Annotated in this window: 89 protein-coding genes, 1 pseudogene and 1 riboswitch (2 of these 91 cut by a window edge); of the genes and pseudogenes, 64 read left to right on the plus strand and 26 right to left on the minus strand. The window is 27.8% G+C overall.

All coding sequences use genetic code 11. The features are described from left to right. The 8 genes in view from AACH12_RS00275 to AACH12_RS00310 are tightly spaced (at most 53 nt apart) and all read left to right on the plus strand, a layout consistent with a single transcriptional unit that may run on beyond the window. Window positions 1-851 carry the 3' portion of a pilus assembly protein TadG-related protein gene (locus tag AACH12_RS00275; RefSeq protein WP_338536090.1) on the plus strand. The gene continues 34 nt to the left of window position 1, outside the view, so only the last 851 of its 885 coding nucleotides appear in the window; its start codon lies beyond the left edge, outside the window; its stop codon occupies window positions 849-851. 8 nt (window positions 852-859) lie between these two features. Then, window positions 860-1837 carry a Flp pilus assembly protein CpaB gene (gene cpaB, locus AACH12_RS00280; protein WP_338536091.1) on the plus strand — a complete coding sequence of 326 codons (978 nt, stop codon included), beginning with the start codon at window positions 860-862 and terminating at the stop codon, window positions 1835-1837. 11 nt (window positions 1838-1848) lie between these two features. Then, on the plus strand, window positions 1849-2997 hold the full coding sequence (locus tag AACH12_RS00285; RefSeq protein WP_338536092.1) for a response regulator: 1149 nt from the start codon (window positions 1849-1851) through the stop codon (window positions 2995-2997). 11 nt (window positions 2998-3008) lie between these two features. Beyond that, window positions 3009-4337, plus strand: a complete 1329-nt coding sequence (locus AACH12_RS00290; protein ID WP_338536093.1) for a CpaF family protein — start codon at window positions 3009-3011, stop codon at window positions 4335-4337. Window positions 4338-4366: 29 nt separating this feature from the next. After that, entirely contained in the window at window positions 4367-5326 is a 960-nt protein-coding gene (locus tag AACH12_RS00295; RefSeq protein WP_338536094.1) for a type II secretion system F family protein, read from the plus strand. 8 nt (window positions 5327-5334) lie between these two features. Next, window positions 5335-6234, plus strand: a complete 900-nt coding sequence (locus AACH12_RS00300) for a type II secretion system F family protein (protein ID WP_338536095.1) — start codon at window positions 5335-5337, stop codon at window positions 6232-6234. Between the two features lie 5 nt (window positions 6235-6239). After that, entirely contained in the window at window positions 6240-6557 is a 318-nt protein-coding gene (locus AACH12_RS00305) for a DUF192 domain-containing protein (protein WP_338536096.1), read from the plus strand. A 53-nt stretch (window positions 6558-6610) separates the two neighbouring features. After that, the gene (locus AACH12_RS00310) at window positions 6611-7714 is read left to right on the plus strand and encodes a M20/M25/M40 family metallo-hydrolase (protein WP_338536097.1); all 1104 of its coding nucleotides are present in this window, start codon (window positions 6611-6613) and stop codon (window positions 7712-7714) included. Between the two features lie 85 nt (window positions 7715-7799). Here AACH12_RS00310 and AACH12_RS00315 read toward each other — a convergent pair whose 3' ends face one another. After that, the gene (locus AACH12_RS00315; protein ID WP_338536098.1) at window positions 7800-8342 is read right to left on the minus strand and encodes a ribonuclease H family protein; all 543 of its coding nucleotides are present in this window, start codon (window positions 8340-8342) and stop codon (window positions 7800-7802) included. 149 nt (window positions 8343-8491) lie between these two features. Here AACH12_RS00315 and AACH12_RS00320 point away from each other — a divergent pair, with 149 nt between their 5' ends. The 4 genes from AACH12_RS00320 (at window position 8492) to mgsA (ending at window position 10254) form a co-directional block, all read left to right on the plus strand. Continuing rightward, on the plus strand, window positions 8492-8932 hold the full coding sequence (locus AACH12_RS00320) for an Lrp/AsnC family transcriptional regulator (protein WP_338536099.1): 441 nt from the start codon (window positions 8492-8494) through the stop codon (window positions 8930-8932). Between the two features lie 89 nt (window positions 8933-9021). Then, the gene (locus AACH12_RS00325) at window positions 9022-9459 is read left to right on the plus strand and encodes a Fur family transcriptional regulator (RefSeq protein ID WP_338536100.1); all 438 of its coding nucleotides are present in this window, start codon (window positions 9022-9024) and stop codon (window positions 9457-9459) included. Window position 9460: 1 nt separating this feature from the next. Then, complete coding sequence (locus tag AACH12_RS00330) at window positions 9461-9841, plus strand: DUF134 domain-containing protein (protein ID WP_338536101.1); 381 nt, start codon at window positions 9461-9463, stop codon at window positions 9839-9841. Between the two features lie 14 nt (window positions 9842-9855). Further along, window positions 9856-10254, plus strand: coding sequence for a methylglyoxal synthase (gene mgsA, locus AACH12_RS00335; protein WP_338536102.1), 399 nt, complete (start codon window positions 9856-9858; stop codon window positions 10252-10254). A gap of 54 nt (window positions 10255-10308) precedes the next feature. On the opposite strand, the gene AACH12_RS00340 is transcribed toward mgsA, so the two are convergent. Together AACH12_RS00340 and AACH12_RS00345 are read right to left on the minus strand one after the other, a co-directional pair. Continuing rightward, entirely contained in the window at window positions 10309-10503 is a 195-nt protein-coding gene (locus AACH12_RS00340; protein ID WP_338536103.1) for a thioredoxin family protein, read from the minus strand. An 87-nt stretch (window positions 10504-10590) separates the two neighbouring features. Beyond that, window positions 10591-10902 carry an ArsR/SmtB family transcription factor gene (locus AACH12_RS00345; RefSeq protein WP_338536104.1) on the minus strand — a complete coding sequence of 104 codons (312 nt, stop codon included), beginning with the start codon at window positions 10900-10902 and terminating at the stop codon, window positions 10591-10593. A 410-nt stretch (window positions 10903-11312) separates the two neighbouring features. Next, window positions 11313-11444: riboswitch (cobalamin riboswitch) on the plus strand. Between the two features lie 58 nt (window positions 11445-11502). Here AACH12_RS00345 and AACH12_RS00350 point away from each other — a divergent pair. Genes AACH12_RS00350 through AACH12_RS00360 form a run of 3 tightly spaced genes read left to right on the plus strand, consistent with a single transcriptional unit; the run spans window position 11503 to window position 14319 of the window. Further along, window positions 11503-12462 carry an ABC transporter substrate-binding protein gene (locus AACH12_RS00350; protein WP_338536105.1) on the plus strand — a complete coding sequence of 320 codons (960 nt, stop codon included), beginning with the start codon at window positions 11503-11505 and terminating at the stop codon, window positions 12460-12462. Window positions 12463-12501: 39 nt separating this feature from the next. Further along, window positions 12502-13545 carry a FecCD family ABC transporter permease gene (locus AACH12_RS00355; RefSeq protein WP_338536106.1) on the plus strand — a complete coding sequence of 348 codons (1044 nt, stop codon included), beginning with the start codon at window positions 12502-12504 and terminating at the stop codon, window positions 13543-13545. Further along, window positions 13546-14319 carry an ABC transporter ATP-binding protein gene (locus AACH12_RS00360; protein ID WP_338536107.1) on the plus strand — a complete coding sequence of 258 codons (774 nt, stop codon included), beginning with the start codon at window positions 13546-13548 and terminating at the stop codon, window positions 14317-14319. It abuts the gene before it with no gap. Between the two features lie 22 nt (window positions 14320-14341). On the opposite strand, the gene AACH12_RS00365 is transcribed toward AACH12_RS00360, so the two are convergent. Then, window positions 14342-15610, minus strand: coding sequence for a sensor domain-containing diguanylate cyclase (locus AACH12_RS00365; RefSeq protein WP_338536108.1), 1269 nt, complete (start codon window positions 15608-15610; stop codon window positions 14342-14344). Between the two features lie 200 nt (window positions 15611-15810). On the opposite strand from AACH12_RS00365, the gene AACH12_RS00370 reads away from it, so the two are divergent. Together AACH12_RS00370 and AACH12_RS00375 are read left to right on the plus strand one after the other, a co-directional pair. Next, entirely contained in the window at window positions 15811-16251 is a 441-nt protein-coding gene (locus AACH12_RS00370) for an NfeD family protein (RefSeq protein ID WP_338536109.1), read from the plus strand. A gap of 16 nt (window positions 16252-16267) precedes the next feature. Further along, a complete protein-coding gene (locus AACH12_RS00375; protein WP_338536110.1) occupies window positions 16268-17191 on the plus strand; it encodes an SPFH domain-containing protein in 924 nt (307 codons plus the stop codon). A gap of 120 nt (window positions 17192-17311) precedes the next feature. On the opposite strand, the gene AACH12_RS00380 is transcribed toward AACH12_RS00375, so the two are convergent. After that, window positions 17312-18079, minus strand: coding sequence for a hypothetical protein (locus AACH12_RS00380; RefSeq protein WP_338536111.1), 768 nt, complete (start codon window positions 18077-18079; stop codon window positions 17312-17314). Window positions 18080-18450: 371 nt separating this feature from the next. On the opposite strand from AACH12_RS00380, the gene AACH12_RS00385 reads away from it, so the two are divergent. The 7 genes from AACH12_RS00385 to AACH12_RS00415 all read left to right on the plus strand — a co-directional run bounded on the left by AACH12_RS00385 (window position 18451) and on the right by AACH12_RS00415 (window position 23068). Further along, the gene (locus tag AACH12_RS00385; RefSeq protein ID WP_338536112.1) at window positions 18451-18702 is read left to right on the plus strand and encodes a hypothetical protein; all 252 of its coding nucleotides are present in this window, start codon (window positions 18451-18453) and stop codon (window positions 18700-18702) included. Between the two features lie 8 nt (window positions 18703-18710). Beyond that, the gene (locus AACH12_RS00390; RefSeq protein WP_338536113.1) at window positions 18711-19592 is read left to right on the plus strand and encodes a TIM barrel protein; all 882 of its coding nucleotides are present in this window, start codon (window positions 18711-18713) and stop codon (window positions 19590-19592) included. Beyond that, window positions 19585-20322: a YkgJ family cysteine cluster protein gene (locus AACH12_RS00395; protein ID WP_338536114.1), complete on the plus strand. Its 738-nt coding sequence runs from the start codon at window positions 19585-19587 to the stop codon at window positions 20320-20322. Before AACH12_RS00390 ends, AACH12_RS00395 begins: the two co-directional genes overlap by 8 nt. A gap of 121 nt (window positions 20323-20443) precedes the next feature. Continuing rightward, complete coding sequence (locus AACH12_RS00400) at window positions 20444-20704, plus strand: Veg family protein (protein ID WP_338536115.1); 261 nt, start codon at window positions 20444-20446, stop codon at window positions 20702-20704. 248 nt (window positions 20705-20952) lie between these two features. Beyond that, window positions 20953-21819, plus strand: a complete 867-nt coding sequence (gene ispE, locus AACH12_RS00405) for a 4-(cytidine 5'-diphospho)-2-C-methyl-D-erythritol kinase (protein WP_338536116.1) — start codon at window positions 20953-20955, stop codon at window positions 21817-21819. Window positions 21820-21941: 122 nt separating this feature from the next. Next, window positions 21942-22631: a GntR family transcriptional regulator gene (locus tag AACH12_RS00410; RefSeq protein ID WP_338536117.1), complete on the plus strand. Its 690-nt coding sequence runs from the start codon at window positions 21942-21944 to the stop codon at window positions 22629-22631. Then, window positions 22631-23068, plus strand: a complete 438-nt coding sequence (locus AACH12_RS00415; protein ID WP_338536118.1) for a YwiB family protein — start codon at window positions 22631-22633, stop codon at window positions 23066-23068. Before AACH12_RS00410 ends, AACH12_RS00415 begins: the two co-directional genes overlap by 1 nt. Before the next feature lie 28 nt (window positions 23069-23096). On the opposite strand, the gene AACH12_RS00420 is transcribed toward AACH12_RS00415, so the two are convergent. From AACH12_RS00420 to AACH12_RS00430, 3 genes are all read right to left on the minus strand, one after another. Further along, complete coding sequence (locus AACH12_RS00420; RefSeq protein ID WP_338536119.1) at window positions 23097-23357, minus strand: hypothetical protein; 261 nt, start codon at window positions 23355-23357, stop codon at window positions 23097-23099. A 112-nt stretch (window positions 23358-23469) separates the two neighbouring features. Beyond that, window positions 23470-24411: an ArsA family ATPase gene (locus AACH12_RS00425; RefSeq protein WP_338536120.1), complete on the minus strand. Its 942-nt coding sequence runs from the start codon at window positions 24409-24411 to the stop codon at window positions 23470-23472. Window positions 24412-24458: 47 nt separating this feature from the next. Next, window positions 24459-24749 (minus strand): hypothetical protein, encoded by a 291-nt coding sequence (locus tag AACH12_RS00430; protein WP_338536121.1) that lies wholly within the window; start codon window positions 24747-24749, stop codon window positions 24459-24461. 226 nt (window positions 24750-24975) lie between these two features. On the opposite strand from AACH12_RS00430, the gene AACH12_RS00435 reads away from it, so the two are divergent. The 25 genes from AACH12_RS00435 (at window position 24976) to AACH12_RS00555 (ending at window position 77316) form a co-directional block, all read left to right on the plus strand. Next, entirely contained in the window at window positions 24976-26376 is a 1401-nt protein-coding gene (locus tag AACH12_RS00435; protein WP_338536122.1) for a sigma-54 interaction domain-containing protein, read from the plus strand. Between the two features lie 237 nt (window positions 26377-26613). Beyond that, entirely contained in the window at window positions 26614-27651 is a 1038-nt protein-coding gene (gene kdd, locus AACH12_RS00440; RefSeq protein ID WP_338536123.1) for an L-erythro-3,5-diaminohexanoate dehydrogenase, read from the plus strand. A gap of 158 nt (window positions 27652-27809) precedes the next feature. Then, on the plus strand, window positions 27810-29066 hold the full coding sequence (gene kamA, locus AACH12_RS00445; RefSeq protein ID WP_338536124.1) for a lysine 2,3-aminomutase: 1257 nt from the start codon (window positions 27810-27812) through the stop codon (window positions 29064-29066). 30 nt (window positions 29067-29096) lie between these two features. Beyond that, window positions 29097-30131 (plus strand): lysine 5,6-aminomutase reactivase subunit KamB, encoded by a 1035-nt coding sequence (kamB, locus tag AACH12_RS00450; RefSeq protein ID WP_338536125.1) that lies wholly within the window; start codon window positions 29097-29099, stop codon window positions 30129-30131. After that, window positions 30121-31728 (plus strand): lysine 5,6-aminomutase reactivase ATPase KamC, encoded by a 1608-nt coding sequence (gene kamC, locus AACH12_RS00455; protein ID WP_338536126.1) that lies wholly within the window; start codon window positions 30121-30123, stop codon window positions 31726-31728. Before kamB ends, kamC begins: the two co-directional genes overlap by 11 nt. Then, on the plus strand, window positions 31729-33285 hold the full coding sequence (gene kamD, locus AACH12_RS00460; protein ID WP_338536127.1) for a lysine 5,6-aminomutase subunit alpha: 1557 nt from the start codon (window positions 31729-31731) through the stop codon (window positions 33283-33285). Next, a complete protein-coding gene (gene kamE / locus AACH12_RS00465) occupies window positions 33285-34031 on the plus strand; it encodes a lysine 5,6-aminomutase subunit beta (RefSeq protein WP_338536128.1) in 747 nt (248 codons plus the stop codon). Before kamD ends, kamE begins: the two co-directional genes overlap by 1 nt. A gap of 373 nt (window positions 34032-34404) precedes the next feature. Continuing rightward, window positions 34405-41226, plus strand: coding sequence for an IPT/TIG domain-containing protein (locus tag AACH12_RS00470; RefSeq protein WP_338536129.1), 6822 nt, complete (start codon window positions 34405-34407; stop codon window positions 41224-41226). Between the two features lie 11 nt (window positions 41227-41237). Beyond that, window positions 41238-44234, plus strand: coding sequence for an S-layer homology domain-containing protein (locus AACH12_RS00475; RefSeq protein WP_338536130.1), 2997 nt, complete (start codon window positions 41238-41240; stop codon window positions 44232-44234). Further along, a complete protein-coding gene (locus AACH12_RS00480; protein ID WP_338536131.1) occupies window positions 44227-45858 on the plus strand; it encodes an S-layer homology domain-containing protein in 1632 nt (543 codons plus the stop codon). The genes AACH12_RS00475 and AACH12_RS00480 overlap by 8 nt, the downstream gene beginning before the upstream one ends. A gap of 226 nt (window positions 45859-46084) precedes the next feature. Continuing rightward, window positions 46085-46282, plus strand: coding sequence for a cold shock domain-containing protein (locus AACH12_RS00485; RefSeq protein ID WP_338536132.1), 198 nt, complete (start codon window positions 46085-46087; stop codon window positions 46280-46282). 537 nt (window positions 46283-46819) lie between these two features. After that, entirely contained in the window at window positions 46820-55090 is an 8271-nt protein-coding gene (locus tag AACH12_RS00490) for a collagen binding domain-containing protein (protein ID WP_338536133.1), read from the plus strand. Window positions 55091-55200: 110 nt separating this feature from the next. Next, window positions 55201-60840 carry an S-layer homology domain-containing protein gene (locus AACH12_RS00495; protein WP_338536134.1) on the plus strand — a complete coding sequence of 1880 codons (5640 nt, stop codon included), beginning with the start codon at window positions 55201-55203 and terminating at the stop codon, window positions 60838-60840. A gap of 177 nt (window positions 60841-61017) precedes the next feature. Then, the gene (locus AACH12_RS00500; protein ID WP_338536135.1) at window positions 61018-63120 is read left to right on the plus strand and encodes an ATP-binding protein; all 2103 of its coding nucleotides are present in this window, start codon (window positions 61018-61020) and stop codon (window positions 63118-63120) included. Then, complete coding sequence (locus AACH12_RS00505) at window positions 63113-64447, plus strand: sigma-54-dependent transcriptional regulator (protein ID WP_338536136.1); 1335 nt, start codon at window positions 63113-63115, stop codon at window positions 64445-64447. Before AACH12_RS00500 ends, AACH12_RS00505 begins: the two co-directional genes overlap by 8 nt. Before the next feature lie 245 nt (window positions 64448-64692). After that, window positions 64693-65904, plus strand: coding sequence for an ammonium transporter (locus AACH12_RS00510; protein WP_338536137.1), 1212 nt, complete (start codon window positions 64693-64695; stop codon window positions 65902-65904). A 136-nt stretch (window positions 65905-66040) separates the two neighbouring features. Further along, complete coding sequence (locus AACH12_RS00515; protein ID WP_338536138.1) at window positions 66041-67204, plus strand: aminotransferase class V-fold PLP-dependent enzyme; 1164 nt, start codon at window positions 66041-66043, stop codon at window positions 67202-67204. A gap of 55 nt (window positions 67205-67259) precedes the next feature. Continuing rightward, window positions 67260-67964 carry a LolA-like protein gene (locus AACH12_RS00520; RefSeq protein WP_338536139.1) on the plus strand — a complete coding sequence of 235 codons (705 nt, stop codon included), beginning with the start codon at window positions 67260-67262 and terminating at the stop codon, window positions 67962-67964. A gap of 432 nt (window positions 67965-68396) precedes the next feature. Further along, window positions 68397-69578: an ABC transporter substrate-binding protein gene (locus AACH12_RS00525; protein ID WP_338536140.1), complete on the plus strand. Its 1182-nt coding sequence runs from the start codon at window positions 68397-68399 to the stop codon at window positions 69576-69578. A 134-nt stretch (window positions 69579-69712) separates the two neighbouring features. Continuing rightward, complete coding sequence (locus AACH12_RS00530) at window positions 69713-70606, plus strand: branched-chain amino acid ABC transporter permease (protein ID WP_338537319.1); 894 nt, start codon at window positions 69713-69715, stop codon at window positions 70604-70606. A gap of 2 nt (window positions 70607-70608) precedes the next feature. Beyond that, window positions 70609-71655, plus strand: a complete 1047-nt coding sequence (locus AACH12_RS00535) for a branched-chain amino acid ABC transporter permease (protein WP_338536141.1) — start codon at window positions 70609-70611, stop codon at window positions 71653-71655. 12 nt (window positions 71656-71667) lie between these two features. Next, complete coding sequence (locus AACH12_RS00540) at window positions 71668-72429, plus strand: ABC transporter ATP-binding protein (protein ID WP_338536142.1); 762 nt, start codon at window positions 71668-71670, stop codon at window positions 72427-72429. Continuing rightward, entirely contained in the window at window positions 72429-73133 is a 705-nt protein-coding gene (locus tag AACH12_RS00545) for an ABC transporter ATP-binding protein (protein WP_338536143.1), read from the plus strand. Before AACH12_RS00540 ends, AACH12_RS00545 begins: the two co-directional genes overlap by 1 nt. 234 nt (window positions 73134-73367) lie before the next feature. Continuing rightward, window positions 73368-75101, plus strand: coding sequence for a transglutaminase-like domain-containing protein (locus AACH12_RS00550; RefSeq protein WP_338536144.1), 1734 nt, complete (start codon window positions 73368-73370; stop codon window positions 75099-75101). Window positions 75102-75210: 109 nt separating this feature from the next. Beyond that, window positions 75211-77316, plus strand: a complete 2106-nt coding sequence (locus AACH12_RS00555; protein WP_338536145.1) for a transporter substrate-binding domain-containing protein — start codon at window positions 75211-75213, stop codon at window positions 77314-77316. A gap of 205 nt (window positions 77317-77521) precedes the next feature. Here AACH12_RS00555 and AACH12_RS00560 read toward each other — a convergent pair whose 3' ends face one another. The 5 genes from AACH12_RS00560 to AACH12_RS00580 form a co-directional block, all read right to left on the minus strand. Then, window positions 77522-78160 carry a GntR family transcriptional regulator gene (locus AACH12_RS00560; protein ID WP_338536146.1) on the minus strand — a complete coding sequence of 213 codons (639 nt, stop codon included), beginning with the start codon at window positions 78158-78160 and terminating at the stop codon, window positions 77522-77524. Between the two features lie 95 nt (window positions 78161-78255). Then, window positions 78256-79152 carry a thiamine pyrophosphate-dependent enzyme gene (locus AACH12_RS00565; RefSeq protein WP_338536147.1) on the minus strand — a complete coding sequence of 299 codons (897 nt, stop codon included), beginning with the start codon at window positions 79150-79152 and terminating at the stop codon, window positions 78256-78258. After that, complete coding sequence (gene porA, locus AACH12_RS00570) at window positions 79145-80329, minus strand: pyruvate ferredoxin oxidoreductase (RefSeq protein WP_338536148.1); 1185 nt, start codon at window positions 80327-80329, stop codon at window positions 79145-79147. Before porA ends, AACH12_RS00565 begins: the two co-directional genes overlap by 8 nt. Further along, complete coding sequence (locus tag AACH12_RS00575) at window positions 80329-80628, minus strand: 4Fe-4S binding protein (protein ID WP_338536149.1); 300 nt, start codon at window positions 80626-80628, stop codon at window positions 80329-80331. Before AACH12_RS00575 ends, porA begins: the two co-directional genes overlap by 1 nt. Then, entirely contained in the window at window positions 80621-81169 is a 549-nt protein-coding gene (locus tag AACH12_RS00580; protein WP_338536150.1) for a 2-oxoacid:acceptor oxidoreductase family protein, read from the minus strand. Before AACH12_RS00580 ends, AACH12_RS00575 begins: the two co-directional genes overlap by 8 nt. A gap of 183 nt (window positions 81170-81352) precedes the next feature. On the opposite strand from AACH12_RS00580, the gene AACH12_RS00585 reads away from it, so the two are divergent. Continuing rightward, window positions 81353-81985, plus strand: a complete 633-nt coding sequence (locus AACH12_RS00585) for a nitroreductase family protein (protein ID WP_338536151.1) — start codon at window positions 81353-81355, stop codon at window positions 81983-81985. Between the two features lie 116 nt (window positions 81986-82101). Here the strand turns inward: AACH12_RS00585 and AACH12_RS00590 are convergent, their stop codons facing one another. The 11 genes from AACH12_RS00590 to AACH12_RS00640 form a co-directional block, all read right to left on the minus strand. Next, window positions 82102-84552: a cellulose biosynthesis cyclic di-GMP-binding regulatory protein BcsB gene (locus AACH12_RS00590; protein WP_338536152.1), complete on the minus strand. Its 2451-nt coding sequence runs from the start codon at window positions 84550-84552 to the stop codon at window positions 82102-82104. A 9-nt stretch (window positions 84553-84561) separates the two neighbouring features. Continuing rightward, window positions 84562-85818 carry a glycosyltransferase family 2 protein gene (locus AACH12_RS00595; protein ID WP_338536153.1) on the minus strand — a complete coding sequence of 419 codons (1257 nt, stop codon included), beginning with the start codon at window positions 85816-85818 and terminating at the stop codon, window positions 84562-84564. After that, on the minus strand, window positions 85805-87463 hold the full coding sequence (locus AACH12_RS00600) for a DUF2334 domain-containing protein (RefSeq protein WP_338536154.1): 1659 nt from the start codon (window positions 87461-87463) through the stop codon (window positions 85805-85807). The genes AACH12_RS00595 and AACH12_RS00600 overlap by 14 nt, the downstream gene beginning before the upstream one ends. Further along, complete coding sequence (locus tag AACH12_RS00605; protein ID WP_338536155.1) at window positions 87453-88292, minus strand: GGDEF domain-containing protein; 840 nt, start codon at window positions 88290-88292, stop codon at window positions 87453-87455. Before AACH12_RS00605 ends, AACH12_RS00600 begins: the two co-directional genes overlap by 11 nt. Then, on the minus strand, window positions 88273-89484 hold the full coding sequence (locus AACH12_RS00610) for a glycosyl hydrolase family 8 (RefSeq protein ID WP_338536156.1): 1212 nt from the start codon (window positions 89482-89484) through the stop codon (window positions 88273-88275). The genes AACH12_RS00605 and AACH12_RS00610 overlap by 20 nt, the downstream gene beginning before the upstream one ends. Window positions 89485-89653: 169 nt before the next feature. Further along, window positions 89654-90412, minus strand: a complete 759-nt coding sequence (locus AACH12_RS00615) for a glycosyltransferase family 2 protein (protein ID WP_338536157.1) — start codon at window positions 90410-90412, stop codon at window positions 89654-89656. After that, window positions 90405-91778 (minus strand): TIGR03111 family XrtG-associated glycosyltransferase, encoded by a 1374-nt coding sequence (locus AACH12_RS00620; protein WP_338536158.1) that lies wholly within the window; start codon window positions 91776-91778, stop codon window positions 90405-90407. The genes AACH12_RS00615 and AACH12_RS00620 overlap by 8 nt, the downstream gene beginning before the upstream one ends. Continuing rightward, entirely contained in the window at window positions 91765-92349 is a 585-nt protein-coding gene (gene xrtG / locus AACH12_RS00625; protein ID WP_338536159.1) for an exosortase family protein XrtG, read from the minus strand. Before xrtG ends, AACH12_RS00620 begins: the two co-directional genes overlap by 14 nt. Next, entirely contained in the window at window positions 92346-93026 is a 681-nt protein-coding gene (locus AACH12_RS00630) for a hypothetical protein (protein WP_338536160.1), read from the minus strand. Before AACH12_RS00630 ends, xrtG begins: the two co-directional genes overlap by 4 nt. Beyond that, entirely contained in the window at window positions 93016-96453 is a 3438-nt protein-coding gene (locus AACH12_RS00635) for a 6-pyruvoyl-tetrahydropterin synthase-related protein (protein ID WP_338536161.1), read from the minus strand. The genes AACH12_RS00630 and AACH12_RS00635 overlap by 11 nt, the downstream gene beginning before the upstream one ends. A 51-nt stretch (window positions 96454-96504) precedes the next feature. Beyond that, the gene (locus AACH12_RS00640; RefSeq protein WP_338536162.1) at window positions 96505-96984 is read right to left on the minus strand and encodes a GtrA family protein; all 480 of its coding nucleotides are present in this window, start codon (window positions 96982-96984) and stop codon (window positions 96505-96507) included. A gap of 301 nt (window positions 96985-97285) precedes the next feature. Between AACH12_RS00640 and AACH12_RS00645 the strand changes: the two genes are divergently transcribed. Both AACH12_RS00645 and AACH12_RS00650 read left to right on the plus strand, forming a co-directional pair. Further along, window positions 97286-100153, plus strand: coding sequence for an EAL domain-containing protein (locus tag AACH12_RS00645; RefSeq protein WP_338536163.1), 2868 nt, complete (start codon window positions 97286-97288; stop codon window positions 100151-100153). 169 nt (window positions 100154-100322) lie between these two features. Continuing rightward, window positions 100323-101942 carry an ABC-F family ATP-binding cassette domain-containing protein gene (locus AACH12_RS00650; RefSeq protein ID WP_338537320.1) on the plus strand — a complete coding sequence of 540 codons (1620 nt, stop codon included), beginning with the start codon at window positions 100323-100325 and terminating at the stop codon, window positions 101940-101942. 162 nt (window positions 101943-102104) lie between these two features. Here the strand turns inward: AACH12_RS00650 and trhA are convergent, their stop codons facing one another. Then, window positions 102105-102749, minus strand: a complete 645-nt coding sequence (gene trhA / locus AACH12_RS00655; protein ID WP_338536164.1) for a PAQR family membrane homeostasis protein TrhA — start codon at window positions 102747-102749, stop codon at window positions 102105-102107. A gap of 227 nt (window positions 102750-102976) precedes the next feature. Here trhA and AACH12_RS00660 point away from each other — a divergent pair, with 227 nt between their 5' ends. The 3 genes from AACH12_RS00660 (at window position 102977) to AACH12_RS00670 (ending at window position 106258) form a co-directional block, all read left to right on the plus strand. Beyond that, on the plus strand, window positions 102977-103489 hold the full coding sequence (locus AACH12_RS00660; protein WP_338536165.1) for a DUF1836 domain-containing protein: 513 nt from the start codon (window positions 102977-102979) through the stop codon (window positions 103487-103489). Window positions 103490-103782: 293 nt separating this feature from the next. Beyond that, complete coding sequence (locus AACH12_RS00665; RefSeq protein ID WP_338536166.1) at window positions 103783-104556, plus strand: ABC transporter ATP-binding protein; 774 nt, start codon at window positions 103783-103785, stop codon at window positions 104554-104556. Window positions 104557-104560: 4 nt separating this feature from the next. Then, a complete protein-coding gene (locus AACH12_RS00670; RefSeq protein WP_338536167.1) occupies window positions 104561-106258 on the plus strand; it encodes a hypothetical protein in 1698 nt (565 codons plus the stop codon). Window positions 106259-106339: 81 nt separating this feature from the next. On the opposite strand, the gene AACH12_RS00675 is transcribed toward AACH12_RS00670, so the two are convergent. Further along, window positions 106340-107896 carry an ABC-F family ATP-binding cassette domain-containing protein gene (locus tag AACH12_RS00675; RefSeq protein WP_338536168.1) on the minus strand — a complete coding sequence of 519 codons (1557 nt, stop codon included), beginning with the start codon at window positions 107894-107896 and terminating at the stop codon, window positions 106340-106342. A gap of 180 nt (window positions 107897-108076) precedes the next feature. Here AACH12_RS00675 and AACH12_RS00680 point away from each other — a divergent pair, with 180 nt between their 5' ends. The 9 genes and pseudogenes from AACH12_RS00680 to AACH12_RS00720 all read left to right on the plus strand — a co-directional run. After that, window positions 108077-109237 (plus strand): PucR family transcriptional regulator, encoded by a 1161-nt coding sequence (locus AACH12_RS00680; protein ID WP_338536169.1) that lies wholly within the window; start codon window positions 108077-108079, stop codon window positions 109235-109237. A 214-nt stretch (window positions 109238-109451) separates the two neighbouring features. After that, on the plus strand, window positions 109452-110339 hold the full coding sequence (locus AACH12_RS00685) for a DMT family transporter (protein WP_338536170.1): 888 nt from the start codon (window positions 109452-109454) through the stop codon (window positions 110337-110339). Window positions 110340-110752: 413 nt separating this feature from the next. Next, on the plus strand, window positions 110753-111136 hold the full coding sequence (locus tag AACH12_RS00690; RefSeq protein ID WP_338536171.1) for a hypothetical protein: 384 nt from the start codon (window positions 110753-110755) through the stop codon (window positions 111134-111136). Between the two features lie 219 nt (window positions 111137-111355). Beyond that, the gene (locus tag AACH12_RS00695) at window positions 111356-112600 is read left to right on the plus strand and encodes an MFS transporter (protein WP_338536172.1); all 1245 of its coding nucleotides are present in this window, start codon (window positions 111356-111358) and stop codon (window positions 112598-112600) included. A 269-nt stretch (window positions 112601-112869) separates the two neighbouring features. Then, on the plus strand, window positions 112870-113274 hold the full coding sequence (mntA, locus tag AACH12_RS00700) for a type VII toxin-antitoxin system MntA family adenylyltransferase antitoxin (RefSeq protein WP_338536173.1): 405 nt from the start codon (window positions 112870-112872) through the stop codon (window positions 113272-113274). Next, window positions 113264-113674 carry a type VII toxin-antitoxin system HepT family RNase toxin gene (hepT, locus tag AACH12_RS00705; protein ID WP_338536174.1) on the plus strand — a complete coding sequence of 137 codons (411 nt, stop codon included), beginning with the start codon at window positions 113264-113266 and terminating at the stop codon, window positions 113672-113674. Before mntA ends, hepT begins: the two co-directional genes overlap by 11 nt. Window positions 113675-113692: 18 nt before the next feature. Further along, window positions 113693-114553: pseudogene (locus AACH12_RS00710) on the plus strand (tRNA 2-thiocytidine biosynthesis TtcA family protein); the annotation flags it as partial. A 21-nt stretch (window positions 114554-114574) separates the two neighbouring features. After that, window positions 114575-114961 (plus strand): VOC family protein, encoded by a 387-nt coding sequence (locus AACH12_RS00715; protein ID WP_338537321.1) that lies wholly within the window; start codon window positions 114575-114577, stop codon window positions 114959-114961. Between the two features lie 228 nt (window positions 114962-115189). Then, a protein-coding gene (locus AACH12_RS00720; protein ID WP_338536175.1) for an ABC transporter ATP-binding protein crosses the window boundary here: on the plus strand, window positions 115190-115343 show its 5' portion. The gene runs 1622 nt beyond the window's last position; only the first 154 of its 1776 coding nucleotides appear in the window; its start codon is at window positions 115190-115192; its stop codon lies off the right edge, out of view.

Here is a 115343-nt window from a genome sequence, read left to right on the forward strand (position 1 = left end):
TTTTACTTATGGCGGTATTATTAACTTCACTTTCATATGTTATTGATATTGGACTTTCATATGCCCAGAGGATCAAATTATCTAATGCGGTTGATTCAGCAGTCTTAGCTTCTTCAAGGGAACTTAAAAAAAGTAAAACAAAAGTAAATGAAATAGCAAAAAAATATTTAGATATAAATTACAAAGAGGAATATAACTATGAAATAACTATTCCAGATGATTTAAAAAGTGTGGAAATAAATGCAAACACTAAAGTAAATCATTATTTTTCTCAAGTTTTTGGCAATTCTAATAGTATAGTTCATGTGTCGGCAAAGGCAATTATCGCACCAATTAAAAGTATTAAAAATGGTGTAAAACCTTTAGCTGTTAAAAATTTCAATTTCACTTATGGTGATGAAATAATACTAAAAGAAGGTGCTGGTGATGGAGAAAATGGCAATTACGGAGCACTTGCACTTGGTGGGAATGGAGCTAGCATATTTTCAAATAATTTAGAAAACGGATATGATTCTACTATATCAATTGGTGATGAATTATTAACAGAGCCAGGTAATATTGTAAGTGCATTAAATATAATAAAAAATAATATAAATGGTGATTCTAGTACTTTTGAAGATTATAGTGAGAATTCTATAAGGCTTTGGACGGTACCTTTAATAGATTCATTTGATATATATGGAAGAGATTATGTGGTCGTAGTTGGATTTGCTGAGTTTTTTGTAGAAAATATTGATATCCATGCAGGTAAAGGTGAAATAGGTGGAAGATTCATTAAATATGTTATTAATGGAGATATTGATACAAGTTTAAATGATAAGGGTCTTTATGGTATCAAGTTAGTGAAGTAGGTGAGAAGATGATAAATGTTGGAAAAAAAATATTTTTAGTTTCTATAATTTTAGCCTTAATAACAAGTGGTATAGGCTTTTATTATATTAATTCATTAAGTAATGTAAAACCAGTTGTTAAGGAAAAAATTACAATTGTTGTTGCAACAAATAAAATTGATGCAATGACTAAAATTACTGAAGATATGGTAAAAAATATTGAAGTTACAAAGGAAAATTTTTATGGAGAATATATTTCTAAAAAAGCGGATGTTATTGGAAAATACACGAATGTTGAAATATTCAAAAATGAAAAATTAATAAATGAAAAATTGACTTCTGATATAAATAATACATTAAGCTATAAAGTTAAAGGATCAAATAGAGCAATATCATTATTTATGAATGGTAATAGTGGAGTATCAGATTTATTAAAACCGGGCGACAGAGTCGACTTAGTTTTATTTTTACCAGAACTTAGAGAATCTGAAAGAATAGTACGACCTAATATGTCAAAGTTATTAATGCAAAATATAGAAATATTATCAATTGATAAAAATTTTTTAAATAGTGACAGTTCAAGAGAAGAAATACCTAAAAATTTTTTAGTTACTTTATCAATTCCTTCATTTGATTTAGAAAAATTGGTTCTTGCAAAGAATATTGGTGTGATAAATCTTGCACTAAGACCACTTAAAGGTGATTTTATTTATGATACAGATGGAGCAGTATGGCAAGAATTGATACTTGATGATTTGTATAAAATGAAAGATTTATTTCCACAATATAAAATTAAATCAATTAAAGGTAATGAAATTGAAGGTGAAAATAAATACGATAAATACATTTATTATACAATTAAATATGGAGATACCCTTAGGAGCATAGCAAAAGATTTTTATGGTGATGAAAGTAAATATATTTTAATAAAGCAAGTTAATAGAATAGACGATGAAGATAAAATAAATTCAGGAACTGGAATTAAAATACCTGTTATTAGTAATTAGAAGGTGAGAGTATGAAAAAAATAAAAGTTTTAATTGCAGATGATATATTAGAAACTAGAAAATTAATTAGAAAAATGTTTTCAATTGAAGAAAATAAAATTGAGATTGTGGCAGAAGCTTCCAATGGGAAAGAAGTAATTGAGTCAATTAGAAAATTTAATCCAGATATAATTTTAATGGATATTAATATGCCAGTTTTGAATGGCCTTGAAACTACAGAAATAATAAACGAAAAATATCCTAATATAATTGTAATAATAATGTCTGTACAAAGAGAAAACGAATATTTAAAAAAAGCAATGTTTGCAGGTGCAAAAGAATATATTATTAAACCATTAAATTATGAAGAGCTATATACCACAATTATTTCGACATACAATAGATATAAGAAAAAAGAAGAAATTATTTCAAAGCTTAATGCTATTAAAAGAGAAAGTAAAATAATTTCATTTTATGGTTCAAAAGGTGGGGTCGGAAAATCAATTGTAGCTTTAAATACAGCTATTGCATATAGTAAAAAATATGGGAAAAAAGTATTACTTATAGATTTAGATTTGTATTTTGGAGATATAGGAATGATGTTAAATGAATATAAGAGTAAAACCCTAATTGATTTAATAGATGAAAATCAAACTATTTCCTATGAAAATATTAAAGAATATTTGTTTTCTTATAACACTAATCTTGATGTTCTCCTAGCTCCAAGAAACCCTGAATCTGCTGAATATATAAAGAAAGATATTGTTAAAAAAATAATAGATAAAGTTAAAAATTATTATGATGTTATAATTTTTGACAATGGTGTTAATTTTGGAGAATGTACTTTAGTTTCCTTAGATTTATCAAATGTTATTGCTTTTGTATCAAATATGGAATTATCGTCTTTAAAAAACATGAAAATTGGTTTAAAAATATTAAATACTTTAAATTATTCGAGCAAAATAAAAGTTATAGTTAATAGTGAAAATACAAAATTTGGGATTAAACATAAAGATATTTTAAATGCATTTTCAAATGAAGATTTAAGTTTTATTCCAGAAAACAATAAAACTGTTAAGTTTTCAATAAATACCGGAATTCCTTTTTATGAAAATAGTAAGTACAAAGATAATAATATGATTAAATCAATAAATAAATTATGTGAAAAACTTATTAGCTAGGTGGTGATAATATGTCATTAAAACAAAGGCTTGAACAGATAAATGAAAAAGTTGAGGAATCTACGAAAAAAATTAATGATCCCTATTATGAATTTAAAAATAAAATTTTAATAAATGTTATTGAGGAATTAGAAATAGATTTTAAAGAAATAAGCGATAAGAATCAAAAAATGATAAATGAAATTTCGTATTTAATTGATAATAATATTGAAAAAGAAGATTTGAATTTAACAAGTAATCAAAAATCAAGAATTAGAGAAGAACTCATTAATGAAATAATAGGTTTTGGTCCAATAAGCGATTTATTAAAAGATAATGAAATTACTGAAATTATGGTAAATGGTCCAAATAGTATTTATATTGAAAAACATGGTAAACTTCAACTTACGGATGTAAAATTCAAAAATAATGATCATGTTATTCATGTAATAAAAAAGATTGTTTCACCATTAGGAAGAAGAATTGATGAGAAATCTCCAATGGTTGATGCAAGACTTCCAAATGGATCGAGGGTAAATGCAATTATACCACCTCTTGCAATAGATGGTCCTAGTATTACTATAAGAAAATTTTCTGAAGATCCATATAATATTGAAGATTTAATTAATTTTGGAACTTTAAATTCTAAAATGGCAGAATTTTTAAAAATGTGTGTTAAAGGAAAACTAAATATAATAGTATCTGGAGGAACAGGAAGTGGTAAAACAACATCTTTGAATGTAATTTCTTCATTTATTTCTGAAGATGAAAGAATAGTTACAATAGAAGATTCAGCAGAATTACAACTTACTCAAAAGCATGTTGTTAGGTTAGAAACTAGAAGTAAAAATATAGAAGGAAGTGGAGAGATATCAATTAGAGATTTAGTAAAAAATAGTCTTAGAATGAGACCTGACAGAATAATTATTGGAGAAGTAAGATCAGCTGAAGCTCTAGATATGCTCCAAGCAATGAATACAGGACATGATGGGTCCTTAACTACAGGTCACGCCAATACACCAAGAGATATATTATCAAGACTTGAAACTATGGTATTAATGGCAGGATTAAATTTGCCTATAATTGCAATTAGAAATCAAATTTCATCGGCTATAAATCTTATAGTTCAGCAATCTAGAATGATGGATGGAACTAGAAGAATTACGCATATAACGGAAGTTCAAGGCATGGAAGGTGAAATAATAACCTTGCAAGATATATTTTTATTTAAACAAAATGGGGTGGATTCAAATGGTAAGGTTTTAGGAGAATTTATTAGCACAGGCATAAAACCTAAATTCTTTAAATTGCTTAACCAAAGAGGAATAAATAGTTCTAGTGAACTTTTTAGTAGTTTTTAAGTTATTGGTGTATAAAATGGAGTGATAGTATGAAGTATTTATTAATTGTTTTTATATTTATATCAGCCTTATTAGTTAATATTTCAATTTTTAGATCTATATTTACTTATAGTAAACCAATTGAAAAATTAAAGTATTTTGATGATTTTAATGATATTTCTACAAAAGGAGTTACTGTAAAAGATAGAAAGAAAAAAAATATTAAGAGATTTAATAATAAAAAAAATAGTAGCTTTATAGATCGCTACTATAATAAAGAATATTTAAAACTTATAAAAGCAGATTTAAGATTTAATCCACAAGAAGTAGTCGTTGCAAAATTTATCCTATCTATTATAGCGGGAATTATTTCTTTTTTAATTACAAAGGACAAAATAATTGTTGGATTAATTTGTATAGTATTTTTTAATATACCTAAATATTATATTTTTATGAGAGCAAAAAAAAGATTCAAAGAATTTGATGATGAAATTTATGATGCACTAATAATTATTTCAAATTCATTAAAGGCAGGTTATTCTTTTTTACAGTCATTATCGGTTGTTGTAAAAGAAACAAATAATGTGCTTTCAAAAGAATTTTCAATACTTTTGAAAGAATTAAGTTTGGGAAAATCAAATATAGATGCCTTTAATTCAATGAAAATGCGTATAGAATCAGAAAATTTAAGCTTAATGATTAATGCAATTTTAATACAAAATGATATTGGAGGAAATTTATCAGAGATACTTGAAAATATTTCTAAAACTATTATGGAAAGAGAGTATATAAAAAATGAATTAAAAACCTTAACAGCTCAAGGCAAACTCTCTGGAATGATTATTTCATTACTACCAGTTTTTATGAGTATAATATTATATCTATTTAATCATGAATATATAAGGACTTTATTTTCAACAAAAATTGGTATATTTATGGTAATTTTGGGTTTAATTGGTCAAGTGTTTGGATTTTTAATTATCAAAAAAATTGTAAATATAGAAATGTAGGTGATAATATGTTATATTTATTTACTTTAATTTTTTTTCTAACAATTGTATTTTTTATAAATGGAATAGCATATATTTTCTTTAGTAATTCATTTATGATAGAAAAAAGAGTTAAAAAATTGAGCGAAAACACTAGTATAAGTAACGAATCATTTAATGAAAGAATTATGTCACCTTTTATAAAGAATATTTCTACAATGTTTACAAAATTAATTTCGAAAAATAGGTATAATAAAATAAAGTTAAGAATAGAAAGTTTAGGAATATCTAAAAAAGAAGAGGTTAAATTTTGGATTTATAAAAAAAATATGACATCAATTCTTGGATTTATAATAGCTTTTGTATTTGCTTATATTTTGAATAAAAATATCATAAATTCCCTTATTTTATCTATTTTTATATTTATTCTAGTAAACGTAATTTTTAATTTTTATTTATCAAGGAAAATATCTATAAGAAAGAAAAAAATAATTCGCGATTTGCCCTTTGTTTTAGATTTAATTTTAGTAAGCGTGGAAGCTGGATTATCATTTGATGGAGCAATTAATAGAGTTGTTGATTCTGTAAAATCTGAACTTTCAATTGAATTTGAAAAAACATTAAAAGAAATTAAAATGGGAATCCCAAGAAAAAAATCTCTTAAAAATTTATCCTTAAGATGTGACTCAAAAGAAATTTATTCATTTGTTACTTCAATTATTCAAGCAGATGAACTTGGAGTAAGTATTGGTAAAGTTCTTAGAATAGAAGCTAGTCAATTAAGAGAAAGAAGGAAGCAAATTGCAAGAGAAAAAGCTATGAAGGCTCCTGTAAAAATGCTTATTCCATTAATCATTTTTGTGTTCCCTTCAATTTTTATTATTATATTAGGCCCTGCTTTAATAAATATTTCAAGGATTTTTAGGTGATTAAAATGAAAACAATAGTTCTTAAAAATTATTATATTGCAAGTAGTTTTAAAGATAAATTGCTTGGATATATGTTTAGAAAAAAACCTCATAAAGAAATAATTGTTTTTAAAGGCACATCAAGTGTTCATACGTATTTTATGAAGTTTAATATTGATATTGTGTTTTTAGATGAAAATTATAAAATTCTTGCAATTAATAAAAATATTCCACATGGAAAAATGATTTTTTCTAAAAAGAAAACAACATATGCTTTAGAAGCTATAGCTAACGGTATTTTTAAGGATGCTAGTATAGGAGACAAAATAGTTTTTCATAATTAATTATTTTTTATAGTATACTAATAATAAATAAAATAATTAAGAGGAGAAATAGTTTGATAAATAAAAAAAGAATTATAGAAAATTTTATTAATTATGTAAAAATAAATAGTGAGTCGGCAGCTGAAAAAAATATGGCAGATACACTAGTGAAGGAATTAAAAAAACTTGGTTTATCAGTTACTGTAGATGACGCATTTGAGAAAGGAATATCTAATACAGGAAATATTGTAGCAAAGTTATTTAGTTCAAAAGATAAGGAGACTTTTTTATTTAGTTCTCATATGGATACCGTAAAACCTGGAAAAAATATTAATCCTATTATAGATAAGAATATAATAAGAAGCGATGGAACTACTATTCTTGGAGCAGATGATAAAGCTGGCATTGCTGCTATTATGGAAGCTCTTTATGTGATAAAAGAAAATAACCTTGAACATAAAAACATTGAAATTATATTTAGTGTACATGAAGAAGGCGGATTATTTGGTGCTAAAAACATTGATTTAACTAGAATAAAATCAACTAAAGCCTTTATATTAGATAGTGGAGGACATCCAGGTGAAGTGATTCATATAGCACCAGCTCAAGATAAAATAGAAGTTAACATTAAAGGAAAACCATCTCATGCAGGAATTGAGCCAGAAAATGGCATAAGTTCAATAATGGTTGCAGCTAGAGCAATAGAAAAAATGGATTTACTTAGAATAGATAAAGAAACGACTGCAAATATTGGTATTATAAGAGGAGGAGAATCTACTAATATAGTGTGCTCATCAATTTACTTAAAAGGCGAAGCAAGAAGTTTAAGTGATGAAAAACTTGATAAACAAACTGAACATATGACAAATTGTTTTAGAGATGCTGCTAAAGATTTTGGAGCTAAAATAGAAATAAAGACAAAAAGAGTATATTATTCTTACAATATAGATAGATACGATGAAATTATTAAAATAGCTGAAAAAGCAATCAATAAGGTGGGTTTAAATTTTAAACTTAAAAGTTCAGGTGGTGGAAGTGATACTAATGTATATAATAGAAAAGGTTTAAAATCAATAAACCTTGCAATAGGACTTCAAAAATCACATACATTAGATGAGTTTATTGAAATTGAAGATTTGTTTAATTCTGCTAAAATAGTTTTAGAACTTATGAAATAAATGGATTTTAAAGCATAAAATTATTACACCAAACAGAGAATTGCCTTATAGGCAATTCTCTGTTTGGTGTAAATAGTTAAATTAATTATCTGTTTTCATCGATTCCTTTATTTGCGAGTTCATCAGCTAAATTATTCATTTTAGTAACTTTAATAAAAAGATCATAATTAAAATCATTACCATTAATTTTTTTTAGTTTTGCGTGCCATTTTTCTAATTCACTATTTTTTGATAAATTTAAATGCCCTTTAGCTCTATAGAAATTAATATTGTTAAAATTTTGAATTTCGCTAATTAACGGTTCCCATAAATCCTTATTTTCGACTTTCTTTTTTTGTGAATTAATCCATCCGTTTTTTTGCCATTTAATGTACCATTTTTCTTTCAGGCAATTTATTACATATGAACTATCAGAATATATATTTATGATTAAATCAGTTGTTTTTAATTCTTTTAGAGCCATTAGAACTGCGAATATTTCCATTCGGTTATTTGTAGTATTTTTTTCGCCCCCGTAAATTTCCTTGGTTTTTCCATTATATTCAAGTACACTTCCCCAACCACCAGTATTAATATCTGATTGGTTGTTGGAGCATCCTCCGTCAGTGTATATATTTACTATTTTCATATTTTTTCCTCCAACTAAATCTTTTTTACTTAGTAATAGTATATCAGAAAAGTTAAATTTATGTTAACTTCTAAAATTGTTGATATAATTTGATATAATGCTAATAGTAGTATATAATATGGGTTAATTTAATTAAAAGAGGTGATAAATTGGATCAATATGATTTTAGAATATTAGAGGAACTTCAAAATGACGGTAAAAAATCTATAGCAGAACTTGGAAGAATAATTGGACTTTCAACAACGGCTACTAAAGAAAGAGTTAAAAAGCTTGAAAATGATGATGTTATTAGTGGCTATTCTGCAATAATTAATGCAGACAAAGTTGGAGTAGACATAACTGTATTTATAACTGTTCCAGTAGGAGATATAACTATTGAAGAAATGGGAGAACTTTTAACTAATAAACCTGAAATTCAAGAGGTACATAAAGTTACTGGGGATACTTGCTATTTTGTTAAAGCAAAAACAAGAGATGCTAAATCTTTAGAAATATTAATTGATAGCATAAATAAGCATGCTAAAAGTACTTATACTTATCTTGCATTATCAACCTTAAAAGAGACTTCGAAAGTTGTTATTCCCAAATAGTTAAAATTATTATTTAAATTGTTAGCGATTTGACACTATTAGAAAACAAATATATAATTAGCATATGCCATATTATTAAGGGAGCGTTTATGTTAACTAATTTAGATAAAATAGAAAATTATCTTATTTCAAAAGATGTTAGGGTTACAAGATCGAGAAGAGAGCTAATAAAACTTTTTTTAGTAAGTGAAAAGCATCTTAATGCTGATGACTGTTATATGGCATTAAGAGAAAAAAAAGTGAGTCTTCCTACAATCTACAGAAATTTAGATATTTTAAAAAGAAAAAATGTTATTAAAGAAATTAATATTGATGGTGAGAGATGTTTCGAAATGAAAATGTTTCATGAAAATAATGTTCATATTCATTTTAAATGTACTAACTGTGGAAAAATTGAAGAATATAATGATGAAGAAATTTCTAAAGAAATTTCAAGAGAGATAGAGTATATAAAAACAAAATATAATAAAAATGTGGAAGACGTCACAATAATTATGGAAGGTTATTGTGAGGAATGCGAGGAATAATATGCCTAGACCAATGAAAAGAAGAAGAATTTCATTTGAACCTGAAGTTGCTATATTTAAACCAGCAGGAATTTCAAAATTTGAATTAGAAGAAATTATTTTAAAATTTGAAGAACTTGAAGCTTTAAAGCTTAAAGATATTGAGGGATTAAGTCAAATTGAATGCGCGAAAAAAATGGATATATCAAGGCAGACATTTCAGATTGTAATTGAGAGTGCAAGAAAAAAAGTAGCTACAGCATTATATAATGGAATGGCTATTAAAATAGATGGTGGTCATTATTCAGTAGATACTGATAATAGTATAGAGAAATTAGAAGATTCTACTATAATTAGAAAAAGAAGAAATAGAGGCATGGGAAGAGGTAGAAATCAAAAATAAAAAAGAGGTGTAGTATGAATATAGCATTAGTTGCACATGATAAGAAAAAAGATAATATAGTTAAGTTTTCTGTTAAATACAAATCGATTTTAAAAAACCATAATCTTTTTGCTACAGGAACAACAGGAACAAGAATACATGATGTTACAGGACTTGAAATAACAAGATATTTATCTGGTCCACTCGGTGGAGATCAGCAAATTGGTTCTTTAATTGCGTATGAAAAGTTGGATTTAGTAATTTTTTTAAGAGATCCATTAACTTCTCAGCCACATGAACCAGATGTTCAGGCACTTCTTCGCTTATGTGATGTACACAAATTACCAGTAGCTACAAATATAACTACGGCAGAGATACTTTTACTCTCAATGAATAAGAATCCTGACTGGAAAGCAATAAAAGCTGAATATTAAAATAAAAAAATGTTATCTTAAATTAGATAACATTTTTTTATTAATATACTTATGTTAAATATAAGTTTTAAACATATCAATCATTGTCTTTACACCAGGATATTTTCCTTCGTATACTATTTCTCCGTTTATTTCAAGAGCGGGAGTATACTTTAATCCTATTTTTTTCATAAGATTTTCATCATAAATTACTTCTATATTGTTCGGTAGATTAAGTCTTTTAAGAGCCGCGTCAACTACGGGCATCATACTTGAAAAACCTCAGCAATTTAAGTCATAGATTATAATTTTCATAAATACTCCTTTAAAAATTAATAATTACTAGTAAAAATTAAATTAATTAAACTGATCATTGATTTTTTGCGCTTCAATTTTAATAATGTCTTTAGCTAAATCAATTATTTTGAAAATTTCTGGATATTCAACAGTGTATAGTACTTGAAGCCCATTTTTTTTAGAGCGCAATATACCTGTATTTTTAAGTATTTTTAAGTGCTGAGAGATATTGGATTGTTCTAAATTTAATTTCTCATAGATAGTACATACACAAAGTGTATTTTCTTCTCTAAGCAATTCTAAAATAGAAATTCTTGTTGGGTGGGCAATCGATTTTAGCAAAGTTGATGTTATATCATTTAATGTGGACATTTTACCTCCAAAGTAATATTAGAATATTATAATATTAACTCAAAATGTGTGTATTGTCAACAAAATGTGGATTATTTATATTATTAATAATAAGCTAGTTGTTTTTATATAGGAACATAAAAATAATTTAAAGGATATTGTGGTTTAATTATTATGAATAACGATATATTGTGTTTATTATGTGATTTTTTAAGTAAAAAAAAGATGCTAAAAATTATTTTATATATAAAACTGTGGATAAGTCTGTGGGTAATGTTAACAAATCGAATTTTTGTTCGATTATTTTTAAATAATAATAAGCATTTACTATAAAATTTTAAGGAAAGTTATTAACAAAATTTGTTGATAACAAGTGGATAACTATCTATAATAAAAAAGTATATTTATTTTTTATTTGTGTTATAATGTTGTTGAACTTAATAGTTGAAGGTAATAAATTTATTTATTATATGGAAGATGGTAAGAATCCATCACGGTCCCGCCACTGTATTAAGATAGTTCATATCTTTAAGTCAGACACATGCCTTTAACTTGGAAATCTCACGAGGATGAGTAATGTTTATTTTCTCGTAGAGTATTATATTTTAGGAGGATTTTTTTATGTTTAAAAAGAAGTACACTTTTATATTAGCTATGCTAATAAGTCTAGTATTGGTTTTTTCTGGTTGTTCAAATTCAGCTGTAGACAATTCAAAAGAAGATAATTCAAATGCTACAGATACTCAGAAAGAAGTAAAATCATTATATCCATTAACAATTACCGATGGATTTAATAGACAAGTTGAAGTAGAAAAAGAGCCTATGAAAGTTATTTCATTAGCTCCAAGTATAACAGAAACTATTTATGCAATAGGCGCGGGTGATAAATTAGTTGGTAGAACAGATTATGATAATTATCCAGAAAAAGTTAGTGGAGTAAGTTCTGTTGGAAGTTTATCAGATCCTAGTATTGAAGAAATTACAAAATTAGATCCAGATTTAATTATCGCATCAACTCATTTCAAAGAAGATGTACTAAAAAAATTAGAAGAATTAGGCTTTAAAGTAGTTGTACTTGTTCCTCAGGAAAGTTTTGATGGAGTTTATGATGTAATAAATACTACAGGTAAATTGCTTAATAATGAAAAAAATGCAAAAGAAGTAATTGACGGAATGAAGACAAAAGTTACAAAAGTTGAAGAATTAGCAAAAGGATTAGATCCGGTTGATGTTTACTATGTAGTTGGTTTTGGTGAGTATGGAGATTATACTGCAACTGGAGATACTTTTATAAATGATTTAATTGAAATGGCTGGAGGAAATAATATAGCAAAAGATGGAGAACATTGGAGTTATTCATTAGAAAAAATTGTTGAAAAAGATCCTTCAATTTTAATTTGCTCTAAATATTTTGATGCCAAAAAGGGTATTGAAGCTGCGAATGGGTATAAAGATTTAACAGCAGTTAAAAATGGTAAATTATTTGAAATTGATAATAATCAAATTGATAGACAAGGGCCAAGACTTGCAGATGGCTTAGTTGAAATGTTTAAAATTCTTCACCCAGGAATTTATAAATAAATTTCTAAGTTATCGGACGAATAGAAATTGGAGTAAAAAATGAGAAAAAGTTTTGTTATAAACTTAATTATTAGTATATTATTATTAATTGTTTTTATGGTATTTGTTAGTACTATTGGTGCGGTTAAAATTCCATTTAGTGATTCTATAAAAATACTTGTAAGCAAAATACCACTTATTAATAAATTTGTAGATGTGAGTAATATAAAACACTCACATCTACAGATTATTCTTAATATTAGATTTCCAAGAATAGTATTATCTGCGCTTATTGGTGGCTCTCTTGCTGCAAGTGGTTCTGTTTTTCAGGGAGTTTTTAAAAATCCTATGGCGGATCCTTATGTTCTTGGAGTTTCATCAGGGGCAGCACTTGGAGCATCTATTGTAATTATTTTTTTTAATACAGTTTCTTATTTAGGAATAAGCACTGTTGTAGTTGGTGCATTTATTGGGGCTGTATTATCTATACTTATTGTATATAATTTGTCAAGAATTGGTGGTAAAACGCCAACTGTAACATTGCTACTTGCAGGAATTGCAATTAACTTTTTTTTATCTTCAATAATTTCACTATTAATGGCATTAAATAGAGATCAAGTTGAAAGAATTATTTTTTGGACTATGGGTAGTGTTTCTGCGGCTAGTTGGAGCAAAATATATATAATATTAATTCCATTTATTATTGTAAATATACTTTTTATCTTTTTTGCAAAGGATTTGAATTTATTATTACTTGGTGAAGATTCTGCTCAGAGTTTAGGCGTTGACGTTGAAAAAACGAAAATTGTGTTATTAGTACTTAGTTCTCTTTCAACAGCAGCAGCAGTTTCGGTGAGTGGTATAATTGGATTTGTAGGTTTAATAGTACCACATGCGGTTAGAATTATTTCTGGACCAGATCATAGAAGACTTATTCCATTTGCAATTGTGGGTGGAAGTATTTTCATGGTAATTTCAGATACTATTTCAAGAACTATAGTAGCACCAACTGAAATACCAATTGGTGTAGTAACTGCTATGTTTGGAGCACCATATTTTTTGTATTTATTAGTAAAAAATAAAAATATGGGAGGTATAAATTAAATGAATAATGTCGAAATAAAGAATTTAAATTATAGTTATGTAAATAAAGAAATAATTAAAGATATAAGTTTATCAATTTCTCATGGATCGTTTAATTGTATATTAGGACCAAATGGCTCTGGGAAAACTACTTTAGTTAAAAATATAGTTAAACTACTATATCCGAGTAAAGATACAATATATATTTCTAACAAGGAAATAAATGAATATAAAAGAAAAGAGTTAAGTAGAAAAATTGCACTTGTTCCTCAAAGCACCATTATTGAGTATGATTTTACAGTTGAGGAAATTGTTATGATGGGAAGAATGCCCTATCAAAAAAGATTTAAAACAGAAACAGAAGAGGATTATTTAATTGTAAAAGAATCTATGATTAAAACAGATACTTATGTACTTAAAGATAGATTTATAAATAATTTGAGTGGTGGTGAAAAACAAAGAGCTATTATTGCAAGAGCAATAGCGCAAGAGCCACAAGTCTTAGTTTTGGACGAACCTGTTAGCTATTTGGATATTCATCATCAAGTTGAGATAATGAAATTAATTAAAAAACTTTCGCTAGAAAAAGGAATAACTGTAATTACAATATTGCATGATGTTAATTTAGCGATTGAATATGCAGATAATATTGTATTATTAAAAGATGGTAAGGTATATTCTAGTGGTAGTAGTGAAAATATAGTTAATGAAAAAAGTATTAAAGAGGTTTATGATGTTAATGTTGCAGTAATAAAGAACCCAATAACGGGTTCTAAATATGTTATACCTTACTAAACCTATATATATTATATAGGTTTTATTTTATTAAAGAAGCAAAGTTAGGGTCTGTTTTATTAGTTTCTTTTAACTCTCTTTTATGTGTGTACATTCTCTGATCAGCAATTTTTACAAGTATATCTAACATAATTGATTCATCAGGCGCTGAAGAAATTCCATAACTAAATTGGATTGGTACTTTGCCTCCTGCTACTTTCAATTTGAAATTATCAAAATTATCAAAAATAGATTTCATTTTTGCTTCAGAATCACTTTTATTTGAATTGGAGAAAAGAATAATGAATTCATCTCCACCATATCTTGCGAAAATATCATCTTTACTAACTTCTGAATTAATAGCGTTTACAACGCTTATAATCGCTTCATCACCTGCAATATGACCAAAGTTATCATTTATTTTTTTTAGATAATTAAGATCGCAAAGCACTATTGAAAAAGGGTGATTTTCTTTAAATGCTTTTTCTTGAAAGTTTAGAAATTCTTTTTCAAAAAAACGCCTATTGTAAATTTCTGTTAGTTTGTCATGACTAGATAAAAAATTGGCTTCTTCAAGAAGAGCACGGTTTTTTAAAGTTATGCCAATTAATGAAGTAAATATATTAATTATTTTTTTATCTTCTTCTGTAAATGCATTCTCATTAAAACTATCAATATTTAAAACTTCAATCACTTTATCATCGATAAAAATAGGCGATGTTAAAGTAGACTTGAAAGTATTTGCACTAGCTTCTTTTAAAGTTTTTATATTTTCATCACCTAGGTAAGTGTTATTAAATTCAGTAGTGTTATTAACTATAATTGGTTCAAGTGGTTTATTTTTGGAATATACCCATAAAAAAGTTTTTTCTTTTTTAAATTTTACCCCTTTAAGTTTTTCATTATTATAACCTTTTGATGTAATAAATTCTACATAATCATCACTGCTAACACAGGCGATTGAACCAGCTTGAGCATCTTCTATTAATTCAATCGCATATTCAAGAACTTTTTTGTGAACCTCGCTCATGCTAGAATTTAATGAATTCATAATAAGATCACTAATATCAAATAGAGCATTTTTAATTTTTGCATTTGATATATCTCTCAAATTATTATTTTCAGAATCTAATATTGGAGAAATATGAAAATTCTTAATAAAGAAGTAACTAGTAAAACATGATAATAAAATAAGAGAAATTTGAATAATAAAAATGTATTTAGTGAAAATCATATATGGAACAATAATGCTAGAAAGGATTATTATAACGAATATAATAAAAAAGTCTTTAAAGCGTACAGTTTTTTTCATGTTAGCACCTTCTTAAATTTATAATTTTTCTTCTTTTCTTATTATACCCTAATAATGATTTAATTATCATATAATATTTATTATAATCAAAAAGCAAAAATTGTTAAAAAAGTATTAAAATATATAATTTTGCTTTACAAATACAATTCGGGTAGGTATTATGTATATAAGGTAATAAATATATTGGGTGAGGAGGTATTATGTCAGTATTATTTCAGCTATCTGTCATGTGGGTAATATTAATAATTGCATTTATAGTTATTGAAGCATTAACGTTTGGACTTGCATCCATATGGTTTGCCCTTGGAAGTCTGGCTGCACTAATTTTATCTTTATTAGGATTTGGTTTTGTAATTCAATTAATTGCTTTTTTGGTGGTTTCTATTATTTTATTGTTTTTTACGAGACCAATAGCAAAAAAATATTTAAAAATTGGAACAGAAAAAACTAATATAGATAGTTTAATAGGAAAAGTCGGAGTGGTTGTGAAAAGAATAGAAAGGCATAAAGTAGGACAAGTTAAAGTTGAAGGACAAATATGGAGTGCAAAAAATATTGATAATGATACTATTTATGTAGATAGTCAAGTTGAAGTTTTAAGAATAGAAGGCGTTAAAGTTATAGTTAAAATTGTAGATTAAAAAATTGGAGGAACTTATGGGAGTTATTATTGGATTTATTTTAATTGGGATAATTATTTTGCTTGTTGTAACAAATATTAGAATTGTACCTCAGGCTAATGGATATGTACTAGAAAGACTTGGTGCCTATAAAGAAACTTGGGGAGTGGGTTTACATTTCAAAATACCGCTATTTGATAGAATTTCAAATAAAGTGAGTTTAAAAGAAAAAGTAATTGATTTTGCACCTCAACCAGTAATAACAAAAGATAATGTAACAATGAAAATTGACACAGTAGTATATTATCAAATTACAGATCCTAAATTATTTACCTATGGTGTTGTAAGACCCATAATTGCAATAGAAAATCTTACTGCAACAACTCTTAGAAATATTATTGGACAACTTGAACTTGATGAAACATTAGTTTCAAGAGATTTAATAAATACCCAAATGCGTGCAATTCTTGACGATGCAACAGACCCGTGGGGAATAAAAGTTAATAGAGTGGAAGTAAAAAATATTGTTCCGCCGGAAGATATTCAAGTTGCAATGGAAAAACAAATGAGAGCAGAAAGGGAAAGAAGAGAAGTAATGATAAGAGCAGAAGGTGAGAAAAGATCAAAAATATTAGTGGCGGAAGGTAATAAAGAATCGGCAGTACTTGACGCAGAAGGTGCTAAGATTGCAAGAATTCTTGAAGCAGAAGCAGAAAAAGAAGCTAAAATTAGAAAAGCGGAAGCAGAAGCGATTAGTATTTTAAAAGTTAATGAAGCTACTGCAAACGGAATAAAATTACTAAAAGAAGCTAATCCTACTAGCGCTATTCTTACTTTGAAAAGTTTTGAAGCTCTTGCAAAAGTTGCTGATGGAAAAGCTACAAAATTAATCATTCCATCTGAAATTCAAAATGTTGCAGGTTTAGTTGCTTCAGTTGGTGAAGTTCTAAAAAAAGATTAAAACAAACAAACAAACAAACAAACAAACAAACAAACAAATAAACAAATAAACAAACAAACACGAAAGAGTCCATTTTAGAAAGACTTAAGTATTTGTTTGTTTTTTTTTATGTTTAGCTGATTATAGATATAGGTTAACAGGTGTATCAATTGGGGCATAATTATTTAAAATGATTTTGTCTTTTTTGAAAGTATATGATTTTTTATCATTGTATAATTTTGGTGAATAAATATTTTTTTTAGAAATAAATTCATTATTAATAGTTTTTTTGATTTCATTAATGGCATTATCTTGTTTGCTAAGTTCATTCATACTCGTCTGAGTGCTAGAATTTATTTTAGTTTTATTATTAAATCCAAAATAATTTAGTTTTCCATCTTCATTAATAGTTATATTTAATTTATTCAAAGAGGATTTATTTTCTTCTATTGTAGCGTTTAATTTATTTAGAATAGGTTTAAATGATTTGTTACTTTGAGATTTAATTTTATCAATTAAGCTGTTATAATTTTTAGTAAAAGAGTCTAGAGAATTGCTAAGATTTTTATTAGAAGTGTTTTTAGGAGTAGAAGTATTAATTTTCTTAGAATTATTAGTATTATTTGATGGTATTTTATTAGTGGTATTAGTAATAGAAGCAGCTACATTTTTATTGGAGTAAATTTTATTTATTGAATTGTCTATTGATTTTAGTGAACTATTAAAGAAATTATTAAAATTATCTCTTGCTTGATTTAAAGAATCATTCATAGCTTTAGCCATTGAGGTTCTATACGTTGAGCCAAATATAAGAGAGGCAGCGTTAAATGCTGGCTTCTTATCAGTCTTATGCGTATCTGAATTTGATATATTAAATATTTTGTTGTTTGAATATATACCGGCTAGCATATTAATCACCTCTTGAATACTAAAACATACCTATATATATAATACCCTATTATTACAGTATTAAACATTATTTTATGATTTGCAATTAAAAAGTTCTAATAGTTATGTATTTTTGTCTTTGCAGATATATGTAAATATAATTTATGTTATTTTATGAGTTTATTATTAGTCGTGTATAAATAAACTATATTGATAAATATTGATATGATATAATAAACACAAATAAATGAATTTCTAAGATTCAGAGGGAGTTTTTACTCCCACTGAATCTTAGAAAACATAATCCAGGGCCTTTTTAGAGTTCTTTATCCCTCACAAGAAGTGGGGGTATTAGAACTCTAAGGCATCGGATAAATTAGAATGGTGATAATATGAAAAAAATAATAAATTTATTAAAATTTTTAATTCCACTTTCAGGCTTAATATATCTAATACTTGTTTTTTTAGATAGTAGGTTTTTAATTAGTATAAATAAAGTTATGAGTACTATATTAGCACTTTATTCAGTAGTATTTGCCGTGGATGGAATTATTATTAAAAAATCTAAAGACTTTGTGTATATCTTCTATTTCTTTTTTGGAATTATGATTTTGCTGTTTAATTTTAGATTTTTATTTGTCTAAGGAGCGTTATGAATAAATTAAGATTACTAGGAGTGAATACAGTTCATTATAATATTGATGAGGTATTAAACCATGGATTGTGTAGATTTGAAGTTTGTTTTGGAAGGCAGCAAAATTATAAAAATAGAATAAAAGAGATTAATAATGAAATTGAATTTGGATTTAACAAAGGCTTAATTGTTTCTGTTCATCATCCAATTTTATTATTTGATTGGTATAAAGAGGATTATTTATCTGCATTTTACTTAGATTTAAATAATGAAATAAGCGAAAAGTCGTTTAGACTTCTTGAAGAGAATATAAAAGAATATTCAAAACAAAAGATTGCATATTTTGTTGTTCATTTTCCCGGAGTTGTATTAAAAGGTGAAAAACCGAGAGGTTTTGATAGTCTGTTGAATGAAAGAATAGAAAGAGTAAATAATATTGCTAGTAAATATGATGTGTTAATCTTACTTGAATATTTTGGTTCAAACAAATGGTTTTACGACGTAGATAAGTGGATCGAAGTAACCAAGAAGTGTAGTAATATTGGAATACTTACGGACACGGGACATTTACATTTTGCATCAATTATGCATAATTTTAATTTTATGGAAGCTTTAAAAAAGCTTAGTAAACATAGCGAAGCTTTTCATCTTTGGACAACAAAAGGAAATGAGGTTTATTCAGATTCAAAGTATTATAAAAGTTATCATCATATATCAGCTAATATAAATCAAAGAGTTAATGATGGTTGGGCATTTAATACAAAGGAAGTGCTTGATGTGATATTAAAATATGATAAACCTATTATTATTGAGTCAGAACCATTATATGGTGGTGTAAAATATCTTGATGAGAGTCTGAAATCAATAATTACTTATATAAAGGAAAAATATGATGAATAATGATATAAGGTTGTACGAAGAAGAAGTTGAAGAATCTATCGAATATATGAAAAATAATAAATTGGAACAAATATTAAATGATATTTATGATTTGCCCAGAGATGGCAAATGCGGTGGTTGTGCTTCTTGTTGCGTCGAAGCTGTTCCAGCTTCTTATATTGAATTTATAAATATTTATAGATATCTATTAATACATAAGGATATTTATAATAGTGTAATTAAAGATATTTTTACCTATTATTTTACAGAGCCTGTTGTTAGACGAGAGTGTCCTTTTTTATCAAAAGATAAACTATGTAAAATTTATGATAAAAGACCGCTTACTTGTAGAATCTTTGGACATTTATCAAAAGCAGATCATGAAAAAAATTACAAAGAAATTAATGAAAAAAACAATGAAGTAAAGGAATTTTTTAAAGGAAGATATAATCTTAATATTCCCCAAAAAGTTGTAGACTATAAATTAGAATATTGTGAAAATTTCAAAACTGAAAGTAATATAACTCTTAAGGAGAGAGAAATATTATTTAATAGCTTAATTGATTTAGATTCAAAGTTTTTAGCAATGGATTTACTCGATGAAGAATTTTTTAATATTTCACTAGTGTCATGGTTTATATATTTATATTATGATATGGAAACTGCGGGTGAATTAAAAGTGGATATTTCAAAGCAAATATTGAAAAATGGAGAGAGTGAGCTATTAGAAAAAATTTTAAAAAGTATTTAAGAATATTCAGAAAATATTTATTTTTTTAAGTTCGTTGACAAAACTATTACAAATGTGATAAACTGTTTGATTTTATATTGATTATGTGTTACAATGAAAAGAGTCAAGGGTGGTGGTTCGAATGTCGGAGCAAGTAACTTTAATTAAAATTAAACAAGATATCGAAGATTGTTTAGGTAGAAAAGTGTTGTTAAAAACAAATAAAGGTAAAAGAAAAGTTAAAGTGAATGAGGGTGTTATACAATTTGCTTATCCTAGTGTTTTTACAGTCAAAATTATTAATGGATTGGATCTTGAAAGAACAGTGTCGTATAGTTATTCAGATATACTTACAGAAACTGTTGAACTCACTGTATGTGGTAACCCGAATTATATATTATAGATATAACTGTCTTAGGACAGTTTTTTTATTTTTTGAATATGTTAATAAAATATAATAATTTCGAATAATAAATAAATATAAGTTTAAAACTAATGAACCACTTGGTTTTAAACTTATAATTTTTGGATAGTAAGTAAAAAAATAAGTCAATAATTAAAATATTATAATAAATTTATAGAATATTATTGTATTATATTCTATAATATATATGCAATGTATTTTGTATAATGTATTTATAGAGGTGTACAATGAATGAATTAAAAGTTATGGGATATGCAAAAATCAATTTACTGCTTGATGTTATATCAAAATTAGATAATGGATACCATAGTGTAGAAATGATAATGCATCAAATAGATTTGTATGATAATATAATAATTAAAAAAATTGATAAAAATGATATTATTATCAGTAGCAACGTAAGTTATATTCCAACTGGTGAAAAAAATATCGCATATAAAGCTGCAAAGCTTATGATAGATAAATATAGTTTAAATTGTGGTTTTGAAATTGCAATAGAAAAAAATATTCCTGTTGCTGCAGGTTTAGCTGGCGGAAGTACTAATGCTGCTGTTGTAATTAAAGCGATTAATAAAATATGTGATTTAAAATTAACTATAAATGAAATGATGAATTTGGGAGTTCAAATTGGTGCAGATGTGCCATTTTGTATACTTGGTGGTTGTGCAGTTGCAAAAGGCATTGGTGAAGAATTAGTGTCACTTGAATCAGTTGACAATATATGGTTAGTTTTAACTAAACCCAATTTAAGTGTATCTACTCAAAAGATATACAATAAGTTAGATTTGAATTTGATTGAAAGTCATCCCAATATTGATAAAATGTTAAATGCGCTTAGTGAAAGAAATATTTATAAAATTTCAAATTCTATGAGCAACGTTCTTGAAAATGTAACAATTGAATTATACCCAGTTATTTCAAAAATAAAATCTAAAATGATTGAATATGGCGCAATTGGTTCAATGATGACAGGTAGTGGACCAACTGTTTTTGGAATATTTAAAAGCAAAGAAAAAGCTGAAAAAGCATATACTCATTTAATTAGAAAATATAGACAAACCTATCTTACAAGAACATTTAGTGATAATAAATAAGTTTAGCTAGACCTAAACATCGGCTAATCAGATGGATGCTTTACTTCATTTGATTTGAAAGTTAACTTGTAGAAATGGGAGTCTTGACTTTAAAAAAGGAAGAATAAAAGGGGGAAAATAAAATGATAAAAAAGAAAGGTAAGTTTCATATAAAAAATTATAAACCTCTTGGAGAAGTAGTTTTTGATTATTTAAGAGAAGCAATATTAAGTGGAGAATTAAAGCCAGGTGAAAGACTTATGGAGATAACTTTAGCTGAACAACTTGGCGTAAGTAGAACTCCAGTTCGCGAAGCTATTAGAAAGCTTCAAAAAGAAAAATTTGTTGAAATGATACCAAGAAAAGGCGCATATGTAGCAAATTTAACAGCGAAGGATATTATAGATGTACTCGAGATACGAATTGTTTTAGAAGGGTTTGCCTCTGAATTAGCTAGCGTACGAATAACTGATGAAGAAATAGATGAACTTGGTGAAATTTTATCAGGCTTCAATAATTCTCTTGATACAAAAGATACCGTAGGAATGATTGAGAGAGATAATGAATTTCATGATAAAATTTTTGAAGCAACTAGAAACAACAAGTTAATAGATATGGTTAGAGATTTACATGATCAGTTTCAAAGATTTAGACTTATATATTTTAATGAATTTGATAATTATGTTGAGCTTCAAACTTGGCATGAAAAAATATATAAAGCTATTAAAAATAGAGACTCAGAAGGTGCAAGAATAAATGCAGAAAATCATGTGAAATTAATAATGCAAATAGTGCTTAAATGGAAAGAAGCACAGGAAAAAAAGGTGGACTAATGGAATGTTTTATTAGAGTTAATTCTACAATTATTCCTGCTAAAGGAGAAAAACAAGTAATAGAATTTGATAGTGAAGCAAAAATCTACAGTAAAAATGGAAGCATATATATACTTTATAGTGAAAGTGAAATTTCAGGAATGGAAGGAACCAAGACTTTAATAAAAGCTAAAAAAGATAAAGTTGTATTAAAGAGAAATGGAAGTAATATAAGTGAACTTATATTCGAAAAGGGTATTAACCATTCACAATCATATATAACTCCTTATGGAAATTTTTTAATGGAAACGTTAACCGAAAGAATTGATCTTAATATTAATGAAAACTTACAGGGGACTTTAGCTCTTGAATACGAGTTAGATATAAAAAGTCTTGGAAAATCAAAATATATGCTAGGCATTGAAATAATAAAAAGAAAAACAGTTAATCGAGCGTGATATGATTAGCTGTTTTTCTTTAGTAGAATTATACATAAGTTTTAATATCATAAAGATGATATTCTTCGCCTAGATTATCAATAATATATTTTGCTATAGGTGTATTTTTAAAATTAACATTAGAACTTAATTCTTTGTTTTTTATATTAAGTTCTAGTGAGTCCTTGTCGTCAAAAGAATTTAGTAAAATTTTAGATCCTTTTAAGACAAGTTTTCCTAAAATATTTTTATTGATTTTTTTGCTAAGTGCGATTTTTGTTCCATTTTCAAATAATAAATATGGTTTCATGATAAACCTCCTCTGTATATTTATGCTAAATTCTGAATAATTATTACTCGTTTAAAGCAGTATATCACAAAATAACAATAATGCAAGTAAAAACAGACAAAAACTTAGTAAATTATACTAAGTTTTTGTCTGTTTTAAAAAAATTTGATAATTCATTTATATTTTTAAAGTCCATATCTCTTTCAAGTAGGGGAAGTTCAATTATATTAAAATCTTTGAAATACTCATATATAGTCTTTAAATGTTTGATTTCATGTTCTTTTTTTCTAATAAAGAATTCATCTTTAATATTTTTAGGAAGAATTCTATTTACTATTAATGTTCCTACTGGAATACTATATTTATTTAATATTTCAATAGCTTTTTTTGTTTCATCTATAGGAAGTTTTTCTGCATTAAGTACAAAAATAAAGGATAATTTATTTTGATCGATCATTATTTTTCTTGCTTTTTCTAAATTTTCTTTCCTTCTATTAAGTATTTCTATTATAGGATCATGTTCAAGGTTTTTTCTTTTATTTTTGTCAGTAAGGCTCATTTTTTTATAATTCACAACTTTTTTTCTTTTTTTAACTAATGAATCAATCCATGAACCTAATAATTCCGGAAGGGTAAAGAGTCTTAATGTATGTCCCGTAGGAGCGGTATCAAAAATTATATAGTCATAATTTTCAATTTCTGTATTAATTATAGAAAGCATTTTATCAAAAAGAGAGGCTTCGTGTGTTCCTGGTGACACGCTTGCAGCATCAAGTTGAGTATTAATTTCAGAAAGGATTGCAGGGCTAATAATTTTATGAAGGTTATTTCTAATGGAATTAATATATTTTTTGCTTTCTTCTTCAGGATTTATTTCAATTGCATCTAAATTATCTAATATTGTTGTAATTGTGTTGTTAATTTTCATTTCGAAAATATCAGAAGTTGAGTGCGCAGGATCAGTACTTACAAGAAGAACCTTTTTATTTTGATTTATCTTGCTAATTGCGAAAGAACTAGCACAGCTAGTTTTTCCAACGCCACCTTTACCACTAAAAAAAATTATTTTATTCATAATGCCTCCTATTAATAATAGAGTATATAAATTAGGAAATTTATTAATCAAGGATCCATGTTTAATTCTCCGGCTTTTTCAATCCAAATGGATTTCTTAGTACTCATCCTTATATCCCATCCTTTAAGCTCATCTTCAAGAAAAGGAAGTAATTCGAGAGAATAGTAACTAAGTGGAATTGGAAGTCCTAAAACATCTCCAAAAGAAAGAAGAAGAAAATTATCGATTTCTTCATTTTTTGAATTCTTTAATAGTTCATGCGATTTTGAACTTACATCGGTTACGCCTTTTAAAAATTGTATGGTTACTTCTTTTGCTTTAGAAAATTTAAAATTCATGCTAGCACCTCCCATTTAATATAACTTTATCATAAAATATAATAATGAATGATATTTTGGTATAAAATAACTATAAAAAACTTGAAATGCGTAAACTAGGTAGTGAAATTCACTAGTAAAAAAATTGTTGTAATTATAAAAAAAATAAATTAAAATAGAAAGAGAAAAAGCTTAAAATTCGGCGGAGTGTGACAGGAATTCGGCATGTGCATTTAGAGGAGATTTTATGAAAAATATTTATAATATAAATAATCTTTATAATTTACTTGATTATGTTTCTGATGGGATACAAATTTTTGATCAAAATGCTAAATTAATCTATTGTAATAAAAAAGCATCACAAGTTGATGATATTAATATTGAATTATCTTTAGGAAAAAGTATTCTAGAAATATATCCGTCGTTATCAGAAGAAACAAGTACGTTGCTAGAAGTAATTAAAACTGGAAAACCTATAATTGATAAGGAACAAACATTTACTACATATAGGGGAAGTGTTATCACAACAATAAACACAACTTTACCAATATATGATAAAGAAAACATATTTGGTGCGGTTGAAATATCGAGAAATATCACTGATATTAAAGAATTATCTGAGAAATATGTAGATTTAAAAACTAAGGTATATAGCAATAAAAAAATCAAAATAAGTGATATAGATACTTCAAAGTATATATTTGATGATATAGTTACAAAAAATATAGATTTTGAAAAATTGAAAAAACATGCTCTAAAGGCTGCTAATTTAGAGATACCTATTTTAATTTCAGGAGAAACAGGTACTGGAAAAGAGCTTTTAGTTCATTCAATTCATAGCGAAAGTAAAAGAAAAAATAATTCTTTTATTGCGCAAAACTGTGCAGCACTTCCCTTAGGTTTACTCGAAGGGATATTATTTGGAAGTGTCAAAGGTGGATTTACTGGTGCTGCAAATAGGAAAGGACTTTTTGAAATTGCAGATGGAGGAACTTTATTTTTGGACGAACTAAATTCAATGCCGCTGGAATTACAAGGTAAACTGCTTAGAGTTATTCAAGATGGTGTAGTAAGGAGGGTAGGAGATATCAAAACCAGGAAAGTTGATGTTAGGATAATTGCAGCTTTAAACATTGATCCATTTACTGCTATGAATAGTAATTTACTTAGGAAAGATTTGTATTTTAGACTAAGCACATTGAGTTTAAACATTCCTCCGCTTCGAGAAAGAAAAGAAGATATTCCTATACTAATTAAACATTTTATAAACAAATTCAATAAAAAATTCAATAAAAATATACTTGGAGTTGTAAAAGAAACAGAAAAGCTATTTATAGAATATAATTGGCCAGGGAATGTTAGAGAACTTGAGCATGTAATAGAAAGTGCAGTTTCGATGACGGAAAATAGATATGTTAATAATGAATTTTTGCCTAAAAATTTAGAAAAATTCGCAAAAGAGTTGCTAGTGGATGAAAAATATAAACATGAGTATTCTCTAAAAAAGGTTATAGAAAAAACAGAAAAAAATATGATAGAAAAAATTTTTAAAGAAAGTATGGGGAATGTAACTACAAGTTCAAAAGTGCTTGGAATTCCACGTCAAACTTTGCAGTATAAAATTAAAAAGTATAAAATAAAACTTTAACGCCGAATTTTCGGCATAAAATAGGAATTCAAAATATAAAGTAAAAATAAGGATGCTTTTTAATGATTACGATTATCAATTAGGAGCGTTTTTATTTTAAATTATAATAAAAACAGAAAAATAAGTGTAAAAAAATATAGTTTGTTAAAATAATATTAGGATAATTATAAATAATTCAACTTTGGCATATATTTTGCTTTAAATAATAGCGTTGAAAAAAATAATGGAGGTATTAATATGAAAACAGGATGCAAATTTGGTACACACAGAGTTATTGAACCAAAAGGAACTCTTCCACAACCAGCTCAAAAAATTGATAACACTATGGAAATTTATGATAATGAAATATTAATTGATGTTCAAACTCTTAATATTGACTCGGCAAGTTTTACTCAAATCAAGACTCAAGCTGGAAAAGATATTGAAAAAATTAAAGAAATAATGAAAGAAATTGTTGCTACAAGAGGTAAGCATCATAATCCAGTAACTGGTTCGGGTGGAATGCTTATTGGAAAAGTTAAAGAAATTGGTCCTAAACTTGAAGGAAAAACTGATCTTAAAGTTGGAGATAGAATTGCAACTTTAGTGTCATTGTCTTTAACTCCATTAGTTATTAATGAAATTAAAGAAGTAAGAATAGATATTGATCAAGTAGATATTGATGGACAAGCTATTTTATTTGAAAGTGGTATTTACGCTAAAATTCCTGCTGATATGCCAGAAAACTTAGCTTTATCTGTACTTGATGTTGCTGGAGCTCCTGCTCAAACAAGAAAATTAGTTAAAGAAGGAGACACAGTTGTTGTAGTTGGTGGAGCAGGAAAATCTGGAATGCTTTGCCTTTATGAAGCAAAGAAAAAAGTTGGTAAAAATGGTAAAGTAATTTGCCTTGGACATAGTGAAAAATCGTTAAATAGAGTTAAAAAAGCTAATTTAGCTGATGTATACGTGGCTTGTGATGCTACTAAGCCGGTTGAAGTAATGGAAGCTGTTAAGGAAGCAACTAATGGTCAAATGGCTGATGTAACTATTAACTGTGTAAACATTCAAAAAACTGAAATGGGATGTATTTTATCTACAAAAGATACTGGTTTAATCTATTTCTTTAGTATGGCTACAAGTTTTACAACTGCTGCTTTAGGAGCAGAAGGTGTTGGAATGGATACAACTATGATAATCGGTAATGGATATGCAAAAGGTCATGCAGATATAGCTTTAAATATTATGAGAGAAAGTAAAGAATTAAGAGAGCTTTATACTGACTTATACGCTTAATTTTAAATAAGCAACAAATGAATTTATAAATAAAGAGAATACTAGATATGAATTATGACCATTGGTCAAAAATATAAAACCCAACCTTACCTTATATTATTCTAGTATTCTCTTATTTAATATGCAAATTGATTTAATATTTGATTGGAGGATTTACTGTGGGAAACTATTACAACAATATAGAGCTCTGGAAAAATGTTACTGAGGATCAATGGAATGATTGGACTTGGCAAACAAAAAACAGAATTACTGATTTGGATACACTTAAAAAGGTTGTAAATATTACAGAGGAAGAAGAAAATGGAATTAAAAAATCGCTTGAAATATTAAGAATGGGAATTACTCCATACTATGCAGCTCATATGGATAAAAATGATAGTCATTGTCCTATTAGAATGCAAGCTGTTCCTACAATATATGAAACATATAGATCGGCAGCTGATATGGATGATCCACTTCATGAAGATTCTGATTCACCAGTTCCAGGATTAACTCATCGTTATCCAGATAGAGTATTACTTTTAATTACAGATATGTGTTCTATGTATTGTAGACATTGTACTAGAAGAAGATTTGCTGGTAGCAAAGATACAGGTATGCCAATGGATAGAATTGATGCTGCTATAGAGTACATAAGAAATACTCCTGTAGTTCGTGATGTTCTTCTTTCTGGAGGAGATGCTTTACTTGTTTCAGATGAAAGACTTGAATATATTATCTCAAAATTAAGAGCTATTCCTCATGTTGAGATTATTAGAATTGGTTCTAGAGTTCCAGTTGTAATGCCTCAAAGAATTACTGATGATTTAGTAAATATGCTTAAAAAATACCATCCGATTTGGTTAAACACACATTTTAACCATTCTAAGGAAGTTACTCCAGAATCAATTGAAGCTTGTAGAAAACTTGCTGATGCGGGAGTTCCACTTGGTAATCAATCGGTATTATTAAAAGGAATTAATGATTGTGTTCATATAATGCGTGATTTAGTTCATAATTTAGTGAAGATGAGAGTTAGACCTTACTATATCTATCAATGTGATTTATCTACAGGAATCGAGCATTTTAGAACTCCAGTTTCAAAAGGTATTGAAATAATTGAAGGTTTAAGAGGTCATACTTCAGGATACGCAGTTCCAACATTTGTTGTAGATGCTCCTGGTGGAGGTGGTAAAATTCCTGTTATGCCACAATATTTAATATCACAATCACCTAATAAAGTAGTTTTAAGAAACTTTGAAGGGGTAATTACTACTTATACTGAACCAGATACGTATGTTAGCGATTGTCAGTGTGAGATTTGTAAAAATGAAAGAGAACATAAAATCACTGGAGTGGGTGGTTTACTTCAAGGAAATCAAATTAATATTGAGTTAAAGCATTTAGATAGAGAAGAGAGATCACATCACGAATAAATCAAATAAGTTTAATTACGGTGAATATATATGATGATTAAAATATTAAAAGATAAGCATAAGACAGTGTCAATTGTTGGAATGGCAAAGAATGTAGGAAAGACGGTTACCCTTAATGAGTTAATTAATCAGGGATTATATCATAGTGTAGCGCTTGGAATTACTTCTATTGGTAGAGACGGAGAAGAAAAGGACCTAGTAAGTAATACTGAAAAACCTAGAATATTTGTCCACTGCGGAACAATTATCACAACTGCAGAAAAACTTCTTAAAAAATCATCAATTAAGTATGAAATATTATATGTTATGAAAAACACAACAGTTCTGGGGAGAATATTAATTATAAGAGTTCTTAGAAATGGATATGTTGATATTTCAGGACCTGCTAATAACAAAGAAATAAGTTTAGCATCTGAAATTATGCATAGCTATGGTGCAGATTTAGTTATTATTGATGGAGCAATTGATAGAACTTCATCTGCATCTCCAGCTATTGCTGAAGCAGCAGTTCTTTCAACGGGAGCGGCAGTAAGTAGAAATTTAAGTAGCTTAATAAATGAAACGGTTTATAAAACAAAACTTTTGTCTTTAGAACAAATTGAGGATGGAAATTTAAGAAAAAAAGTTTATAATATATTGTTTGATAATAAAATTGCTGTTATAAATGAACAAGGATTAATAGAAATTATTAATGTAAAAGCCGCGATTGGTTCAGCTAAAAAAATAGCAACCTATATTAAGGAAAATTCTATTTTAGTTATTCCAGGTGCACTTACTGAGATGTTTTTAAAAAACTTTAGTTCGTATATTGGAAGAAAGAAAATAAAGATTGTAGTAAGAGATGGAACGAGGATATTTGTAAAAAGTGATAGATGGCTTTTCTATGAATCTATTGGAATTGATATAAAAGTATTTGATTCTATTGATATTATTGCAATAACTGTAAATCCATATTCACCAAAGGGATATTTTTTTGAGTCAAAATTAATAATTGATGGTCTTAAAAAATATATAGTAGATATTCCTATAATAGACGTGCTTAAGGAGGAAGGTTATGGATATTAAAAAAGATTGTGGACTTGACTTCATATTTGATAGACTAATACCATCTGGTTATTACGGAAAAAATTATTTAAAAAATTTAAATTTATTTACACTCGAAGAAGAAGATCAACTAAAAGAAGAATATTTTTATTTAAATAATATTTCAAAGTATGCGAGTTTAAGTACGATTTCTACTAAAGTTATAAGAGAGGTCATTTCGGATATAAAAAATATTAAAGGGTCTGTTTTAAGACTTAAAAATGGTGAATATCTTTGTGATATAGAACTTTACGAAATTAAAAATTTTAATTTAAGTTTAAAAAAATTAGATAATATCCTTAATAAATATAGTTGGAATAATTATAGTAAAAATAAATTTGAAATTTCTAAAGAACTTCAAAAAATCCTTGATCCAAATGAAACACTCTCATCATCCTTTACTATATATAGTGAGTATTCTAATGAATTAAAAAATATTAGAAATGATATAGATAAAAAAATGCAAGAAGAAAAAAATAGACTTCTTATACTAGCAAAAAAAATAGAAAAAAAATATAATATTAGTATAAAGCATTTTAATCAAATTATTATTGATAAAAACAATATAGAACTAAATGAAAAGTTTTTATTAGATAATAGTATTGTTTATCAATCTGAAGATTACTTAAAAAAAAGATATAAAGTTAGTGATGAAAAAACAGAAAAATATATAAGAGAATTAAATATATTGAAAGCAAAAGAAATTGAAGAAGAAGATAGAGTCCTTAAGAAAATTTCGAAAGAATTGTTAATTTACATTGATTTTCTAGAAAGGCAAATTGAAATACTAGAAAAGTTTGATTTTAGAATAGCTAAAGCTATATTTTCAAATTCATTTGATTGTGTAAAACCGGATATAATATCTGAAAATAAGATAAAAATAGTAAATGGCAGACATTTAAAAACAGAAAATATAGTTGGAAAAGATAATTTTACTGCTATTAATATAGAACTTAATAATGGTGTTACATGTATTACAGGAGCTAATATGGGTGGTAAGACAGTTAATTTAAAATTGATTGCTCAGTGCACTTTGTTGGCTCAATTTGGGTTGTTTGTTCCAGCTGAAAAATTTGAATTTTCTTTAAGAGAATTTGTAGAAATTAGTTCAGGAGACTCTCAGAGTGTTGAAACGGGACTTAGTACTTTTGGTTCAGAAATAGTAAATATGAAATCATCTATAGCTAGATCAAATGAAAGAGGCCTTATATTAATAGATGAACTTGCAAGAGGTACAAATCCTTTAGAAGGAACAGCGATTTCTAAAGCAATAGTAAACTATTTAAAAACTAAAAATTCAATTTCTGTAATAACGACTCATTTTGAGGGTGTTGGACATATTAAAGAAGTAAAGCAACTGCAAGTAGCTGGTTTAAATAAGGAAAAGTTAAAAGACTTATTTACTAGTAATTATACTAATAAAACTTTAAGAAAATTACAAGAAATTATGGATTATCACTTAATAGAAATAGATGACGATGTGAGTATTCCAAAAGATGCAATAGAAATAGCCAAATTACTTGGGCTAGATAATGATATTTTAATTGATGCATTAAGATATCTTAAGGAGGAACGATAGATGAAAGGTAAATTAAACCTCGATTTTAAATTGGTAGAAAAAGCAAAAAAATCTGCGGGAAATATAGCGGACGATATTCAAGAATTTATTGATCTACACACAACAATAACTGTGGAAAGAACAGTAATTAGACTCTTAGGTATTGATGGAGTTAATGAATTTTCAGTGCCGTATGCAAATGTACTAATGAACCACATTGTTGAAGGTGGAGGATTTAAAGAGGGAGCGTCATATTGGATAGGAAACGCTATGGTTGAACTAAATAAATCACCTCAAGAAATAGCTGAAATGATTGTAGAAGGTCAACTTAATCTTTTTGATATTAAAGAAAATAATATTGAACTGATAAGTAAAAAAATTGATGAAGTTGCAATTAAAACAGTTGAACAAATAAGAAAAAATAGATTAGAAAGAGAATCTTTAATAGATAGATTAGGTGAGGGGAGTAAGCCTTACCTATATGTAATTGTAGCAACAGGAAACATATATGAGGATGTTCTTCAGGCAAAGGCAGCGGCTAAACAAGGTGCTGATATTATTGCTGTTATAAGAACGACTGCTCAAAGTCTTTTAGATTATGTTCCTTATGGAGCAACTACTGAGGGATTTGGTGGAACGTACGCTACACAAGAAAACTTTAAAATAATGAGAAAAGCACTTGATGAAGTTGGAGAAGAAGTAGGAAGATATATTAGACTTTGTAATTACTGTTCAGGACTTTGTATGCCAGAAATAGCTGCAATGGGAGCATTTGAGAGACTTGATGTTATGTTAAATGATGCTTTATATGGAATATTATTTAGAGATATTAATATGCAAAGAACTCTAGTGGATCAATTTTTCTCAAGAGTTATAAATGGATTTGCAGGTATTATTATTAATACTGGAGAAGATAATTACCTTACTACTTCGGATGCGGTAGAGGAAGCTCATACTGTACTAGCATCACAAATAGTAAATGAACAATTTGCTCTTAGGGCTGGTATACCTGAAGAACAGATGGGTCTAGGTCATGCATTTGAAATGAATCCAAATTTAGAAGATGGATTTTTACTAGAACTTTCTCAAGCTCAAATGGCAAGAGAAATATTTCCAAATGCACCGCTGAAATATATGCCACCAACTAAATATATGACGGGTAATATATTTAAAGGTCATATCCAAGACGCTTTATTTAATATGGTTTCAATTATGACAAACCAAAGCCTTCAATTACTTGGAATGCCTACGGAAGCAATTCATACACCACTTCTACAAGATAGAGCATTATCAATAGAAAATGCAAAATATATCTTTAATAATATGAAAAATTTAGGTGAAGAAATAGAATTTAAAAAAGATGGAGTTATTCAAAAGAGAGCGCAAAGTGTTGTAATAGAAGCTCAAAAGATGCTTTCTGAAATTGAAAAAGAAGGCTTAATGTCGACTATTGAAATGGGAAAATTTGCTGGAATTAAAAGAGCAATGGATGGAGGAAAAGGTCTTAAAGGTGTTACAGTTAAAGGCGAAAAATACTTTAATCCATTTATACCATTAATGTTAGGAGGCAATGAATAATGAATAAAATTGATTTAACTAAAATAAAACCATATGGAGATACTCTAAATGATGGAATGATGCAATTTAGCTTTACTTTGCCAGTTCCTTATGGTGATGAAGCTAGTGAAGCTGCCAAACAATTACTACTTAAAATGGGTATTAAAGAACCAGCTGTTGTTTATTCAGAAGATTTAGGTGTTGGCTATACTTTTTTTACGATGTATGGAAAAAGCGAACATACAGTAGATTATACTGTAATAGAAGTTCCTAAAGTTGAGTCTGATGTTATGGATAAATACGGAGTTGAAGATTATATAAAAGAGAATATTAAAAGAGAAGTTGTAATCATAGGCGCTTGTACTGGAACTGATGCTCATACTGTTGGAATTGATGCAATTATGAATATGAAAGGTTATGCAGGTCATTATGGACTTGAAAGATATAAAGGTATTAAAACTATAAATATGGGAAGTCAAGTTCCAAATGAAGAACTTATTGCAAAGGCAATTGAAGAAAAAGCGGATGCCGTTGTTATTTCTCAAATTGTAACACAAAAGGATATTCATATTATGAATATGACGGAATTGATTGAACTTTTAGAAGCGGAAGGTTTAAGAGAAAAATTAATTGTTATTGCAGGTGGACCTAGAATAAGCCATGAATTAGCTAGAGAACTCGGCTATGATGCAGGTTTTGGAACGGGAACATTTGCAGAAGACGTTGCATCTTTTGTAGTTCAACAAGTAACTGAAAGAGGTTTATAAGAATTTTAAAAAAATTTATTGTCTAGTAAATAAACACAGTGTTCTTTTTAAGAATGCTGTGTTTTATTTTTTGCTAACTAATTTTTACAAGAATATTACATTCTACATATTTATTAAAAATATATTAAAATTTGTCGATATTCAAGTAGAAATCTAGCTTTTTTGTTAACATATAAGTAACAAAGGCAAATAAATGTATAACAAAGGCAAATAAATGTATAACAAAGGCAAATAAATGTATAACAAAGGCAAATAAATGTACGAAAATTAAAGTAAGTAAATAAACAAAAATTATAGATTAAACAATAGTAAAAGTATACTTTCTTATTTGTAAGAGAAAATTAATTACAAAATATAGTAAAAAGGGGTTAATATGAATATACTTAAGTTAAATAAATGGGATGCTTTTTTTAAGAAATTATTAGTGTTTTTATTAAGTATTTTATTAGTATTTTCAAATGTAGATCTATCTTTTGCACTTGATGCTGGTGATGGAGTTGTGGTAGATAAAATTAAATTTGTAAGAGAACATTTAGGATTTAACACGTCATCTGCATATATTGAAATTACAGGAACCAATTTACAGGGAGTTGTTGTAAGATTTGAAAAAGCAGGTATAGGCGGTGGTCTTCAGCTTATGGGAACGAAGGTTGACGATGAAGCTGGATTTTTAAAATATACTTTTACTACCGATGAAGCCCAGTATTTTACGGGTGTATTAAGAATAGGGAACAAAGACATTGATATAAATTTATCTAGTTTTCCTACTTTAGATAGTGTAAATAAAAAAAATATAAACGTAGATAATAATGATGATTTAGTTCTTTCAGGAACTAATTTAGATAAAATAAAAGTAAATGCAGGTAGTTTGTCTCCTTTAGTTAAAGCTAATTTTGGTAGAGTTCAGTCTACAGAATTTTTTTATGATTCCTCTACAGGAGATAGTGCAAATAAAATTACTTTGGAAACTCCTAGTCCACCTGAAAGTAAGGGATATCAAAATATACAATTTTCGAGAGATGAAACAATAGTTGATGCAGTAAATGGAAATTATGACACAAGCGTTAAGTATTTATATGCAAGTTCATTTAGATTTGTTGAAAATGTAGGACTTACAGGGCTTGATATGTTTCCTAATACTGGAGCTAAAGGAGATGAAGTATACTTTGATGCTGATGATTTCAATGATACAAAAGATTATTCGGTGTATTTTTTAAAAGCATTAGATGGTTCGGATGATTACAAAGATACAAATAAAGCTAGTTTTGTATCTGTGCAAAAGAATACTGTTGGTAAAGACAGACTTATAGTTAAAGTACCTGAAAGTATTTTTTTTGAACTTAGAAATTATTATGTTGTGATTACTAATACTTTAAATGGAGAAATAATAGCAGAGCAAGTAGTAAAAGATAAGGATGGAAATGATGCTTCTTTTACTGTTATTGGTTCAGGATACAAACCTTCCGTTGAAACAGTTTTTCCTACAGAAGGTCCTGATACTGGTGGAAATGTTCAAATATCAGGTAGAAATATTTTGACTCCGAATGTTCCAGACTTGGTAAAACCAACGAATTCGTTTTCGGATTCATATAGTTCTGGCGATGGTAATATTACTCTTGATGTTGTCTATGGACACGGAGTAGGCGCTGGCAATAGATATGAATACAATGGAAAAGAAGTATTGGTATCAAGAAATATAAATGTACAAATTGGTAAAAAAGTTACTTTTGTAAAAGATACATTAGGAAATTTTGTTGTTTTTAAAGGTATTCCAGACAATGTTCAAGTGAAAACAGATGTAATCGACGATGCACTTGAAGATCCTTTAAAAGATATTATTGTAGATATAAAAACTACTCTTGTTGAAGCAACTGATGGAGTTAAAGACCCTTTAGGTAAAACATATGTATTTAGACAAATAGTAAATAAAGAAGATGGTTTTAAATTTGTACCAAGTACAATAACCCCACAAATTGATTCGGTTTCGCCTGAAATGATTCAAATTAAAACAGCGGATACTTCTCTACAAAATCAAACTCAATTAGTAATTAAAGGTTCAAATTTTTTAGTTAGTAGATTTGTTAATGAATCAGGTGATGTTATTACAAAATATCCATCTGTTTTGATAAAGAAAAATGGCGATAATACGCTTTTTGATAGATATCAATTAGGTGTATTTCCAAATGAAAAATCAGGATCTGTTACAGGAATTATTAAATGGAAAGCCGATGATACAAGTACTCAAGAAAATATATTAATGAATGGTCTTAATCCAGAAAATGTTGATATAAAAATAGTTGATGACAATAATAAAATAGTTGATGGAACAACTGGAAATGATGTAGGTACAAAAATTATTATATTGCTTCCTAAGTCTTCTGTTATGAGTGATACAGGAATTAAAAATGTACAAGTTACAAACCCTAGGCGTGGTAGTGATGATAATGGTGCTTCTTCTATATTGACGGATTCTTTAACATTTGTAAAAACAAGTGATATTCCAGTTATAGAAAGTATTATACCCAACATAGTTACTGTTGATGGTGGAGATCAAATCGTTATAACAGGTAGCAATTTTCAAGATGGGGTTAGAGTTTTTTTAGATGGTGAAGAAATGACAGGAGTAACACGTGACATTGATTCAGAGGGTACAAAGGTACTTTTAAAATTTGATGCACCTTCTGGAAGACTTGGTTCAACTCAGATTATTGTACAGAATTTATCTGGTGGAATGGATACAAAGTCCTTTACTTATGTAAAATCGTTTAATAAAGACCCAGAGTTATATTCATTTGCACCTACTCTTGGAACAGAAGGCACATTAGTTTTATTAAATGGGGATAATTATTTAAAACCAGATCCTACTGCTGTTTCTACACTTGGATATGAAGGCTTAAGATTAATTGGTTCTAGAGTTTTATTAGATGGAAAAGATATAAGTACCTATAATTATGATGGTTCAGGGAATATTGATTTTAAAGCTTATACTTCACCTTTAGCAGATAAGGCAATAACAGAATCTGCGGGAAAAGCTGTCTACTCGAAGTTCTATAAGAATGCATCTGTAATAGGTCCAGATTCAAAAATATTCCATTTAGATAACGATAAATTTAACAATCCAAGAATAACTAATTACAAAGATGTGTATTATTCTATTAAATATGAAAATGGAACTTATAAGGCCTATGATAAAGATGATGTTTACATTGCTAACGTAACTATTACAGACAGCCTTGGTACAAATACAAACTATCAAATAGATGGAATTACTTTACTTACAGTAAATAAAGCGATTCCTGAAGTATTCTCGATTAATATGGATAATAAAACGGTAAGAATTTCTTATGATGATGATGGTAAAAAAAATATAGATTCAGCTGATTACAATGATAGCATTATTTTAACAGATGGAAGTTCATTTTATACTTTAACCAAGGATTTAAAAGGAGATATTAAACTTTCAAATGGTAAAGATATTATTTATACGATTATGTATGATAATGTGAATAATAAATTTGTAGCTTACACAGAAGGAACACTTCTTGATGTAACGCTAACAGATAGCGTATTCACTGTTGGACTTTTAAATTTAACTTATATTACTCCCTACGTTTTTGATTCCATAACAAAAGAAATTACAGGAAACCGAAAAAAAGTTATAACAAAAGATCAAATTATGTTTTATGTACCAAAACTTTTTACAGGAAAAGGCTATAAAGATTTGGTTGTTATGAATCCTGATACAAAGACTGCAAAAAAGCTTAGTGAAGATGGTTTTTACTATGTTTCACAGTCAAGTTCACATCCTGCTATTACTGATATTTATCCAGATAGAGGATCTATTGATGGTGGATATAATATAAAAATATCTGGAAATGATTTTGAAGATAATGCCAAAGTATATATTGATTCGCAGTTAGTTCCAAAAGAAGATACTTTTGTTTCAATTGATGGTAGCTATATTGTTGTAAAAGTACCGAAAACTTTAAAAGATTTAAAAAAAGACTATGATGTAGATAGATTTACTGTTCCAATTTTAGTTATAAATGATGATGGTGGAAATGCATATAAAAAAGATGGATTTACTTATATTATTCCAGTTAGTTCACCGAGAATTGACTCTGTTGTATCAACTGCTGGCTCTTCAAATGGTGGAGAAATAGTAGAAATAAGCGGATATGAGTTTAGATATTATGAACCATATACTGATTCTGTAGGTGGTAATGGATATGACATTGGTGATAAATTTGAAGACTTGTATAAAAATGGAGTTTTCGATGATTTAATGTCTTCTTCAGTGGATCCAAATGCTGTAAGTAAAGTAATTGATCCAAGTGTTAAAATATTTGGATACTATTATGATTCTCCTATTTTACCTAAAGTTTTTTTTGGTGAAAATGAAGCTAAAGTTGTAGAATATTCAAAAGGATATTTAAAAGTTATATCACCTCCTCATAAGGAAGGCGATGTAGATTTATATGTTGTAAATAATGATTTAGGTATTACTAATAAAATTAAATATAAATATACGGCGTCAAAACCGCAAATTGTATCAATAGTTCCTAATAAGGGTAAAAAAAGTGGTCAGGAAAAGAAAGAAATTTATGGTGGATCTTTATATAAAGCTGTTATTAATGGTTACTATAACGATAATGATACTGCTATAGTAGCAATTCCTGATGTTGAAACAATAAGTAGATTTGGAAAAATAGGTAATGATGATTATGAAGTAAGTGATATTAATTATGGACAAATAAATAATCAAATTGCATCAGTTTCTTTGAGCGGTGGACTTAAAGCTGAGTATAGAGGAGAAACTAATCAGCTTATACTGACAGTGGAAGAAAACAGTAAAATTTATAGAAGAACATTTAATAATTATAATGACACTGAAGTTTATTTGCCACTTGAGATGCTAAAGTCAGGGAGTGAGTATTATGTTCCAAATGGCTTTAGAGATGCTGATGGTAGCTCTTATAAAAATTATGTATATGAATATGTAAAAATTAAGATTGACGGAAGACGAATGATTGTACAAAGAGGATATTCTCCGAAATCTGAATATGATAACACAGGTCATGTTACTGTTACAACTCCATCATATTATACTATTGGTTCTGTAAAACTTACCTATACAAACCCAGATGGCGGAAATGTAGATGGAACTTTTACTTATACAAATCCAGATAGTGAACCTAAAATATTTAAGGTTAAGCCTGAAAAACTGTCGCCTGATAAAAAATACTATATGATTGAGGGATCAATTCAGGGGGGGATTGAAATTGAAATTCAAGGTTTTGATTTCAGAAAAGATGTAAAAGCATATATTGGAAATAAAGAGGCGAATATAGTAGAAGTCACTACAAAAGTTATTGATGGGGTCACTTATGATGTAATTATAGCTAAAGTACCTACAGCAAGCACTATTGACGAGGATCAAAAATTTCCAATAGTTATAGAAAACACTGATTCAGGTCTTGCTAATTCATCTACTTTAGGAAATTTAATTGGACCTAATTATGAAGATAAAACAATTCCGTTTTATTTTGTATATAGAAAACCACTTTCTATCCCTAAAATTGTTACAGTATACCCTGAAGAAACAAGTGTGGCTGGAGGAAACCAAATAACTATTACAGGTTCAGATTTTAGAAGTGGGGCTATAGTGATTATTGGTTCGAAAGGTGGAGTTCCGGTATCTGATTTATCAATAGAAGAAAGAGGCAGTATTATCAAATTTAAACTTCCAACAGGCCTTACATTAGGTGAAAAAACAATTCAAGTTTTAAATACCGATTTTGGTATAGCTTCAAAAGAAAAGGGACTTAAAATTATATCAAATCCAACGGTAGAAAATCAATTTTTAACTGAGGATGGAAGTGAAATAATTAATAGAATATCCATAGAAGGTGGAGAGAAGATTAGGATTCAAGGTAGTGAATTTTATGAAAATCCAAAGGTTATTTTTGGTGGCACAAGGTCAATAAAAACAGATGATCTTTCAACGGGTGAATCAGGTTTATATGTAGATGATAAAAATTATATAATTGAAAATGGAACGCTTGCAACAAATGTTGAATATATAGATAAAAAAACATTATTAGTTACAACTCCTGAGCATATTCTTGAAGGTGATGTTTTTGTTACAGTTATAAATCAAGATAAAGGAATTTCAAATACTAGTGCAGAAATTAAATATAGTGAACCTATTCCATCAGATCCTACAGGTCTAAAAGCACGAATAGTTGAAGATAGATATGTAGAGCTTTATGATTATACTGCGGCAAATAGTGAATACTATGAAATTTACTATTATTTAGGTAATAAAAATAATTCAGCTTTAGCTTATAATGGATATAGAGATTTTAAACTAATTGATGTAACTGAAAGAAACACTTTTAAAATTACTAGTATTCCTGGATATGAAAAAAGACGTAAGTATGATAAACTCTGGTTTGTTATAAAGGCTGTAAATAAATATGGACCTTCAAATTGGTCGAATACAGCATATATAAGTTATATTACTTTAGATGATATAGAAAGTATCAGTCCCAAAGATGAAGATGGAGATATAGGTGTACCACTAGATAAAGATTATAAAAAAATCGTAAATAATAAAAGTGTTGAGGTAGACTTGAATCCTAAGAAAAGGGATGATATATTTATTAGTTTAACAGAGTATCCTATTGATAAATATCCTACGCGAGATATTTTAGTACCTTATGAAAGAGTAGTAAGCGACAATTCACTTATAACAGTAGATTATGGTGATTCTAAAATGCAATTTATGCCGATAAATTTAAATACTACTGAATTCAGACAAATTGTTTCTGATACAAGTGGATATGGTAAGATTACAAATTCTTTAATAGCCTCATATTATAGTCAAATGGCAAAAGGTACAATACCACGTGGATATAAAATTGCTTCAAAAGTATATCAATTGAATTTTGCAGCTTTAAATGATGGGGATGTAAAACTATTAAATAGTGTAAATGGAAGTGTATTTCTTGAACTAACATATACAGATTTAGCTGTTATGCCATCAGAAAAAAGTAAATTAGCTCTATTTAATTTTGATTCAAATAATGATAATTGGACTAAAGTAAATTCGAATATAGATGAAATTAATAACAAAGTTACTGCAAAGATTGATAAACCCGGTATGTATATATTACTAATAAGTAGAAGATAAGGAGGGATAATATGAAGTTTAATAGATTTATTATGATAGTTTTAATATTAATGCTTATTTTTAGTAATTTATCTTTTGCTACAGAAGATTTACTTGTTAAAACTAATGAATTAACCCCTTTTGATGCTTCTGCTTCAAAAACAGATGTAAAAAGTTATGGTAAAGGTATAGAGATTCTAAAGAATTCATATTTTAATGATATTGATTCTAATGTATATGAAAAAGATATTACAAAATTAGCTTCACTTGATGTAATAAAAAAGTTTGGAGATAATAATTATTATCCATCTACAGATGTTACAGGGTATGAAGCTTTGGGTGCCTTAGTTAGATTGAGTGGAAGAGGATCTGCTGTTGAAACAAGAGCACTTCCACAAACTACTGGTATGAATATGGATGGTATAAGAAGAATTTTTAATCAAGAATATCTTAATGAGGCTCAAACACTTGGGATAGTTTTAGCAAATGAAACAAGGGATAATAATGTACCTGTTACTAGGGAAAATTTTGCTCTTTGGCTAGGACGTGCTATTGGTATAACTCCTGCAACCGATGGATTAACAAATGTATACGCATTTAGCGATTTTGAGCAAATATCTCCTAGTAATAGAAGTATGTTAGAATCTATTGTTAGAAATAATATAATGATCGGAAATGGAGATGGAAGTTTTAATCCTAAAGGAAATTTAAATCGAGGTATGCTTGCTTATGTTATTGATAATGCACTTCCATTTGCAAGTAATCTTTTATCTTCTGAGTCGAAATTTGCAGTAGTTTTAGATATACAAAATTACGATAAAATGAATAATAATAACAATGTGAAAAACCGAGAAATAACTGTAAGAAATATTGATGGAACATTTTCAAATATAAAAACAAGTTATAATCCTAAAACAAGACAAAAATCAGATTTTGTATCATATAAAAATGGTATTGTTTCAGATTCAAGTAATATTGCGGTTGGAGATTTAATTGAATACACTTTATTGAATAAAGAAGTACATTTTATAGAAGTTATAAAAGATGAGAGTTTGATTAGTAAAATCAATAAAGATTTAACAATGGATAATACTTTAAAAAAATATTATGGTACTATTTCAAATATTTCATTCGAAAAAGTTCTAGAAGCTAATAAATTTATGAATAAAGAAAGATTTAGAATTAAAAATTTTGATGGACAGATTATGGATTTACTTATCAGTACTGATTTACAAACGCATATTAAAAAAGATGCCGTGGTTTATAGAGATGGTAAATTTGGCGGAACAAGTTTACTTAAATCGGGAGACGATATTGAATATCTAGTTAAAGATAATAAAGTTGTATATATAGCTATAAAAAAAATTGAGTCTAAAAAAATAAGTGGAACTATTAGGCATTTATATCAAGAGCCTACAACTAAAGAAATAACTCTATCTTTATTGGATTATGATGATAATATTGTTGATTATAGAGTTTCTAAAAATGTACTTACAATGATTAATAATAATTACGGAGAAGTTATGGATTTGCAGTACGGTGAAGATGTAGTATTAACATTAACGAATGGTAGTATTTCGAAAATTGTTAGTGATGAATTTATTGAAAATCCTGGTTATATTCCTAAATATGGTAAAGTTAGATTTGGGACAATATACTATCTTTATCCAGATAGTATATCGGTTGAACTTTCCTCTGGAGAAAAAAACCATTTTGTTATTTCAAAAAACATTCCAATAGTAAAAAATGGAACAGTCATTTCTTCAAGAGCGTTAAAAGAAGGAGATAAGATTAAGGTTTATTTTGATGATATATATTCAAACAAAGCTTCTTTAATAGTGGTAGAAGCAGCTGAAAGAATTATAAAACAAGTCTATAAAGGAAGGCTTTCTGACGTAAATGAAATTACAAATACGATTACTATAAACCGTACTCAGTATCTTAAAAATAAAGATTGGGTGAATTCGGATAATTATTCTAAAGATTTAAAATTAAAAAAAGATGCAGAAATATACATTAATGGTAGTAAAATTAATGTAGGTGAATTATCTAAAATTTATAAGGGTTCAGATGTTTATATAGTAGTAGAAAATTCCTTTGGTAAAGAAATAGGGATTAAAATGAATATAAAGTCTGGAGGAGAAAGATTTTATTACGATAAAATTAATATTATTGATAAAAATATTGGTGAAATGGAGTTAAATAATCAAATTAATTTTAAGATTGACGATGGAACGATAGTTCTAAAAGATAGTAGAATTCTTAAAGCTGAAAAATTAAAAGCAAAATCAGATGCTTTTATTGTAGCGGGATTTAATAGTTATAATAATAATTATGCTAATATTGTAAAGATAAATTCAAAAGGTGATGATGCTTTTGAAAACATATATATTGGGAGTATTGAAGAAGTTCATGCAGGGTATTTTAATATGACCAATAATGCTACTATAAGTGATAATGTATGGGAATCGATTAAAGAAAGCAAATCTCAAAATTTTTATTTTAATAATGATTCATATATTAAAGATCTTACTAAAAATAAAGAAATAACGTTTTTAGATTTTTTCCATGATAAATATGCTAAAAAAGAGACTGAAGATATAAATTCTTCGGAGGGATTAAAGTATAAAAGATATTATGGGGTTGTAGTTACTGATGAAAAAGGACAAGTCATAGGATTAAATATAAGACAAAAAGGGCTTATGAAAGATCAAAATATAGATGATAAATTAAAATATGAAAGCGATATAAAAGATGAAATTGAAAAAACAGTTGAATCATTTGTATTATCAAGAGGAATAATTGATGAAGTTCAATCAGAAACAAATAGAGTGAAACTTACAGATGCGCTAGATTGGATTGATGTAAAAGGTATGTGGGTTCAAAATCCAGTTGATAAATATGTTGAATACGACAGTGCTATTATTATTAAAAATGGTAAGGTTGTAAGTTATGAAGATTTAAAACCAACAGACTATGTATATATTATGAGAAGTAAAGAAAAAGGACTTGTAATAGTTGTTGAATAGGAAAGTATATTTTAAAAATAGTGATAAAGGCGTGATTAGTATGGAGAAACATATAAAAAGAATAATTAGTATAAATTTAGTATTTATAGCCTTAATAATCATGTCTTTTGCTTCATTTGGAGAAATTGCAGGTTCCTACGGTGGAATTACAGGTGACCCTCAGTTAAAGGTTGGTGTTTTTGAATACGAAGAAGTTACTTTTATAACGGGTGAGCCAGTTATTCTTAAAGGCACAGTAACTATTCCGCCAGTGGATAAATCACCTTTAAGTTATAATATGAGTTATACTTATTCTGCACAAAATACTGAAAAAAAAATAGTCCTATCAAGAAAAATAACTTACTTAGTTACAAAAACTATTGATAAAGCTAATAATCAAACAATAACGAAAATTGATATGACAAAGTTTGATGAAAATTATAGTGTTGGTTCAGATACATTTTCGCTTGGAAGTTTTTTATTTGATAAATCAAAAATAACAGATAATACGCCTGCAGTAGATTATTTTTCTGGAAATGTATATTCTAAACGAATTTTTTATAAGAATGGTGATGCTATAAGCAATAAAGGTAAGTTTACTATTGAAACAAATACAAAATCTTTAGTAGGATATAAACACAAATGGGGAAATCAAGAAACAGAAATATTAAATGAGAAGCTTGAGTATGAATATTTAAATCCTAATTATGATTCAACTAATGCATCTTCATCAAAATATTTGAAATGGACAGGAAATGCAACGCTAAAAATGTCTTCAACAAAAAAAGTGGATTTTTTACTTCAAGGTACTGATCCTCAAAATATAAGTTTTAGAAAAAATTATATTCAAACTGATTCAGAAATAAATTTATTAAGCTATAAATGTAATTTACCTACATTAGTAAGTGGTGGTAGTTTTAATGATTTAAAAAGAAATTCTTTGGAAAATAGTATTAGAAAAGATATAACTTTAGATACTACAAGTAAAATTGTTCCTAAAATAAAAGATATTGGAGGGTATTGGGCTGAAAATAATATTTTTCTTTTAGCTTCAATTGGCATATATGATGTAATTCCAAATTATTTTATGGCTGATTTACCTATTTCAAGAATTGAATTTGCAAAAGAAATTGTTAGGGCTATAACGGATGATTTAAATTATTTAGATGATGAAGCCAAACTTAAGCAAAAGTTAATTTTACTTAAAAGGCCTACTGCTGTTAAACCTGATAATTTTGATGATATTGATCTAAATTCTAAAGATTCTTTTTATACATCATATGTTAAAGAAAAAGGAATAATGCATGGAATGGGTAATTCAGGAGAGTTTTTTAAACCATATCGTTCTCTTACAAGAGCGCAAGCGATAACGATAATGGTAAATGCACTTGGACTTTCTGATATTGCTCCTAAACCACCATATAAGACTAAATTTAAAGATGACGCAGATATTCCACTTTGGTCAAAAGATGCTATATATATTGCTAATGAAATAGGGCTTGTTTCTGGGTATCAAGATGAAACAATAAGAGCAAATGGTGAAATTACTAAAGGAGAAGCATCTGTTTTAATTAAAAATTTTATTAACCATTTAAAGGATAATATTACTTCTGATTACAGAGAGAAGGTTATGAGTAGATATTAAAACAGATGTATTAATAGACATTTTAGCCTTAAAATTACTTGCATTATTTTTAGCATATGGTACAATTAAATTGAACTTTGATTCATTAGTAAAGTATTTGTTAAAGAATTTTCTTGATACTATCTTTGTAGCTTACGCTGCCTGGTAGATGATGTATTTTAGGAATTTTTATTAAAAAAAGTATTTACCAAGAATTAAAGAAATAAAAATTTCGGAGGAACATACTATGAATGGTACAGTAAAATGGTTTAATGCAGAAAAAGGATTTGGTTTTATTACAGCTGAAGACGGAAATGATGTATTCGTACATTTTTCTCAAATCAACAAAGATGGTTTTAAAACACTAGAAGAAGGCGAAAAAGTAGAATTTGACGTAGTTGATGGCGCTAAAGGCCCTCAAGCAGAAAACGTAAACTCTTTATAATATTCGCGAATAATATAAGCGGTGCGATAAAACAAAAAAAGGCTAAATATGAGCTTGCTCATTATTTAGCCTTTTTTTTGTTTTTATCATAGGGCTAAAAGCCCGTGACCTAAATCACCGAAGGTGATTTAGGTCGCACCGCAGTAAATGGGAGTGTGAAATCACCGAAGGTGATTTGGGTCGCACCGCAGTAAATGGGAGTGTGAAATCACCGAAGGTGATTTGGGTCGCACCGCAGTAAATGGGAGTGTGAAATCACCGAAGGTGAAGGGTGATTTACTTTTAGAACTTAATGGGTTTTAATTTGATTATTTTTATCAAATTAAGACTCATTTTTCTTTTCATTTTTAAATAAAATTAACCTTAGTATAAATAAATTGATTTTAATTTTATATATTGGGTAATAATGGTTTAACGAAACATAAATAGTATTTTGAAAAAGGAGGTATCAATAATATAAAAGATTTATGAAGCTTTAAGGTTAAGAGATTTATTTATTTTGTTAAAAAATAAATTATATGTAAAGGAGGTAATCAGATGAAATCAAAAAATCGATATTTGTCACGAATGATGGTATTAATATTAATTGTGACACTTGTCCCAATAGCCCCTATAACATTTGGAGAAGATGCAGGATCACCATCTTTAAGCGAGTCATTAGCAAAATCAAACCAAATGCTTACATGGGTAAATGATACAAATAATGGAGCGATAGGTAGCGGAGTAGGACAAGTTAGTCAAGTTGCAATTGATGATTTTCAAAGTGTAGTAACTTCGGTTGAAAATGGAAAAGTCACTGCTACAACATCGCAGGGAGCAATTTCCGTTACAGATGAAACAAATTTATTAAATCAACTGGATAATGGTTTCACTAGTTTTAAAAATGCAGTTAATGAAGCTGACAAGTCTACGATTTCATCTGATTTAGATAATGCAGTAAATCTGATAACAGCTGCAGTAGAAGGAACTAATCCTGGAGATTATGGTATTGGTTCAAAAGCTGCTTTTCAAACGGCGATTGATGATGCTATGAACGTTAAAGAAGATTTATTTGCTAAATCTGAGGATGTTGTAAATGCGGTTTCTAATCTAGCAACTGCAAAAACAAACTTTGAATCGACGCTTGTTCCTGGTGGACAAGGACCTAGTGGATCGATTGATGATTCAATAATTAATATTTCGTATGGTGTAGATCAAGACAATCAATCTTATATTGAATTTAAAACTACAAATGCGCCTTCAGGTGAGCTTTATTATGCAGGCGTGTCAAAACTTAGTTTAAGATTAGGTGGAAGCATAGTTCCTAAAGTGATTTTTGGAGATAATTCGGGTTATTTAGAAGATATACTTCAAAAATACAATGTGAAATTGATTGATCTTTCAACAAGTACTCAAATCAATGTACAAAATTTTTGGGGTCAATTTAGGGATGTTTATAGTGATAATAATACTAATACACAAGACAATAATACAAATATTCTTGAGATGAACTTAGAGTTTAATCCTGATGATCAAAATATAATTAAATATAATGAAACTTATAGAATTGTTTTTACAGGAAAACAAATAAATGAAATTGTTAATGGAATTATGTCATCTGTATATGCTACAGGAGATCCTAATTTAAATATTAATATAGCAGATAATTCTTGGAATGACTTGGCAAGAGGTAAAACCACTTTTACTAATGCGGTAAATGCTGATAGTAATCCTCCTATTGAAGAATTTAATGTAGACAGTACAGTTCAAATGATTGGTTCAAATATTATGAGGGTTGAATTAGGTGATTTAACAAACTTTACTACAATTAAGTCGTTAAAATTAGCAATTGATGCTGATCCTAATTCACAATTAAATTTACCTACAAAGCCTTTGGATATTTCAGTAGGCAACGTTAATTTAGCAGATGTTTCACCTCTTAGTGAGGCAAATTTTAATGGCCTTTATTATCCTATTGATTTAGGTAGCTCTGTAATAACTGGTCCAGCAATTGTTGTTATCGAAAATAAAGATAGCTCTATAAATCTTAGGGATGAATTTAGAGAATATTTTAATCAAAGTCATGAAAATGCGAATTTGTATTTAAATGCTTATGATTCAACTGGTAATTTAGTAGCTTATAAAGTTTTTGATAAATACAGTGAGAGTATGTATGTAAATCCTATGTTTGAGTTTGAAACATTGACTCCGCCATTTACTGGATTTTATTATGGAAATCAAAATGATTTGAAATTTGATTTTAATAATACTGGTGTACAAGATTCTCCGCAAATAATCATTGAAGGTAGATCAACTTATGATAGTACTGCTACGGACTTTATAATTAAGATGCAAAATCAAGGTGATGGAAATTATAGTAAGAATTTTAGTTTTATTAATAAGAATGATAATAATTTTACTGGTGTTCCAGATACCATAGATATGAATCAAGACTACTGGCAAATTCCTGTAAATATATTTGCAAGCAACTCAATTGTCTTATCTAAAACAATAAACGCTCAGGAATATACTAAAACGTTTACTTGGAAACCTGATAACACAGTAATAGAAAACTTCTTTAATGATGGAAATGTAAATATGGAAAATCAAAAAATTGGTTTAGATCAAACAGATATTTATATTGATTTTCCTAGAAGTGAAATAAACCTTTCAAAGTTGAAAGTTGAGATTGAAAAAAATATAGTTGTTGAAGGTGTAAGTCAAACGGTTAAAATAGCTGAGTATTTAGCAAGTACTTCAGAAAATATTGAGATAGTCGATGGGGATAATACAAGACAAGTAACGAGAATTCATTTTTCGGAAAATCCTGATTTCTCTAATACTTATAATGAACTTATGGACTATGACCAAGTAAGTACAAAATTAATTTATACAGACTCAGAACTTAGCTTAAATGCAAGTAAGATATTTGGGGGAAATTTAAGAATTGATAATAGCCCGCCTAACCCTAATATGGATTATTTTGATGGAAAAGAAACTATTGATGGAGTGGATTATTATAAATTTGCTATTAACTTAAACGATGAAGTAGATCTTGCTGATATGAAAGCAAATTTTAGTAAATATTTTGCAGTATATGATGATAAGAATGTATTAACGAGTATACTTCCTGTTGATGTTCAGTGGTACAGACCTAGTTTCCGTAATGATAATGATCCTTTTCAAGATATTAAACTCTATTTTGATGAATTTATTCCAAGGGGATATTCCTTAGCATTCCTTGGCGCAGTAAAACAAAATCAAAATGATAAAATTGACTTTTATAAAAAGGATGAAAATTTAGTTTTGAATGGGAAACAAATTGGACTAGTATCTGTGAATTTTAGAATACTTGATGATTCTTCTCAGATTCAAACAATTGAAAAAAATATTAATGTGACAACTTCAGGAGCAATTAGTGTAACGACTTCAGGGGCGATTAATGTTAATATGGATACTCCTTTGGAACTTACTCCAAGTCAAGTAACGACTGGTGCAAGTATCTTTGTCTATGGACTATCAGATAATCTTGGAAATAAATTAGTTGAAGAAAGAATTATGCCGCTTGATATGTCAAGTGATATTATTGGATATATAGTTGATGCTGATGGTAATTTTGTTGTAAATACTGAATTGTCGTTAGTTCCAATTCAAAAAATTCCTGTGGTTAGTACAGATACTGCTAATGATTATTACCAAGAAATTGTAAATGTGAAGACTAACAAAAATGGTAAATTTACTACGCATATTTATCCTGGTGAGTATCTAGCTTATCAAATGGCAATTATTGATGATAATGGCAGAAAGACGGTCAAAAAGTTAGATTTTATTATTAATATAAATATTGCTAGTAGTAAAGAAAGTACAAATATGAACATTAGTATTCCTGAAAGTAATGTTACTGGAAATGTTGTGCGCTTGGGAGACATGAAATATAAAGAAACGATTGTTTTAATTGATTCAGCGCATTTACAAGATTTTATAAATGCAACTGATCCAAATAATCATGAAGATAGATGGAAATTAATGGACATAATAAAACAGTTTTATATTAAAGAAATTAAAACAGATGGATCTGGAAGTTTTGATATTCATTTAAGACCCGGTTCGTATGAATTATTAGGAAAATTTTCAGGTGACGATATAGTTACTCCATTGTCAGTTAATGGAAGCGATTTAAATGCAGGACAAAAAAGTTATAGTTTTGTAGTTCCGTCTTCAGGAGCGACTTCTATAGATAATGTTGTATTTCCTCCACCAACAGTCCAAGGTTATATTAAAACAAGTGGAGATGTAGCTGAAGCTGTGCCTGTTTCAAGAGCGTGGGTTGAGGTAATCAGCGATAACGGAATTTTCTTCAATGCTTTAACTGATGATAGTGGATATTTCTCACTTACAGTTAAAGAAGTTGGCAATTACAAAATTAAAGTAGTTCGTACCGATTGGGATTATAATGGTGCAGGTAAACTATTTCTTTTAAATGGAGCAGGTGCTTTTGCAATTACTGAGCAAAACACAATAGATATGGCAAACGGAACGTACACTGTGCAAAATCTTGGTACAATCAATATGCCTTCTCCAAACATGGTGTTAAACTACACGGTTGATGGTGATCCTATAAGTGATGGAGAGTGGAGTAGTGTAGAAATTGAAGTTATTCCAGACGTAGAGGGTCAAGGAGAGTTTAGGGATTGGATTCAAGTACCTACTAGAACGGCTCAAATTGAGCTTTATTTACCTGATGGTAATTATGGCATTAGAAGATTTAATTCTGGTCCACTTTGGTATGATGTACCTGAAGCTAATTATTCAAATTATAATTTTTCTATTCCAAGTGATTCGACCTTTGAAATTGATCTTGGATCTCAGTATAATACAACAATCCAAGTAAAAGACGAAGATGGTGCTCCAATGGAGGGCTATAGAATAGAAATAGAAGATATGGATAGTAATATGTGGTTTTCTCAAATGACTAATGCTAGTGGTAATGCATATTTTAATATTGATGTTTCTAATCATACAGATGGAAATAATAATATTAAATTGCATGGTTATTCGTATAAAGAAAAATGGTATGAAGCTGGAAGTGGAGATAATAAGCCGACATTTGAAGTGTTGACTACTAATAATGGTTCAAATAAAAAAGTTTATAATTTAGTTATTACAAAACCTAATTTTAGAGGTAAAATATATAATTTAGTAGTGGGATCAAATGGTGAACCTGTTGGTACTAGTGAAGAAATTGATGCAGCATTATTAACAGATGGTCATTTTGATATTAGGAAAATAGGAACTGATGGAGCAAATGATGAATGGTTCGGTGCTCAAATTGACAGTAATGGTAACTTTGAAATTGCCCTAACAAATGAAGGTCAATATATGATTGAAGGTGCTAGTGGTAATGAAAGAGGTTCATGGTTTGAAATTAATAAAAGATTTGATGTTAAATTAATAGAAGGAAAATATGTGCTTGTAGATCCAGTAACCTTTAATCCTTGGACTATGCCAAAGAATATTGGCCAAACACCACCAAATTTTACTGGTTATTTATTTAGAAGCGCAACTTTTATTGACTCTGTATATCAAGCAGACACTGGTATACCATATGATGGTGGAACTGATGAAAATCAAAAAAATTATATGCAATTAAGAGAAAAAGGGATCGATAAGGAGTTATTGAATATTAGTCCATGGATGTATGAAAAATGGGTTGAGGTAAATAATGACGGTTCTTTTGCCGAGACTCTTGATGAAACGAAAAATTATGAAGTGGTTGGAGTTGGAACACCTCGAAGGTATTATGAATTCGCAGAAGCTATAGATATTACTATAGGGTCTGGAACAACTAATTATATTGTTCCACCAAAACCAAACTTTAATGGAGTGGTTAAAGGATTTGGGAACTTAACAATATCTAATTTAAGAAATGGACGTGTTGAATTAGAATATCAACAAGATGATTTTAATCAAAGATTAGGAACTGAAATTGATGAAACTGGTTCTTTTGGAATGTCTTTAGAAGATGGTAAAACTTATATAATTAGAGAATTATGGTATGAAACAGAAGAAACAGTAGATGGAAATATAGTTTCTAAACAACATAGAATGACAATAAATAAAAAAATTACAGTTGGTAGTAATTCAAGTGATTTAGTATTAGCTCCAAATCTTAAAGTAGTGGTTGAAGGTGTAGTAACATCAGGAAATATTCCTTCTAATGAAAATGATAATAATTATCATGCAAATATTACACCTGTACTAAATGAAACAGATTTTCAAAATTTATATGATACGACTAATCCACCAACAGAAGATGGAGAGCCAAGTAAATCGGATAAAGAATTCGATAGATATAAAAATAATCCTTGGGAATTTGGAGTAGGACTTGAAGGTAAATATGAAACAGATGGTAATATTTATTTCTACTCATATTTAGATGATGGAGATTATAAATTTGACAATATTAATGGATATAATTTAGATCTTCAAATAGACGAACCTATTTCTCTTTCAGCTAGTGCATCAACTGGAGAAGGTTTAGTTTATGCTAATGGTTCTTACACATTAACTCTTGGATATACTCCGAATGTGACAGGTTCTATTACTGAAAATGGAGTAGGTGTAGGAAAAGCATGGGTTAATATTCAAAGAACAGATGTTGATTATAATGATTGGACTATTAATCGTATGTTTGGAACAAAAACGAATGATGATGGTACATTCAGTTTGAAATTAAAAGAAGATGGCGATTATAGAATTGAAGGTTATAATACTGAAGGTTACTGGCAAGGTACTAATTGGGTTAATGGAAAATGGTCACCTTTAGGATATAATTTTAAAATTGTTAACGGAGTATTAGCAGATTCACTAGGCAATCCGTTATCAACTATTTCGCTTGAACCGAATGTGGTTGGTGAAGTATTTAAAATATTTAAAGATTATGATAATAATAATTTAGATGATTTTATTTATCAAAGTACACCAAATGTAGGCGATTATGCACAAATCAAAAAAGCTTGGATTTCAATTTGGCCATACGAATTATTGGATTCTAAAACTGATGAATATGGTGTTGATTGGGATCATTGGGATAAATCAATTTGGACAGAAACAGACGAAAATGGTTTATTCAAATTAATGCTTGATGATGGAAAATATATTATTACAGAAGTAGGTATGAATAACTTTAGAATGACTCCTGAAATAGTCTTTACAGTTTCTGGAGGCCAATTAGTTTCAAATGGACATACTGAAAATGGTAAATTAATTATTAAACCAGATCTTCCTAACTTTAAAGGTCTAGTATATAGCGACGAAGCTAAAACTAAATTGCTTAAATTAGGATGGTTTAAGGTAGTTCCTAAAGATGTTGAAGAAAATGATTGGAAAAACATTGTTTGGATTAATACTGACAGAGAAGGTAACTTTGAATCAAAATTAGATGATGGAGATTATAATATTGTAGAAATGGGAAATTACAATTTCTGGAACAAAGTTAATATTCCTATTAAGGTTACTAGTGGAAATGTAACGTCAACGATATCCAATATTATTACTGATGGACAAGCAACTATATTCCCACCAGCACCTAACTTGAAAGGTATTGTAAAAGATAAATCAGGTAACAGCTTCTTTGGTAGAGCTTGGATTACAATTAAACCAGCAGATGCAGGAGAAAATGATTTTGAAAAAGCAATTTGGTCAGAATATAAACTCCATGATGATGGAAAATATTATTTTGCATTAAATCTTGAACAAGGAAATTATAAGGTAGTTGAAGTTGGTTCAAATAATTTTTATTATAATTCAAATGTTCAATTTACCATTGATTCTGCTTTGAATTTAGTAACTGATTCAACGAATCTCGATGTAAATAATCAATTGGTTCTTGCACCGCCTACTCCGAATATTTCAGGAATCGTTTATGGCGATATCGACAATGATGGTGTAGATGATGTTGTTTCTAATGCGAGAATTGGATTTGCTAGATTTACAAATAATAAACAAGTCACTTTGGATGGATTAGAAATTTCGGATAATGAACAAGGCTATGATGAGTGGGCAAATATTTATTGGCAACATACAAGGTGGACAGAAACTAATGAAAATGGAGAATTTGCAATATCATTGCCTTCTGGTGGTACTTACAGAGTAATTGGTGTAGCAGGTCAAGGTTTATTCTTTAGACCGAATACTGAAATAACAATTGTAGGAAATGAAACTTATAATTTAGAAATTAAAAAACGTGGACCAAATGTAACATTTAATATTTTAAATGTACCAACTTCAATGATTCCTCAGCAAGGAGCAAATGTTGAAGCTTGGTTAGATGTTTACCAGACTATAGACGGTGAAAAACAATTTATGCCAGTTGAATTTGTTTCTTCAACCAATGGTACATTTACTTTTAACTCATCTCTACTCGATGGCGATTACAAAGTTGCATTTTTTGGAACTGCTGTTGGAGGAGCTGAATTAGAAGAAGAATTTACGGTTAATGGGACAACTGTAGTTCCAATAAATCTTGGAGAAGAAACAGGAAAAGTTATAGTCAGCGGTAGTTTAATGAATCAACAAACTGCATATAGTGAAAAAATGTGGGTAAAATTTAGCTCAACTGTTAATGGTGTATTTGTAGAAAAGAAAATTCAAACAGATGAAAATGGACAATTCACATTAAAATTAGATGCAGGAACAACATGGACACTAGTAGGGTTAAGTGGTAAAGATGGAGCCTTTAATCTAAGCGGTGTTACTATGAATTATGATACAGGAACAAATTTAAGTACTAGCTGGAATATTGATATAAGTACGTTATTAAACAATTAGAAAACTTGATGCAATAGATTAATTTAATCTGGAGTTTACAATTGAATAATAAAAATATTGTAAACTTCAGGTATATTTTATAGTAAATTATAAAAAAAGAAGGTGAATAAATGATGCAGCATAATTATAAATTTTCAAAGAGATTAGCATCAATGTTTATTAGTGTAGTATGCGTACTACTAATATTATTAATGAATTTCAATGGTAGTGTATCAGAAGCGGTGGATGGTGTTACATTCACTGTAACTCCGAGTTATTCTAGCAGTGCTTTATTACCTCAAATTGTTACGGTTACAGCTGATAAAACTGCCTTTACTGTAGGATCAGCATTCCCTGCGTTGGTTTCTTCGTCAGGTGTGTCACAGTCTCTTTCAATTATAGAATCATCTGCGACAGTTATTAAATTTTCAATACCTATAGGAGTTGATAATGGAACTTATTCAATTATAATAGGTGATCCAGCGGGAGACACTGGAAGTGGTCAAAAGTATTACAATGCAGGTAATTTTATTATTGCTGACCCAACTATTACAACAACAACCCCTTTTACTAGCATTGCTAAAGATTATGATTCTCAGCAGACAGTATCTATAGTAGGACAATATACTAATTTTTCTTTGGGTAAAACTACTGTAGAATTGCTTCAAAATGATACCGTGAAAGAAACGGCAAGTGTTACAACGGTTACAGATGGAACGAGTAATACACAAACACTTACTTTTAAAGTTAGTACAGGTTTAACATCTGGAGATTATGATGTAAGAATTACAACTGATAAAGAAGTTATTAACGTTACTAATGGAATAAAAGTAAGATCAACGCCTAGCATAGTAACAGACACAAAAACACTAAATGCAGGTTATAGTCTTACTGCGATAAATATCACGGGAACAAATACTGGTTTTGACTCATCTACAAAAGTACAAATACTTGATAGTGATGGTGCAGAAACGGGAAAAGCTGGTACTCCGGCTATTACGAATTCAACTGCGATTGCCATGAATGTAAGTACAGGACTATCTGTTGGAACGTATACAATTCAAGTGAAGACTGGAAGTGAAACTGCAACAACAACTTTAGTTGTGAATAATCCGACTGGCCTAATAAAAAAACAGTCAGACGAATCTGTTGTTTCAAGTTTAGGTAAGTACTATCCTCAGCAGACTCTTAAATTGGTAGGTACAAATTCAAGTTTTGCAAGTGGTGAAACTACACTTTCTGTTTTTAAAGGTTCGACAAAACTTGAAAATTCTACGGAGCAAATTGTAGGTACACCAAGCATTTCGGGGCAAGAAATAAGTTTTACTTTGGCAAAATGGACTTCAACCATCGGAATCGGTGATTTGACTATTACTGCAACCACAGGAAGTGAAGTTGTTAGTGCAACCTTAAGCGTAGTTGACCCAACGATTTCTCTAGGATTTAATACAACTGCAGTTTCAGGAACAGCTCTTGCAGATGGATATAAGGGATTTACTTTAGATGTAAATGGAACAAATACAACTTTTACAGCCGATACAACAATTACAGTCTTAAATGGATCTTCTACGGATGTGGCTACAGGTGAAAGTTATACATCAGCGACAAAAATAAGTGCAACCCTAGCAGCTGGATTGCCTACAGGAAGCTATACTGTAAGTGTAGATATAGACGGTGATTCATCTACTTCAGATGTAATTACAACAACTTTTACAGTAGCTACTTCAGCATCAATTGAAAATATTTCTCCAAAATCAGTATTAAGAACCGGTACTGTAGCTAAAACTATTACTGTAATTGGTACAAATACACATTTTGAAAGTGGAACACCAACTATAGATATTATTGGAGTTAGCGGAGAAACAACACAAAATGTTAATGTGATTGATGATACAACTTTAAAGTTTGATTTGATTCCAAATACAATAACTGAAAATGGAACATATGATATTTCGGTTGAAACAAACAGTGCAACTATATCAGAAACTGCAAGTAAAACAAGTGCTTTAATTGCATCAAATAATGGTATTACATTAGACAATGGTATTTATTATACTTTAGAGTTAGGTAATAAAACCCTAGGAATAAATGCTGAAGGTTTTACTTTTGGAGATACTATTGTTTTAAAAATAGATGGAAATGTAATATCCTCATCTGATTATAATAAAACATCTTCTAAAATTACCTATACTTTGCCGAAAAACCTATCGGAAGGTATCGTAGATATAAGTATAGATAATAATAATGATTCATCTATTGATTATGAAACATCTATTTCAATTGTAAAAAGTAAGCAAACTAGTTATGATCCAGCCTATAAAGTTTTTGGATATACTGATAAGTCGGTAGTTATTCAAGGAAATGACACCTTAGTATTTACAAGCTCAACAAAACCAACAGTTACTGTTGCAAGTCAGTTGGTAGATTCAAGTGATGTTACAGTGGATGAAACTAGTAATATACTTACACTAGCTTTACCTACTGGATTATCTGCAAGTTATCCTACTATAGACTTAACGTGGGCTTCGGGAGATTACAGTGGAAACACCTTAACTATAAGTGATTACCAAATTAAAAATGAAATTAGTGATTTACAATTGTGGATAGATGGTTCTTTAGCAGGAGATAAAGCGGTGTATCAAAATGATAGTTCTACTTTTTCATATACTGCAACTGGAACGATTGTAAATGGATCTGCAAGTAATAATAAGACAAGCACTTCAATTTGGAATTCATCAGATACAGGAGTTGCAACCGTAAGTGGTGGTGTAGTTTCAATAGTAGGAGCGGGGACTACAACAATTAGTGCAACATATGATGGACAAACGGATTCTATTAGTTTTACTGTATTCGGTCCTACTAGCATTAGTGTTACAGATTCATCTTCATCTATTAAAATTGCTGAAGATATTCAGCTTGTAGCTACAGCGATTTATGGTGATGGCACAAGTGAAGTAATTACAAATAATGCGAATTGGACTGCAAGTAATTCAAATATTACTTTATCTAGTATTACTAAAGGCTTAGTTACTGGAAGCTCTGTCGGAGAAGCAACAGTTACAGCGACTTATGGTGGACAAAGTGGTACGTATCCTATGGTTGTAACAAATATTGATGTAAGTCCAACTACAATTCAAACATTAGAAGCTGGAGTTAGGGTAATTAAAATTAGTGGTATTGATACATCGATAGGTTTAAGCAATATATCAATATCGGTTGGAGGAATTTCAGTAACTCCTGTAATAGATAATGGTTATTTTGCTTTTACAGTTCCAAGTGGAATTTCATCAGGTGTTAATGCAGTAAATATTACGGCAGGTGGAAATGAGTATGTATCAAGTATATCTGTATTATCAAGTACAATCAGCCTTAGTAAGTCAATTGTTTCGGTAGGATATGATACTTTTAATATGGTTATTTCTTCGAAAAATATTGACTTAGATGATTCAACAAATAAGCCATCGATAGTAGTTGGGACTAATGTTATTTCAGCTAGTAATGTAACTATTAATGAATCAGATGATACAATTACTTTCCCACTTTCATCAGGTTTAGATGCAGCTTCTTATAATATAACCTTGACTTTCTCAGAAGGAAAATATTTAGGACATACAATTCAAGATCAGTTTATAGTTGCTAAAACTATAGAATTCAGTACTGAAGGTTCAAGTAGCTTGAATGTTGGGACTTCGATTGACCTACTTTTAACTGCATTTGATGGTACAAATACAGTCGATATTACAAGTAGTGTAGGCTGGGAAAGCAGTGATACAAGTGTTGCAACTGTACAAAATGGTAGAGTTCAAGGTATAAGTTCAGGAACTGCAACTATTACAGTAACATATGAGGGACAATCTGTTACAAAATTAATAATTGTAAATGATACATCAAGTTCATCTACCGATTCAAGTTCTGATAAAAAAGAAAGTTCGGGTGGAGTTTATGTTCCAATTGTTTCGACAGATACTACTTTGAATCTTGCAGATGAAGTATTAAATAATATTAAAAATGCATCAACACAAGATGCTAAAAGTGATGTAGTGACATTAAGTGTTAATGCTGCTGAAACACTAAAAGATAAAACGCTATCAGATGTTAAAGCACAAGACTTAACTAGAAATGTATTTGATGCTGTTGGAATACTTTTAAGTAAAGAAAATTTAAGTAATAGTGATATCGCATCTGCTACTCAAGATACTTCAAAAGTGATTCAGTCTCTTGTTGAAAGAAAAAATTTAGATCCTGAAGTTGCTTTAAAATGGAGTAATAGTATGATAGATGATATTGCAATTAAAACATTTACTTTTATTAAAGATGATGCTAAATTATCTACTAAAGTATCTGAAGATATTTTAGATAATGTAATTGTAAATACTATTTCTTTAAATATATCATCTAAAGAAGCACAAAATCTTATGGAAAAATTTGTAGATCAAACAGCTTCTGTAGCTATAAAGTCTGATAAAAATAATATAAATTCAGGTGATTTAAAAGACAAACTAGTTAAAGTTGCAGAAAATGTTGTTACAAAAGCTGGAACAATAAAATCTGATGATTTAAGTATTAATGAAAATATTAATGATGCCAGCATAGTAGTAAGTGAAGCAAATTTAAAATTAGCAGCTCAAAATGCTGTTAAAATGAAGAAAGATATGAAACAATTATTTATAGATAATCAAATGGCGGATGTTTCGGGATCTGTTAACGCTACTATTAGTATGGATATTCCTAATAAAATTCAAAGCAAAAAAGAAGTAAATATTGATATTAATAATAAATCATTAAAACTTCTAAGTTCGATAAATGTAGATCTTTTATTGAATGTTAAGGGCGTAGAATTTGAAATTCCGACTGAAGGTATTCAGTCCTCAGAAGAAAATGTAAATGTTAAAGTAACAAATAAAGAGGTATCAAATAATAAAAAAGAACAGCTTACTTCAAACATTAATAATTCCGAGGGTGGTAAAATTGTAAGCATAGGAAAACTTTACGATTTTAGTGTAAGTTATAAAAATGATGAAGGTAAAGATGTTAAATCTTTAGTTTCTAAACCGAAAATTACAATTCCTGTTATAGGGATTGATTTGACTAGCGAAAATATTGAAAAGTTGAATGTTTATGTTTATAATATGGAAAATGGAAAGTGGGATTTTGTTAGATCAAAATTAAATGCAAATACAAAAACCTTATCATTTGATCCACCGCACTTTAGTATTTATACTGTTATGGAGTATAAAAAAACCTTTGATGACATTGAGAATCATTGGGCTAAAGATACTATAGAAATTATGGCATCAAAGCATATTACCAATGGTATTTCTGAAAATATTTATGGACCAGACAAGACTATGACACGTGCTCAATTTGCAACGCTTTTGGTCAAAGCTTTAAATTTAGATGGTGTTTGGACAAAAAAATTTAAAGATGTTAAAGAAGGTAGTTGGTATCATGATTATGTATGTTTAGCAGCAAAATATGGTATTGTTAATGGCGTTGGAAATGATATGTTTGATCCAAATTCTAATGTTACGAGAGAAGAAATGGCAGTAATGATTGCAAATGCTTACAAAAACATAAAAGGTCGTGAAATTAAAGGAACTATGGCGAGCTTTAATGATAATGATGAAATTAGTAGCTGGGCAAGAAAGGCTGTTGATGGAGCTCTTTATAATGGAATAGTAACTGGTTTTAATGATAATAATTTTAAACCAAAAGATACTACTACAAGAGCTCAAGGTATTGTTGTTTTAAAAAGATTATTAGATCAATAAAATTAATATTAACACTAAACAACCCATTAAAATAGAAATTAATGGGTTGTTTTTTTAGTTATTTAATTTAAAAATGTGTATTTTGGAAAAAAGTTATCAAAAATAATTTAATTTAAAAATAATTGAAATTAATACCTTGAAACCTTCTATGTTATAATAGTTTTAGGAGTGGTTATAATGATTAAAAATATTAGTAATAAATCTTTACAGACAAAAATAATGCTTATGTTTTTTGTTATGTCAGTTGTACTTACCTTTTTTTTAGGAGTTGCATTTTATAAAAATACATATAATAATTATAGTGGATTTAAAAGGACTGAAATGATTACGCTTGCAAAAGAAACTGCAAATAAAATAGATAGGTTTTTATTTGAAAGAAACGCAGATCTTAAAGTGCTTGCTGATTCAAAAATTTTTTCTATGGATAATATACCGAGTGAAGCCAAACAGAGTTATATAAACAATGTTGTAAAAGCCTATAATACATATGATAGTATAAGTCTAATAGATGATTATGGTAGTGTGATATTAACAACAAAAATTGATAAAAACATAGGTATATCTAATGATATTTTAAAAAGAATAATAACGAATGAATCTTATATTTCAGATTTTATTTATGATGAAAAAACCGAAAAATATTTTTTAGTGTTTTCTAAAGTAATAGTTAATAAAAAAAATAAAAAAATGGGATACATTGTAGAAAAAATGAATTTTGCTTCAATTTCAGAAATAATAGAAGGTGTAAAAATTGGAAAAACAGGCTATGCGATTTTAGAAAAGACTATAGAAAGTGAAAATGAAAATCAATATGGAAATATAATTATTGATGGACATAAATTTATAAGAGCTATTCATCCCATAAAAAAATATTATTCGCAAAAAAATGGATGGCTGGTTTCTGTAATACAACCCTATAATGAAGCTTTCTCAATTATGAATGATATAGAGAAATATTTTTTCTTTGTAATTATTATTTCAATAGTATTGTTATTTGCTTTTTCGCTTTTAATATCTTCTCAAATTACAAAACCAATTAAAAATCTTATGAATAGGATGAGTAAATTTACACTGAAAAACGAAAAATATTCTTCAAGTAATATTACAAGTAATGAAATAAGAAAATTAACAGATTCATTTGATATTCTTCTTGAAGAACTTGAATTTATGATGCAAAGAGTACTTGAAAAATCAGGTGAATCTATATATATAGAAGAAATAAGAAAAAGTTTTGATCTTTTATTTAAGAGTATGCCTAATGGTATAATAACGGTAGATAGTAAAGGAAATATTCGTAGTATAAATGATGTAGCTCTAAAAATTTTAGATGTTAGTGAAGATGAATTCGTAAATAAAAACCTATATAATGATTTCGGAGAAAAGCTTAAAAATTTTACTAAAGCATTGTCAATTTCCTTAGAATCAGATAATAGAATTAACGAAAAAATATGTTACTTAACATCTAGCAAAGATGAATTAATTCCATTTGTGTTTAGTACATTGAAACAGACGGATTTTAATGGAAACTTGATTGGTCTAACAGTAGTTATAAGAAATTTAGAAGACAAAAGAAGGTTTGAAGAAAGTATATCTAGGGCAAAAAAATTAACTGAACTCGGTGAACTTTCAGCTGGAGTTGCCCATGAGATAAGAAATCCTCTTGCTTCTATTAAAGGGTATGCACAAATAGCCTTGTATGAAACAAAAGAAAATAAACAATTAAATGAAGATATTTCAATTATTTTATCTGAAGTTGATAGACTTGACCAATTGATTGAAAGGTTTTTAAATTTTGCAAATCCCAATAAACCTAACTATGATTATTGTCATATCAATAAAATTTTAAAAGAAACTGTAGAAATAATTGGTCATGATTTTGGCAAAAAAAACATTTATGTTAATTTTGATTTAGATAAAAATGATTTAATTGAAATTGATTATGGACAGATAAAACAAGTGATGATAAATATTATTTTAAATTCAGTTCAGGCTATGCCAAAAGGTGGTAATTTAGATATTTCTTCGTTTTATTTTATAGGAAATGATATGTTGGAAATTCATATAAAAGATACTGGGGATGGAATTGAGAAAGATAAAATTGAGGATATTTTTAAACCGTTTTTTACTACTAGAAGTAGTGGAACTGGTCTTGGACTTGCAATTTGTTCGAGAATTATTGAATATCATAATGGAGTTATTGAAGTTGAAAGTATTAAAAATGAAGGAAGTAAATTTATTATAAAAATTCCAGCAAGAAATGGAGTGAAAAGTGATGTGTGATACTAATATATTAATTGTTGAAGATGAAAGAAACTTAGCCTTATTAATTAAAAGAGTATTAGAGAAAGAGGGCTATAATGCTTTATTGGCTGAAAATGGTAAAAAAGCACTAGAAATACTGGAAATTAATAGTATAGATATAATTATAACTGATATAAAAATGCCTGAAATGACAGGAATAGAACTTCTTAGTAAGATAAAGTCAGTTGATTCAAGTATAGAAGTTATTATTATGACTGCGTTTGCAACTCTTGAAACAGCCATTAATGCAATTAAAATGGGTGCAAGAGATTATATAAGAAAGCCCTTTAATTTAGAGGAAATCGTTAAGGCGGTAAAAAAAACAGAATTAGTATTTAAAGAAAACGACTTTATAAATACGAATCAAAGTGATTTTGAGAATTTAATGGTTTCGACTAGTCCTAAAATGAAAGAATTGGTAAAAATGATTGATAAAATATCTAAAAGTGTTGCTACTGTATATATTAATGGAGAAACTGGAGTTGGAAAAGAATTAGTAGCTAGGGCTATTCACGAAAATAGCGACAGAAAAGATAATCCTTTTATCAAAGTAAATTGCTCTGCTCTTCCAGAAACATTACTTGAAAGTGAATTGTTTGGTTATGAAAAAGGAGCTTTTACTGGAGCATATTCTCAGAAACTTGGAAGATTTGAACTTGCTGATGGTGGTACTATTTTTCTAGATGAAATAGGAGATATTTCACCTCTTATACAGCTTAAGTTATTAAGGGTATTACAACAAAAGGAACTTGAGAGACTGGGAGGCACAACAACTATTCCGTTAGACGTTAGAATAATAACTGCTACAAATAAGAACTTAGAGGAACTAGTTAGTAAAGGTGTATTTAGAAAAGATCTATATTATAGACTTAATGTTATACCACTTTTTGTACCTCCACTTCGAGATAGGTTAGAAGATTTAGAAGAATTATTTGAAATATTTATATCGAAAACTTCTACAATACATCAAAAAGGGTGTAAAATTTTATCAGAAGAAGCAAAGACGTGTTTAAAGAGTTATAAATGGCCAGGAAATGTGCGTGAACTTGAAAATATTATTGAAAGAGTTATAGTAATAACGGATGGGAATGTTATAGGCAAAGAAGATTTACCGGATAGAATTTTGAATTTAAAAAAAGATAGCAACGAAAATAAATTGATAAATTTAAAAGAGAGTGTTGAGGAAGAAGCAATTAGAAAGGCTTTAAAAGAGTGCAATAATAATATAACAAAAGCCTCGGAAAAAATAGGACTTAGTAGAAGATCCATGCACAGAAAAATCAATAAATACAATATACAATCGTAGAAAAAGAGACTTATTTGTCGCAGTGTGACAAACGAGTCTTTGTTAAATTAAGAATAAACTAATTATGGGTTGAAAAATCAAAATAGTATTTGGCATAAAAATTGCTAGTATATAAAGAGGAATTATATTTATCTTGATTTGCATTGTGGATATTAAACATAAAACAATGTTATTTTAGGTTAGCTCAGAGGAAAGTAGTATGGTGAATTTTTCCAGAGCGAATAATTTATATTGGAGGGGAAATAATGAATTTTGATGTTGGAAGTACGGCGTTTATGCTAATTGCTACAAGCTTAGTAATGCTAATGACTCCAGGACTTGCGTTTTTTTATGGTGGACTAGTTGGAAGAAAAAGTGTTCTAACTATAATGATGCAAAGTTTTGTTTCTTTAGGAATTACTACGATTTTGTGGTACACAATTGGATTTTCACTATGCTTTAGTGGGGATATTGGTGGTATTATAGGTAATTTAGATTTAGCGTTTTTAAGAGGTGTAACTATTAATGATGCTCATTCTGCAACTAATAACATTCCTTTACTTGTATTTATTGCTTATCAAATGATGTTTGCAGTTATTACACCTGCACTTATTACAGGAGCTTTTGCAGATAGGATTAAGTTTAAAGCATATTTGATATTTGAAGTGTTATGGTTACTAATAGTTTATTTCCCATTCGTTCATATGATTTGGGGTGGTGGAATTCTTGCACAATGGGGAGTTCTTGATTATGCTGGTGGTATTGTTGTACATGCAACTGCAGGTATGGCAGCACTTGCTTCAGTATTCTTTGTTGGTAAAAGAAAATCTACAAAAACAGAACCACATAGTGTTCCTTTAATTGCTATTGGTACTGCTTTATTATGGTTTGGATGGTATGGATTTAATGCAGGTAGTGAGCTTCAAGTTGATGGAGTAACTGCTGCTGCTTTCTTAAATACTGATATTGCAGCTTCGTTTGCATCTATAACTTGGTTGATTATTGAATGGAAAGTTACTGGTAAACCTAGATTTATTGGTTTCTTAACAGGAGCTGTTGCTGGACTTGCAACAATTACACCGGCAGCTGGTTATGTAGGTCAGGGGACTGCGGCAATTATAGGTATTACAGCAGGTGTGATTTGTTTCTTAGCTGTTGAATTTAAGAATAAAAAAGGCTGGGATGATGCTCTTGATGTATGGGGAGTCCACGGTGTTGGTGGAATAACAGGTGTTATTATGTTAGCTTTATTAGGTAACGTGGCTGTTAATCCTGCTGGAGCTAATGGTTTGTTTTATGGTGGAACTAATTTCTTCTTAGTTGAAGTTGGAGCTGTTTTATTTGCTGCTGTTTACGGATTTGTAATTTCTTATATAATTCTTAAGATTATTGATAAATTTGTACCTGTAAGAATTGATCCGAATGATGAAGCTGAAATAGACGAAGTAGTTCACGGTGAAACTGCTTATTTAATTTAATAAAAAAATAAAATGTAAACTTTTTAGGGATTATATCTATTTGATATAATCCTTTTTTATGTGTTTTTTACTTTAGAGTTTGGTATACTTAGTGAGAAGAGTTTTTTAACAAATGAGATTATAGTGAGGTGGTATTTTGAATAAAAAAAGAATATATTTAGATAATGGTGCAACTTCTTTTCCAAAAGCACCTGGAGTTGCGGAATCTATGTATAATTATTTAGTTAATAATGGTGCGAGTGTTGGAAGAGGAAGTTATGAAGAAACTTTAGATGCGCAAAGGGTGATTTTTGAAACGAGAGAATTAATTTGTAAATTATTTAATTTTGATAAAGTGGAGAATGTTGTATTTACTAAAAATATTACGGAGAGTCTTAATACAATAATAAAAGGTTTGTTAACAGATAATGACCATGTTATTATTTCTTCTATGGAACATAATGCAGTTATGAGACCATTAAATTCACTTGAATTAAAAGGTATTGATATTACGAGAGTTATGTGTAATAAATATGGCGAAATTGATCCAAGTGATGTGAGAGATGCTATTAAGGCTAATACTAAGGCAATAATTATGATTCATTCTTCTAATGTTTGTGGAACAGTTCTTGATCTTGAAGAAATAGGTAAAATAGCTAAAGAAAATAATATATTTTTTATTGTTGATGCAGCTCAAACAGCGGGTTTTTTAGATGTAGATTTCATAAAACTAAATGCAAGTGTTATTGCATTTACTGGACATAAGAGCTTGCTTGGGCCTCAAGGTACGGGAGGTTTTATAGTTTCTGATGAAATATGTAAGCAAATAAATCCGTTTATTGAGGGTGGTACTGGAAGTGCTTCAGAAGACGAAAATCAACCTAAATATATGCCAGATAAATTTGAATCAGGAACACCAAATGTTGTTGGACTCTATGGTCTTAATGCTTCTTTAAAATTTATTTTTGAAACTGGTCTTGAAAATATACGAAATCACGAATTAAAAATAACAAAAATGTTTATTGAAGGTTTAAATAATATTAAAGGTATTAAAATAATTGGCAAATTAGAAACTGAGGGAAGAACTCCTGTTGTTTCTGTAGATTTTCTAGAAAATGATAATGCTTTAGTATCTTATATGCTTGAAAAATCATATGGAATATCTACAAGGGTAGGTATGCACTGTGCACCTTCTGCACATAAAACTTTAGGTACTTTTCCAAGCGGAACTGTAAGATTTAGTTTTTCCTACTTTAATACAGAAGATGAAATTGACTATACTTTAAACTCTATAAAAGAAGTTTTAAGAAAAGTAGATTAATTTAAAATCAAAAAAATATTGCCTTGATTTATTGAACTAGGAAAGGAGTTTTATTATGAAGTTAAAAATATTATGTCTAGTTATTGCTACTATGCTTATCTTTGCAGGATGTGCGAAAAAAAATACGGATAAAGTCGAAATTAAACAAAATGATTCAACTGTTTCTACTTCAGAAAATAGTGTTGTGAAAAAAGAAAATGATTCAAAAGAGAATACTAAAATAGAGCTTAACAATATTCCGAGTAGCTATAGTTACAAAATAAAAACCACATCTAATGGTTCTGAAATGTCATTTAGTTATTGGAAGCAAGACGATAGCTTTAGAATTGAAATGAAAGATCCAAGTACTGGGGACAAAATGATTACTATTTTAAATGGAAAAGAAAAAGCAATGTATCAGTATATGCCTGCGCAAAATATGGCTACTAAAACTACTTATAATAGTGAATCTAAAGGGATGACGGGGCTTTTTGATATGAGCTCACTTGGACTTAATCAAGAAATATTAAATGAATCAAATGGATTAAAGGAAATTAAATACAATGGTCAAGATGTATATTATTTAGAAGTTAGTTCACCGAGTGAATCAAATGTAATTTCTAAGATGTGGATATCTAAAAAATATAGTTTGCCTATAAAAATGGAAAATGAAATTGATGGAAAATTAATGTATTCGACTGAGATTACAGATATAAACGAAGGTCCGTTTGATGCAGAATTATTTAAAATACCTGATGGAGTTACTGTAAATAGTTATTAAGTAGTTCTTAAATAAATAATATTATATATAATAAAAAAACAATGCCTGTAGGTGTTGTTTTTTTATTGTATTAAATTAAATACACATTTAGCGTGTTTATGATATAATTTAAAATATTAAATGTTAAGTATAGTTAATTTTATTCGTTCTAAAAGTATTGAAGGAAGCAAATATAGCTATATTTATATGTATAAAATGAAAATATTGTTATATACATATCAACTTAAACATACTAAAATTCGTTGACAAAATATAATATGGAAAGTATTATATAGATAGAAAGGGTTGCACTAAAAATATATTTTTATATGGATTATATAAATGACTAAAGAAATCAAAAAATGTTAACAAAATTTTATTTTTCTTTTATTTTTACGATTTATTAATATGTTTAATGATTGCAGCTCATATAATTTTAAGGGGGACTACATAATGCAAAGAAGAATTTCTTTATTACTCGTATTAGTGCTAATGATTATGGCTTTTACTGTTGGTTGTTCAAGTACTACAAAAGATGCTGATAGTACAGCTCCGGCAGATGATAAAGCAAAAGTTATTAAAATAGGTGTATTTGAGCCGATGACTGGAGCAAATGCTGCAGGTGGCGATATGGAATACGAAGGGATTAAATTAGCAAACAAATTGTATCCTGAAGTTAATGGTATGAAGGTTGAATTAGTTTTGGCTGATAATAAATCAGATAAAGTTGAAGCTGCAAATGCTGCAACTATGCTTATTGATAAGGAAAAAGTTAATGCAATTATTGGTAGTTGGGGATCTTCTTTCTCAATAGCAGCAGGACCAATTGTACAGGATGCTGAAATTCCTGCAGTTGGAGCATCATGTACAAATCCACTTGTAACACTTGGAAATGATTACTATCAAAGAGTATGTTTTATAGATTCATTCCAAGGAACAGTAATGGCAAAATATGCTTATGATAATTTAGGTGCAAGAAAGGCTGCTATTATTAAAGAAATTTCAAGTGATTATTCAGTTGGACTAGTTAAATATTTTAATGAAGCATTTATTAAATTAACTGGTGATAAAGATGCAATTGTTGGAGAAGCAAATTACAGTACAGGAGATCAAGATTTTTCTGCACAGCTAGTTAATATTAAACAATTAAATGCAGATGTGATTTTTGCTCCAGGTAACTATACAGAATCAGCATTATTAATTAAACAGGCAAGAGAACTTGGTATAGAAACTCCATTTGTTGGTGCTGATACTTGGGAAGCACCTGAGTTTTTAGAAATTGGTGGCAAGGCTGTTGAAGGCGCAACATTTTCAACTTTCTTCACAACAGAAGTTCCAATTACGAAAGAGTCAGAAAAATTCTTAGCTGCATATAGAGACGAGTATAATAAAGAACCTGCATCAGTAACTGCATTAGGATATGATGCATATATAGTTATTTTAGATGCAATTAAAAGAGCTAATTCTACTGATCCTGTAGAAATTGAAAAAGCTTTAAAAGAAACAAAAGATTTTGAAGGAGCTGCAGGTATGGTTTCATTAGATCCTAATGGAGATGCTGTTAAGAGTGCTGTAATTAAACAAGTTAAAGATGGAAAATTTTCATATTTAACAACTGTTGAACCAGCAAAATAAACTGTTTTATATTTTAATAATCAATGCGATAATATCGCATTGATTATTATTTGATTAATTATCCTATGATTAAGAGTTATATTTTTTTGTTTTTTGGGTAGTTAAATTATTAATAATTGGGGGAAATTATGGGAATGGATTTAAGTACTTTTTTTCAACAATTAGCGAATGCAATATCCCTTGGAAGTTTATATGCACTTTTGGCTATTGGATATACAATGGTATATGGAATTCTTAGGTTGATCAATTTTGCACATGGTGATATTTTCATGTTTGGGGCATACATTGCTTTTTATTCAATGACAACGTTTGTTCTTCCTTGGTGGGCATCATTTCTTATAGCAATATTACTAACGATTGCATTTGGATTATTAGTTGAAAGAGCAGCATACAAACCACTTAGAAATTCACCGAAGATGTCGGTAATGATATCGGCAATTGGTGCGTCATTTCTAATTGAAAATTTAGCAATAGTTGTTTTTGGAGGTAGACCAAAATCTCTGCCAGTTCCGGACTTATTTGATACAATTATTCATTTTGGAAAAGTTTCTATTGTTAGTATAACTTTTATTACTCCGGTAATTACGTTACTTGTATTAGCACTATTATTATTCGTTGTTAATAAAACTAAAACAGGAATGGCAATGAGAGCTGTTTCGAAGGACTACGAAGCGGCAAGACTTATGGGAATAGATGTTAACTGGATAATTTCTATAACATTTGCAATTGGTTCAGGCTTAGCTGCTATAGGCGGAATTATGTGGGGACTTAAATATCCAAGTTTACTACCACTTATGGGACTTATGCCAGGACTTAAATGCTTTATAGCAGCAGTTGTTGGCGGAATTGGAGATATAAAAGGTGCGGTTATAGGTGGATTTACTCTTGGAATTTTAGAAATTATGACAATAGCATTTTTTCCATCATTAACTGGTTATAGAGATGCATTTGCCTTTATTTTATTAATAGTTATTTTGTTAATTAAACCTACGGGAATTATGGGTAAGAATATTGCGGAGAAGGTGTAGATATGAAAGAAAGAAAAAATCAACTTACTGTCGCATCTATTATCGTTATTTTTATTGTAATTGCAATATTAAATGTGACTCTGGATTCATATAAAATTAGAATTCTAAATTTATGTGCCATATATATTATACTAGGATTATCAATGAATTTAATCAATGGCTTTACAGGATTATTTTCACTTGGACATGCGGGATTTATGGCTGTGGGTGCATATGTATCAGCCCTTCTTACTATGTCTCCTGAATTAAAGGGAACAATTTTTTATGCGGCTCCAATTAATCCTTTTATTCAAATGATTCATGCACCATTTCCTATAGCGCTAATAATAGGAGGTTTAGTTACTGCGGGTGTTGCATTTTTAATTGGGGCACCAGTGCTTCGGTTAAATGACGATTATTTAGCAATAGCGACTTTAGGTTTTAGTGAAATTATTAGAGTTATACTTACTAATACACAAACTATTTCAAATGGAGCACTGGGATTAAAGGGTATTACAAGGTACACGAATCTTTGGTGGAGCTGGGGAATTGCAATTATAACATTGTTTGGAATTAAATCATTAATTGATGGAATGTATGGAAAAGCTTTTAAAGCTATTAGAGAAGATGAAATTGCTGCAGAAGCGATGGGTATTAATTTATTTAAACATAAAATGCTTTCTTTTGTGATAGGTGCATTTTTCGCTGGTATAGGTGGAGGATTATTGGCACATTTAATTGGTACAATAGATCCGCTTATGTTTAGATTTATTCTTACATTTAACATATTATTAATTGTTGTTCTTGGAGGTATAGGAAGTCTTACTGGAACAGTTCTTTCCGCTATAGGCGTGACTGTACTTATGGAAGTTCTTAGAGTAATAGAAAAGCCACTTTCAATTGGTGCACTTCATATACCAGGTATACCAGGTATGAGAATGGTAGTATTTTCATTTCTATTAATGGCGGTAATTTTATTCTATCCAAGAGGCTTAATGGGAAGAAATGAATTTACTTGGGAATATTTTACGAAAGGTAAGTTTTTAAATAAATTTAAAAAATCAGCATAAGGGTGTGATAATATGACTATACTTAGAACGGACGATATTACTATGAAGTTTAGTGGCTTAACTGCAGTATCTAAACTTAATGTAGAAATAAAGAAAAATGAAATTGTAGGTCTTATCGGTCCTAATGGTGCTGGTAAAACAACTGCATTTAATATGATAACTGGTGTTTATACTCCGACTCATGGGCAAGTGTATTTTGATGGAAATGATATAACTGGACTAAAACCTCATGAAATCACAAAAAATGGAATCGCTAGAACTTTTCAAAATATTAGACTTTTTAAAGACTTAACGGTACTAGATAATGTAATGATTGCAAACCATTTAAGATTGAAGTCGAGCTTGATTTCATCGATTTTTAAAACACCGATTTATAAGAAAGAGGAACATCATATTTATCAAAAATCGTTGGATTTATTAAGAGATGTTGGACTCGAAGAGTTAAAAGATGAAAAAGCTTCCAATCTTCCTTATGGAAAGCAAAGAAGACTTGAAATAGCAAGAGCTCTTGCAACTGATCCTAAATTACTACTTCTAGACGAGCCTGCAGCTGGAATGAATCCACAAGAATCAATTGAATTAATGGAGTTTATTGGAGAAATCAGAGATAAATTTGATGTGTCAATTCTTATGATAGAGCATCATATGCAAGTTATTATGGGTGTGTGTGAAAAAATATATGTTTTGGACTACGGAGTAACAATTGCAAGTGGAAATCCTTTGGATATTCAAAATAATCCGAAAGTAATTGAAGCTTATTTGGGGGTGGAATAGTGCTGAAAATAGATAATTTAAATGTATTTTATGGTGGTATACACGCTTTAAGAGGAATTTCTATAAATGTCGAAAAAGGAAAAATAATTAGTTTAATAGGAGCAAATGGAGCTGGTAAAAGTACAACTCTTAGAACTATTATGGGATTAGAGAAATCTTCAGAAGGAAAAGTTGAGTATGAAGGAAAAGATATAACTAATATGAAAACGAAAGAAATCGTTAAATCAAATCTTGTATTAGTTCCAGAAGGTAGAAGGATATTTACTAATTTATCAGTTAGGGAAAATCTTATACTCGGAGCTTATTTGAGAAAAGATAAAAAAATTGTAGAAGATGATATAGATTGGGTTTATAGTTTATTTCCACGTTTAAAAGAAAGAGAATGGCAACTTGCAGGGACCATGTCAGGTGGGGAGCAACAAATGCTTGCCGTTGGTAGAGCATTAATGACTAAACCTAAACTTCTTATGATGGATGAACCGTCACTTGGCCTTGCACCTTTAATTGTAAAAGATATATTTGATATAATAAAACGTATTAATGATGAAGGTGTTACTGTACTTTTAATTGAGCAAAATGCAAAAGCATCTCTTGAAATATCAGATTATGCATATGTTCTTGAAACAGGAAAAATATTTATGGAAGGTAAAGGAATGGATTTACTTAATGATGAAGAAGTAAAAAAAGCATATCTTGGTACTTAATAATTATAACTATAAAAATCCGAATCATTTAATTGATTTGGATTTTTTTATACATAAAATTAGAATATTAATTTTATTGTAATTAATTATTTTATTTCCAAAGTAATTAAATATTATTAGCAATGTATCTACAAATGAGCTGTTTGCTAATATATTTTTTTTGATATAAAATAAATATATATAAATGTTGTATGTATAGGTCGTAGTGATAAAAAAAATAGTTGGAGGTTAATTATGAAAAAAAAAGTAATTTTTTTAACAATGATGTTAATAGTTTTATTTTGTGTTGGAATTTCATTTTCTGAGGATAATTTAGCAAATGCAGAAATAAAAATTGTTAATTTTTCTGTTAATATTAATGGTGAAAGTATTGATAATATCCATAGTGATTTTCCATTAATATCGTATAAAGATATAACTTATTTTCCTATGACATGGGATTTTAGTCAGGCTCTGGGTCTTAAAACTAATTGGAGCAATGAAACAGGACTTGTAATTGAATCTAATGGAGAAAAGGGTAAATTAAAACAAGCTTTGAATTCGAATAATTCAAAATTTGTTTCTAAAATAGCTAATTTTCCAAAATTTAAAATTAAAATAAAAGGTGTTAACGTAGATAATTCAAAAGAAGAATATCCTATACTTGTATACAGAGATATAACTTATTTTCCTTTAACATGGAAATATGCAGTTGAAACATTTGGTTGGGATTATAATTGGAATAAGGAAAAGGGCCTTTCAATAGCTGCAAAAATGACTTCTAAAAATGAAAATGATATAAAACCAGTAATTAATACGGATGATTCTGATACAAAATCTGATATTACAACTGATATAAGTGCGACCAATGAAGATAAAACTAATATAAACATAAAAGAAACTTATTCTCCAATATCAAAATTTACTGATGCTGATATAAAATTATTGGGTATTGATATTGATAAAAGTCAAACTCCAAAAAAAATTGCTGATGCTATTTATGAGTGGGAACATAATAATATGATTTTTGCGGATAGTAAGAAAACATATGTTGATGCAGCAGATGCGATGAGATTTAATTATTATTTTGGTGATATTTATACTACTAGAGATATGATTAAAAACATGAAAGATGGAACTAAGTGGTATGGTATATGTTATAACTATGCTACTCTATTTAAATCTATAGGTGAATATTATGGATTAGAGGTTAAGATTGAAAATACAATTTTAAAACCGAGTGAAACATTAGATTTTGGTAATAAAAATAATACTTTAATACCTCCTGGTATGTCGACAGAAGAATATTCAAGACTTAAGGTTTTACTTGAAAAGAAAAATTTAGATTATCCTTATGAAGCTGTAAGATTAATTGCAACTGAAACACCAGCTCATTACAGATCGCTTGTAAAAATTGACGGGCAGTGGAAAATATATGATGATGTTTCAGATATAACAAATTCTGCGTCTGTTTTAGCTAAATATGAATTTGAAGATACTTCTTGGACAAAAGGCATGCAAACAGATAAGCTAAATGGATATATAACAAGACTTAATAATGGTGAGAGCTTAAAAGGTGAAGGATATAGTTCTACTTTTGAAGAATTTCAAACAGCAAGAAATTTGATATTAGAAACGGGAGAAGGAGAAGGTTATGTCGGTATAACTGATGATCTTGGTCAAAAGGGACGAGCAGCAAATATTGATGATTTTATGCAAGGGAAGGGATTGATTCCATATTTCAACACATATGCCGAAGTACAAAAGTTTTTGAGTCTTGGATCTGAAACTAATGAAAACACTGAAGAAATGATGGCTATGAAAAAAGCATATGAAGAAAATACAGGAAAAAAATTCTATATGGTTGCCGATGAAATGATTTATGGTGATGATGATAATATGCCAGATGAAAAATATGCTGTAATGTATGAATCTTATGTTGGAGAAAGATTGAATTTTGGAGTTTTTAAAAAAATAAATGCTGAGTAAAGTTTTGAAATAAATGAATTTCTAAGCTGAAGAAAGAATTAGTATTTTTTCTTCAGCTTAGATAAAGAATTTTAAAGTAAGATAATGATTGTTACACAAGGAGAAGTGTATGAGGAAAAAGATACTTATACTTTGCTTGACAATAATTTTATATATGATGATTTCAGTTTCTTTTTCAAGTACGAATTATCTAAGTGCTGATGAAAAAAAATGGTTAGCTGATAATAAAAATAAAACTTTTAATTTAGGATTGGATCCCTTTTCAGGAATGGATTATTTTAAATTTAGAGGTGGCATTGATGGATATTTGATTGACTTAAAAGAATTAATAGTTAAGGAAACAGGCATAAAAATAAACATTGTTGGGGATAAAAGCTGGGGAGAAGTTTACAAAGGACTTCAAGATGGTAGTGTAGACATATTATTTGGAGCAAATAAAACTCCAAAGAGAATGGAATTTATGTCATTTACTAATCCAGTGTATAAGTATCCGTATTCAATTTTTGCTGAAAAAAATAGTGACGTTAAAACAATAGGAGATTTAGATAAAAAAACAATAGGTTTTATTGATGGAGATATTGTTATAAACGTTTTTAAAAATTTGTATAATAATATTTCCTATAAAAAAATTGAATATAATTCTCAGATAGATGGTCTTGAGGCTTTAAGTAATGGAGAAATAGATGGATTCATAACGTCAGGAGGCCAAATTGCGTATGAATTTAAGCATTTGTATCCTAATGTATCAGAAGTTGCAGAAATAAGTACAATTACTTCAGATATGACGTTATCTACTAGAAAAAATGAAACTATATTAGCAAATATATTAAATTCTGTAATAGATGAAAATTACAATGAAATTTTAGAGTCAATTAAAAAGGCTAAGATTAACTATAATAGAAAAATATTAGAATTTAATGATGATGAGTTAAATTGGTTAGATGGAAATAAAGAAATTGTCGTAGGTGTTCCTGATGATTATCTACCATTTGATTATTTTAATAAGGGTAAATACGAAGGAATAGCAGGTGAAATTTTTAATGAAATTTCAAATATTGTAGGTTTTAAATATCGTATTATCCATGCTCCTTTTAATAAACTCTACTATATGGCGCTTCAAGGGAAAATTGATGTTTTAGATATGGCTAAAACAGAAGAAAGAGAGAAGTTGTTTATTTTTACTCGTCCTTTTAATAAAGAAAGAGATATTATAATTGGTAGAAAAAGTAGTCTTTGGATTCAAGATATTTATGGACTTGAAAATAAAAAAGTAGCAGTTGTTGACGGATATTGGCATAAAGGTTTTTTGGAAAAAAACCTTAAAAACCCTAATATTGTAATTACAAAAAATATTGAAGATTCATTAGAGCAATTAGAAAATAAAAAAGTTGATTATGTCATTGAAAATCCAACTGTAATTGATTTTTATAAAGATGGGTTAGGATTTTCAAATATTGTTATGAAAGGAAACACATCAAGAGAATCTTTTTTTTATTTTGGAATAAATAAAGATAAGAGAGAATTAGCTTCTATTGTTGATAAGGCTATAACTTTAATTGATTACGATAAACTAAAAAATATAGGACTTTCAACTGCACCAAATTTAAAAAATAGAAATACTAAAAAGCTGATAGCAATAGTTATAATTTTGATATTTGTTGTATTATTAATGGTATTTGCATTGATTAGGATGTTAAAGGCCTATATTAATCAAAACGTTGAAACGAAATTATTAAAAGACAAAGAAAAAATGTTTTATACTGATGCTCTAACAAACGCGAAGAGCAGAATGTATTTTAATAAAATAGAAGAGAGTATTGATTTTTTGAAATATCCTCAAGCAATAATCATAACAGATTTGAATAATCTAAAATATATAAATGACAAATATGGACATTTTTTTGGAGATGAACTAATAAAAAAATTTAGTGAAATATTAATCGAATTCTTTTCTAACGGAGAAATAATAAGAATGGGAGGAGATGAATTTTTAATTATTTTAGAAGAAACAACTGAAAATATATGTGAATTTAATTTTAATAAAATATTTCAAAAGTGTGAAGAAACTAAAATTTGCGATGGAGATATTTGTATTGAAGGTCCTTCTGCTTCGTATGGAATTGTAATCAGAGAAAATTCCTCATACGATTTAAAACAAGCTAGAATTGATGCGGATATAAAAATGTATGAAATGAAAAATAAGAATAGAATATAGTATTAGACCACTTATAAAAACAGCTTATTTTGAAATGAAATAAAAAATCATTTTAAGATAAGCTGTTTTGTATGATGCTTTAGAATTCTAAAAAGGTCCTGGATTATGTTTTCTAAGATTCAGTGGGAGTAAAAACTCCCTCTGAATCTTAGAAATTAATTTATGTTGAAATAAAGACTCTCTTTGAAGTTTAGAAATTCATCTATTAAGAAAAGAATTTTTTAGACATTTGATCAAGAAATTTCTGCGTATGTTCCTCGCATATTATTCTTGAATTTTCTAAATCGCGATTTTTTATTGCGTTGGCCATATTGTTTAAAGAACTATAAAACCAATCAAAATCATCTAAAACATATTCTATATACTGAAGAAATCTTGCTGTTTTAGTATTAAGCGAATCAAGCATTTCAATTAGTATAGGATTCCTTGATGCATTTCTTACAATCTTATGGAATAGTTGATCGTCTTTTATACATTTTTTGTAGTCATTAATAATATCATAATTTTTAAATCTCTCTATAATAGAAAATAATTCGTCTAACTCTAAGTCAGTAATTCTTGATGCAGCTAGTTCCGCTGCAAGTCCTTCAAGATTTTTTTTGATTTCATAGGCGTATTTTACAGAGCTTATATCAATATCGGAAACGAAAGTACCAATTCTTGGTTTTATTTCAATTAATCCAATCTGTGATAACTTTAATATAGCTTCCCTTATAGGAGTTCTACTTACGCAGAATTCTTCTATTAAATTTTTTTCATTTATAGGACTTCCAGGTTTATATTCCATATCAATTATTCGTCTTTTAAGCTCAATAAATATTTCTTCTTTGTTAGTTTTTTTCATGAAATCATTCCTTATTTGCTTTGTATGAAGAGAAAAATTTAAAATAGTTACTATATTATTATAAACTATTAAAGCGATTTATTCTATATAGATTGTTATTTTGTATTCCATTTTCTTCTCATCATATTCCATTTTTTATCACGATGAGCTTTTATTACTTCTATGTCGTTTTCTTTTAAATGTTTAAATCTACTTTGTTTCATTAAATAATCTTCAACTGGAACAAATTCTTTTGGATTTCTATTAAGAGTAAATTCACCATTTTCATATTCAGCTAAATACCATAATCCTGTATCAACAGCAGCTTTTGCTAGTGATACTGTGATTTCAGTTGGGTAACCCCATCCAGTTGGACATGGAGCTAAAATATGAATATAAGAAGTACCTTTAGTATCTTTTGCTTTTTGTACTTTTCTCATAAAATCTTCTAAATAACCTACGCTTGCAGTTGCAGCATATGCTATATCATGAGCAGCTACAATTTCAAACATATTTTTTTTCATAGTTACTGAACCAGGCAGATTTTTTCCTGCAGGAGAAGTTGTAGTTTTAGTTCCATAAGGAGTTAAGCCACTTTTTTGAATTCCAGTATTCATATATGCTTCATTGTCGTTACAAAAGTATATTATTTGATCATTTCTATCAATTGCACCAGAAAGTGCTTGAAGACCAATGTCTGCAGTTCCGCCGTCGCCAGCAAAACCTACTGTATGTGTATCTTTAATACCAAGAGCTTCAAGTCCTGCTGCCATTCCTGATGCAACAGCTCCGGTAGAAGCAAATGGAGTTATAATTGCGTTATTTGTAAAAGCCATATTTGGATAAACAAATGATACTGCTGACATACATCCTGCTGGAAGCGCTGCAAATGTTCTTTCACCTAGTATTTTCATTGCTAGTCTAATTGCAAGGCTCTCGCCACAACCGCCACATGCTTTGTGACCATAAAAAAGTTCTTCGTTTTGAATAGTTCTTGAATTTAGTTTAATCATTTTGGCACCTCACATTCATATACATAATACGATCCTGTTTTTCACCATTTGCTGAAAGAAGTAAAGAATTAAATGCATCTTCAAGATTTTGTTTAGTTATATCTCTTCCACCAAGACCACCTATAAAGTTATGCATATTTGGAGTTTTCTCTAAATGAACAAGAGCAGAATTAACGTTTGTAAAAATTGTTCCTTCATAACCAAATGAAATATTTTTATCTATAATACCTACTGATTTAATATTTTCTACAGCTTTTCTTATATATTCATCAGGAAATGGTCTTAAATATCTTAGCTTAATAAGACCAACCTTTTTACCGATTTTTCTCATATTGTCAACTACAATTCTTGTTGTTCCAGTAATACTTCCGGTAGTAATAAGAATTGCATCGGCGTCTTTAGTCATGTATTCTTCAAGCATGCCATTATATCCTCTACCGAAAACCTTTTCAAATTCTTTATCAATTTGTTCAATTGTAGAAATTGAGTTTTTCATATCATTTTCTTGTTTTATTTTAAATTCCATATTAAAATCATTTCCAGCAGAAATACATAAACTTTTTGGGTTTTCAATACTCATACTATTGTTAGGCATAGTAATAGGTGGTAAAAATGAATCAACAAGTTCTTGTGACGGAATATCAACAAGTTCATAAGTATGTGTTAAAACAAAACCATCTAAATTAACCATCATAGGTGTCATAACGTTTTTGTCTTCCGCGATTCTATAAGCTTGAATCATCATATCAAGTGCTTCTTGGGCATCTTCTACGTAGACTTGAATCCATCCAGAATTTAGTAGGAACATTGAATCCATTTGATCTCCATAGATATTCCAAGGAGTTGCAAGTGCTCTATTTGCATTCATCATAACAATAGGGAGTCTAGCTCCACTTGCATAAGGAAGATTTTCTGCCATATATAATAACCCTTGAGAAGAAGTCGCTGTAAAAGCACGAGCTCCAACTGAACTAACACCAATTGCACATGCAAGAGCACTATGTTCAGATTCTACATGCATATATATAGAATCAAGAGATTTATCTTCAACAAATTCTGAAAGTCTTTCTACAGTAATAGTCTGTGGTGTGATTGGATAAGCAGAAATTACGTGAGGCCTAGCAAGTCTAACGCCTTCAGCTACAGCGTCATCTCCATTTATAAATTTATTATTCATTATTTTTCCTCCTTTACCATATCTATTGCGTCAAACTTACATTCGTATGCGCAAACTCCGCAACCTTTGCAATAGTCATAGTCAATTTCAAGAAGTTCTTTAGATTTATCAATTACTCCATCTGGGCAAACTAAGAAACATCTTAAGCATTTAACGCATTTATCTTGATTAATTACAGGCCTATAAGTTCTCCAACCTGCGTTAATACTAACTAGATGATTACTTTCACAAGTAGCTCCTAGTGGATAGTTTGAAATATTAATTGGTTCTTTCCATTTCTTTAGTTTAGGTTTATTCATTATAAGACTCCTTTGCTATTTTATAAGCTTGATCAAATAATAATTTATTTTTTTCAGCAATTTTAGGTTTAAGTGTTTTATCAATCGCTTTTTTACAGTTTTCAGGGCTAATCATACTACTTACACCAATTAATGCACCCATCATTGCAGTATTTGTGATTGGCATTCCAAGAGTTTCAAGTGCAAGTTTAGTAGCATCAATTCCTATAATTTTATTATTTATTTTAGATTTGTATTTTTCTACATTATCAGTATTAATAATTATAATTGCATTCTCTTTAAGTCCGTTTATTACAGAATCACCCCATAAAGATTCATCAAGAATTACTGCAAAATCACATTTTTCAATTTCGCTTCTATCAGTAATTTTCTTTTCATCAATTCTGGTAAAACCAAGAACAGGTGCTCCTCTTCTTTCAGGACCAAAAGATGGAAATGCTTGAGCGTATTTACCTTCGTACACAGAAGCGGCCATACCTAATATTTTAGCTATGGTAAAACTACCTTGACCTCCTCTGCCGTGCCATCTTACTTCATACATAAAAATGCCTCCTTCGTTGTGATATATCACTGATATATCAGATATATATCAATCATACATTTTTTTATTTACTATGTCAAATAAAAAATGTATGATAATAACTAGAAAGGTATATATGCTTTCTAGCTATTATCATAATACAGTTAAATTGTTGAAGTATAATAAAAAACGGAGGACTAATCTATGAAAAATGAATTTATTTATAAAAGAAAAAGTGTAAGAGAATTTAAAGATATTCAGGTACCTATGGAAGCTATTCAGGAAATGATTAAAGAAGCGACCCAAGCTCCATCAGGTAAAAATGCGCAGAATTGGCATTTTGTAGTCGTTAGAAATAAAGAAAAAATCGAAAAAATGGCAGAGGCTGTTTATGAAAAAGGAAGAGAATTATCTAATAATTTAGACGAAAAAACAGCATCTAATTTTATGAAAATGCTAAAATATTATACAGTGTTTAAAAATGCTCCTACTGTAGTAATGATATTTTCTTCAAAATATGAATCTAGTGGAAAAGATATACTAATGCTTAACGGGGCAAGCAATGAAGAAGTGGAAAAACTTGAAAGTGTTAAACCTGGTGTTCAAAACATAGGAGCCGCAATGGAAAACTTACTTCTCAGTGCTGCTAATATGGGTTACGGTGGATGTTATATGACTGGACCTGCTTTTGCAAGTGACAAGATGTGTGAAGTAATTGCTTTTAATAAAGAAGGTTATAATTTCTCTTGCTTAACACCAATTGGGATTCCTCTGAAGGAAAATATAAATAGCCCAAAGAGGAAATCGCTTGATGAAGTTATTACGATTATTGAGTAAATATAAAAAAGAATCAGTGTTTTAAACTGACCCCCAAAAGTTAGATTTTGGGTCTAACTTTTAGGGGTCAGTTCATTTTGCTGATTCTTTTTTATGTTAGAAATTAATGTATATATTTATTTATTTTTATATTTTTTTCTATTTATTACTAAAATCAATATTATTGATAATGTTATTAAACATATTATGGTAAGAGTAATCATAAAATTTTTATATTCATCGTAATTAATCAAACGGTTTTTGTCTAAATCTTTTGCTTTTTGTTTTTCTAAATCTGTTTTATCCTTTAATAACTCATTTTCATCTACTTCTTCAATAATACTATATGAATGTAGCAATCCATATTGATCAATAATAACACAGGGTGTAGTAATAATTTCACCAAAAAAATTGTTACTAAATGCTTTACTTAATATAGACATATTACTATTATCTAAACTTGATATAATAAGAGCAAAATGATTGTTAATAAGCTTTGAACTAATTAGTTGGATTGTTGATGAATTATTATATAGATTTTCTAAAAGATCCATATTTTTATTTGGAATAAGTGAAGAAAAATCTTTATTATATTTAATATAAAGTTCGGGATTAATTGTTTTTATAAATGGTGTTGTTGAAGGTGTACCGAAAACTATTACATTCTCGTCTATCTTATCGTCTGATTTATAAATTGGAATAATATTTGTTTTAGTTGAATTTGAGCTAATTACTTGAATAATAGTTGTTAGATCTTTGATATAGTCTTTATTTATTCTTTCAGGTAATACTAGTCCAAAATTATTAATATTATTATCTTTGATAAAAGGAGCAGATAAATTATTTAAGGTGTAACTAGTTTTTTCACTGTGAGGTAATAATAATGCAGTTTCATTTGAAATAAAAGCCCATAAATCATTTCTAAAATTCAAATCACATTTATCATCTAATACTTTTAAATTATATACAATCTTAATATTGTAAGTAGGCTCATTTATTATCTCACTTGGAATTTTAAATTCAGTAATAAAGTCGTTTGAAGAAAAAGTGTTTAAATTTACGCTACCAGCAGGTATTCCGTTGATAAATACGCTTACAGCGGATCTTTCTAAATCGATAACGCCTGATATTTTTCCTTTTAGTATAAATTTGCTATTTTCATCTATATCCCAATTCTTAGGTATACTATATGAAAAGTTGCTTATTCCTTTTTTTATACCTTCAAACAAGGTACTACTGTATCCTAATGATTTTAGAGTAATAAGTTCATTGTTTTTAGAAGAAGTACTACTGAAAATTTGATTTTCAGAAATCCAAATAGAAGAATTTTTCATTTGTTTTACTAATTCATTGTCTGTTAGTGAAATAACAGCGTTGTTAAGTGATTTAATATTGCTTGAAGTTACGAGCAAAAGTTTATATTTATGGTCACTCGATAAATAAATTTCTTTAATTAGGGCATCTCTTTTTGCCCGCTCTATTTCATCTTTTGATAGATAGTTTTGAAGTGAAGAGGGCATAGTTTTAATGGATCCAATAAAAATGAAATTAGAGTCATTTTTTTTAATATCCTCCGAACTTGCAAATTTAAGATCTTTTTTTTCAAATTTTAGTATTTTTCCTATATTTGAAATGAAAGTAAACATAGGGCTTAAATCAGAACTAATATAATTATCAGGATATATTAATTTTGCATTATAAGGAAATGATTCATCATTTTTAAAGTAAGGGTAAGGAAAATCTGAAATGGCATTAGTATCAATTTTACTCGTGTATTCAATATGCACATATGAGTTCTTATCTATAACAAGCCAATTAGCAGGATTAAAATTATCTTCACAAGGAAGTGTTGAAATTCTACTATATATTCCAAATTTTAATTCATTAAATCCTTTTTTTAATGAATGCGCTGGTATTAAAAGTTTATGCGTTTTATTTACTTCGCTTAACAAATATGATTTTATAGGTATTGAGTTCAAATAAACTGTAAGTGAAGAATTTGTATTTTGTGTAAGATTTGTATTGTTGTAAGTAAAATATATGAAATTATTGTCATTTGGAATCCAATTGTCTTTGACTTCAAAATAAAGTGCAGTAGAGTCAAACACTCCTTGAAAAACTACGTCATTGTTAAAAGGAGTATTTTGAACACCAATTGTATTAATTTTAAAGCTAGGGTCCAGTTCGCTGTATACATTTGATATTCTTTCCGATTCTGTCGATGTAGACTTAATTTTATTGGTTTCATAAGTTGATACACTTGCATCTGAAGACTGACTAGAAGTAGAATTATTAGATTGTATGTAAGTTTTTACATAAGCATTATATCCATCTAATTTAAGTTTATTAAGAGTAATATTTGCCTCTAATTTACTATTAAATGGGCCAACTAATACATAAATATATTTTGAAGTAGATTTAAATGCCTTATAATCGTTTAATAATAGTGATTTGTACATTATATCTGCATTTTTTTCATAAGAATATGCACCAAGTTGAACGACATATTTTGGAGATTCACAAAAAGATGATGAATGTGAAATAATAGCTAATAAAATTAGTATGGATAGTATTGTTAATTTTTTCATAATTTCCTCCTAAAATCTTTCTGTTTTATACCATTTAGACTCTTTTCTAAATATAATATTTTTTAAACTTTTAAATGTTCCTTTTATAGAAACAAGAACCCACATCTGGCAATAAGTAAAATACATTAGCAATATTAGCAATATATTTTTTGAGTAATTTTCACCTTTTTCAAATGAAAGCGCTAAGCTTACTTGTAAGATAAAAACAATAAAACTTAATATCCAAAACAAAATGAAATTATATGTTATGAATAATTTTATTTTAAAAATAAGTAATAGTAAAAAAAGTATATCTGATAAAATTACAGCAGTTAAAAAAGTTATATACACTGAAAAAAAATAAATTATGTCAAAAAAAACGTTTTTGTTCTTTGATTTTAACATTAGCAGTATATACTTTCTAAGTACATAAATATTACCTTCGACCCAACGAGTTCTTTGTTTAAACCAAACTTTTAGAGTTTCTGGTTCTTGTTCATAAGTTTCGGCTAATGGCATAAATGAAATTTTATAACCTAAAGAGTATATCCTAAAACTAATTTCAGTATCTTCGGCGATTGCTTTAGTATCCCATCCATTTAATTTATCTAAAATGTTTTTTCTTATTAAAAAATTGGTTCCTGGTATAGTGCAGAGTTTGAGTAGTTTCCATCTACCAGCTTGCGCCATCCATTGAAAAGTTAGTGTTTCCAAGTTAATAAATTTTGTTAGAATATTTTTATTTTTATTTCTTGTTCTAAATTTTCCTATAACTGCACCGTAGTTATTATTACTTAGCATTTCGTGCATCAAATATCTTAAAGCAAATTTATTTGGTGTATTATCAGCATCATAAACTGCTATATACTCAGAATTGGAAGTTTTTAGACCATAATTTAAAGTGTTTGATTTTCCAGAACCAATACTTCCCTTTGGAACATTTACAATTCTTAAATTTGAGGTCTTGTATTTTTCAATTAAACTAATAACTATTGATTCAGTGTTATCAGTTGAGTTGTCATTAATAACAACTACCTCATATCTATCTTTAGGATAATCCATTTCGAGCATAGATAAAACTGTTTTTTTTATTACTATATCTTCATTATGAGCTGGAATCAAAATGGAAACAGTTGGGAATGTATTTAATTCTTTTAGTATTTCAATTTTTTTAGAATTCATATATAAATAGAAGCGATAACCTTGGTAAGTTAATATAATATTCATAAATAGAAGGAACCAAATAAAAAATGTAGCAAAAAGAAAAATATAATCATATATCCTCATAATGTTTCTTAATCCTCCTAAAATACGTTCTTGATTTCAAATTAGTAATATAAAAAACTAAGAAAGAAATTGTAGCAATAATTAATATAATAAGCATAAAGTCAAAAAAGTAATTACTGAAAATACTTAAACGGTTGGAAAGTAAATTTTTGTTATAAGTATCAATTTTTGGAGTGTGATTTTTGAAAGTTATACTTAAATCTTTAGTCTTTACTGAAAAGTTATTTTCTAGAGGATCTTTAAATTTTAATCCTTTACTTTCAATTAGATTTACTGTAGCCTTTAATTCATCAATAGTTAAATATGGATGAAAGAAAACACCTGCAGTATAGGAACGCATCATGGAAAGTTCATTTAATTTTTTTTCAATACTCCTTAGTGGATTATTATTATTTGGATTATAATACTCTAAATTTTCTGGTATAACAAATTTTGCTTGAGAAATATTAGTTGTTTCATATGGAAATGTTAGAGTAGTAAAATGGTAGTCGCTTGTTTGGATTTGTCCAACTATAGTTGTAAAATATTTTGAAAGTTCTTTGTAAGCATCTTGGCTTGCTGCGTAATGAGGAGCTTCAAAGGCAATTGGATATAATCCATTTTTGTAGCATACATTTAAACCTTTTGAAACTAATTTATTTACGTAAGTCTTTATGTTTACGTCAAGAGGTCTACTTAAATATCCATCCCAAAGTTCGTATCCTTCGCCTGTGGTAAATCTTTTATGAAAAGTATGCTTAAAGCCATGTAAAATTACTCTGCCACCGTGATTTTGCATGTATTTTAAGGCTTCAACTAGTTTAGGCTTATCAGATAGTGTTATTATTTTATCGGTTTTAAAGTTGAGATACGCAGGTATAACAACCATCATAAAGGGAATGTTTCTATCATAAAGAAAATCAGCGATTTTTTTTAGCTTTTCTGGATCACGAAGGGGGTGAATATCTTCTATTCTTATGGTTGCAGTCTTTATAATTGGAAACTTAGAAGTAAAAAAATTAAAAAGAACATCAGCAAATGCATAGTATTCTTCTTCATATGCAGCGACATTCAATTTGAAAACAAAATTATCGTTTTTAAAAATATATGGAGAGTTAATTATACCGTTAGACAATTTTGTGTATATAGTAGAATTTTTACTTAGTGTAAGTAAAGGGATATTATTCACATTATCAACGCTATATGTTTTAATAAAATTATCATTATAGTGTTTAAGTGTATTGTAGGTATATTGATTATTTTCAAAATGCATGTTAATATTTGTTTTTTCAATGAGCTTATTTATTCCGCCACCAATCCAAAATACAGTCTTACTAGTGTCTTTTAAATCTTCAAATAAAAATTTATTTTTAATTTCATTATTTACATTTATTATCATAATATAGTCGTAATTATTAATATCATTTTTTTTATAAATTTTATCTTGCATATGGGAAGATGTTAAATCAAAATGACCAATTAATCCTTCATAAGCAGTTAAATAATCAGTGAAATCTCCGATTTTATATTTTTGGTCATAAATGATTAAAATACTTTTAGGTGAAATTATATTTACTATATCTGTATTATTTTCTGAGAAAGATAGTTCAGATGTAAAAAAACAAAAAAAACATATCATTATTAATAAAGACTTCTTAATTATCATATTCAAGTTCCTTTTCGCAGGCCTTTTTATAAAGAATAGAATTTTCTAGTTGTTTATCATACTCTAAAGCTCCAACTTTAATTTCAAAATTAATTTCATTTACATTGCCAATAATATTGTTTTTTTGTACTACTTCAGTCAATCTTTTTTTAACAATATTAGCACCTTCTTGGTTTGTGTTTGGCAAAATTACTGCAAAGATATCAGATTTTATTCTATATGGCTTATCAACATTTCTTGTTATGTTTTCTATTGCTTTGGAAAGAGAAATAAATGTATTTATTACAGAGGTTTCAGAATGCATAGCAGAAAATTCTTCAAAGTGAGAAATTTTAACGAGTAATAAAGAAACCACATGTTTATAACGAATTGCTCTTTTCATTTCTTCATCAAGGTTTAGGTAGAAATCCTTAGAGTTTCTAAAACCAGTTATATTATCTATTCTAATAAGCTCTTTTCTTTCTTGTTCTATTGGTATAGCTAAATTTTCTATAGTTTTAAGTTTATTTCTAACAACACCAGTAATAATTGATACAATAGGTAGTAGAATGATGTAAGTATAGTTTATAAAATCTTTTTTTAATAAGGAATTAAAGTATTCAAAAGAAATAAATCCACCAATGAAAATTAAGAAAATTAGAGATAAAATTAAGCCAGTAGTAAGCGATATAAGTAAAGAAACTAGAGATGAAAAATAAACTAAGGTAACAATTACGTAATCAAAAAAATTATAATTAATAGATGGTATTATTATAGTTAAAACGGTTAAATAAATAACAGTTAGCAAAATTATGATTACGTTATTTAATTTAATTATGTGTTGCTTCATAATTTTTCCTCCTAAATGCTAAAAGAGATTGTAAATTATCGTAAGAGTAGACTTCTAAATTATCTATATTTCCAAACGAACCAAAAATTTCACTTTGTGAATTTGTTACTTGTAGATTAACTAATTTTTTTAGTAAATCATTATAAAATATATCGTCATTTTGACTATCTGCTAATCTTGCTGCAATCGCGTAAACAGCAGAGGATTCATAATTATAAGTAGGTTCACCATCTAAAAAATAACTTCCATATAATTTTCCTTCTTTATAAAATTTATTTTTTAGCCAATTATATGATTTATCGTCTAGTAAATCAACTTCGCTAAGGTGAAGCATAGTTATTAGAGAGTCTAACATATTTACTTTGTTGTTTATTTTGTAAGTTTTATTCTTTATATTATAACTTTTATAAAATAAAGGGATATTTTTGAGTTTTGATGAATTTACTATTTTAATAGAAGTCTTATATACATTTTTCCATCTTGAGTCAAAATTTATTAATAGTTTTATAGTAAATAAATCTATATATCCAATTTCAATAGTATTAGTACTAGTAACTTGATTTTTTGAGTAATAGCTTATCAAATTATTTTTATAAGTTAAATTACTTAGTGTTAAATCATTAATTCTTTTAATTGAAGTATTGTATTTATCAGTATCAAATAATGATTTTGCTTCAATTAATGCTCTTAAAATTCTTAAATCGTCAATTGAGGCATTTGATGAGGCTACAGAGTTATCGCTCATTTCTGATCTCCACAGTATTCCGATATCATTTGAAAAAAGGTTTTTAATCATATAATCATATGCGCTGTCAAATAGCAAATTATTATTTGTATGAACTGCGTATAACATTATTAAACCAATTGATTCAGAAAGAATTTCATGTCCAGTTGAATGAGATAAAGTTTTTTTGTTCGATAAATAGTTAGTATATATTACGCCAAATTTTTTTGACATTTTGCTATCTAAAAAAGAAAAACATAGTTTTTCATTATAGATATAGTTCTTATTAATGTATAAGTTTGTATTTTTTTTAGCGACTACTAATATGTTGTTGTTGACGTTTTTTTCTTTAAAATCGCCATTTTTATCTTGAATTACTTCTTTAGAAAAATAACAAAATGCAATTATTGATCCGGATATTAATAATATGAAAAGTATTAAAATGAAAAAAAGTCTTTTCTTAAACATATAAACTCCTAGAGAAAAACAAATAGTATAATTCGTTTTCTGTATAATCTATATAAATATTATATACCATATATAGTAGTTTTGTATATGAATATTATTTTAAAATACAAATTAAATAATATATTAAAATGTATAATAAAGGTTTAACAATTTAATTATAGCTATTATTTTATTGAGTAATACTTTTAATATAAAAAGGAATTCTTAAACTATTAAAAGATGTCTTTAGAATTTTCATTTTACTTTCACCTTCTTTTTCATCGTAGTGAAGGGAGAATGGTACTTCGGAAAACGAAGAGCCTGTTCTATGAAGTTTATATAAAAGTTCTACCATACAAGTGAATCCCATTTCTGAAATATAGGAATCTTTATAAACTGATTTTACGTTTTTTAAAGCATTAATATTATAAAGTCTATATCCGCATGTATAGTCTCTAACATTTGGAACATTTAAAATTAATGAATAATATTTTTTTGCAAAATAACTTAGCATAAGTCTATGCTTTGGAACTCCCAAAACCTTAGATCCGTTTTGAAACCTTGATGCTATAACAACATCAGAAGAAGTATTATTCATATGATTTAACATATTGATTGAGAATTTAGCTTTATGAGTAAAGTCAGAATCCATAATAAAAAGTAGATCGTTTTCATTAGCTTCACTTAGAGCAAATTCGATTCCACTTTTTATTGCCCCACCTAATCCTTTATTTCTGCTATGTTTAATAATATGGATAGAATTTTTATTTGAGTAAAATGTATTTATTTTTTTAAATGTGTTATCGGTGCTAAAGTCATCTACAACTACAATCTTTAAAAGTAAATTTTCTTTTAAAAAAGTCTTATTTTGACTTCTCCAATCTTCAATTACCTTTACTATATTATATTCTTCGTTGTATGCTGGAAGTACTACAAATAAACTATTCATCTAATATCTCCTTTTTGATTTTATATATTGTTTTATCAAACTCTTTTCTATATAGTTTATCTATACTATTAAAAAAAATTTTGAATTCTTCTTTGTATGAAATGTTGTCCCATTTTTCATTTACATAGGCACTATTTATAATTCCTGCAATTCTAATCCAATAATTAATAAATCTATGAATTGGAAGTAGAAAAACTATAAGTACATTTTTTGAGAGAAATTTTTTTGTAATATGTTGTTTTTCTAAATAAATATAAGCGATAAAAAAATTAAAAAAACTAATAAAAACGTACATTAAATATAAAAAAACATTTGAAAAAACAAGTATTTTTGTAGGATATCCTTTAAAATATAGAAAAATCATTCCAAAAATCCAGATAAGGCGTGGGAACACTAAAGTGTGATCGTTTATTAGCAGTCTTACAGGAAATTTTGTGAAAAAATCAAAGAATTTTCCAATGTGAAATTTTGAAAATAATTTTGCAACCTCCATTTGTCCTTTTTGCCATCTTTGTCTTTGAGCATATAATTTATCAACACTTTCAATTGGATCAACAAAAAAGAAAGTTTCTTCTGCTAAAAGAATTTTACCTTTTGTAAAATCGCGTATTTGAAAAGTCATATGAGTATCTTCTCCAACGGTTTCAAAGTTATATAGTTGAGTTTGCATTAGACTTTCTCTTTTAAATGCAGAACATGCTCCGGCTAAAGTATACATTGAATTAAATATTGAATTGAAATTTCTACCAATTAAAAACGACTCTAAATATTCAAATGATTCACATTTTTGAAGTAATTTAAGAAAAATGTTTTTAGTATCCTTTATATAATTTGGATCAATTAGAATTACCCCTGTTAAGGCACTTATTTTACTATCAGATTTAAATTTAATTATTAAACTCTTAAGTGCATTTTTATCTAGCCAACCATCACTATCAATATTTATGATATATTCACCTTTTGAAGAGAGAATACCTAAATTGAGTGCCTTTGCTTTTCCACTTGAAGTATCATACCACCAAATATTAATATTAGGATTATTTTCTTTAAAAGTATCAAAAATTTTAAAGCTGTCACCTCTAGTTTTCTGATTATTAAGAAGAAATACTTCCATCTTATTTTGAGGATAATTTTGAGATGCTACTGAGTTTAAACACTGCATTAAAGTACTTTCAGAATTGTAAACCGGTATCAAAATAGAAACGAGTGGATAAAAATCTAATTTTCTATTTCGGGTTTTATATCTGATTTTTTTTATTATTAAAAAAAATCCACTAATTAAATTTGTAGAAAATTCAATGGCCAGAGGAATTATAAGCCATGAAATCCAGTACATTAAAATAGTTATTGTTTTATTTATTATCATAAAGATCACCTACTAGTTGTTGACGTACATGTTTTTTTGTAAATACGTTATAGTATAAAATTATAACCAGAATAAAAAAAACTATTCTAGCTAATATTACATGTGAAAAATAGAATATATTTTCACCAAATTTTAGTACTGAAAAGAGTATTACAAACATACGTAAAATATTTGCAGTTATTAAGTAAATAGTACCCATAATAAAATATTTAGTTTTATAGAAAATATCTTTTATAGGATAAAAAAGTAGTAAAGAATAAAAAACTAACATTTCAACTATACCGGTGCATTCATAATCAATTATCCATGACATAGCACTTCCGTCTTTTAAGCTAATGTTTATTAAAAAATAATCTTCTAAAACACTTGCCCTTGGAATATAAAGTGTTAGATGATACATAAAAAAAGAAATAATATGTTTAAGTAAAATTTCAAACTCATCTCCGCCAAAATAAAGCATTATTAAAAAAGAGCTTACACTACCTAAGATAAAATAAAAGAAAAATAGATTGTTTTTTCTAAGAATTTTAAGTAAGATAAATACAATTATTAAAGAAAAATAAAATTTCATAATTTATTAGTTAAGTGTAAAATAGTAACACTTTTTCCTTTCTTGAAATGAGTAATATAGATTATAAGTATTCCAAATAATCCAAGAAGTATTTCGAGTAAAATTGATAAAGTTGTAAGAGATGCAATTGTAATTCTTCCATAGTCTGGTGATCTATCGTTACTAGAATGTATAACAGCTCGTAGTTCGTATCCGCCGGTTGTATTTCCTACGAGTTTTTCTAGAGGAGCATAAGCTTCAAAAAGGAATCCCTTGTTAAAGCCTCTTCCACCCCAACGTCCGTTATCTGCCCATATTAAAATATTTGAATTTGTAATATCAAAGAGCTTTACATAAACTTTTCTTGTCTTGGGGTAATAGTTAAATTCAAGCTTGTATTTTTTATTTGCGTAGAACAAGTTTGCATAGGTGGTCCATTTACTTTTTAAACGTCTATATCCGTATCGCTCAATTTTAATATAAAAATTATTTTCATCTGTAAACCATGAAGTGGAATATATATTATTATATGTTCGTACATTATATTCATAATCATCGTATAAAATAGGTTTGTCATTCCAATCATCAATATAACCATCAAGATGAATAGTTGATGCAAATGAAATATTTGTTTGTACTAATGAAAGGAATATGATTATAGAAAAAGATATTTTGAAAAAATTATTTTTATTTAACAATAGTATTATTCCTTTCAATTAAGATATTTGAATACTTAGTATATAAATAATTTATTTGCTTGTATTTATTAATATAGATTAAAAATATTAAAAGTCCAATCATAGATAATAATAAGCCCTTGTTAAAATAAGGATATACAATGTCTAAATTAGTATTTCCTTCTACAAGATAAATTAAGTTATGAATTTTTTGTGTTGCTTGTTTAGTTTTAAATGAATCCAAATAAGCTATATCTGATAGAGTCCCTTTTGGTGCATTTATTTGAATGGTATTCCCAACTCTTTTCTTTGTAATAGGAACTACTATTCTTTTAGGAGTATCTTCAGCTTTAAGGCCTAAAATATTTTCAAGCAGTTTAAGGACTTGAGGATCACGTTTAGTATAAGAATAATAAAATAAATTTAGACCAACAAATTTAATATTATTATTATATTTTGTTCCATAAAAAACTATTGTTTTATCATCAATTTGACTTATACCAAGTTCTTTATCTAGATTTACTAAGTAATTTGTATTCCAATTTATATCATTTGAGTTAAAATCATTGAATAAGTAGTTTTCGCCATTATAATCTATATTTGGAAATGTATAATGTAGATTAATTGGCTGAGCTATTACATCTAAGAATTCCGATCTTTGAGAGAGCATATTTGTTTTAGAATGAGTTAAATCAATATAAATTTCTACTCCTAAATCTGAAAGTTTTTTAATTTTATTTTCAGCTATTGACTTATCATTGTAATCAAAGCCACTAAGTATTATTTTTTTATATTTAGATAATTCATCTAATGTGTATTCGTCTATAGAATTATAATTACCAATTTTAATAGTAGGAAATGCAAAAATAAGATTATTTGCATAAGAACCGATGCCAAGAATTTCGTAATTAACCTTAGTAGCGAAAGTGGTATCAATTGGATATTTAAATATATAGGCATCATCATCTACATATTTTAGTTTGTAGCCTAGCTTATTAGCCGAAATAGTTAATCTATTAAGATCTTCTATATATTTTTTTCTAATTAATAAGGTATCTGCACCCATTTCAAGTGATCTATCAAAAATATAATTATAATACCCTTTTTCAAGAGCATAATTTAACCAAACTATATTTTCGGATGTAGTAGCTCCTTGCCATGCCCAGCCAAAAATTTGCGAAATTTCTTTGTTTTTGTTTGTGTATGAACTATAATAGCTGGGGTCAGAATCAAATGTACTTAAATCTAATACACCAATTCTTTGACTAGCAATACTTGTAGCATAATTAAGAGATTCATATGCTCTGTGATTTTCCTGTGCTACTTGAATAATGCTCATTGTAAAAATACCTTCAATAAGAAGGACTAGTACTATAAAAAAAACATATTTCTTTTTTAATTTTTTAAAAGAAAGAATTGCTATTAGTAAAAAAGCCATTGCTAAAGGGGTAAATCTCATCATCCAAAACAGTTGACTAAGTGGTAACTTTTTAAGTATAAATAAAAACCATTTTGTTGTTCCTAAAAAAATAATTATAACCATAAGAAAAGAAGTTTTTATTTTCCCTTTTGCAATAATAATTGCTATAAGCGAAATTAAAACTGCAGATAATCCAAAGTAGTAAGAATCACTTAAAGAAGGCCCTAATCTAAAAAAAGGATTTAGAGACTGTGAAATTTTATATGTTAATTGCTGCATAACAGTTAAATTAGTAGAAGAATTAAGTGAAATAATTCCTCCTTTTAACGCAGGATATAGCCAAAAACTAGCAGAAACAATTCCTAATACAGATGAAAATAGAATATGCATAGCTTCTAGATATTTTTTACTAGAAAATACGTCAATAAATAAAAATAAAAAAATTGTTATTCCAACTAAGGCTGCAATCATTGCATGTGTCAAAGTAATAAAAAACATAAGAATAAATATATAGATCAATTGAATTTTTTTTCTATAATCCAAATAATAAAAAATATTAATTAAAATGTAAGGAAATAAAGTTGTAACAACAACTCTTGGTAAATTTCCTTCGCCAAAAAGAACTCTATAGTTATCTGGTAGAATAAACCATAGCACTCCTAAAATAGTGCCAAGTATTATTTTATTATTATGCTTTCCATATAATATCCAAGGGATAGCTCCAATGAAAAATACTAAGCTTGTAAAAAAATAAAAAGAAAAAATTGAATTACCTTTTGAAATTAATTCGCCAATTAATAGTACATAGTAAGTAGAAGGAGCCCAGTATCTAAAGGGTTGAATTCCGTTATACCAAAGCTTTGTAAAAAGTGGGAAAACATCGCCGTTAATAAATCTAGTGTATAAAAAATGTGATTTAAATAGATGACCATATGTGTCAGATCCCCAAGGAGAAGAACCGTTTTTAAATAAAAAATAAAAAATAGCTAAATAGGAAAGTACTAGTATTAGAACAGAAAGAACATTAGTAGATATTAGTTTTTTTTTATTAGATAATTTTTTTTCGTTTTTAGAAGTTTCCTTAGAATAAGATGAATTAATATTTTTATTTATAACTTCTTCAAGTTTCTTTGTGTTATCTACTGAAAGTTTGTTCGTTGTTTCTGCTAATTCAGTAATTTTTGATAATCTATTATTTAAAAGCGCTAGACTGTTAGTTAATTCATTTGTGTTACTTTGAGTATTTGTTTTTGAACTTTCTATAGGTGGATCAATTGTGGGTAATATATTTTTAGAACTACTTAATTCATCGTGATTATTTGGAGCTAAGTCACTATAAATTGTTTGTGCTTGTAACTTCTGTGGTTCATTTACAATTGAACTCGTATTAATTGATTTAATCTCATTGGAAAGTTTATTATCATCATGACTTATGGTATTATCTATTTTAGTGATGCTATTATCAATAATTTCTTTTATAAGTTTTCTTAAATTTTCTTGGTTAGTAGTTTCACTTTCTTTTAAAATTGTTGTTTTTTTAACCTTATTAATATTATCATTATCATTATGTGACGAAATTGTTTCTATACTTTTTTTTATTAAAGTGTACTTTTGATTTAAATCATTTAGTTCTTCCTTAATAGGGTTGAAGCCTTTGAAATTATGCATTTCATTATTAATGATATAGGTTCTTGCTGAGTTTTCGCTAATTTCTAGCTTTAATAAAGAAAATGAATATTTTTGAATACTTTTTGAAATATCTGTATATATAATTTCTCCAATTGCTTCCATAGTAGGAACAATTGAATCAAACGGTTTAACTTCATTAATAATGCGAGATTCATACTTTAAGAGATAGTTAGAAATAATTTTTTCTAAATCAGTAAACTGAATAAACTCTGTGTTCTCTTTAACTAGGAAAAAAGTTAATTCCCAAGTATGGGGATGAACCAAAGATTTTTTGTTATCTATATATAAAAAATGTTTTGCATTTAAATAGAATTTAAATTTATATGACCTAGATAACATTAGTATCCCCTTTTGTAGTTTAATTGATGATTAATTCTTTAATAATATTACTCATTTATATGTGGCTTTAACTAATATATTAGTGTAATAGTCTCGATTGCTATTTAAATAATCTCTTAGCAAATATGTAATAATAAATGGTATAGAAATAGATAAAAATTTACTTATATACATATTGATATTTAACATATGATATCCTATATAAATGATAGAATCTGCCATAAATAGATTGATTAGAAAAGTGATTATGAAAAAAAACAAATCAATAGAACCTTTTTTATGTTTATATACAAATTTATAATTAAGATTAATTTGAAAAAGAGCTCCAGTTAATATTCCAAATGTATTAGAAAAAATAATATTATTACTTAATTGCATAAAAAAAGAAAGTACCGTAAAATCAATAAAAGTGACAATGCAAGAAATAATAAAATATCTTAATAACTTAGAATTATAAAAAGAATTTAGATTTTTCAGAGTATTTAGTTTAAATAATTTACAAGAACTTTCCGTTTTTATTTTATTATACATAATTACCTCTTTATATTTTAAAATATAAAATTATCCATATACATTATATAAAAAAAATGTCGAAATATCAATTATTTTTTAATTAACTATATGAAAAAAAAAAGATATAAAAAATAGCTAAACACCTTGTAAATGCAATTTTTATCATATAAATATTATATTGGATAAGTAAGATTAGATCAAATGCTACGAAAAAGTAATATTTATATGAGGAAAAATAAATTTTAATTTTAGAATTAATAATTATGGGTATGTATATAAGGTATAGTTCCAAAAATTAATATAAGAGATTGGAGTAAATATGATAAAATTAATTAATAAAATTAAATCAAGTATAAATATAAAAATTACTTTAGTAACAGCTTTAATTGTTGCTATTTATATTGCCTTTATGGGAGTTTTCATTGTTAATAGTATGACTAATTTGAAAGGCGGTGTTTTAAAGGGAATAAATACTGAACTAAGTAATTTATCGAACGAGTATTATGACAATTATTTAAATGAAATATCTAAAAATATTAGTAATTATCTTGATAATGTTATTGGTGAAATTCATTTACTTTCAGGTATAACGCAAACGTATTTTGACAATGATAAAGAATTGTCAGAAGTAACTAAGGTCATGAAAAATAATATGTTTTTTAAAGATAATTTAAAATATAATAAGGCATGGTATGAAAATTCAAGTAATGAGCCAGCTACTGTTTTTATTACAAGAAAATTATTTGATAAAAATAATAAAATAAATCCTAAAGCTCAAAGTTTTATAGATAAGACAATATTTTTGGATTTAATTCTTCCATCGTTTTCGACTAATGGAGTTAATAAATTACAAGTATATTATCAGGGTGGAAAAAATAATGAAATCTTTAGGATTTCGCCGTGGACAGATATAGGAAATGATATTTATAAAGTATATCCTGATTTTTTCGATATACCAATTTGGGATACTTTTAATCCTGGTCTAGCTGAAGAATGGGAAAAGCTTATAAAAGAAAGTAAGGGTGATATGGATAAAATTAATTCATATTATAGAGTAACTCCGCCCGTACAAGATGGTGTAACAGGAAAAATTGTGTTAACTGTTTCTCAGCCGCTTGCGACAAATAACTACAGTGAATTTGCAGGAACTGTGTCGATGGATGTTCCTATAGATGACCTAATAAGTATCGTTAATAATGTTAAAATTGGTAAAAATGGATTCGCCTTTTTATCACAATCAAATGGGAATATGTTTGCTGTTAATAAAACAGGAGAAAATATATTAGGACTACTTAGTACTGATAAAAATATAAATGATTCAAAAAAAGGATTTAACAGTCTGGAACGTTATTTAAAAGATAGTAAGTATGCTGACGTAGTGTCTTTAAACGTTGAAGATATTATTTCTAGCACATATAAAAGAATTTCAATTGAAGGCAAGGATTATATTGCAATTGCAAAAAAAATTCCAATATATAATAGCTGGACACCGGAGAAAGGTTTTTTTAAAGAAAATTGGATTTTAGGTTTTATTGTACCTTATGATGAAGTTTTTAATATGTATAACAACACAAGAGATAATGTTAATAATAAGCTTACAGATACGATAAAAAATATAATTATTAGTTACTTAGTTGTATTTATAGTATTAATAATGATTATTGCGTTTATAAATAAAAATATAACTAAAAATTTAAATAAATTAGTTGAAGCAACTAATCAAGTTAAAATGAAAAATTATGATTTTGATATTGAAATTGATAGTGGGGATGAAGTTGGAAAACTTGCTAGTTCATTTAATTCAATGATAATGGATATTAGAGGAACGTTCGAAACCCTTAAACTTCAAAATGAAAAATTATATGAAGAAATTAGTGAAAGAAAGAAAAAAGATAGAATTATTAATTATTTGGAAAATTTTGATTCTGCAACGGATCTTCCAAATAAAAAAATGTTACTTAATTATTTAAATGATTTAAAAATTAAAAACAATGGTATTGTATCGCTTATTGTAATAGGAATAGATGATTTTAGAAAAATTAACGAGGCGTATAGTTATAAATTTGGCGATGAGCTTATGAAAATGATTTCCAAACGACTTGAGAAATTTAATTTTGATGATAATTTGCTTTTTAAACTAGGAGGAGATGAATTTGGATTTATACTTGAAGCGGAAAATTACAATAAAATAGTTTTAGAGATTGAAAAGATACAAGAAGAGCTTCATAGCAAATATTTTGTAGATGAAAAAGAAATAACTGTATATTCAAGTATTGGTATAAGTACATTCCCATATGATAGTAATGATCCACTGGATATTTTTAAATTTGCATCAACTGCAATGGTTCATGCAAAAGACTTTAATAAAGGTGGATATGAATTTTATAATGAAGAAATGAATAAAAGTGCTATAAATAGAATGGAAATGATATCGGAACTTAGAAATGCCTTAAATAATAATGAATTTTATATGGTATATCAACCGATAGTTGATTCTTATTCTTTAGGTTGGAATAGTGTTGAAGCTTTAATTAGGTGGAAAAATGAAAAACTTGGCAGGGTGTCTCCTATAACATTTATTCCACTTCTTGAGGAAACAAAGCATATAGTTGAAGTTGGCAAGTGGATTATTAAAGAGTCTCTTACGAATATAAAAAAAATTCATGACTCCGGATACAAAAATCTCACAGTTTCTATAAATCTTTCAGTTGTACAGTTTTTAGAAGGAGATTTAATAGGATATATTAAAAATACTATTGAAGAAATAGGAATTAATCCTCAAAAGGTTACATTTGAAATAACAGAGAGTTTGTTTATTGAAGATATAAATTATGTAAAAAAACTACTTATGGATCTTAAAAAAATTGGTTGTTCCATTTCAGTGGACGATTTTGGTACAGGGTATTCATCACTTTCTTATATTAAGCATCTTCCCTTATCAAAATTAAAAATTGATAAGAGTTTTATCGATGAATTAACATCTGAAGAAGGTGAGGTAATTACTAATGCAATAATAGGTCTTGCGAAAAACTTATCTTTAACTGTAATTGCTGAAGGTGTTGAATTAGAAGACCAGTATGAGTATTTAAAAGAAAAAGGATGCGAAGAGATTCAGGGATACTTATTTAGTAAACCAATTGAATTTAGTGAGCTTAAAAAAACTATAAAAGATAATTATAGAAAATAGTTCAATACACTTGAAAAATATGAAATGTTTATGTATTATTAAATAGATTATGCTTAGATGTGTAATCTATTTTTATTATTATAAATGCTACTATTTAGTAAGCATATTTATTATATATTTGAAAGGAGGAACTATATTAGGTTTGACTACTAATATAGTACACAAACAAATGATTACTGTTTCAGGAATAGGGTTAAGATTTGGCGACAAAAAACTTTTTGATGATGTTAATGTTAAATTTACTCCAGGCAATTGCTATGGAGTTATTGGTGCAAATGGATCTGGAAAGTCAACTTTTTTAAAGATACTTTCTGGCGAAATAGAGGCAAATGAGGGAGATGTTTTTATTACTCCTGGTGAAAGACTTGCTGTACTTAAGCAGGACCATTTTGAGTATGATGAATTTCTTGTACTAGATACTGTAATAATGGGACATGAAAGATTATATCAAATTATGAAAGAAAAAGACGCTTTATATTCAAAAGAAGATTTTTCTGATGAAGATGGATTAAAAGCATCAGAACTCGAAGGCGAATTTGCTGAACTTGACGGTTGGGATGCAGAAGTGAATGCAGAAAAAATGCTTATGGGACTTGGTATTACAAAAGATTTGCATGGAAAATATATGAAAGAATTAAAGGGTGCAGAAAAAGTAAAAGTTCTTTTAGCACAGACTTTATTTGGTTCTCCTGATATTCTTTTACTAGATGAGCCTACAAACCATATTGACTTTAAAGCGATTACATGGTTAGAAGACTTTTTAATGAACTATGAGAAAATTGTTATTGTAGTATCTCATGATAGGCATTTCTTAAATAAAGTGTGCACAAATATGCTTGATATAGATTTTGGAAAAGCAAAGTTATTTGTTGGTAACTACGATTTTTGGTATGAATCAAGTCAATTAATGCTTAAATTAATGAAAGATCAAAACAAGAAAAAAGAAGAGAAAGTTAAAGAACTTCAAAATTTTATTGCGAGATTTAGTTCTAATGCATCAAAAGCAAAACAAGCTACTTCAAGAAAAAAATTATTGGATAAAATTACAATAGATGATATTCAGCCATCTTCGAGAAAATATCCATTTGTTGGATTTACTCCTGAAAGAGAAGCTGGAAAAGATATTCTTATGGTTGAAGGATTATCTAAAACGGTTAATGGGGTTAAAGTATTTGATAATGTTTCTTTTACAGTAAATAAAGGTGATAAAATTGTATTGCTTAGTAAAAATGAACTTGCAAGAACTTCATTATTAAATATCCTTATGGGCGAAGACGAAGATTATGAAGGAACATTTAAGTGGGGAGTTACAACAAGCAGATCATATTTACCAAAAGATAATACTTCTTACTTTGAGGATGTAGATTATAATCTAGTAGACTGGTTAAGACAGTTTTCAGTTGAAAAATCAGAAACATTTATTAGAGGATTTTTAGGAAAGATGTTGTTTTCAGGTGAAGAGCCACTTAAAAGTGCCAAAGTACTTTCAGGTGGAGAAAAAGTTAGATGTATGTTTTCAAAACTAATGCTTTCAGCTGCAAATGTTATTTTGTTAGATGAACCAACAAACCATCTTGACCTTGAATCAATACAATCAGTAAATAATGGACTTGTTGCATTTAAAGGAACTATGCTCTTTACATCACATGACCATAGATTCATTCAGACAATTGCTAGTAGAGTGATTGAATTAACACCAAATGGAGTATTTGATAAAGAAGTATCTTTTGATGAGTTTTTAGAAGATGATGATATTCAAAAGAAAATAAAAGATTTATATAATGACTAATAGTAACTAATTAGTAGTAGCCATTATATGAAAAAAAGACGTAAACGAAGAGAGTAGTTGCTTATTCTTAGTTTACGTCTTTTTTAGATTAAATTTGTAATTGAAATATTGCTTATAGGTTTTATTTAGCAAATTATAGGTTGTTAATAGTTTTAGATTCTCCTAAACAAGCAAAAACTGACTAACTAACATATAATGTAAGAAACTACCAAATAAAATAAACAAATGAAATATTTCATGAAATCCAAATACTGAGAATTTAAATTTGTCTGATTTTATTGCATAAATAACTGCACCGATACTATAAGAAAGACCTCCGCCAAGTAAAAGTAAAAATCCTGTCATATGTACAGTTTCAACAATTGGCATAATAAAAAATACTGCAAGCCAACCTAGTCCTAGGTAAAAAGACGTATATATCCATCTAGGAGCATTAATCCAAAATAGTTTTGTGATTATTCCTAAAATAGCAAGAGTCCAAATTGCTAATAAAACATAAAATCCGAGTTTTCCTTTAATTGCAAGCAGAGAAATAGGAGTGTAGCTACCAGCAATAAGTACATAAATCATAGAATGATCAAGTTTTTTTAATAGAAGATTAGTCTTTTTAGAACATTTAATCCAGTGATAAATAGTTGAAGCGGTGTATAGAGCTATTAAACTAAGGCCAAAAATAATTGAGCTAATTATTTCAATAGAGCTTCCATTTGTAATTGATTTAAATAACATAAGTCCTAGTGCAATAAGTGAAAGTATTGCTCCTATAAGATGAGTTATTGTATTTACTGGTTCTTTTATTGTTGACATAAAAACACTTCCCTTTTATTTATTATTAAATATTTACATGTAGTATTTGATACCATGTAATGAGTTTAACATAACTAGAAACGAAAGTAAAGCATGTAGTAATAAAAACTATATAATCTTTTATTTAATAACTTTTTAGGCTATAATATATATATATAGCTGATTATTATTGGCTGTACATTTGTGCTTTATACTTGAGTGATAATTTAATAATTTTGGAGGTATATATGAGTAGATTTAATAATTTTGTAGGGATAAAGGAAAAGTTAATTCCAAATATTCCACTTTATATGGACCAAGTTTTAATTTTTTTTGATGAAAAATTAAGTGTTTTAAAAAGAAAAGATGATGAAAAAATTCTAACAAAAACAATGATTAACAATTATGTTAAAGCTAAGGTTATACCTAAACCGATTAAAAAAAAATATAGTAAAGATCAGATAATGAGACTTTATTTAGTCTATCAGCTTAAAAATGTCTTAAGTATAGATGATGTAAAAGGATTTATTAATATTTTATCAGATTCTGATGATGAAAATGATCCGAATAATTTAAGTAAATATTATAATATGTTTTTAGAAATAGAAGAAAAAAAATATAAAGAAATAGAAAAAAAATTCCAAAGTAATTTTGAAAGTGATGATAAAAAAAATAGGGAAGAAATGATAGAACTCCTAATAGAATTTGCAGTTGATTCGAATATTAAAAAAAGAGTAATTGAAGATATATTAGATAGATAATTACAATTAATATGGAGAATAGTTGTGAAGTTAATATAAGGAATATATTTGCATATAGTTATTTAGAAAGAGGATAATGAAGAGATTATCCTTTTTTTAATTGTAAAATAAGTTAAAATGAATAATATTACAATTAAGTTAAAAAAACGAATTTAATATTGTTAATTTATTGATTTTATTTTATCATATGGGTAAAAAGAAGACAGTGCAGCAATGTATATTATTGTATATATTTACAAAATGCTAAAAAGAAGGAGGATTTACTGAAAAAAATTTCAGTAATAAAAATTAATATGAATCCAATTATAGAAATTGAAAATTTAACAAAGAAATATTCACAAAAAGAAGTGCTTAAAGGTGTTAATTTAAAAATTTATCCAGGACAAATTATTGGATATATTGGTCCAAATGGTGCAGGTAAAAGTACTACTGTAAAAATACTACTCGGTCTAATAGAAGATTATAGTGGCACAGTTAAAATATTTGGTGAAGATATTAGAGAAAATAGTGTAGACTATAAGTTTAGAATTGGCTATGTTCCAGAGCTCGGAGATATTTATGATACCTTAACTGCAAAAGAGTATTTAACTTTTTTAGGTGATTTATATGAAATAGATAAAGACTTATTACTTGAAAGAGCAAATGAACTTACAAAATTATTTGGCATAAATGAGCAATTTAATGCAAGAATTACTTCTTACTCTAAAGGTATGAAGCAAAAATTACTTATTATAGCGAGTATGATTCATAATCCAGATATTCTTTTTTTAGATGAGCCGATTACAGGTCTTGACGCTAATAGCGTAATGATATTTAAAGAAATTTTAAATGGACTAGCAAAAAAAGGAAAAACAATATTTTATTCTTCACACATTATGGAAGTTGTAGAAAATTTGAGTGAGAGAATTGTTTTATTAAATGATGGAATTATTGCAGCGGATGGAAGTTTTGATGAACTAAAAAATAATGGAAAAAATGATTCTCTTGAAGATATATTTAATGAAGTAACAGGCTTTAACAATCATAAGGAAATTGCAGAAAGTTTTGTGACTGCAATTTGTAGGTGATATTATGAAAGATTTTATTTCACTTAAGATACTAGATAAATTTGCTTTTCTAATAAGGTTTATGGGAGTTGATTATAAAACACTTAGAAGAATACTTAGTGTTAAATTAACTTTAGACAATAGGAGGGCTAGTTTATTTAATAAAAACAGATATGAAAAGGATGAAGAAATAGATAGTAATGTATTTAAAATGTATTGGTTTTATGGATTTATAGGATTGTTTTTGTATTCACTATCTTTTATAGGTGATTCGCCTTTTATTGGTTTAACTTTGTTTTTTGCTATTATAATTTTTATGATAATGTCTAGTTTGATTACAGATTTCACTTCGATTATGCTAGATACAAAAGATAAGTTAATAATTCTTACAAAACCTGTACCAAAAAAAACATTAACAATAGCTAGAACTATTCATATTTTAATATATTTATTATCGCTACTATTATTTTTAGCAACGCCTGGAATAGTTGGATTTTCAGTAAGGTATGGTGTGTTTTTTGGATTGCTATTAATAATTTCATTAGTTTTTATTAGTTTTTTATCAATATTATTTACTTCGCTAGTATATTATATATTGTTAAATTTATTTGATGGGGAAAAATTAAAAGATATAATAAATGCACTTCAAATATTTTTTGTAGTAGTAATATCTGTTGGTTACCAGTTAGTAATTAGATTGTTTGATGTAGTAGGAGTAAATGTAGTTTTTAATGCAAAATGGTGGAGCGTATTTATTGTTCCGAGTTGGTTTGCAGCGCCTTTTGAAATAATTTTTACTAAAAATAATGGATTTATATTTATACTTTTATCGGTAATTGCTTTAGTAAGCTCTATTTTTTCTTTATTTATTCATATAAAAATAATATCTCCAAATTTTGAAAAATACCTATATAAACTTGAAAATTCAGGTGAAGATAATAAAAAGGAATTTAAAATAAAATTAAAGATTAATGAATTTATTTGCAACTTACTTACAAAGGATAGTTTGGAAAAAGGGTTTATAAAATTTGTTCAAGTCATGTTAAAAAAAGACAGATCCTTAAAAATGCGTCTATTTCCGTCTTTGGCATTTTCGGTATTTTTACCTCTGATATTGATTTTTTTCTCATCTTTAAGAGGTGCTGGATTTAAAAATGTACTTGAAAATATGAGTTTAAGTCAAAATATTAAGGTTTTTTATTTTGGAATTTTTTTAATGGGAAGTATTATGTCTACTCTATCATATAGTGATAGTTATAAAGGTGCATGGATATTTAAAACTTTACCTATAAAAGGAAAAGACTTTGCTATAAAGGGTATGTTTAAAGCAGTATATATTTCTTATTTTATTCCAATTTTTACATTGTTTTTTATACTTTTTATTAGTATTTTTAAAGTTTCTTCTTTGGATGATTTATTATTTATGTTTTTAGCATTATTTACAGAATCTTTACTACTAATTAGATGGAATAAAAAAAAGTATCCGTTCTCAGAAAAACATAGTAAAACAAGTGAAATTGAAGAAAATTTTAAAAATATTTTTGGTGGAGGATTAATTATTGGTATATATGTATTATCAAGTAGTTTTCTATTTAAAAATTTATATACAGAAATAGGAGTATTTTTTATTTCGATTTTGTTTAATGTGTTTCTTTGGAAAACTTCATTTAGGGAAGGTAAAGTGGATAGAGAAGAGGTTAAGGCTAAAGTTGATTTGATTTGATAAAAAGAGTTAAATTTAAAAAAACTTTTATAAAAACCGTGTAAATTATTAAATTTCAATTTACACGGTTTTATATTTTTTTTAAAATAATTTAGTTGTCCAATCTTCAATATTCCAAACTTCCGTAACTATATCGTTGTAAAATTCGCTCTCGTGACTTATAAGAATAATAGTGCCTTTGTATTCTTTTAAAGCGCGTTTTAATTCTTCTTTTGCATCAATATCTAGATGGTTTGTAGGCTCATCTAGGATAAGGATGTTACTTTCAGTGTTTATTAATTTACAAAGTCTGACTTTAGCCTGCTCCCCGCCGCTAAGAACAAGGATTTTACTTTCAATATGCTTATTTGTAAGGCCACATCTTGCGAGCATTGCTCTTACTTCATATTGTGTTAATGAAGGAAATTCAGCCCAAATTTCATCAATACAAGTGTTATAATTTGCTTCTTTTATTTCTTGTTCAAAGTAACCTATATATTGATAATCACCGAGTTTAACTTCTCCTGATATTGGCGGAATTTCTCCGATTATACTTTTTAACAAAGTAGTTTTACCAATACCATTAGCTCCAGTAATTGCTATTTTACTTCCTCTTTCAAGTTTAAAATTAAGTGGTTTTGAAAGTGGATCGTCATAACCAATAACTAAATCTTTTGTTTCAAATATTAATTTAGCTGAAGTTCTAGCAACTTTAAAATCAAACTTTGGCTTTGGCTTTTCACGGTCTAGCTCTATTACATCCATCTTATCAAGTTTTTTCTGTCTAGACATAGCCATATTTCTTGTTGCAACTCTTGCTTTGTTTCTTGCTACAAAATCTTTAAGTTGAGACATCTCTTGTTGTTGTTTTTTGTAAGCAGATTCCTTTTGTTTTTTCTTCATTTCGTATACTTCAAGGTATTTATTATAGTCTCCAACATATCTATTTAATTTTTGGTTTTCCATATGATAGATTAAATTAATAACGCTATTTAAAAATGGAATATCATGTGAAATTAATATAAATGCATTTTCGTATTCTTGAAGATATCTTTTAAGCCATACAATGTGGCTTTCATCTAAATAGTTTGTTGGCTCATCTAAAAGTAAAATATCAGGTTTTTCGAGCAATAACTTAGCAAGAAGTATCTTTGTTCTTTGTCCTCCGCTTAAATCTCTAACGCTTTTTTCAAGACCTATATCCATAAGGCCAAGACCTCTTGCAACTTCTTCAACTTTTGAGTCGATAGTATAAAAATCATTATGGTCTAGTATATCTTGCATAACACCTACGTCTTCAAGATAATCTTCAAGTTCTTTTGGTGTACAATCACCCATTTTATTATATAAAGAATTAATTTCTTCTTCTAAATCAAAAAGGTACTTAAATGCTGTTTTTAGAACATCTCTTACAGTCATTTGGCCGTTTAATGTAGTATGCTGATCGAGGTACCCTGCTCTAACGTGTTTAGACCATTCAACTTTTCCCTCATCGGGCTCTAATTTTCCTGTAATTATATTCATAAAGGTAGATTTACCTTCACCATTTGCTCCAAATAATCCAATATGTTCCCCTTTTAAAAGTCTAAAAGAAACATTCTCAAAAATGGCTCTATCGCCGAAACCGTGGCTTAAATTTGTAACATTTAATATACTCATAATATTCCTTTCATAACACAAATAAATACTAATACTCTAGTTAGTTTATATAAATTATAAAATAAATACAAGTTAAAATTTTATATATTTACAATCTAATATATTTAATTTTGAATACAAATAGTTGTTTTAGAAATCTTCTGCTATAATTATTTTAGGTTAGGAAAATGGAGGTGGATTATGAAATTAACCCTTAGAGAAGCATTAAAATTAAATATAATGAAAAAAATGAAATTAATAGTTGGTGAAAAAGGAATAAAGAGAGAGATAACAAAAGTAGGAATTCTTGATTATGAAATGGATGAAGTTATAGTAGAAAATTTTAATGAGGGTGAATTTGCACTTTCAACTTTAGTTAGTATTAAGGATGATATAAGCAAATTATATTCAATGGTAGAAAAATTAATAGAAGTAAAAGCAAGTGGCCTTGCCATTAAAAGCATATTCTTTGATAGAATACCAGATGACGTATATAAGGTAGCAAGTAAAAATGAATTTCCCATATTTATATTTAATGAGACTTATTTTGAGGATATTATTACAGAAATAAATAACGAAATATATTTAAGATCAATTTCAAAAAATGTTGAGACTAAAATAGATAAATTGATAAATGAGTCTCTTAGTAAATTTAGCGTTAGAAGTATAGCAAAGGAAATAAATAGTGAATTTAATGAGACCCATATTGTAGGTTCGCTAAAACTAATAAATGAAGATAAATATAAGTCTTCGCTAGAATATATGCTTAATTTGGATTATATGATATCAGAAAAAGATAAATTAGTTTTTTATAAAGATAAGTATTTTTTTATCAAAACTTTTGAAAACAATATTAAGGAATATAGAAAAAATACTGAAAGTATGTATGGTGATTTAGTGTCACTTGGTTTTAAAGTGGATGATTATATAATTGCATTTAGTGATATGCATAGTGAACTCGCAGAGCTTGATATATCACTAAATGAAAGTTTGTATGCACTTGACTATTTATTAGTTAATAAAGAAAAAAGTATAAGTTATAGAGAAATTGGTATGAATAAATTTTTACTAGCTCTTAAGGATAACGAATGGATAGAAAAATATTATTATTCATTGATTGCACCAATACTTAAGTATGATAAAGAAAATAATTCATATTTGCTTGAGACCCTAGACAATTATATAAGATTTTCATCGGATGTAAAAAAAACAGCTGAGTATATGCATCAACATGGAAATACTATTAGATATAGAATTACAAAAATAAAAGAATTAGTAAAGGGAGTGTGTTCAGAAGAAACATTTTTAAGTGAATATTCTATAATTATAAATCTTTATAGAATTTATAACAAGGGTTTGTAAAAATTACAAAAGAACTATAGTAAAAATTGTTAGTATTATGATGAAAAAAGAATAAAATTCAATTAAGATAAGACTATAGGGATTTGCACTTTCTTGATTTTATTTGTTTTACCCTTTTTGCGAATCCTTTTTTTATTGGTTTTAGTGAATTTAAAATAAATTAAGAAATATTATTAAACATAAATGGTTTATTTTTATGATTGTGAGGTGTATTATGACTAATTCAAAAAAAGCTGATTTAGCATTACTATTTGTTACTTTTGGCTGGGGATCATCTTTTCTATTATCTAAAAATGTAATTAATCAAATAGAAGTTTTTAATTTTCTTTGGGTAAGATTTTTACTTGCATTTGTTATAGCTATACTTATATTTTATAAAAGAATGCTTAAAATTGATAAAACAAGTTTGATAAATGGTTTTGTAATAGGACTGATTCTTTTTTCGGGATTTGCATTTCAAACAGTAGGTCTTAATATTACTACGGTATCAAAGTCTGCTTTTATTACTGGACTTAGCGTTATTTTAGTTCCAGTACTTATGTCGTTTTATAAAAAAAAATTACCCGGTATTCAGATTATAGTAAGCGTTGCTATGGCAATCACAGGACTTGGATTATTAACATTAACGAATGGAGTAAGTTCATTAAATCTTGGAGATATATTAACATTAGTTAGCTCATTTTTATTTGCAATGCATATAATATCGGTCGGAGCACTAACTCATAAGTCGGATTCAATAACTATGGCTATAATACAAATAGGTACAGTTGGTGTTTTAAGTTTAATAGCTTCATTTATCTTCGAAAAGCCGACTATAAATTTAAGTGTTAATGCTTGGGGTTCGCTTATTGTTCTAAGTGTAATATGTACCTTAGGAGCATTTGTAATACAAAGCATTGCGCAAAAGTATACATCTTCTACTCATACAGCTTTAATATATTCAATGGAACCAGTGTTTGCATCAATATTTAGCTATATTTTCATTGGAGAAGTATTAGGGCTTTTCGGAACTATTGGAGCGCTGATGATTGTTTTTGGTATGATAGTAGCAGAACTTGATTTTGGTATTTTGATTAGAAAAAAAGAAAAAGTTTTAGAGTAAAAAATGTGACTAAATAAATTGAATGTAATTACAAAAAATGGCTATAAAATCATATTAATTGATTTTATAGCTATTTTTATAAATGAATTTCTTGGATTCAGAGGGAGTTTTTACTCCCACTGAATCTTAGAAAACATAATCCAGGGCCTTTTTAGAGTTCTAATACCCCCACTTTTTAAGAAGTGGGGGTATTAGAACTCTAAGGCATTGGATAAAATAAAATATGTAAGTGAAGTAACAGCACTAGGAGTTTTATACTAAAAATACATAAAAAATCCAATTTTATATTGACAAAAATTATACAAATGTTAATATATAGTATAGGTAATGCAATTAATTGTGGTTATTTTGACGAAAATTAAATTAGGAAATATATTTTTATGTAATTTTTAATTGTTTAGGGAGTGTTAACTTTGAGTGAAAAAAAGGTTATTATTTTAAAAATGCTAACAGTATTAAATATTGTTTTAGTTTTGCTAATTTTGATTTTAAAATTTTTGAAAAATAATATAGTATTTTTAGATCCAATAATAATGGCAAACATAGCAACTGTTTTATTAATGACAATATTAATGTATACAAGTGCTAAAAGAATTGCTAAACAAGTAAATACAATCTGGGGTTTTGCTTTTATATCGTGTATTTCTATTTTAGAATTTTTAAGTACTTATTTCGTAGTTGATAAAAAAGTAGAAACAATTTTTTATGCAATTTTATTAGTTTTATTTATTATGTTTTCAATTTCAACTTATAAGGAAAACAAGAAGCAAAAACTTTTGAATAAAAATAATAAATGATATTTTGGAGAAAACATCATAAATGAAAAAAAGTGACAATCAATATTATTTAGTAATATTGATTGTCACTTTTTTAGCTTATAAATGTTTTAATATAAGCTCTTTCATATTAGATAAGGTCTTACTTTAAAATCAGTAAAAAAAATATGATATAATAAATATTGTATGTAGTTTTTATTATACTTAGTTCTTACTATTATAATCTGCTAGAGGTGTTAAATGCAAAACGATTATGAATTAATAAAAAAAGACAAATTAATATGGAAATTTTCTTTTTATGGACTATTAAAAAATCTAAAATTTTTTGAACCATATTTAATTATATTTTTACTAGGTTTAAATTATTCGCTTTTTACTATTGGTTTATTGTACTCTGTACGTGAAATAATAACATACATTTTCGAAATTCCATCTGGAATTATTGCTGATAATTATGGTAAGAAAAAAGAATTAATGATATGTTTTGTTTTTTATATTATTTCATTTATTTTATTCTTTATAGGAAGCAATATATATATTGTTGCATCTGCTTTTATATTTTACGGACTTGGTGAAGCTTTTAGATCAGGAACACATAAGGCAATGATTTACTCATACCTTGAAAGAAAAGATTGGTTTCACCATAAAACATATGTTTATGGAAGAACCAGATCTTTTTCTTTACTAGGTTCTTCTTTATCAGCATTTGTGTCTATTATATTTGTTTTTAATATTCCTTCTTTAAGGTGGATATTTTTAATATGTATTTTACCATATATTGCAGATTTCTTTCTTATTTTTTCCTATCCAAATTATTTAAATGAAAAAGTTAAAAATGAATTTAATTTAAGTGATTTTTTTAAAGAGAGTGCAGGCAGTATTAAAAGCATATTCAAAAATAATAAGCTTAGAGTTATTCTTATAAGTTCTTCTTTTTATGATGCAATTTTTAAATCAATTAAAGATTATATTCAGCCGATTCTTAAAGTTATAATTATTGGTTCATTTATTACTAGTGATATAAATATAAAAGATGCAAAACTTAAAATTTATCTTGGAATAATATATGGTATATTTTATATAGTTAGCTCATTTGCATCAAAAAATGTTTATAGAATTACTAATAAAATAAATTCAACTAGACTAATGGAATTATCATTTGATTTAATGGGTATCTTAAGTTTAATAATATTTTTTGGAATGAAAATGAATTCACTATTATTTGTAGTAGCTGTTTTTTTTATTCTTTATGTTTTAAAAGATTCGAGAAGACCAATTTTTGTCGATGTTTGTGGTGACAATATGAAAAAAACGGAAAGAGCAACAGTTCTTTCTATTGATAGTCAAATTAAATCACTATTTGTAATTATTCTAGCGCCGCTATTTGGTTTTATAGCAGATAATTATTCAATTAATATATTGTTTTTAATTATTGGCATATTTATTTTAGTATTTAATAGGTTTTTAAAAATTGATAAAAGATGAGTTTTGATTTCAGAGAAGGTTTATGACTTCAAAGGAAGGTATTAGTTTAGCTGAAGTTTAGAAAAATAGTATAGGTCATCAGATAAATGAATTTCTTGGATTCAGAGGGAGTTTTTACTCCCACTGAATCTTAGAAAACATAATCCAGGGCCTTTTTAGAGTTCTTTATCCCCCACTTTTTTAAAAAGTGGGTGTATTAGAACTCTAAGGCATCGGATAAATAAAATATATAAACTGTGTGCTATAATAACTCAGAAGGAGTTTTGATTATGGATAAACATATAGAAAAAATTATCATTGAATATTTAGTTGGAAAAATTAATCCAAGATTAATTATGATATTTGGTTCATTTGCTAAAGGTAATTTTAATGATTATAGTGATATTGATATCGGCTACTTATCAAGTGAGAAACTAGATAAATATGAAGAATTTTTGATTAAGGAAGAATTAGCTAATATACTTTCTCGTGATATAGATTTGATTAATATTAATACGGCGTCTACTGTGTTCAAAATGCAAATCTTTTCTTCTGGCAAAAAAATTTATACAGATAATACAAATTTTGTAGATGAATTTATTATTAGAGCATATAAAGACTATTGCTTACTTAATGAGGAAAGACAAATTATACTTGATAAAATCAAAGAAAAAGGTGAGATATATGGCAAATGACGTTATTTATAACAAAGTATCTATAATTGAAAAATGTATTGATAGAATAAATGAAGAGTATTTAGGAAATCCTGATAATCTAGAAAATTTTACAAAACAAGATTCAATTATTTTGAATATACAAAGAGCATCAGAGGCGGCAATAGATTTGGCTATGCATATTATTTCTGAAAATTCACTAGGTATTCCGCAAAATAGTAGAGATGGTTTTGAAATATTATATAAGAACGAATTTATTGATTTAAAGCTTTGTACCAAATTAAAAGCTATGGTTGGTTTTAGAAATATAGCGGTGCATGATTATCAAGAAATAAATATTGAAATTATTGAGAAAATAATTGATAAACATATATATGATATAAAAGAATTTAGTAAAGTTTGTTTAAAATTAATAAAGTAAAAAAGGATTAGGTGAAAAATGAGTGGTGTTAAAGGCAGTGGCTGTCAAATTATTGAGCCAGTTTGTGAGAGAAAAGATTTAAAAGAAATTGAAAGAAGTATAATAAAGAAACATAGAAAAATGATATGGTCTAAATTTATTAAGGGGATTAAAGAATATAAGCTAATAGAAGAGGGCGATAAAATTGCTGTTGCAATTTCGGGTGGAAAAGATAGTTTAATTATGGCAAAATTACTTCAAGAACTTCAAAATCACGGTAAATTTAAATTTGATCTTGAATTTATTGCAATGGATCCAGGATTTCATCAAGTAAATAAAGATATGTTAATAGATAATTGTAAACACTTGAATATTCCAGTTCATATTTTTGAATCGGGTATTTTTAGAATAGTCGATAATATTGCAAAAGACTATCCTTGTTATATGTGTGCAAAAATGAGACGTGGTGCTCTTTACAATAAAGCAACTGAACTTGGCTGTAATAAACTTGCACTTGGACATCATTTTGATGATGTTATTGAAACTACAATGCTTAATGTACTTTATGGTGGAACTTTTAAAACAATGTTACCTAAATTAAAATCGGATAATTTTGATTCTCTAGAACTTATTAGACCTATGTTTATGATTAGAGAAGAAGATATTATTAAATTTACTAAATATAATGGTCTAGTCACTATGAACTGTGGTTGCGTTGTTGCAGCAGGAAAGACTTCAAGTAAAAGAAAAGAAATTAAGGATTTAATTAAAACATTGAAGCTAACTTTTAAAGATGTTGATAAATCAATATTTCAATCGGCCAATAATGTTCAGTTAGATGCAATTATTGGTTGGAAAAAAGATATGGAAAAACATTCTTACTTAGATTATTATAATGATAAAGATATAAAACCACATCATATTTGCATTCAAACTAATGATTATGAAAAATCATTAGAGTTTTATACAAATATTCTTGGTTTTGAATTATTTAAAGAAACTAAAGATTTTCATAATAGAAGATACAATTCATGGCTTAAATTAGATGAATTTAATATAGAACTGCAAACTTCTAAAAATGATGATGAACTAACACCGTGGAACAAAAGTATTTCTGGAATAGCTCATATTTGTTTTAGAGTAAAAGATATAGAAAAAACATATAGTGAGATAAAAGAAAAAGGTTTTACAAATTTTAAAGCTAAAAACAATCAAGATGTATATGCGGTTAATGATAAAAAACTAATGAAAATAGTGGCGCCAGAAGGAACTATTATTGAATTTAGAGATAGTGAGATTGACAAGTAATAAAAGAATAAGTAGTTGAAAAACAAAATAATTAGTGAAAAAAAGTATGAATTATTAAAGATTCATACTTTTTTTACGTAATAAAAAAATAGGAGTAGTAAGTATAAGACAATATATTACATGTATATTACAGTTTACAATTTATTAACAATTGTCCATAAAAAAATGTTATTATGGATTTGTCGTTTGGTGATGGACAAAACAAATAAATCAAAAAGGAGGATAATAATGAACTTACTAAAAAAAGCATACGTATACACAGAAAATTACAGAAATAATCTTATAATTTCATATTTTGCAGTCATCTTTTCAACAATTTTTTACTTATTGATATCTCAAGTTATTAGAATTTCTATAGATATATTGTCCCATAATATAGAAG

The sequence above is a fragment of the Helicovermis profundi genome (genome assembly GCF_033097505.1).
Taxonomy (GTDB): domain Bacteria; phylum Bacillota; class Clostridia; order Peptostreptococcales; family Acidaminobacteraceae; genus Helicovermis; species Helicovermis profundi.

Bases quoted from the DNA above. Each gene is read 5' to 3' on its own strand.
- cpaB (WP_338536091.1), top strand. From the start codon at position 860: ATGATAAATGTTGGAAAAAAAATATTTTTAGTTTCTATAATTTTAGCC.
- AACH12_RS00285 (WP_338536092.1), top strand. From the start codon at position 1,849: ATGAAAAAAATAAAAGTTTTAATTGCAGATGATATATTAGAAACTAGA.
- AACH12_RS00290 (WP_338536093.1), top strand. From the start codon at position 3,009: ATGTCATTAAAACAAAGGCTTGAACAGATAAATGAAAAAGTTGAGGAA.
- AACH12_RS00295 (WP_338536094.1), top strand. From the start codon at position 4,367: ATGAAGTATTTATTAATTGTTTTTATATTTATATCAGCCTTATTAGTT.
- AACH12_RS00300 (WP_338536095.1), top strand. From the start codon at position 5,335: ATGTTATATTTATTTACTTTAATTTTTTTTCTAACAATTGTATTTTTT.
- AACH12_RS00305 (WP_338536096.1), top strand. From the start codon at position 6,240: ATGAAAACAATAGTTCTTAAAAATTATTATATTGCAAGTAGTTTTAAA.
- AACH12_RS00315 (WP_338536098.1), bottom strand. From the start codon at position 8,342: ATGAAAATAGTAAATATATACACTGACGGAGGATGCTCCAACAACCAA.
- AACH12_RS00325 (WP_338536100.1), top strand. From the start codon at position 9,022: ATGTTAACTAATTTAGATAAAATAGAAAATTATCTTATTTCAAAAGAT.
- AACH12_RS00330 (WP_338536101.1), top strand. From the start codon at position 9,461: ATGCCTAGACCAATGAAAAGAAGAAGAATTTCATTTGAACCTGAAGTT.
- mgsA (WP_338536102.1), top strand. From the start codon at position 9,856: ATGAATATAGCATTAGTTGCACATGATAAGAAAAAAGATAATATAGTT.
- AACH12_RS00340 (WP_338536103.1), bottom strand. From the start codon at position 10,503: ATGATGCCCGTAGTTGACGCGGCTCTTAAAAGACTTAATCTACCGAAC.
- AACH12_RS00345 (WP_338536104.1), bottom strand. From the start codon at position 10,902: ATGTCCACATTAAATGATATAACATCAACTTTGCTAAAATCGATTGCC.
- AACH12_RS00350 (WP_338536105.1), top strand. From the start codon at position 11,503: ATGTTTAAAAAGAAGTACACTTTTATATTAGCTATGCTAATAAGTCTA.
- AACH12_RS00355 (WP_338536106.1), top strand. From the start codon at position 12,502: ATGAGAAAAAGTTTTGTTATAAACTTAATTATTAGTATATTATTATTA.
- AACH12_RS00360 (WP_338536107.1), top strand. From the start codon at position 13,546: ATGAATAATGTCGAAATAAAGAATTTAAATTATAGTTATGTAAATAAA.
- AACH12_RS00365 (WP_338536108.1), bottom strand. From the start codon at position 15,610: ATGAAAAAAACTGTACGCTTTAAAGACTTTTTTATTATATTCGTTATA.
- AACH12_RS00370 (WP_338536109.1), top strand. From the start codon at position 15,811: ATGTCAGTATTATTTCAGCTATCTGTCATGTGGGTAATATTAATAATT.
- AACH12_RS00375 (WP_338536110.1), top strand. From the start codon at position 16,268: ATGGGAGTTATTATTGGATTTATTTTAATTGGGATAATTATTTTGCTT.
- AACH12_RS00380 (WP_338536111.1), bottom strand. From the start codon at position 18,079: ATGCTAGCCGGTATATATTCAAACAACAAAATATTTAATATATCAAAT.
- AACH12_RS00385 (WP_338536112.1), top strand. From the start codon at position 18,451: ATGAAAAAAATAATAAATTTATTAAAATTTTTAATTCCACTTTCAGGC.
- AACH12_RS00390 (WP_338536113.1), top strand. From the start codon at position 18,711: ATGAATAAATTAAGATTACTAGGAGTGAATACAGTTCATTATAATATT.
- AACH12_RS00395 (WP_338536114.1), top strand. From the start codon at position 19,585: ATGAATAATGATATAAGGTTGTACGAAGAAGAAGTTGAAGAATCTATC.
- AACH12_RS00400 (WP_338536115.1), top strand. From the start codon at position 20,444: ATGTCGGAGCAAGTAACTTTAATTAAAATTAAACAAGATATCGAAGAT.
- ispE (WP_338536116.1), top strand. From the start codon at position 20,953: ATGAATGAATTAAAAGTTATGGGATATGCAAAAATCAATTTACTGCTT.
- AACH12_RS00410 (WP_338536117.1), top strand. From the start codon at position 21,942: ATGATAAAAAAGAAAGGTAAGTTTCATATAAAAAATTATAAACCTCTT.
- AACH12_RS00415 (WP_338536118.1), top strand. From the start codon at position 22,631: ATGGAATGTTTTATTAGAGTTAATTCTACAATTATTCCTGCTAAAGGA.
- AACH12_RS00420 (WP_338536119.1), bottom strand. From the start codon at position 23,357: ATGAAACCATATTTATTATTTGAAAATGGAACAAAAATCGCACTTAGC.
- AACH12_RS00425 (WP_338536120.1), bottom strand. From the start codon at position 24,411: ATGAATAAAATAATTTTTTTTAGTGGTAAAGGTGGCGTTGGAAAAACT.
- AACH12_RS00430 (WP_338536121.1), bottom strand. From the start codon at position 24,749: ATGAATTTTAAATTTTCTAAAGCAAAAGAAGTAACCATACAATTTTTA.
- AACH12_RS00435 (WP_338536122.1), top strand. From the start codon at position 24,976: ATGAAAAATATTTATAATATAAATAATCTTTATAATTTACTTGATTAT.
- kdd (WP_338536123.1), top strand. From the start codon at position 26,614: ATGAAAACAGGATGCAAATTTGGTACACACAGAGTTATTGAACCAAAA.
- kamB (WP_338536125.1), top strand. From the start codon at position 29,097: ATGATGATTAAAATATTAAAAGATAAGCATAAGACAGTGTCAATTGTT.
- kamC (WP_338536126.1), top strand. From the start codon at position 30,121: ATGGATATTAAAAAAGATTGTGGACTTGACTTCATATTTGATAGACTA.
- kamD (WP_338536127.1), top strand. From the start codon at position 31,729: ATGAAAGGTAAATTAAACCTCGATTTTAAATTGGTAGAAAAAGCAAAA.
- kamE (WP_338536128.1), top strand. From the start codon at position 33,285: ATGAATAAAATTGATTTAACTAAAATAAAACCATATGGAGATACTCTA.
- AACH12_RS00470 (WP_338536129.1), top strand. From the start codon at position 34,405: ATGAATATACTTAAGTTAAATAAATGGGATGCTTTTTTTAAGAAATTA.
- AACH12_RS00475 (WP_338536130.1), top strand. From the start codon at position 41,238: ATGAAGTTTAATAGATTTATTATGATAGTTTTAATATTAATGCTTATT.
- AACH12_RS00485 (WP_338536132.1), top strand. From the start codon at position 46,085: ATGAATGGTACAGTAAAATGGTTTAATGCAGAAAAAGGATTTGGTTTT.
- AACH12_RS00490 (WP_338536133.1), top strand. From the start codon at position 46,820: ATGAAATCAAAAAATCGATATTTGTCACGAATGATGGTATTAATATTA.
- AACH12_RS00495 (WP_338536134.1), top strand. From the start codon at position 55,201: ATGATGCAGCATAATTATAAATTTTCAAAGAGATTAGCATCAATGTTT.
- AACH12_RS00500 (WP_338536135.1), top strand. From the start codon at position 61,018: ATGATTAAAAATATTAGTAATAAATCTTTACAGACAAAAATAATGCTT.
- AACH12_RS00505 (WP_338536136.1), top strand. From the start codon at position 63,113: ATGTGTGATACTAATATATTAATTGTTGAAGATGAAAGAAACTTAGCC.
- AACH12_RS00510 (WP_338536137.1), top strand. From the start codon at position 64,693: ATGAATTTTGATGTTGGAAGTACGGCGTTTATGCTAATTGCTACAAGC.
- AACH12_RS00520 (WP_338536139.1), top strand. From the start codon at position 67,260: ATGAAGTTAAAAATATTATGTCTAGTTATTGCTACTATGCTTATCTTT.
- AACH12_RS00525 (WP_338536140.1), top strand. From the start codon at position 68,397: ATGCAAAGAAGAATTTCTTTATTACTCGTATTAGTGCTAATGATTATG.
- AACH12_RS00530 (WP_338537319.1), top strand. From the start codon at position 69,713: ATGGATTTAAGTACTTTTTTTCAACAATTAGCGAATGCAATATCCCTT.
- AACH12_RS00535 (WP_338536141.1), top strand. From the start codon at position 70,609: ATGAAAGAAAGAAAAAATCAACTTACTGTCGCATCTATTATCGTTATT.
- AACH12_RS00540 (WP_338536142.1), top strand. From the start codon at position 71,668: ATGACTATACTTAGAACGGACGATATTACTATGAAGTTTAGTGGCTTA.
- AACH12_RS00550 (WP_338536144.1), top strand. From the start codon at position 73,368: ATGAAAAAAAAAGTAATTTTTTTAACAATGATGTTAATAGTTTTATTT.
- AACH12_RS00555 (WP_338536145.1), top strand. From the start codon at position 75,211: ATGAGGAAAAAGATACTTATACTTTGCTTGACAATAATTTTATATATG.
- AACH12_RS00560 (WP_338536146.1), bottom strand. From the start codon at position 78,160: ATGAAAAAAACTAACAAAGAAGAAATATTTATTGAGCTTAAAAGACGA.
- AACH12_RS00565 (WP_338536147.1), bottom strand. From the start codon at position 79,152: ATGATTAAACTAAATTCAAGAACTATTCAAAACGAAGAACTTTTTTAT.
- porA (WP_338536148.1), bottom strand. From the start codon at position 80,329: ATGAATAATAAATTTATAAATGGAGATGACGCTGTAGCTGAAGGCGTT.
- AACH12_RS00575 (WP_338536149.1), bottom strand. From the start codon at position 80,628: ATGAATAAACCTAAACTAAAGAAATGGAAAGAACCAATTAATATTTCA.
- AACH12_RS00580 (WP_338536150.1), bottom strand. From the start codon at position 81,169: ATGTATGAAGTAAGATGGCACGGCAGAGGAGGTCAAGGTAGTTTTACC.
- AACH12_RS00585 (WP_338536151.1), top strand. From the start codon at position 81,353: ATGAAAAATGAATTTATTTATAAAAGAAAAAGTGTAAGAGAATTTAAA.
- AACH12_RS00590 (WP_338536152.1), bottom strand. From the start codon at position 84,552: ATGAAAAAATTAACAATACTATCCATACTAATTTTATTAGCTATTATT.
- AACH12_RS00595 (WP_338536153.1), bottom strand. From the start codon at position 85,818: ATGAGGATATATGATTATATTTTTCTTTTTGCTACATTTTTTATTTGG.
- AACH12_RS00600 (WP_338536154.1), bottom strand. From the start codon at position 87,463: ATGATAATTAAGAAGTCTTTATTAATAATGATATGTTTTTTTTGTTTT.
- AACH12_RS00605 (WP_338536155.1), bottom strand. From the start codon at position 88,292: ATGAAGCAACACATAATTAAATTAAATAACGTAATCATAATTTTGCTA.
- AACH12_RS00610 (WP_338536156.1), bottom strand. From the start codon at position 89,484: ATGTTTAAGAAAAGACTTTTTTTCATTTTAATACTTTTCATATTATTA.
- AACH12_RS00615 (WP_338536157.1), bottom strand. From the start codon at position 90,412: ATGAATAGTTTATTTGTAGTACTTCCAGCATACAACGAAGAATATAAT.
- AACH12_RS00620 (WP_338536158.1), bottom strand. From the start codon at position 91,778: ATGATAATAAATAAAACAATAACTATTTTAATGTACTGGATTTCATGG.
- xrtG (WP_338536159.1), bottom strand. From the start codon at position 92,349: ATGAAATTTTATTTTTCTTTAATAATTGTATTTATCTTACTTAAAATT.
- AACH12_RS00635 (WP_338536161.1), bottom strand. From the start codon at position 96,453: ATGTTATCTAGGTCATATAAATTTAAATTCTATTTAAATGCAAAACAT.
- AACH12_RS00640 (WP_338536162.1), bottom strand. From the start codon at position 96,984: ATGTATAATAAAATAAAAACGGAAAGTTCTTGTAAATTATTTAAACTA.
- AACH12_RS00645 (WP_338536163.1), top strand. From the start codon at position 97,286: ATGATAAAATTAATTAATAAAATTAAATCAAGTATAAATATAAAAATT.
- AACH12_RS00650 (WP_338537320.1), top strand. From the start codon at position 100,323: ATGATTACTGTTTCAGGAATAGGGTTAAGATTTGGCGACAAAAAACTT.
- trhA (WP_338536164.1), bottom strand. From the start codon at position 102,749: ATGTCAACAATAAAAGAACCAGTAAATACAATAACTCATCTTATAGGA.
- AACH12_RS00660 (WP_338536165.1), top strand. From the start codon at position 102,977: ATGAGTAGATTTAATAATTTTGTAGGGATAAAGGAAAAGTTAATTCCA.
- AACH12_RS00665 (WP_338536166.1), top strand. From the start codon at position 103,783: ATGAATCCAATTATAGAAATTGAAAATTTAACAAAGAAATATTCACAA.
- AACH12_RS00670 (WP_338536167.1), top strand. From the start codon at position 104,561: ATGAAAGATTTTATTTCACTTAAGATACTAGATAAATTTGCTTTTCTA.
- AACH12_RS00675 (WP_338536168.1), bottom strand. From the start codon at position 107,896: ATGAGTATATTAAATGTTACAAATTTAAGCCACGGTTTCGGCGATAGA.
- AACH12_RS00680 (WP_338536169.1), top strand. From the start codon at position 108,077: ATGAAATTAACCCTTAGAGAAGCATTAAAATTAAATATAATGAAAAAA.
- AACH12_RS00685 (WP_338536170.1), top strand. From the start codon at position 109,452: ATGACTAATTCAAAAAAAGCTGATTTAGCATTACTATTTGTTACTTTT.
- AACH12_RS00695 (WP_338536172.1), top strand. From the start codon at position 111,356: ATGCAAAACGATTATGAATTAATAAAAAAAGACAAATTAATATGGAAA.
- mntA (WP_338536173.1), top strand. From the start codon at position 112,870: ATGGATAAACATATAGAAAAAATTATCATTGAATATTTAGTTGGAAAA.
- hepT (WP_338536174.1), top strand. From the start codon at position 113,264: ATGGCAAATGACGTTATTTATAACAAAGTATCTATAATTGAAAAATGT.